This is a genomic window from Streptomyces sp. NPDC051315 (assembly GCF_044455165.1).
GTDB lineage: Bacteria > Actinomycetota > Actinomycetes > Streptomycetales > Streptomycetaceae > Streptomyces.
In genome coordinates this window covers 1-114,700 of the sequence record NZ_JBITEN010000026.1, presented here as the reverse complement: position 1 = coordinate 114,700, position 114,700 = coordinate 1, and the positions used below count along the sequence as shown (strand labels likewise).

At 69.5% G+C, this 114,700-nt stretch carries 87 protein-coding genes and 9 pseudogenes; 58 read left to right on the top strand and 38 right to left on the bottom strand.

Annotated elements, in window-relative coordinates; translation table 11 throughout:
* Nucleotides 1–170: 170 nt before the first annotated feature.
* Nucleotides 171–1,091 (bottom strand): phytanoyl-CoA dioxygenase family protein, encoded by a 921-nt coding sequence (locus tag ACIBBD_RS35415; protein WP_399423680.1) that lies wholly within the window; start codon nt 1,089–1,091, stop codon nt 171–173.
* A 141-nt stretch (nt 1,092–1,232) separates the two neighbouring features.
* The gene (locus ACIBBD_RS35410; RefSeq protein WP_399423679.1) at nt 1,233–2,069 is read right to left on the bottom strand and encodes a putative nonproteinogenic amino acid hydroxylase; all 837 of its coding nucleotides are present in this window, start codon (nt 2,067–2,069) and stop codon (nt 1,233–1,235) included.
* A 295-nt stretch (nt 2,070–2,364) separates the two neighbouring features.
* Between ACIBBD_RS35410 and ACIBBD_RS35405 the strand changes: the two genes are divergently transcribed.
* From ACIBBD_RS35405 to ACIBBD_RS35360, 10 genes and pseudogenes are all read left to right on the top strand, one after another.
* The gene (locus ACIBBD_RS35405; RefSeq protein WP_399423678.1) at nt 2,365–2,676 is read left to right on the top strand and encodes a phosphopantetheine-binding protein; all 312 of its coding nucleotides are present in this window, start codon (nt 2,365–2,367) and stop codon (nt 2,674–2,676) included.
* Nucleotides 2,673–3,920: a cytochrome P450 gene (locus ACIBBD_RS35400; protein ID WP_399423677.1), complete on the top strand. Its 1,248-nt coding sequence runs from the start codon at nt 2,673–2,675 to the stop codon at nt 3,918–3,920. The genes ACIBBD_RS35405 and ACIBBD_RS35400 overlap by 4 nt, the downstream gene beginning before the upstream one ends.
* Nucleotides 3,917–4,654 carry a thioesterase II family protein gene (locus ACIBBD_RS35395; RefSeq protein WP_399423676.1) on the top strand — a complete coding sequence of 246 codons (738 nt, stop codon included), beginning with the start codon at nt 3,917–3,919 and terminating at the stop codon, nt 4,652–4,654. Before ACIBBD_RS35400 ends, ACIBBD_RS35395 begins: the two co-directional genes overlap by 4 nt.
* Before the next feature lie 45 nt (nt 4,655–4,699).
* Complete coding sequence (locus ACIBBD_RS35390) at nt 4,700–7,789, top strand: type I polyketide synthase (protein ID WP_399423675.1); 3,090 nt, start codon at nt 4,700–4,702, stop codon at nt 7,787–7,789.
* A gap of 101 nt (nt 7,790–7,890) precedes the next feature.
* Nucleotides 7,891–12,726: pseudogene (locus ACIBBD_RS35385) on the top strand (SDR family NAD(P)-dependent oxidoreductase); the annotation flags it as partial.
* Nucleotides 12,727–12,812: 86 nt separating this feature from the next.
* The gene (locus ACIBBD_RS35380) at nt 12,813–19,388 is read left to right on the top strand and encodes a type I polyketide synthase (RefSeq protein ID WP_399423674.1); all 6,576 of its coding nucleotides are present in this window, start codon (nt 12,813–12,815) and stop codon (nt 19,386–19,388) included.
* Between the two features lies 1 nt (nt 19,389).
* Nucleotides 19,390–22,521 (top strand): type I polyketide synthase, encoded by a 3,132-nt coding sequence (locus ACIBBD_RS35375; protein WP_399423673.1) that lies wholly within the window; start codon nt 19,390–19,392, stop codon nt 22,519–22,521.
* Between the two features lie 82 nt (nt 22,522–22,603).
* On the top strand, nt 22,604–25,840 hold the full coding sequence (locus tag ACIBBD_RS35370; RefSeq protein WP_399423672.1) for an AMP-binding protein: 3,237 nt from the start codon (nt 22,604–22,606) through the stop codon (nt 25,838–25,840).
* A gap of 191 nt (nt 25,841–26,031) precedes the next feature.
* Nucleotides 26,032–27,414 carry a lysine N(6)-hydroxylase/L-ornithine N(5)-oxygenase family protein gene (locus ACIBBD_RS35365; protein WP_399423671.1) on the top strand — a complete coding sequence of 461 codons (1,383 nt, stop codon included), beginning with the start codon at nt 26,032–26,034 and terminating at the stop codon, nt 27,412–27,414.
* Nucleotides 27,380–28,138 (top strand): thioesterase II family protein, encoded by a 759-nt coding sequence (locus ACIBBD_RS35360; RefSeq protein ID WP_399423670.1) that lies wholly within the window; start codon nt 27,380–27,382, stop codon nt 28,136–28,138. Before ACIBBD_RS35365 ends, ACIBBD_RS35360 begins: the two co-directional genes overlap by 35 nt.
* Nucleotides 28,139–28,227: 89 nt before the next feature.
* Here ACIBBD_RS35360 and ACIBBD_RS35355 read toward each other — a convergent pair whose 3' ends face one another.
* The gene (locus ACIBBD_RS35355) at nt 28,228–29,433 is read right to left on the bottom strand and encodes a cytochrome P450 (protein WP_399423669.1); all 1,206 of its coding nucleotides are present in this window, start codon (nt 29,431–29,433) and stop codon (nt 28,228–28,230) included.
* Between the two features lie 440 nt (nt 29,434–29,873).
* On the opposite strand from ACIBBD_RS35355, the gene ACIBBD_RS35350 reads away from it, so the two are divergent.
* A complete protein-coding gene (locus tag ACIBBD_RS35350; protein WP_399423668.1) occupies nt 29,874–30,653 on the top strand; it encodes a BTAD domain-containing putative transcriptional regulator in 780 nt (259 codons plus the stop codon).
* 118 nt (nt 30,654–30,771) lie between these two features.
* Entirely contained in the window at nt 30,772–32,091 is a 1,320-nt protein-coding gene (locus ACIBBD_RS35345; RefSeq protein ID WP_399423667.1) for an activator-dependent family glycosyltransferase, read from the top strand.
* Nucleotides 32,092–32,162: 71 nt separating this feature from the next.
* On the opposite strand, the gene rfbB (ACIBBD_RS35340) is transcribed toward ACIBBD_RS35345, so the two are convergent.
* Together rfbB (ACIBBD_RS35340) and rfbA (ACIBBD_RS35335) are read right to left on the bottom strand one after the other, a co-directional pair.
* On the bottom strand, nt 32,163–33,161 hold the full coding sequence (gene rfbB / locus ACIBBD_RS35340) for a dTDP-glucose 4,6-dehydratase (protein WP_399423666.1): 999 nt from the start codon (nt 33,159–33,161) through the stop codon (nt 32,163–32,165).
* The gene (gene rfbA / locus ACIBBD_RS35335) at nt 33,158–34,066 is read right to left on the bottom strand and encodes a glucose-1-phosphate thymidylyltransferase RfbA (RefSeq protein WP_399423665.1); all 909 of its coding nucleotides are present in this window, start codon (nt 34,064–34,066) and stop codon (nt 33,158–33,160) included. Before rfbA (ACIBBD_RS35335) ends, rfbB (ACIBBD_RS35340) begins: the two co-directional genes overlap by 4 nt.
* A 201-nt stretch (nt 34,067–34,267) precedes the next feature.
* Here rfbA (ACIBBD_RS35335) and ACIBBD_RS35330 point away from each other — a divergent pair, with 201 nt between their 5' ends.
* Complete coding sequence (locus tag ACIBBD_RS35330; RefSeq protein WP_399423664.1) at nt 34,268–35,233, top strand: IS701 family transposase; 966 nt, start codon at nt 34,268–34,270, stop codon at nt 35,231–35,233.
* Between the two features lie 9 nt (nt 35,234–35,242).
* A complete protein-coding gene (locus tag ACIBBD_RS35325) occupies nt 35,243–35,839 on the top strand; it encodes a dTDP-4-dehydrorhamnose 3,5-epimerase family protein (protein ID WP_399423663.1) in 597 nt (198 codons plus the stop codon).
* 43 nt (nt 35,840–35,882) lie between these two features.
* On the opposite strand, the gene ACIBBD_RS35320 is transcribed toward ACIBBD_RS35325, so the two are convergent.
* The 3 genes from ACIBBD_RS35320 to ACIBBD_RS35310 are packed head-to-tail and all read right to left on the bottom strand — an operon-like array spanning nt 35,883 to nt 39,138.
* Nucleotides 35,883–36,662, bottom strand: a complete 780-nt coding sequence (locus tag ACIBBD_RS35320; protein ID WP_399423684.1) for a TylF/MycF/NovP-related O-methyltransferase — start codon at nt 36,660–36,662, stop codon at nt 35,883–35,885.
* Nucleotides 36,663–36,712: 50 nt separating this feature from the next.
* Nucleotides 36,713–37,723, bottom strand: coding sequence for an aldo/keto reductase (locus ACIBBD_RS35315; RefSeq protein ID WP_399423662.1), 1,011 nt, complete (start codon nt 37,721–37,723; stop codon nt 36,713–36,715).
* On the bottom strand, nt 37,720–39,138 hold the full coding sequence (locus ACIBBD_RS35310; RefSeq protein ID WP_399423661.1) for an NDP-hexose 2,3-dehydratase family protein: 1,419 nt from the start codon (nt 39,136–39,138) through the stop codon (nt 37,720–37,722). The genes ACIBBD_RS35315 and ACIBBD_RS35310 overlap by 4 nt, the downstream gene beginning before the upstream one ends.
* A 249-nt stretch (nt 39,139–39,387) precedes the next feature.
* Between ACIBBD_RS35310 and ACIBBD_RS35305 the strand changes: the two genes are divergently transcribed.
* The 3 genes from ACIBBD_RS35305 to ACIBBD_RS35295 are packed head-to-tail and all read left to right on the top strand — an operon-like array spanning nt 39,388 to nt 41,518.
* The gene (locus ACIBBD_RS35305) at nt 39,388–40,266 is read left to right on the top strand and encodes a metallophosphoesterase family protein (protein WP_399423660.1); all 879 of its coding nucleotides are present in this window, start codon (nt 39,388–39,390) and stop codon (nt 40,264–40,266) included.
* Nucleotides 40,263–40,571: a hypothetical protein gene (locus ACIBBD_RS35300; RefSeq protein ID WP_399423659.1), complete on the top strand. Its 309-nt coding sequence runs from the start codon at nt 40,263–40,265 to the stop codon at nt 40,569–40,571. Before ACIBBD_RS35305 ends, ACIBBD_RS35300 begins: the two co-directional genes overlap by 4 nt.
* On the top strand, nt 40,568–41,518 hold the full coding sequence (locus ACIBBD_RS35295; protein ID WP_399423658.1) for an NAD-dependent epimerase/dehydratase family protein: 951 nt from the start codon (nt 40,568–40,570) through the stop codon (nt 41,516–41,518). Before ACIBBD_RS35300 ends, ACIBBD_RS35295 begins: the two co-directional genes overlap by 4 nt.
* Before the next feature lie 18 nt (nt 41,519–41,536).
* On the opposite strand, the gene ACIBBD_RS35290 is transcribed toward ACIBBD_RS35295, so the two are convergent.
* On the bottom strand, nt 41,537–41,710 hold the full coding sequence (locus ACIBBD_RS35290; protein WP_399423657.1) for a hypothetical protein: 174 nt from the start codon (nt 41,708–41,710) through the stop codon (nt 41,537–41,539).
* 405 nt (nt 41,711–42,115) lie between these two features.
* Between ACIBBD_RS35290 and ACIBBD_RS35285 the strand changes: the two genes are divergently transcribed.
* The 3 genes from ACIBBD_RS35285 to ACIBBD_RS35275 all read left to right on the top strand — a co-directional run bounded on the left by ACIBBD_RS35285 (nt 42,116) and on the right by ACIBBD_RS35275 (nt 45,685).
* Complete coding sequence (locus ACIBBD_RS35285; protein ID WP_399423656.1) at nt 42,116–43,369, top strand: aminotransferase class I/II-fold pyridoxal phosphate-dependent enzyme; 1,254 nt, start codon at nt 42,116–42,118, stop codon at nt 43,367–43,369.
* A gap of 181 nt (nt 43,370–43,550) precedes the next feature.
* On the top strand, nt 43,551–44,411 hold the full coding sequence (locus tag ACIBBD_RS35280) for an LmbU family transcriptional regulator (protein ID WP_399423655.1): 861 nt from the start codon (nt 43,551–43,553) through the stop codon (nt 44,409–44,411).
* 68 nt (nt 44,412–44,479) lie between these two features.
* Complete coding sequence (locus ACIBBD_RS35275) at nt 44,480–45,685, top strand: cytochrome P450 (RefSeq protein WP_399423654.1); 1,206 nt, start codon at nt 44,480–44,482, stop codon at nt 45,683–45,685.
* Nucleotides 45,686–45,877: 192 nt separating this feature from the next.
* Here ACIBBD_RS35275 and ACIBBD_RS35270 read toward each other — a convergent pair.
* From ACIBBD_RS35270 to ACIBBD_RS35260, 3 genes and pseudogenes are all read right to left on the bottom strand, one after another.
* Nucleotides 45,878–46,012, bottom strand: a pseudogene (locus tag ACIBBD_RS35270) (IS5/IS1182 family transposase); the annotation flags it as partial.
* Between the two features lie 178 nt (nt 46,013–46,190).
* Complete coding sequence (locus tag ACIBBD_RS35265) at nt 46,191–46,586, bottom strand: nuclear transport factor 2 family protein (protein ID WP_399423653.1); 396 nt, start codon at nt 46,584–46,586, stop codon at nt 46,191–46,193.
* A gap of 9 nt (nt 46,587–46,595) precedes the next feature.
* Nucleotides 46,596–47,125: pseudogene (locus tag ACIBBD_RS35260) on the bottom strand (transposase family protein).
* Between the two features lie 154 nt (nt 47,126–47,279).
* Here ACIBBD_RS35260 and ACIBBD_RS35255 point away from each other — a divergent pair.
* The 6 genes from ACIBBD_RS35255 (at nt 47,280) to ACIBBD_RS35230 (ending at nt 51,731) form a co-directional block, all read left to right on the top strand.
* Nucleotides 47,280–47,966, top strand: coding sequence for a type 1 glutamine amidotransferase domain-containing protein (locus tag ACIBBD_RS35255; RefSeq protein WP_399423652.1), 687 nt, complete (start codon nt 47,280–47,282; stop codon nt 47,964–47,966).
* A gap of 122 nt (nt 47,967–48,088) precedes the next feature.
* Nucleotides 48,089–48,571 (top strand): VOC family protein, encoded by a 483-nt coding sequence (locus ACIBBD_RS35250; protein ID WP_399423651.1) that lies wholly within the window; start codon nt 48,089–48,091, stop codon nt 48,569–48,571.
* Nucleotides 48,568–49,587, top strand: coding sequence for a YncE family protein (locus ACIBBD_RS35245; protein ID WP_399423650.1), 1,020 nt, complete (start codon nt 48,568–48,570; stop codon nt 49,585–49,587). Before ACIBBD_RS35250 ends, ACIBBD_RS35245 begins: the two co-directional genes overlap by 4 nt.
* A gap of 37 nt (nt 49,588–49,624) precedes the next feature.
* Complete coding sequence (locus ACIBBD_RS35240; protein WP_399423649.1) at nt 49,625–49,978, top strand: nuclear transport factor 2 family protein; 354 nt, start codon at nt 49,625–49,627, stop codon at nt 49,976–49,978.
* 127 nt (nt 49,979–50,105) lie between these two features.
* Nucleotides 50,106–50,699, top strand: a complete 594-nt coding sequence (locus ACIBBD_RS35235; RefSeq protein ID WP_399423648.1) for an antibiotic biosynthesis monooxygenase — start codon at nt 50,106–50,108, stop codon at nt 50,697–50,699.
* 126 nt (nt 50,700–50,825) lie between these two features.
* Complete coding sequence (locus ACIBBD_RS35230; protein ID WP_399423647.1) at nt 50,826–51,731, top strand: LysR family transcriptional regulator; 906 nt, start codon at nt 50,826–50,828, stop codon at nt 51,729–51,731.
* Between the two features lie 23 nt (nt 51,732–51,754).
* Here ACIBBD_RS35230 and ACIBBD_RS35225 read toward each other — a convergent pair whose 3' ends face one another.
* A complete protein-coding gene (locus ACIBBD_RS35225) occupies nt 51,755–52,549 on the bottom strand; it encodes an SDR family NAD(P)-dependent oxidoreductase (protein ID WP_399423646.1) in 795 nt (264 codons plus the stop codon).
* Between the two features lie 183 nt (nt 52,550–52,732).
* On the opposite strand from ACIBBD_RS35225, the gene ACIBBD_RS35220 reads away from it, so the two are divergent.
* The gene (locus tag ACIBBD_RS35220; RefSeq protein WP_399423645.1) at nt 52,733–53,311 is read left to right on the top strand and encodes a TetR/AcrR family transcriptional regulator; all 579 of its coding nucleotides are present in this window, start codon (nt 52,733–52,735) and stop codon (nt 53,309–53,311) included.
* Nucleotides 53,312–53,426: 115 nt separating this feature from the next.
* Complete coding sequence (locus ACIBBD_RS35215; RefSeq protein WP_399423644.1) at nt 53,427–53,666, top strand: hypothetical protein; 240 nt, start codon at nt 53,427–53,429, stop codon at nt 53,664–53,666.
* Nucleotides 53,667–54,025: 359 nt separating this feature from the next.
* On the opposite strand, the gene ACIBBD_RS35210 is transcribed toward ACIBBD_RS35215, so the two are convergent.
* The gene (locus ACIBBD_RS35210; protein ID WP_399423643.1) at nt 54,026–55,423 is read right to left on the bottom strand and encodes an alpha/beta hydrolase-fold protein; all 1,398 of its coding nucleotides are present in this window, start codon (nt 55,421–55,423) and stop codon (nt 54,026–54,028) included.
* A gap of 1,803 nt (nt 55,424–57,226) precedes the next feature.
* On the opposite strand from ACIBBD_RS35210, the gene ACIBBD_RS35205 reads away from it, so the two are divergent.
* From ACIBBD_RS35205 to ACIBBD_RS35195, 3 genes are all read left to right on the top strand, one after another.
* On the top strand, nt 57,227–58,921 hold the full coding sequence (locus ACIBBD_RS35205; protein WP_399423642.1) for a carboxylesterase/lipase family protein: 1,695 nt from the start codon (nt 57,227–57,229) through the stop codon (nt 58,919–58,921).
* A gap of 105 nt (nt 58,922–59,026) precedes the next feature.
* Complete coding sequence (locus ACIBBD_RS35200; protein WP_399423641.1) at nt 59,027–60,655, top strand: carboxylesterase/lipase family protein; 1,629 nt, start codon at nt 59,027–59,029, stop codon at nt 60,653–60,655.
* Between the two features lie 80 nt (nt 60,656–60,735).
* A complete protein-coding gene (locus tag ACIBBD_RS35195; protein WP_399423640.1) occupies nt 60,736–61,197 on the top strand; it encodes a hypothetical protein in 462 nt (153 codons plus the stop codon).
* Here the strand turns inward: ACIBBD_RS35195 and ACIBBD_RS35190 are convergent.
* The 4 genes from ACIBBD_RS35190 to ACIBBD_RS35175 all read right to left on the bottom strand — a co-directional run bounded on the left by ACIBBD_RS35190 (nt 61,149) and on the right by ACIBBD_RS35175 (nt 65,628).
* Nucleotides 61,149–61,625, bottom strand: coding sequence for a (2Fe-2S)-binding protein (locus ACIBBD_RS35190; RefSeq protein WP_399423639.1), 477 nt, complete (start codon nt 61,623–61,625; stop codon nt 61,149–61,151). The genes ACIBBD_RS35195 and ACIBBD_RS35190 overlap by 49 nt on opposite strands.
* A 15-nt stretch (nt 61,626–61,640) precedes the next feature.
* Nucleotides 61,641–63,947, bottom strand: coding sequence for a molybdopterin cofactor-binding domain-containing protein (locus tag ACIBBD_RS35185; RefSeq protein WP_399423638.1), 2,307 nt, complete (start codon nt 63,945–63,947; stop codon nt 61,641–61,643).
* 156 nt (nt 63,948–64,103) lie between these two features.
* Entirely contained in the window at nt 64,104–65,327 is a 1,224-nt protein-coding gene (locus ACIBBD_RS35180; protein ID WP_399423637.1) for an oxygenase MpaB family protein, read from the bottom strand.
* Nucleotides 65,328–65,478: 151 nt separating this feature from the next.
* On the bottom strand, nt 65,479–65,628 hold the full coding sequence (locus ACIBBD_RS35175) for a hypothetical protein (RefSeq protein ID WP_399423636.1): 150 nt from the start codon (nt 65,626–65,628) through the stop codon (nt 65,479–65,481).
* 1,198 nt (nt 65,629–66,826) lie between these two features.
* Between ACIBBD_RS35175 and ACIBBD_RS35170 the strand changes: the two are divergent.
* From ACIBBD_RS35170 to ACIBBD_RS35160, 3 genes and pseudogenes are all read left to right on the top strand, one after another.
* Nucleotides 66,827–67,306: pseudogene (locus tag ACIBBD_RS35170) on the top strand (response regulator); the annotation flags it as partial.
* Between the two features lie 379 nt (nt 67,307–67,685).
* A complete protein-coding gene (locus ACIBBD_RS35165; RefSeq protein WP_399423687.1) occupies nt 67,686–68,066 on the top strand; it encodes a hypothetical protein in 381 nt (126 codons plus the stop codon).
* A 551-nt stretch (nt 68,067–68,617) separates the two neighbouring features.
* Nucleotides 68,618–68,827, top strand: coding sequence for a hypothetical protein (locus tag ACIBBD_RS35160; RefSeq protein WP_399423635.1), 210 nt, complete (start codon nt 68,618–68,620; stop codon nt 68,825–68,827).
* Nucleotides 68,828–69,991: 1,164 nt separating this feature from the next.
* On the opposite strand, the gene fxsT is transcribed toward ACIBBD_RS35160, so the two are convergent.
* Complete coding sequence (gene fxsT, locus ACIBBD_RS35155; RefSeq protein ID WP_399423634.1) at nt 69,992–72,409, bottom strand: FxSxx-COOH system tetratricopeptide repeat protein; 2,418 nt, start codon at nt 72,407–72,409, stop codon at nt 69,992–69,994.
* An 805-nt stretch (nt 72,410–73,214) separates the two neighbouring features.
* On the opposite strand from fxsT, the gene ACIBBD_RS35150 reads away from it, so the two are divergent.
* Nucleotides 73,215–73,490 carry a hypothetical protein gene (locus ACIBBD_RS35150; protein ID WP_399423633.1) on the top strand — a complete coding sequence of 92 codons (276 nt, stop codon included), beginning with the start codon at nt 73,215–73,217 and terminating at the stop codon, nt 73,488–73,490.
* Nucleotides 73,491–73,498: 8 nt separating this feature from the next.
* Here the strand turns inward: ACIBBD_RS35150 and ACIBBD_RS35145 are convergent, their stop codons facing one another.
* Nucleotides 73,499–74,332, bottom strand: a complete 834-nt coding sequence (locus ACIBBD_RS35145) for a hypothetical protein (protein ID WP_399423632.1) — start codon at nt 74,330–74,332, stop codon at nt 73,499–73,501.
* 117 nt (nt 74,333–74,449) lie between these two features.
* Between ACIBBD_RS35145 and ACIBBD_RS35140 the strand changes: the two genes are divergently transcribed.
* Together ACIBBD_RS35140 and ACIBBD_RS35135 are read left to right on the top strand one after the other, a co-directional pair.
* Entirely contained in the window at nt 74,450–74,665 is a 216-nt protein-coding gene (locus ACIBBD_RS35140; protein ID WP_399423631.1) for a hypothetical protein, read from the top strand.
* A 475-nt stretch (nt 74,666–75,140) separates the two neighbouring features.
* A pseudogene (locus tag ACIBBD_RS35135) lies at nt 75,141–75,625 on the top strand (IS5 family transposase); the annotation flags it as partial.
* Nucleotides 75,626–75,634: 9 nt separating this feature from the next.
* Here the strand turns inward: ACIBBD_RS35135 and ACIBBD_RS35130 are convergent.
* A complete protein-coding gene (locus ACIBBD_RS35130) occupies nt 75,635–75,865 on the bottom strand; it encodes an e9imm peptide (protein ID WP_399423630.1) in 231 nt (76 codons plus the stop codon).
* A gap of 82 nt (nt 75,866–75,947) precedes the next feature.
* Between ACIBBD_RS35130 and ACIBBD_RS35125 the strand changes: the two are divergent.
* Nucleotides 75,948–76,375, top strand: a pseudogene (locus ACIBBD_RS35125) (Tn3 family transposase); the annotation flags it as partial.
* A 21-nt stretch (nt 76,376–76,396) separates the two neighbouring features.
* Nucleotides 76,397–76,801 carry a TetR family transcriptional regulator C-terminal domain-containing protein gene (locus ACIBBD_RS35120; protein ID WP_399423629.1) on the top strand — a complete coding sequence of 135 codons (405 nt, stop codon included), beginning with the start codon at nt 76,397–76,399 and terminating at the stop codon, nt 76,799–76,801.
* Nucleotides 76,802–76,989: 188 nt separating this feature from the next.
* Here the strand turns inward: ACIBBD_RS35120 and ACIBBD_RS35115 are convergent, their stop codons facing one another.
* Genes ACIBBD_RS35115 through ACIBBD_RS35105 form a run of 3 tightly spaced genes read right to left on the bottom strand, consistent with a single transcriptional unit; the run spans nt 76,990 to nt 79,837 of the window.
* The gene (locus ACIBBD_RS35115; RefSeq protein WP_398963723.1) at nt 76,990–77,682 is read right to left on the bottom strand and encodes a response regulator; all 693 of its coding nucleotides are present in this window, start codon (nt 77,680–77,682) and stop codon (nt 76,990–76,992) included.
* A 4-nt stretch (nt 77,683–77,686) separates the two neighbouring features.
* Nucleotides 77,687–78,916: a sensor histidine kinase gene (locus tag ACIBBD_RS35110; protein ID WP_399423628.1), complete on the bottom strand. Its 1,230-nt coding sequence runs from the start codon at nt 78,914–78,916 to the stop codon at nt 77,687–77,689.
* A gap of 18 nt (nt 78,917–78,934) precedes the next feature.
* Nucleotides 78,935–79,837: a lysostaphin resistance A-like protein gene (locus tag ACIBBD_RS35105; protein ID WP_399423627.1), complete on the bottom strand. Its 903-nt coding sequence runs from the start codon at nt 79,835–79,837 to the stop codon at nt 78,935–78,937.
* A 763-nt stretch (nt 79,838–80,600) separates the two neighbouring features.
* Between ACIBBD_RS35105 and ACIBBD_RS35100 the strand changes: the two genes are divergently transcribed.
* Both ACIBBD_RS35100 and ACIBBD_RS35095 read left to right on the top strand, forming a co-directional pair.
* Nucleotides 80,601–81,194 carry an isochorismatase family protein gene (locus ACIBBD_RS35100; RefSeq protein ID WP_399423626.1) on the top strand — a complete coding sequence of 198 codons (594 nt, stop codon included), beginning with the start codon at nt 80,601–80,603 and terminating at the stop codon, nt 81,192–81,194.
* A gap of 973 nt (nt 81,195–82,167) precedes the next feature.
* Complete coding sequence (locus ACIBBD_RS35095; protein WP_399423625.1) at nt 82,168–82,422, top strand: DUF6207 family protein; 255 nt, start codon at nt 82,168–82,170, stop codon at nt 82,420–82,422.
* A 256-nt stretch (nt 82,423–82,678) separates the two neighbouring features.
* Here the strand turns inward: ACIBBD_RS35095 and ACIBBD_RS35090 are convergent, their stop codons facing one another.
* Nucleotides 82,679–83,317, bottom strand: a complete 639-nt coding sequence (locus tag ACIBBD_RS35090; protein WP_399423624.1) for an RICIN domain-containing protein — start codon at nt 83,315–83,317, stop codon at nt 82,679–82,681.
* 475 nt (nt 83,318–83,792) lie between these two features.
* Between ACIBBD_RS35090 and ACIBBD_RS35085 the strand changes: the two genes are divergently transcribed.
* From ACIBBD_RS35085 to ACIBBD_RS35070, 4 genes and pseudogenes are all read left to right on the top strand, one after another.
* Nucleotides 83,793–86,105: a molybdopterin-dependent oxidoreductase gene (locus ACIBBD_RS35085; RefSeq protein WP_399423623.1), complete on the top strand. Its 2,313-nt coding sequence runs from the start codon at nt 83,793–83,795 to the stop codon at nt 86,103–86,105.
* 134 nt (nt 86,106–86,239) lie between these two features.
* Complete coding sequence (locus tag ACIBBD_RS35080; RefSeq protein WP_399423622.1) at nt 86,240–86,791, top strand: EF-hand domain-containing protein; 552 nt, start codon at nt 86,240–86,242, stop codon at nt 86,789–86,791.
* Nucleotides 86,792–87,102: 311 nt separating this feature from the next.
* On the top strand, nt 87,103–87,561 hold the full coding sequence (locus ACIBBD_RS35075) for a hypothetical protein (RefSeq protein WP_399423621.1): 459 nt from the start codon (nt 87,103–87,105) through the stop codon (nt 87,559–87,561).
* Nucleotides 87,562–87,565: 4 nt separating this feature from the next.
* Nucleotides 87,566–88,000, top strand: a pseudogene (locus tag ACIBBD_RS35070) (transposase); the annotation flags it as partial.
* Nucleotides 88,001–88,399: 399 nt separating this feature from the next.
* On the opposite strand, the gene ACIBBD_RS35065 reads toward ACIBBD_RS35070, so the two are convergent.
* From ACIBBD_RS35065 to ACIBBD_RS35055, 3 genes are all read right to left on the bottom strand, one after another.
* Nucleotides 88,400–89,674, bottom strand: a complete 1,275-nt coding sequence (locus ACIBBD_RS35065) for a glycosyltransferase (protein WP_399423620.1) — start codon at nt 89,672–89,674, stop codon at nt 88,400–88,402.
* A gap of 25 nt (nt 89,675–89,699) precedes the next feature.
* Nucleotides 89,700–90,314, bottom strand: coding sequence for a tetratricopeptide repeat protein (locus ACIBBD_RS35060; RefSeq protein ID WP_399423619.1), 615 nt, complete (start codon nt 90,312–90,314; stop codon nt 89,700–89,702).
* Nucleotides 90,315–90,464: 150 nt separating this feature from the next.
* On the bottom strand, nt 90,465–91,469 hold the full coding sequence (locus tag ACIBBD_RS35055) for a hypothetical protein (protein ID WP_399423618.1): 1,005 nt from the start codon (nt 91,467–91,469) through the stop codon (nt 90,465–90,467).
* A 57-nt stretch (nt 91,470–91,526) separates the two neighbouring features.
* On the opposite strand from ACIBBD_RS35055, the gene ACIBBD_RS35050 reads away from it, so the two are divergent.
* On the top strand, nt 91,527–93,131 hold the full coding sequence (locus ACIBBD_RS35050; protein WP_399423617.1) for a hypothetical protein: 1,605 nt from the start codon (nt 91,527–91,529) through the stop codon (nt 93,129–93,131).
* 135 nt (nt 93,132–93,266) lie between these two features.
* Here the strand turns inward: ACIBBD_RS35050 and rfbC are convergent, their stop codons facing one another.
* Nucleotides 93,267–93,920: a dTDP-4-dehydrorhamnose 3,5-epimerase gene (rfbC, locus tag ACIBBD_RS35045; RefSeq protein WP_399423683.1), complete on the bottom strand. Its 654-nt coding sequence runs from the start codon at nt 93,918–93,920 to the stop codon at nt 93,267–93,269.
* Between the two features lie 2 nt (nt 93,921–93,922).
* Nucleotides 93,923–94,795 (bottom strand): glucose-1-phosphate thymidylyltransferase RfbA, encoded by an 873-nt coding sequence (gene rfbA, locus ACIBBD_RS35040; protein ID WP_399423616.1) that lies wholly within the window; start codon nt 94,793–94,795, stop codon nt 93,923–93,925.
* A gap of 66 nt (nt 94,796–94,861) precedes the next feature.
* Here rfbA (ACIBBD_RS35040) and rfbB (ACIBBD_RS35035) point away from each other — a divergent pair, with 66 nt between their 5' ends.
* From rfbB (ACIBBD_RS35035) to ACIBBD_RS35020, 4 genes are all read left to right on the top strand, one after another.
* Entirely contained in the window at nt 94,862–95,836 is a 975-nt protein-coding gene (gene rfbB, locus ACIBBD_RS35035) for a dTDP-glucose 4,6-dehydratase (protein WP_399423615.1), read from the top strand.
* Complete coding sequence (rfbD, locus tag ACIBBD_RS35030) at nt 95,800–96,702, top strand: dTDP-4-dehydrorhamnose reductase (protein WP_399423614.1); 903 nt, start codon at nt 95,800–95,802, stop codon at nt 96,700–96,702. Before rfbB (ACIBBD_RS35035) ends, rfbD begins: the two co-directional genes overlap by 37 nt.
* Nucleotides 96,703–96,775: 73 nt before the next feature.
* A complete protein-coding gene (locus ACIBBD_RS35025) occupies nt 96,776–96,904 on the top strand; it encodes a hypothetical protein (protein WP_399423613.1) in 129 nt (42 codons plus the stop codon).
* Nucleotides 96,895–96,966 (top strand): hypothetical protein, encoded by a 72-nt coding sequence (locus ACIBBD_RS35020; protein ID WP_399423682.1) that lies wholly within the window; start codon nt 96,895–96,897, stop codon nt 96,964–96,966. The genes ACIBBD_RS35025 and ACIBBD_RS35020 overlap by 10 nt, the downstream gene beginning before the upstream one ends.
* Before the next feature lie 721 nt (nt 96,967–97,687).
* On the opposite strand, the gene ACIBBD_RS35015 is transcribed toward ACIBBD_RS35020, so the two are convergent.
* The gene (locus ACIBBD_RS35015) at nt 97,688–98,041 is read right to left on the bottom strand and encodes an STAS domain-containing protein (RefSeq protein WP_399423612.1); all 354 of its coding nucleotides are present in this window, start codon (nt 98,039–98,041) and stop codon (nt 97,688–97,690) included.
* 177 nt (nt 98,042–98,218) lie between these two features.
* On the opposite strand from ACIBBD_RS35015, the gene ACIBBD_RS35010 reads away from it, so the two are divergent.
* On the top strand, nt 98,219–98,689 hold the full coding sequence (locus ACIBBD_RS35010) for an ATP-binding protein (RefSeq protein ID WP_399423611.1): 471 nt from the start codon (nt 98,219–98,221) through the stop codon (nt 98,687–98,689).
* 179 nt (nt 98,690–98,868) lie between these two features.
* On the opposite strand, the gene ACIBBD_RS35005 is transcribed toward ACIBBD_RS35010, so the two are convergent.
* The gene (locus ACIBBD_RS35005; protein ID WP_399423610.1) at nt 98,869–99,003 is read right to left on the bottom strand and encodes a hypothetical protein; all 135 of its coding nucleotides are present in this window, start codon (nt 99,001–99,003) and stop codon (nt 98,869–98,871) included.
* A 766-nt stretch (nt 99,004–99,769) separates the two neighbouring features.
* On the opposite strand from ACIBBD_RS35005, the pseudogene ACIBBD_RS35000 reads away from it, so the two are divergent.
* Nucleotides 99,770–100,344, top strand: a pseudogene (locus ACIBBD_RS35000) (hemolysin III family protein); the annotation flags it as partial.
* On the opposite strand, the pseudogene ACIBBD_RS34995 reads toward ACIBBD_RS35000, so the two are convergent.
* The 4 genes and pseudogenes from ACIBBD_RS34995 to ACIBBD_RS34980 all read right to left on the bottom strand — a co-directional run.
* Nucleotides 100,342–100,713: pseudogene (locus ACIBBD_RS34995) on the bottom strand (CBS domain-containing protein); the annotation flags it as partial. The pseudogenes ACIBBD_RS35000 and ACIBBD_RS34995 sit on opposite strands and share 3 nt — an antisense overlap.
* Nucleotides 100,714–100,760: 47 nt before the next feature.
* Complete coding sequence (locus tag ACIBBD_RS34990) at nt 100,761–102,257, bottom strand: DEAD/DEAH box helicase (RefSeq protein ID WP_399423609.1); 1,497 nt, start codon at nt 102,255–102,257, stop codon at nt 100,761–100,763.
* A 354-nt stretch (nt 102,258–102,611) separates the two neighbouring features.
* Nucleotides 102,612–102,815 (bottom strand): cold-shock protein, encoded by a 204-nt coding sequence (locus tag ACIBBD_RS34985; protein ID WP_023586105.1) that lies wholly within the window; start codon nt 102,813–102,815, stop codon nt 102,612–102,614.
* Between the two features lie 420 nt (nt 102,816–103,235).
* Entirely contained in the window at nt 103,236–103,463 is a 228-nt protein-coding gene (locus ACIBBD_RS34980; RefSeq protein WP_399423685.1) for a hypothetical protein, read from the bottom strand.
* 33 nt (nt 103,464–103,496) lie between these two features.
* Here ACIBBD_RS34980 and ACIBBD_RS34975 point away from each other — a divergent pair, with 33 nt between their 5' ends.
* The 6 genes from ACIBBD_RS34975 to ACIBBD_RS34950 all read left to right on the top strand — a co-directional run bounded on the left by ACIBBD_RS34975 (nt 103,497) and on the right by ACIBBD_RS34950 (nt 110,568).
* A complete protein-coding gene (locus ACIBBD_RS34975) occupies nt 103,497–104,036 on the top strand; it encodes a hypothetical protein (protein ID WP_399423608.1) in 540 nt (179 codons plus the stop codon).
* 219 nt (nt 104,037–104,255) lie between these two features.
* Complete coding sequence (locus tag ACIBBD_RS34970; protein ID WP_399423681.1) at nt 104,256–105,635, top strand: hypothetical protein; 1,380 nt, start codon at nt 104,256–104,258, stop codon at nt 105,633–105,635.
* Nucleotides 105,636–106,285: 650 nt separating this feature from the next.
* Nucleotides 106,286–107,515: a helix-turn-helix domain-containing protein gene (locus tag ACIBBD_RS34965; protein ID WP_399423607.1), complete on the top strand. Its 1,230-nt coding sequence runs from the start codon at nt 106,286–106,288 to the stop codon at nt 107,513–107,515.
* A gap of 292 nt (nt 107,516–107,807) precedes the next feature.
* Nucleotides 107,808–109,181, top strand: coding sequence for a helix-turn-helix domain-containing protein (locus ACIBBD_RS34960; RefSeq protein WP_399423606.1), 1,374 nt, complete (start codon nt 107,808–107,810; stop codon nt 109,179–109,181).
* Between the two features lie 67 nt (nt 109,182–109,248).
* Complete coding sequence (locus ACIBBD_RS34955) at nt 109,249–109,593, top strand: hypothetical protein (RefSeq protein WP_399423605.1); 345 nt, start codon at nt 109,249–109,251, stop codon at nt 109,591–109,593.
* Between the two features lie 150 nt (nt 109,594–109,743).
* Nucleotides 109,744–110,568 carry a hypothetical protein gene (locus ACIBBD_RS34950; RefSeq protein ID WP_399423604.1) on the top strand — a complete coding sequence of 275 codons (825 nt, stop codon included), beginning with the start codon at nt 109,744–109,746 and terminating at the stop codon, nt 110,566–110,568.
* A gap of 305 nt (nt 110,569–110,873) precedes the next feature.
* Here ACIBBD_RS34950 and ACIBBD_RS34945 read toward each other — a convergent pair whose 3' ends face one another.
* Nucleotides 110,874–111,665 carry a DUF5677 domain-containing protein gene (locus ACIBBD_RS34945; RefSeq protein ID WP_381115566.1) on the bottom strand — a complete coding sequence of 264 codons (792 nt, stop codon included), beginning with the start codon at nt 111,663–111,665 and terminating at the stop codon, nt 110,874–110,876.
* An 81-nt stretch (nt 111,666–111,746) separates the two neighbouring features.
* A complete protein-coding gene (locus tag ACIBBD_RS34940; protein ID WP_399423603.1) occupies nt 111,747–114,131 on the bottom strand; it encodes a Helicase associated domain protein in 2,385 nt (794 codons plus the stop codon).
* Nucleotides 114,132–114,700: the final 569 nt, after the last annotated feature.

Here is a 114,700-nt window from a genome sequence, read left to right as displayed (position 1 = left end):
CCCGCCGGGTCGCGCGACCCCGTCAGGCCCTCACCGCCCCCCCCCCCCCGCCGCCCCCCCCCCCCGCCCCCCCCGCCGGCCCCCCCCCCCCCCCCCCCCCCCCCCCCCCCGGCCCCCCCCCCCCCCCCCCCCCGGGGGCGCCCCCCCCCACGTTGCCGTAGGGGGGCGGGTCAGCTCTTGACGGTACCCTCGCGCAGCCGGTCGATCATGTGCCGGGTGGACTCGATCGGGCTCTCCTCGGGCAGACTCCGGGCCGGGAGTGCCTCGTTGAGCGCGGCCACCTTACGGTTCCACTCCTCCTGGCCCGCGAAGGGGATCGTCTCGCCCTCCTGGTAGGCGGGAAACCTGCGGTAGCTGTTGAGGCCGGCGGTGTCGGTGCCGCGCACGAGCAGCGGATCGAGGTAGATCCCCTCGCTGTAGATGCGCGTGGCCGTCGAGATGTAGCCGATGTCGAGGCCGCACCGCCGCTTGGCGGAGGTGTTCGCCTCCGAGCAGTGCAGCAGGTGGGGGTGGTGGATCGAGACGTCGCCCGGCTGGAGCTCGATGTCCACGACCCCGCACTTGTCCGCCCACTCCCGCACCAGTTCCTCGTCGGAGGTGGAGAACAGCATGTTGGGCTTGTCGGTGCGGGCCGACGGCTGGTGCAGCGGCAGGTGATGGCTGCCGGGAATCATCCGCAGGCAGCCGTTCTCCGTGGTGCTCTCGTCGATGGCCAGCCACACCGTCAGCGCCTCCATCGGCTCGAGCGCCCAGTACGCGCCGTCCTGGTGCCACAGCACCGGCTGGCCGTCGTAGGGAGGCTTGCAGATGTAGTGGGCGGTGAAGCAGGCGAGGCCCGGGCCGAGGAAGAACTCCGCGATGTCCACCAGACGGCGGTCGGAGACCAGGCGGGCCCAGAAGGCGTCGTTGCGGATCAGGGGGTGGTGGAAGTGTTCGGGGCGCAGGTCGGGATACTTCCGCGTCAGCCACTCGACGTGGGCCCGCGCCTCCTCCAGGACCTCCGGTGGCACCACGTTGCGGATGATCGAGAAGCCCTGTTCGTCGTACTCCGCCGAGGCCTTCTCCAGAACGCCTTCGCCAAGTCCAGTCATGCGCCAGCTCCTTTTTCTGTGCCAGGTGCTTGCCGTGCGAAACAATTTGTGCGGCCGCCACGGCGCCCCTGCCCGCCGGCTTCTAGCGGCCTGCGCGGCGCACGAAAAGGGAACGGCGGAAGAGGCGGGCCTGTGGGCTCATCACCACTCGAACGTCTCCCCTTGGCTCCGCTTCTCGATGCAGTACGTGCGGAAAGCCTCGGCCTTCGCGACGACTTCGTCGTCTCCCGACCGCCGAGCCGCCTCGACGTACCAGTCGAAGACGGTGGCGGCGTGTGAGTGCCGCTTGAAGTGGAGGTCGGCGAATCGGCGGAATCCCGACCGCATGTTCGCGGGGGTCAGGTTCCGGCAGGATTCCATGAGCTCTTCGAGTTCGGCCGCCGTCGGTTCGGGCCGGTCGATGATGCGGATCGGCTCGGTCGGAGGAATGTCACCGCGGATCTCGACCGGCTCGTCCGCGTCCGCGAAGTCGAGGCAGAGAGACAGCCGGGCGATGTCGGATGTGCTGCCCGCCGAATGCGGGTCGGTGGTGTGTATCTTCCACACCTCACCGCGCCGCAGGTGATAGACGGTCTCGTTCTCGGAATGCAGCGATTCCTCGGTCGTCCGCAGCGGAATCTGCACCCGTGTGCCCGGCTCCTCGAACTCCAGGAAGTCGACGTGCGGAGCCATCGCGCCGTCACGGAGACTGAAGACGCGCACCCACTGCAGTCGGTCCAGGGAGAAGTGGTTGCTCACCACGGACATGATGTTCGGCAGCTGTCTGCCGAGCTCGGTGAGGGTGAGACGGTCGCTGTGGGGCCGGAAGGCGATGTCGGACTTGGCGCCGCTGCCGTTGGCCAGAACATGGCACGACCACGCCCCGAAAGTGAGGGCGTCGTACTCGCCCTGGTATTCGTGGCGGTCCACGACGGACAGCTCGGAATCCAGGTCGTACGAGTTGATGGGCAGCACCGCGAGTCGTTGCGAGTTCAGCAACGAAATCCCCTTCAACGGAATGATGGTTTACGCGCCCGCCAGCTGCCGGGCGTAGCTCTGAGCCGTCACGGTATTTCTGCGAGAGATTCCTTGGCAACGGCATGGCCGCGCCCGCACCCGTGAGGCGTTATGGCCGTCGCGTTCCGCGATCCGGTCGGTGCGGCCCATGACATCGATGCGCCGGCCGGTGCAGGATCGGACGAGTCACACCTGTCCTGTCGGCGGGACAACCAACCCCCGGCAAGAGGTCCGTGCTGCCCCGCTGGCGGGACAGCGGAAAAAGGGAAGGCTGCCAATGGAATGGGGGCCGCAGGGCCACCGGCAAGGTGGCCGGGACGAGGCGTCACCATCACGCGCCGAGCCTTCGAGCGCGCCGGTGGGCCTCGTTCAGGAGATCGCTGAGCTATGGGGCGAATACCTCAACGACGGCGAGGTCGGAGCGGAGGACGACTTCTTCGCCCTCGGCGGCAATTCACTGATCGGAATCAAGATCATCGACCGGGTTTCCCAGGACTACGGCGTCGAACTGTCGGTGCGCGCCTTCTACTTGGCGCAGACGCCGGCCCGTGTCGCCGGTCTTGTCGCGCAGGGAAGGACGCTCACGTGAGGTTGACACCGGGCTCCGGTCCGGTCACCGGCCTCGACGGTGTGAACCTGTTCGACCTGGACCTCTACGAAACGGGCGACCCGCACCCGGTCTGGGACACGATGCGCGCCGAGGCGCCCCTGCACCATCAGCTCCTGCCCGACGGACGGGAGTTCTGGTCGGTGACCCGCCACGACGACGTCTGCCGCGTCCTCGGGGACCACCGGGAGTTCACCTCCGAGCGCGGCACCGTCGTCACCCACCTCGGGCAGGACGACGTGGCCTCCGGCCTGCTGATGACGTCCACCGACCCGCCCCGGCACACCCAGGTCCGCCGGGCGATCGGCAGCAGACTCACCGGGCGCGCCGTGGCCTCCTGGGAGGGGCGCATCCGGCGCGCCGTCGTCCGCTTCCTCCAACCGGCGCTCGCCGGGGACCCCTGGGACCTGGCCGAGCAGGCCCTGCGTCTCCCGGCGATCGTCACCGGACCCCTGCTGGGGATACCAGAGCGCGACTGGGACGAACTCGTGCAGCTGACCGCGATGGTGACGGCCCCCTCGGACCCGCACTTCCGGCACGGCAGCGAAGCCGCGACGCTCGCCATCTCCCACCACGAGCTGCTCGCCTATGTCACCGACTGGGTCGGGCGACGGCGATCTGCCGGAGGCGAGGACGGCAGCCTGCTCGACCACCTGATGAGCGTGCGTGCGGGCGGCGCCCCGCTGACGGACGAGGAGATCGCCTACGACGGCTACAGCATCCTCCTCGGCGCCAACGTCACGACGCCGCACACCGTGGCGGGCGCGGTCCTCGCGCTCGTCGAACACCCCGAGCAGTTCGCGAAGGCGCAGGCCGACCCCTCACTGGTTCGGCATCTGGTCGAGGAGGCACTGCGCTGGACCTCGCCCGCCTGCAACTTCATGCGGTACGCGACGGGTGAGACCCGGATCGGCGGCGGCACCGTCCCCGCGGGGGGCGCCGTCGTCGCGTGGATCGGGTCCGCGAACCGGGACGACGCCCACTTCCCCGACCCCCACCGGTTCGACGTCACACGAACCCCGAACCGTCATGTCGCCTTCGGGTTCGGACCGCACTACTGCATCGGCGCGCCGCTCGCCCGCATGACCCTGCGGATCTTCTTCGAGGAACTGCTCGACCGGTTCGCGTCGATCGGCCTCGCCGGCGAACCCCGGCACCTGCGGTCCTTCTTCATCGCGGGGATGACCCATCTCCCCATCGTCGCCCGGGAACGGACCACCGCATGAACCCCGGCCCCGCCACCGCCGCATCGCCGTGGTTCGCCCGGCCGCACCCCACCGACCGGCCCGCCCGGATCTTCTGCTTCCCCTACTCCGGGAGCGGAGCCTCGGCCTTCAGCGCCTGGCCCGCGTCGATCGACGACACCGAGATCTGCCCGCTCCAGTTCCCCGGCCGTGAGAACCGGCTCGCCGAGCCCCACTACGGCACCTACGGGAAACTCGCGGCCGACCTGGCCGAGGCCCTGCGGCCCCGTCTCGACCGGCCGTTCGCGTTCTTCGGACACTGCGCGGGCGCGCTGCACGCGCTGGAGACCGCGGCCCTGCTCCCCGGCCTGGGGCTGCCGCGGCCGGACTGTTTCGTCGTGTCGGGCCAGGCGCCGCCGCACGACGGCCCCCGTGACCGGATGCTGAGCATGACCGAGGCCGAGCTGCGCGGCGAGCTGGAAACGGTCGTCCGCAGCCGGGGCATCGACCCGCGGCCGGACATCGTCGACCTGGGAATGGCCGTCCTGCTGAAGGACCTCGCCGCCGCACGGGAGTACCGGCGGACGGAACCGGTCCCGCTGGGCTGCCCCCTCGTCGTCCTGCACTGGCGCGACGACCCGGACGTGAGCCTCGACCAGCTCCAGGGGTGGCGGCAGTACTCGGACACCGTCGAGCTCCACGTCATCGACGGCGGCCACCACGCCTTCATGAACCCCCCGCACGAACTGCAGGAGTTGGTGACTTGCTGGCGGTGAGTGCCGTGAGACCGCCGTCAGCCGAAGAGGCCGGAGAGGGGCAGCATGAGGAGCACAGCCGCGGACATAGCAGTCGTCGGGATGTCGTGCCGTTTTCCCGGTGTGCGGAACCTGGGGCAGTTCTGGCGACTCCTGCTCGACGGGAAGTCGACCGTCGGCGTGTTTCCCGGGCAGCGGGCCGTCGACGTGCGGCCCCCGTCCCATCCGGACGCGGCCACGGTGACCGCGGGTTCGTTCTTCGACTCCGTCGACCTGTTCGACGCGGACTTCTTCGGCATCCCCGCGGAGGAGGCGGTCGCCATGGATCCCGTCCAGCGACTGGGCCTCGAACTCGCCTGGGAGGCCGTCGAGGACGCCCGCGTGCCGGCGGCCGCGCTCGCGGGCCGCGGGGTCGACGTGGTGGTCGCTGGCGCACCCTCCGGGTACGAGCTGCTGCGCAAGCTGTCCGGCAGCGACCGGGACGACCACTACTCCGCGCTCGGATCGAGCGGGGCGCTGATCGCGAACCGGATCTCGAACCTGCTCGACGTCCGCGGCATGAGCCTGTGCGCGGACTCCGGCCAGTCCTCCTCGCTGGTCGCCCTGGCACTGGCCTGCGACCGGATCCGCAGCGGCGCGGTCGACATGGCGATCGCGGGCGGCGTGCACCTCATCGCCGACCCGGAATCCGGTCTCGGCCTGGCGAACCTGGGAGTCCTCTCGCCCGACGGGCGCTGCTTCACCTTCGACGAACGGGCCAACGGTTTCGCCCGGGGGGAGGGCGGAGCCTTCGTTGTCCTCAAACGCCGTGACCTCGCTGTCGCCGATCACGACCGCATCCACGCCGTGGTCCGCGGCTGGGGCGTCCGCAGCGGCGGCGCCACCACCCGGATGCCCGACCCCAGCGCCGAGGCACAGGCGGCGACCGTGCTGGCCGCGCTGGAGAGCACCGATGTGCCGTTCGACGGAGTCGGATACGTCGAGGCACATGGCACCGGCACCCGGCGCGGCGATCCCGCCGAACTGTCCGGCCTGCGCATGGTGTCCCGGCGGACCGGCAGGAGCCGCCCCTTGGTGGTCGGTTCGGTCAAGACGAACGTCGGCCACCTGGAGCCCGCCGCGGGCATCGTCGGACTGGTGAAGGCGGCGCTCTGCATCGAGCACGCCCAGCTGGTCCCGAGCCTGAACTACCGGTCGCCCCACCCCTCGGTCCCGGACTTCCACGAGGACTTCGAGGTACTACGAGCGGCGCGGCCCTGGCCGAGCACGCCCGGACGGCCGAGACGGGCCGGGGTGTCGGCCTTCGGCATGGGCGGCACCTACGCGCACGTGATTCTCGAACAGGCCCCGCAGGAGGAACAGGCCCCGGAGGAGCAAGCGGCTCCGGCTCCCGGTGCCGCGCACGGTCGAGGTGCCGTCGCCGCGGGTTCGGGAGTACTGCCGTGGGTGCTGTCCGCGCGGTCCGAGCCCGCGCTGCGGGAACAGGCGGCGCGGCTGCGGGACCACCTGTCCGCGGACGCCACCCTGTCCGCCGCCGACGTGGGGCATTCGCTGCTGACCACACGGACGCACTTCGCGCATCGCGCGGTGGTGCTGGGCGACGACCGTGCCGAATCCCTGGCCGCGCTCGATGCCCTCGCGGCGGGCGGGGACGCGGCGCGGTCGGTACGGGGGACGGCCACGGAGCAGACCGGCCCGATCGTCTTCGTGTTCCCCGGACAGGGGTCTCAATGGGTGGGCATGGGACGGCGGTTGTACGCACAGTCCGAGGTCTTCGCCGACCGGATCGATGCGTGCGCCCGGGCGCTGGCGCCCTGGACGGACTGGTCGCTGATCGACGTCGTGACCGGCGCGGAGCCGGCCGCCTCGCTGGACCGGGTGGACGTGGTCCAGCCGGCGCTGTTCGCCGTGATGGTGTCGCTGGCGCAGGTGTGGCGGTCCTTGGGTGTGGTGCCCGACGCGGTGGTGGGGCACTCGCAGGGCGAGATCGCCGCGGCGTGCGTGTCGGGCGGCCTCACTCTCCAGGACGCGGCGAAGGTCGTCGCTCTGCGCAGCAGGGCGCTGACCGAACTGACCAGCTTCGGCGGGGGAATGAGCGCGGTCTCCGCGTCTCCCGACTGGGTGCGCGACCGACTGCCGCGGTGGTCCGGGCGGCTGTCCACGGCCGCGGTCAACGGGCCGGGCTCCGTGGTGATCTCCGGGGACGGAGCGGCTCTCGACCAGTTCGCGGCGATGGCCGCCGGTGAGCAGGTGCGGGTGCGCCGGGTCAAGGTGGACTACGCCTCCCACTCCCGCCACGTCGAACGTGTCCGTGCGCGGCTGCTCGACGCCGTCGCGGATCTCGCGCCGCGCAGCTCGTCCATGACGTTCCACTCCACGGTCACCGGGCAACCCCTCGACACGCGCGCGCTCGACGCCTCGTACTGGTACGAGAACCTGAGCTCCACCGTGCTCTTCGGCACAGTGGTGGAAGGCCTCCTGCGCGGCGGCGCCGGTGCGTTCGTCGAGGTCGGTCCGCACCCGGTGCTCGACGTGGCGATGGCGGAGACGGCCGACTCGCTGGCGGTGACGCCGCCGATGGTGGGCACCCTGCACAAGGGCGACGGAGGGGTGAGTGACGTCCTGCTGTCGGCCGCCGAGCTCCACGTGCGCGGAGTGCCGGTCGACTGGCAGCCGTTGTTCACCGCCCACCGGCCGCGCAGAATCGGACTTCCCGCCTACGCGTTCCAGCGGCGGCGGTACTGGCTGACGGAGCCCGATGCCGACGGCACGGCCCCCGGGACCACCCGTCTGGACTCCGAACGCGCCGTCCTCAGTCTGGTGAGCGCCGAGGCTGCGGCGGTGCTGAGCCGCTCCGCGGATCTGCCGGGCCAGGGCGTCCGGCCAGACCCGGACGTCTCCTTCAAGGACCTCGGCCTCGACTCGTCGATGGCCGTGCGCCTTCGCAACCGCCTCGCCGCGGCGGCGGGCGTCCGGCTGCCGGCCACCGTCGCCTTCTCCCACCCCACCGCGCGCAAGCTCAGCCGGCACCTCTACTCCCTGCTCGCACCGGAGCCCGCGGACCCCCTGGATGCCCCGGAAGCGACGGCCCGGGCCGACGCCGAAGGCTGCGGCGACGATGAGTTGTTCGAACTGATCGACCGCGGATACGCCTAGGCCCGCGCAGCAACACGTACTCGTCCGTCAGGCCCGTCCGTCAGATCCGTTCGTCAGGACCGTCCGTCAGATCGTTCAGGGAGGCATGGGTGGAGGACGTCAGCAAGCTCCGGTCCTACTTGCGACGCGCCGTCAGCGATGCGCAGGCTCTGCGGGAACGCGTGCGCGAGCTGGAGGAATCCGCTCACGAGCCCGTCGCGATCGTGGGCGTGGGGTGCCGCTTCCCCGGGGGCGCGACAACCCCCGAAGGACTGTGGACCGTGGTCTCCGACGGCGTGGACGCCATCGGGGACTTTCCGCGGGATCGAGGATGGCACCTCGAGGAGATCCACGATCCGGACCCCCTGGCGCACGGCAAGTCCTACCTCCGCACGGGCGGGTTCCTGCCCGGGCTCGCCGACTTCGACGCGGCGTTCTTCGGGATCAGTCCGCGTGAGGCGCTGGCCATGGACCCGCAGCAGCGGCTGATGCTGGAGATCTCGTGGGAAGCGCTGGAGCGGGCGGGCATCGTGCCTGCCGGACTGCACGGTTCGGCGACCGGCGTGTTCACGGGGATCTACGGGGTCGACTACGGACCGCGGATGGGCGAGGAGGCGGCCGCGGAGGTGGAGGGCCTGCGTATCACCGGCACGTATCCCAGCGTGGCCTCGGGCAGGGTGGCGTACGTGCTCGGCCTGCACGGCCCGGCCGTCTCGTTCGACACCGCGTGCTCCTCGTCGCTGGTGGCCGTCCACCAGGCCGTGCGGTCCCTGCGGTCGGGGGAGTGCACGCTGGCGCTCGCCGGCGGCGTGTCGGTGCTGCCCACCCCCGGTCTGTTCGTGGAGGGCTCGCGGCAGCGCGGCCTGGCCGCCGACGGACGGTGCAAGTCGTTCGCCGAGGCCGCCGACGGCACCGCGTGGGGCGAGGGTGCCGCCGTGCTGGTGCTGGAGCGCCTGTCGGACGCGCGGCGTCACGCGCGGCGGATCTGGGCGGTGATCCGGGGCTCCGCGGTCAACCAGGACGGGGCGTCCAACGGGCTGACCGCGCCGAGCGAACCGGCGCAGCGGCGAGTGATCCGGGCCGCCCTCGCCGACGCCAGGCTGTCGCCCGGTGACGTGGACGCGGTGGAGGCGCACGGCACCGGCACACGGCTGGGTGACCCCATCGAGGCGGAGGCCCTGCTCGCCACCTACGGGCAGGACCGGGCCGTGGACGATCCGTTGTGGCTGGGTTCGCTGAAGTCGAACATCGGCCACACCCAGGCGGCAGCGGGCGTCGGCGGAATGATCAAGATGATCATGGCCATGCGGCACGGAGTGCTGCCCAGAACGCTTCACGTGGACCGGCCGACGCCGCACGTCGACTGGTCTTCCGGAGCGGTACGGCTGCTGACCGAGGCCAGGGACTGGCCCGGCGCGCCGGGGCGTCCCCGCCGTGCGGGGGTCTCGTCCTTCGGGGTCAGCGGCACGAACGCGCACGTCGTCCTTGAGCAGGCACCGGAGCCCGAGCAGGTACCCGAGCCCGAGCAGGCACCCGTCTTCCCGCAGGCACCCGAGGGGGAGCTCGCCTCGTCCTGTCCGGCGGAGAGCCCGGTACCGGGCCGAAGGCCGGCCGACGCCCCGGTGGCGGTGCCCTGGGTGTTGTCCGGCCGGTCGCCGGAAGCCCTGCGCCAGCAGGCCCGGCGGCTGCGGGACCACGTCGCCGCGCACCCCGGCCTGATGGCCCCTCAGGTCGGCCGGTCGTTGATCGGTACGCGCTCGCTGTTCGAGCACCGGCACGTGGTGATCGGGGCGGACCGCGAGGAGCTGCTCACCGGCCTCAGCGCCGTGGCCGAGGGCCGCGGACACCTCGCCGGCGTGGCCTCGGGCGTCGCGAAGCCGGTCGGCAGGACGGTCTTCGTGTTCCCGGGGCAGGGAGCGCAATGGGCGGGCATGGGCGCGGAGCTGTGGCAGACGTGCCCGGTGTTCGCCGAGCAGATGCGAGCCTGCGCCGAGGCCTTGGATCCCTGGGTGTCCTGGTCGTTGATCGACACGGTGTGCGGCGGCCCGGAGGCGGCGGATCTGGACCGCATCGACGTAGTCCAGCCGGTGCTGTTCGCCGTGATGGCGTCGCTGGCGCAGGTGTGGCGGTCGTTGGGCGTGGTGCCGGACGCCGTGGTCGGACACTCCCAGGGCGAGATCGCCGCGGCGTACGTCGCGGGCGCCCTGACGCTGCCGGACGCCGCCAGGGTCGTCGCCCAGCGGTCACGCCTGCTGGCCACGACGGCCGAAGAGGGCTGCACGGCCGGGATCGTGGCGGCCGAACACCGGGTGCGTCGGCTGCTGGACCGGCTCGGGTCCCGGGCTGTGATCGCAGCCGTCAACGGACCGTTCTCGACCGCGGTCTCGGGTGACACGGCAGCGGTCGAGGAACTGCTCGCCGCGTGCGAGGCGGAGGGCATACGCGCCCGCCGGATCCCCGCGAGTGTGCCCGGACACTCGCCGCTCCTGGACAGGTTCGAGGCCCGCCTCACGGAGGACCTCGCCCCCGTCACGCCCGTCTCCTCACCGGTGGCGTTCCACTCGACGGTGACTGGCGGCCTGCTCGACACGGCGGAGCTGGACGCCGCCTACTGGTTCCGGAACCTGAGAGAGCCGGTCCGGTTCGGCGACACCCTGGGCAGCTTGCTCGGCCAGGAGCGCAGCGTGTTCGTCGAGATCAGCTCGCACCCGCTGCTCACCGTCAACATCCAGGAGATGCTCGATGCCCACGAGGACGCCGACGGCGTGGTGGTGGGTTCACTGCGCCGCGGCGACGGCGGTCTCGCGCGGCTGTACCGCTGGGTGGGCGAGGCGTTCGTCTCGGGTCTCGACGTGTCATGGGAGGCGGCGTTCCCGCACACGGACGGCCGGTGGGTGGAGCTGCCGACGTACGCCTTCCAACGGCAGCGGTACTGGTTCGACGCCCCGCACGGCACCGGCACCGGCCCCTCGACCGTCGGCGCCGCGACGGCAGGGCCCGGCGAGGAAGAGCAGGGCGGCGCGGTGGTGGACAGCGGACGGCTGTCGCGGCTGCACCGGGTGGAATGGGAGCCGTGCGCCGTTCCCGTCGGCGCGACCGAGACACGGTACGCCGTGGTGGGAGCTCCCTCCGAGGTCGCGGCATCCCTGGGGCACGACGCCACGGTCGTCGCCGACCTCGATGAACTGGCGGAGTCCGGGCGGGCGATCCCCCCGGTCGTCCTGGCCTTCGTCGACCCGCCCGAAGCCGGCGACGATGCCTGCGCCACCGCCGGGCGGAACCTCCACCGGGTGCTGCGATGGACCCAGGCCTGGCTTTGCGACCAGCGGTTCTCCGGCAGGCGCCTGGTCGTCGTGACCCGTGACGCGGTCCACGACGACACACCCCGGCCCGATCCCGCCGCGGCGGCGGTCTGGGGCTTCGTCCGCAGCGCGCAGACCGAGAACCCGGACCGGTTCGTGCTCGTGGACACCGACGACCGGAGCGCCTCGTGGGCATGCCTCCCGGCGGCCGCCGGGACGGGGGAACCCCAGCTGAGGATCCGCGGCGGAGCGATGTCCAGCCCACGACTGACGCCGGTCGGCGAGTCCGAACCGGCCGAGGCCGGTCCCCGTCTCGACGCTGGGACGGTACTGATCACGGGAGGCACCGGCGGACTGGGTGCCCTGCTGGCCCGCCACCTCGCGCACCGCCACGGTGTCCGCCGATTGGTGCTGACCAGCAGGCGCGGACCGGCGGCGCCCGCGGCGGCCGGGCTCCGCGGCGAACTGGCCGCCGTGGGCGCGCACGTGGAGACGGTCGCCTGCGACGTCACCGACCGTGCGGCCGTCGCCGGCCTGATCGCGTCGGTGCCGAAGGAGCATCCCCTCACCGCCGTGGTCCACTGCGCGGCCGCTCTGGACGACGGAGTCCTGGCGGCGCAGACCACGGACCGCGTCGACGCGGTGCTTGCCCCGAAGGCCCGCGGCGCCTGGCACCTGCACGAGCTGACCAGGCATCTGGACCTGTCCGCGTTCGTGCTGTTCTCCTCGGTCGCGAGCGTGCTGGGGACAGCCGGGCAGACCGGCTACGCGGCTGCCAACGCGTTCCTCAACGGGCTGGCGGCGAGCCGGCGCGCCGATGGCCTGGTCGCCGACGCGTTGTGCTGGGGCTACTGGGAGCATCCCAGCGAACTCGGCGCCGCTCTGCGGGAAGCGGACATCGCCCGCCTGCGGCGGCAGGGCGTGCGGCCGATGCCGCCGCACGAAGGCCTGGCGCTCTTCGACACGGCGATCTCACGCGACGAGCCGGTGCTGGTACCGGCGCGCCTGGACCGTTCCGCGCTCGGTGCGCTGCGCGGCGGCCGCACCGTTTCCCCGCCCCCGCGCGGCACGACCGGGGCGTCCGCTGTCCCCGACCGTACGGAGCCGCGTGACACCGCCGCCCCGGACATCGCCCGGCAGATCAGGTCCCTGCCGCGGGCCGGTGCCGAGGCGGTGCTGGTCGAGGCCGTTCGAGCGGAGACCGGACGTGTCCTCGGCCACGACGGGACCGCGCCCGTCGAACCCACCGCCGCGTTCCGGGACCTCGGCCTGGATTCGCTGATGGCGGTCGAACTGCGGAACAGGCTCGCCGCGCTGACCGAGCTGAAACTGCCCGTCACGCTAGCCTTCGACCATCCCAGTCCGCGTGCCGTCGCGGAATACCTGATGGCGTGCGTCGACCCGGGCGGACCCGCCGTCCAGCAGTCTTCGGCCCAGCCCCTGACGAGCGAGATCGTGGCACTGGGCAACCGGCTGGAGGAAGCCCTGCCGGACCTCGCGGGCGACGACCGGGCCGCCGTGGCCAAGCTTCTCGGCGAGTTGCAGGGCCGGGTCCGTCCGACACCGGACGACGCGGCGACGGGCGAGGTCGCCGACCGCATCAGCGCGGCCTCGGCCGAAGAGCTTCTCTCGCTGCTGGACGAGGAGCTCGGCTAGCCGTGCCGCCGCGGCCGAGCCGGCACAGGCGCGGTCCGGCGAGCACCGCACGATCGACCGACCGAACACACTCCCAGGGAAGAGCGATGACTGACGACGACAACGCTCGTCTTCTCGACTACCTCAAGCGGACATCGCTCGAGCTGATCGAAACACGGTGGCAGCTCAAGGAGTTGACGGAGGCCGCCGCCGAGCCGATCGCGGTCGTGGGTGTCGCGTGCCGCTTTCCGGGGGGAGTGGCCTCGCCGGAAGCCCTCTGGGACCTCGTGCAGGCCGGCCGGGACGCCGTCTCGGACTTCCCGGCGGACCGAGGCTGGGACCTGGAGCGTCTCTACGACCCGGATCCGGACCGCCCGGGGACTTGCTCCACGCGGTCGGGCGGGTTCCTGCGGGACGCCGGCGACTTCGACGCCGACTTCTTCGGGATCAGCCCGCGCGAGGCGCTGGCCGCCGACCCCCAGCACCGGCTGCTGCTGGAGACCTCCTGGGAATCGCTGGAACGGGCAGGCATCGACCCGTCGACCCTGCGCGGCACTGCCACCGGGGTCTTCGCCGGCCTGGCGTACTTCGGCTACGGGAACCACCACGTCACCCCCGAGGCCATCTCGGGTTACGGACAGACCGGCGCGCTGCTGAGCGTGGCGTCCGGGCGGGTGTCCTACGCGCTGGGCCTGGAGGGGCCGGCGCTGTCCATCGACACCGCGTGTTCGTCCTCGCTGGTGGCCGTCCACCAGGCCGTACGGTCCCTGCGCCAGGGCGAGTGCTCGCTCGCCCTGGCCGGAGGCGCCACGGTCATGGCGACGACCCAGGTGTTCCGGGAGATGTCGCGGCAGCGCGGCCTGGCGGCGGACGGCCGCTGCAAGGCCTTCGCCGACGCGGCCGACGGCACCGGCTTCTCCGAGGGCGCCGGCGTACTGGTACTGGAGCGGCTGTCCGACGCGCGGCGCCACGGCCGGCGGATCTGGGCACTGATCCGAGGGTCGGCCATCAACCAGGACGGCGCGTCCAACGGCATGACCGCACCCAACGGCCCGGCCCAGCAGCGGGTGATCCGGGCGGCGCTGGAGAACGCCCGGGTACGGGCGAGCGATGTGGACGTGGTGGAGGCGCACGGGACCGGCACGACCCTGGGCGACCCCGTGGAGGCGCAGGCCGTCCTGGCCACCTACGGGCAGGAGAGGGACCCCCACCGGCCGCTGTGGATCGGCTCGTTGAAGTCGAACATCGGTCACACGCAGGCGGCCGCGGGCGTCGGCGGCATCATCAAAATGATCATGGCGATGCGTCACCGGATCATGCCCAGGACGTTGCACGTGGACCGCCCGACGCGCCACGTGGACTGGTCGGCCGGGGCGGTGGAGCTGCTGACCGGCGCGACCAAGTGGCCGCAGACCGCGGGCCGCCCCCGGCGCGCGGGTGTCTCCGCCTTCGGCGCCAGCGGCACGAACGCGCACCTGATCCTGGAGGAAGCCCCCGCAGAGGAGCCGCCGCCCGCTGCCGCCCCCGTGCCCGGCGGCGCGGGAAGCCTGGTGCCGTGGGTCGTGTCGGCACGGTCGCGGGAGGCGCTGCGGGCCCAGGCGAAGAAGCTGCACGCCTTCGCCGCCGGCAAGGGCCCGGACCTCGCGGACGTCGGGTCGTCCCTCGTGTCGAGCCGGTCGGGCTTCGACCACCGGGCGGTCGTCCTGGGCAGGGACCGGGACGAGTTGCTGACCGCTCTGGCCGCGTTGAGCGACGGCACGGAGACCGCGAGCGTGATCGAGGGTGTCGCCACCGGCCAGGGCGGCGGCACGGTCTTCATGTTCCCCGGCCAGGGATCGCCGTGGGCGGGTGTGGCCGGGCAGCTCTACGCGGTCTTCCCCGTCTTCGCCCGGAGCCTGGACGAGGTGTGCGAGCGGCTCGACCGCCGGCTGCCCTTCGCGTTGAAGCCGCTGCTCCTGGCCGACGCGACCGGGCAGGACCGGCAGGAGGCGCAGCGCACGGACATCGCACAGCCCGCGCTCTTCGCCCTCCAGGTGGCTCTCTACCGGCTCGTGACGCACTACTGCGGACAGCCCGACCGCCTGCTCGGGCACTCGGTCGGGGAGATAGCCGCCGCGCACGTCTCCGGTGCCCTCGACCTCGACAGCGCGGCCGGGCTCGTGGCCGCGCGGGGGCGGATCATGCAGCTCGCCGAACGCGGCGCCATGCTGGCGGTGCGTGCCTCGGAAGCCGACCTGGACGCGCTGCTCGCCGAGTTCGGCCGGGTCGGCATCGCCGCCGTCAACGGCCCGGACTCGGTGGTGGTCTCGGGCGACCGTGACGAGATCGCCGTGCTGCGGGAGCGACTGACGGCCCGCGGCACCTCCGCGAAACAGCTCGACGTCGACCACGCCTTCCACTCCCCGCTCATGGACACGGTCCTGGACGAGTTCGCGGAGGCCATCGACAAGATCCCGGCGGGAAGCATGGCGATCCCGGTGATCTCCACGCTGTCCGGCCGCGAGGTCACCGCGGAGCAGCTCACGTCCGTCGCGCACTGGGTGCACCACATACGCCGGCCCGTACGCTTCTTCTCGGCCGTGGAGTGCGCCCGCGCGGTCGGCACGAGCGTCTTCCTCGAGGCCGGACCGGGAGCCGGCCTCACCGGAATCACCAAAGAGGCGTTCGTCGGCGTGGGAGCCGACGACGCGATGGTCCTGTCGGTGTCACGGCGGGGCCGCGCGGCCGTCGACACGCTGATCCGCTCGCTGGCCCAACTGCACGTCGCGGGGCGGCCCGTCGACTGGGACGCCCTGTTCGGAGCGCGCCGCCGCGTGGATCTCCCGACGTACGCGTTCCAGCGCCGCCGGTACTGGCTGGACTTCAGGGCCACGACGGGCACGGCGGAGGTGTCCGGCGCCGGTCTGACCGATCCGCGCCATCCGATGCTGGGTGCCGTGGTGGACCACCCCGGCACCGATGACATCGTGTTCACGGGCCTGTGGTCGCTGCGCACCCACGCGTGGCTGGCCGACCACGCCGTGTTCGGCGCTGCCGTGGTGCCGGCGACGGCCTTCCTGGACCTCGCGCTGTCGGCGGGCGGCTTCGTCAGCTGTGCGACGATCGAGGAACTGTCCCTGGAAGTCCCCCTGGTGGTTCCCGCGTCGGGCGACGTACAGGTGCGGATCGTCGTCGGGGCAGGGGACGAAACGGGGCGCCGCTCGCTGAACGTGTATGCGCGCCCCGCCGCGGAGGACAGCCCGGACGGCCCCTGGACCCGCCACGCGACAGGCGGCCTGACACCCGCCCCCGCGAGCACCGGGACCACCTCCCCGCTCGCTGCCTGGCCGCCTGCCGGAGCGGAACAGGTCGACATCAGCGGCCTGTACGACACCTTCGCCCACGTGGGTTTCGACTACGGGCCCGCCTTCCGCGGCTTGCGGGAGGTGTGGCGGCGCGGCGACGAACTCTTCGCCGCGGCCACGCTGCCCCCGGCGGCCGGTGACTCCACCGGCCACGGATTCACCCTGCACCCGGCCCTGCTGGATACCGCGCTGCACGCCGTGGTGGCCGGTGGCGTCGTCACGTTCGAGGAGGGCCGGGGATGGCTGCCCTTCTCGTGGTCCGCAGCCGTGTCGGCCGGGGTGTGCGGCTCGACTGTGCGGCTTCGGATCACCCGGGTCGACGACGGCGTCGTGACCGTGACGGCCGCCGACGAGAGCGGCCGCGAGATCGCGCGCATCGGAGCGCTGACGTTCCGGCCGACGAGTGCCGAGCAGCTGCGCACGGCGGGCGGCGGCCGCACACCGTCCCTCTACGAGCTGGAGTGGGTGCCGGTCCGGCCCCGGACGGGTGAGGTCCCCCGTGAGCCGTGGGCCGTCCTCGGCGCGGGCGCCGGCCTGGCCGGCGAACTCCGCGCGGCCGACGGCATCGAGGTCCGCCCGCACCCGTCCATGGACTCGGTCGTCGCGGGGGAACCACCCCGGCACGTCGTCCTGTGCCCGGACGACTTCGCTGATGCCGATGCCGGTCTGCTGGGCTCGGTCGGCACGGCGGACGCCCGAGTCCTCGGCTGGACCCAGCGGTTCCTCGCCGAGACGTCGCTCGCGGAATCGACGCTGGTCGTCCTCACCCGCCTGGCGCTCGACACCGGCCGGGGCGAGAGTGTGGAAAGCCTGCCCGGCGCCTCCGTCTGGGGGCTGATCCGCTCCGCGCAGTCCGAGCATCCCGGCAGGATCCGGCTGGTGGACACCGACGGCGAGGACACGTCCTGGGCCCAACTCCACCACGCGCTCGCCCTCGACGAGGATCAACTGGCTTTGCGCAGCGGGACGTTGCTCGTCCCCCGCCTGGCCTCCGCCCGGCCCGCCGGCCACCGCGTCGAGCCACCCGCGGACGGCGCCCATCGGCTGGGCATCGTGGACAAGGGGACCCTGGAGAACCTCACCTTCGTCCCCTGTCCCGAGGTGGAGGCCCCCCTCACCAGCGGCCAGGTCCGTGTCTGCGTACAGGCCGCGGGACTCAACTTCCGCGACGTCACGATCGCTCTGGGACTGGTGGAGGGCACGACCTTCGACGCCGGGATCGGCAGCGAGGGCGCCGGAACCGTGCTGGAGGTGGCGGACGACGTCACCGGTCTCGCCCCCGGTGACCGTGTGATGGGCATGCTCCCCGGCGCGTTCGGCCGCGTGGCGGTGGCGGACCACCGCCTGCTCATGCCCGTCCCCGACACATGGAGTCACGCCGAGGCGGCGTCCGTCCCGGGCGCGTTCCTCACCGCCTACTACGCCCTCTTCCATGTGGCGCGGCTGGAGAAAGGGCAGCGGATTCTCATCCATGCCGCCGCCGGCGGGGTGGGAATGGCCGCCGTCCAGCTGGCGCAGCACATCGGCGCCGAGGTCTATGCGACCGCGAGCCCGGCGAAGTGGCCCGCCCTGCGTGAGCTGGGACTGGACGACGCCCACCTGGCGTCGTCACGGGACCTGAGGTTCGCCGACACGTTCCTCGCCGCCTCCGGTGGCCGGGGCGTGGACGTGGTGCTCAACTCCCTGGCGCGTGAGTTCGTCGACGCCTCCCTGCGACTGCTCCCTGAGGGCGGCGGTTTCGTCGAGATGGGCAAGACCGACATCCGCGATCCCCGGCAGATCGCCGCGGAGCATCCTGGCGTCGGCTATCGGGCCTTCGACCTCTACGAGGCGGGACCGGCGGCGATCCACGTCATGTTCCGCGCGGTCATGGAGCTGTTCACCGCCGGGCAGCTGCGGCCGAGCCCGGTCTCGGTCCGCGACATCCGTGACGCGCCCAAGGTGTTCCGCGAGATGAGCCAGGGCCGTCATACCGGAAAGCTGGTCCTCGACATCGGCGGGGGCCTCGGCGGCGGCACCGTGCTGGTCACCGGCGGGACCGGGGGAGTGGGCTCACTGGTGGCCCGCCACCTCGTCGCCGAGCACGGTGTCCGCAGCCTGGTACTCGCGAGCCGTCGCGGCAGCACGGCACCCGGCGCGTCCGAACTGGTCGCGGACCTGGAGAAGGCGGGCGCCATCGTCAGCGTCGTGGAATGCGACGTGTCGGATCGCGCGGCCGTGGCAGGCCTGCTGGCGCGCATGCCCGCCGGACATCCGCTGACGGGGGTGGTGCACGCGGCGGGCGAGCTGGCGGACAAGACGTTCGCGTCCCTGACCGCGCAGGATCTCGACGACGCGCTACGGGCCAAGGCGGGCGGCGCGGTCAACCTGCACGAGCTCACCAGGGGACGGCCACTCTCCGCGTTCATCCTCTTCTCCGCGCTGGCCGGCACGCTCGGCATGGCAGGACAGGCCAACTACGCCGCCGCCAACGGGTTCCTGGACGGTCTGGCGGCACAGCGCGCGCAAGCCGGACTGCCCGGCACGTCCCTGTGCTGGGGATGGTGGGAGCAGACCAGCGGCATGACCGAGGACCTGGACGAGACGGATCTCGCGCGCGTCCGGCGCCTGGGCGTCGCCCCGATGCCGACACCGGAGGCGCTGGCCGCCTTCGACGCCGCACGTACGCTCGGCAGCGCCGTCGTGATCCCGGCCCGGCTGAACCTTTCGGCGCTGCGGAAGAAGACCGGTGACCAACTGCCGCTCCTCCTGCGTGGCCTCGTCGACGACGGCCGCCCACGTCCGGCAACGGACAGCGCCGCCGACGCCCGCGGCCTGCCCGCCACCTTGGCCACGCTGCCACGTGAGCAGGCGAAACCGGTCGTGCTGGACTGGGTCCGTGACCACGTGGCCGTCGTGCTCGGATATCCCACCGGCGGTGACGTCGACGCGGACCTGCCGTTCACCCACCTCGGCTTCGACTCCCTGACCTCCGTCGAACTGTGCAACCGCCTGGCCTCCCGGACCGGACTGCGCCTGGCGTCCACCCTCGTCTTCAGTTATCCGACCCCCCGCGAGCTGGGCGGGCACCTCGTCGGCCGCCTTCTCCCGGCACCGCGCGTGACTCCGGTCGGGGACGAGGAGATCCGGGAAGTGCTGCGGACCGTCCCCATCGACAGGCTGCGCGACTCAGGGGTCCTCGAACAGGTCCTGGCCTGCGCGGACCCGGCGACGCCGGACGCGGCCGAGCCGGCCGAGGACGCGGTCACCGGCGCGGGCGGACTCGCGGCCATGGACCTGGACGCACTGGTCGACCTGGCCCTGGACGAGCAGGACGAGCTGGACGAGAGGGGCAACTGACATGAAGCACCCCGTGGATCGCCGCGCGGACGGCGCGGACCGGGTCGAGCAGGCACTGCGCACCCTGCTGGAGGAGCGAGATCGTCTGCGGCGGGAGAACGACGCCCTGAAGGCCGGTCGCGGGGAGCCGGTCGCCGTGGTCGCGATGGCGTGCCGCTACCCCGGGGGCGTCGCCACGCCCGAGGATCTCTGGGACCTGGTCCGCGAAGGCCGGGACGCGGTGGGGGAGTTCCCCGCGGACCGCGGATGGCCGGACGTCTACGATCCCGACCCCGACGCGGTGGGCCGATCCTTGGTGCGCCACGGAGGGTTTCTGCCCGACGCCGCGGACTTCGACGCCGACTTCTTCGGCATCAGCCCGCGCGAGGCGCTCGCCGTCGACCCGCAGCAGCGCTTGCTGCTGCAGACGTCCTGGGAGGCCTTCGAGCGGGCGGGCATCGTCCCGGCGTCGGTGCGCGGATCGGACGTCGGCGTCTTCTCCGGGGTCAGCTCCTCCGAGTACGGATCGCGTTTCCTGGAGGCCGGCGGGGGGGACCTGGAGGGCTATCTGATGCACGGCAGCGCGCCGAGCGTCGCCTCCGGCCGGGTGGCGTACGAATTCGGACTGACCGGGCCGGCGATGACGATCGACACGGCGTGCTCCTCGTCCCTGGTGGCCCTGCACCTGGCCGTGCAGTCGCTGCGTACGGGGGAGTGCTCGCTCGCCCTGGCCGGGGGCGCCTCGGTGATGTCGACGCCGGCGATCTTCCTGGAGTTCTCCCGGCAGCGCGGCCTGTCGGCCGACGGACGGTGCCGGTCGTTCGCGGACGGCGCCGACGGAACCGGATGGGCGGAAGGAGTGGGGGTGCTCCTGCTGGAGCGGCTGTCCGACGCACGCGCCAACGGCCACCCCGTGCTCGCCCTGATCCGTGGCTCCGCGGTCAACCAGGACGGTGCCAGCAACGGCCTCACCGCCCCCAACGGCCTGGCCCAGGAGAAGGTGATCCGGCGAGCACTGGCGAACGCGGGCGTCACCGCCCGCGAGGTCGACGCGGTCGAGGCCCATGGCACCGGAACCGCGCTCGGGGACCCCATCGAGGCGGGTGCCCTGCTGGCCGCCTACGGGCACGACCGGGCCGAGGGCCGGCCGCTGTGGCTCGGCTCCATGAAGTCGAACATCGGTCACGCCCAGGCCGCCGCCGCGGTGGCCGGCGTGATCAAGATGGTGATGGCCATGCGGAACGGCTACCTGCCGAAGACCCTGCACGCGCAGGTGCCCTCACGCCACGTCGACTGGTCGTCCGGAGCGGTCGAACTGCTGGGGGACGGACGGGAATGGGTCCGTGGGGAGGGCCCGCGCCGGGCCGGAGTGTCGTCGTTCGGAGTCAGCGGCACCAACGCGCACGTGATCCTGGAGGAGGAACCGGGGCCGCGGCCGGACCGCGCCCCCGAGGCGGCTCCGGGCGCTCCGGTGCCGTGGGTCCTGTCGGGCAAGGACGCGGCGGCCGTGCGGCGGCAGGCCGAGAAGCTGCGCGCGTTCGCCGCGGCCGAGCCGGACCTGGATGTCGCTGCCGTCGGGAGCTCACTGGTCACGAGCCGGTCGCGATTCGCGCACCGTGCCGTCGTCGTGGGCCGGGACCGCGACGAACTGCTGAGCGGCCTGGCCCGGTTGCGCGACGGCTCGGAGTCCGCGGCAGTCGTCCGCGGCGTGGCGGGTGAGCCGGGCGGCGCCGTCTTCGTGTTCCCGGGCCAGGGCTCGCAGTGGGACGGGATGGGACGGCAGCTCTACGCCGGTTTCCCGGTCTTCGCCCGCTCCCTCGACGACTGTGCGGCCGCCATGGCCGAATGGGTCGACTGGTCCCTGCTCGACGTGCTGCACGGCGCGGAAGGCGCCCCGGGCCTGGAGCGGGTCGATGTCGTCCAGCCGGCGTTGTTCTCCGTCATGGTGTCCCTGGCCGCCCTGTGGCGGTCCTGGGGCGTGGAACCGGCCGCGGTGGTGGGACACAGCCAGGGCGAGATAGCCGCGGCGTACGTCTGCGGTGCGCTGTCCCTGCGGGATGCCACCCGGATCGTGGCACTGCGCAGCAAGGCGCTGAGGCGGCTGGTCGGCCACGGAGGGATGGCTTCGGTCGCTGCGTCCGCCGCGTACGTGACGGAAGGTCTGACTCCGTGGCAGGACCGGGTGAGCCTCGCCGTCGTCAACGGGCCCCGCTCGGTGGTGGTTTCCGGAGAACAGGCCGCGCTCGACGAAGTCGTCGCGAAGATGACGGCCGAGGGCATCCAGGCGCGGAGGATCCCAGTCGACTACGCGTCGCATTCGCCGCAGGTGGCCCGGGTCCGGGACGAGGTGACGGGCGCGCTGTCCGCCGTGCTGCCGCACACCGGGAAACTGCCCTTCTACTCGACGCTGCACGGACGCAGGATCGACCCCGCGGAGCTGACGGCGGAGTACTGGTACAGCAATCTGCGCGAGAAGGTCCTCTTCGAGTCCTCCGCGCGGCGGCTGGTCGACGACGGATTCCGGCTGTTCGTCGAGATGAGCCCGCACCCGGTGCTGACCGTACCCGTGCAGGAGATCATCGAGGACCGGGACGACGCGATGGTCCTGTCGTCGTCGCGTCGCGACCGGGGCGAGGCGGAGGCACTGGTCGGATCGCTGGCCCAACTCCACGTGCGCGGCGGGGACGTGAACTGGCAGGCCCTCATCGGGCGGCGCCCGCGCGTGGACCTTCCGACGTACGCCTTCCGCCGCCGGCGGTACTGGCTGAACTCCTCGCCCGCCGAGGCCGCGGCACCCCCGCCCGCGACGAAGCAGTGGCCCGAGGCCGACGAGCCGCCCGACTCCCTGCCGCAGAGGCTCTCCGCTCTCGCCGACAGCGACGCCGCGCGCCTCGTGCTGGACCACGTCCTGGAGAAGGTCGCCGCCGTCCTCGGACACCGCTCCGCCGAGAGCGTCGACCCCGACCAGGGCTTCAAGGACGCCGGATTCGACTCGCTGCTCTCGGTGGACCTCACCAAACGCCTCGCCGCCTCGACGGGACTCAGGCTGCGCCCGAATCTGGTGCTGCTGCATCCGTCCCCGCGGCTGATCGCCGAGCACCTCGTGACCGCCATGACGAACCGCGCCGCCGTCCCGCCGACGGGACATTCTTGACCGCCTTCTTCCCGCCCGTGAAAGTAGGAAAGACCTGCGAGATTCGAGTTTCCGCGCCCGTTCTGCTGAGAGGTTGATCCGTGTGGGTTCGTTCGGCGTGTCGGCTGCACACAAGGGAATGTGGCTGGCGCAGAAAATATTCCCCGAAAGACTCAACCACGCGCTCACCATCTGGGACGTGAACGGCGCGCTGGACGAGGCGGCCATGGAATTAGCCTTCCTGCATGTCATGGGCGAAGCCGAGGTGCTGCGCGTCAATTTCGTCGACGACGGCAGCGGTCTGCGGCTCGTGCCCCGGGAGTTGGGGGACTGGCAGCCGTTCTTCCTGGACGTCAGCGCCGAGGCGGACCCCGAGCACGAGGCGCGCGAGGCGCTCGCCGAGATGCTGCGGCACCCGTTCGACCTGGAGCACGACCTGCTGTTCCGTCTGGGAGTCGTCAGGATCGCGGCGGACCGCTCCCTCGTGGCGATCGCCTACCACCACCTCATATCGGACGGATTCGGCGCGGGCGGCCTGGTATCACGGCGCCTCGCGGAGGTCTACACGGCGCTCCGGCGAGGCTCGGACGTCCCGGAACCGCCACAGCCCTGGGACGTGGCGTCCTACGCGGACGTGGCGACGCGGTACCTCGACTCACAGGAGTTCACCGAGGACACGCGGTTCTGGCGCGACTACCTCGCGGATGCGCCCCCGCCCGCGCAGCTCCCGCGCATCGTCCTGTCCGACGCGCTGCGGGCCGAGCTCTCGCAGCCCGTGAGCAGAGCCGACCAGTGGTCACAACTCAGCTCGTCCATCGGCATGGTGAGCCGGACACTGACCGTTCCGCACGCCGAGGCCGCGGCCTGGACCGAGGCGGCCAGGGCGCTCGGCGTGTGGATGTCGGCCCTGGTGACCGCGGCCGCGGCCGCGTACTTCCGGCACCGCTGCGACGAGCCCGAGTTCCTCCTCTCGCTGGCCGTGGGCAACCGGACCGGGACGCTGCGCGGGACGCCGGGGCTGGCGGTGAACGTGGTGCCGGTGCGCGCGCGAGTCCCGCTGGGCGCGAGCTTCGCGGAGACGGCCGAGGCGATCGTCGACGAGACCTACGAGATCGTCGGTCACACCGCCTGCCACTACTCGGAGATACAGCGGGCGAGCGGAACCGACGCGAGCGGCCGCGGCAGTTTCGGCGCCGTCGTCAACGTCGTCGAGTTCGCCGAGGAACTCGACTTCGCCGGCTCTCCCGCGCGCCACCTCGGCGCGACGACCGGCACCTTCGACGAACTGTCGATCGGCGTCTACACGGACGGCGGTGCGGACAGCGACCTGTTCCTCAGGCTCGACGCCCCCGCCGGCATGTACTCCGGAGCGGAACTGTGCTTCATCGGCACGGAACTGATCGCCGCCGTCCGAGCCCTGCTCACGGACGTCTCCGCGCCCGTCGGGGCGCTGGACCTCGCGGAAGCGGTGCGCGGCGACGAGCCGACAGCGCGACAGGCCGTCGGCGAACCGCTGCCGGACCTCTCGGTACCGGACCTGTTCGCTCGGCAGGTGGCGGCAGCTCCCGACGCGACGGCACTGGTCGGCAAGGGCTCCCGGATCACCTACCGGGAACTGGACGAACAGGCGGGCCGGATTGCCGCGGCACTGCGACGCCGGGGTGTCGGACCGGAGACGGTCGTGGCGGTGGACCTGCCGCGATCCGTAGAACTGGCTGTCGCCCTGCTGGGCGTCGTGAAGGCGGGCGGGGCGTACGTGCCGGTCGACCCGGACCTGTCCGCGCAACAGAGCAGAGCGGTGGTGCAGGACGCGGCGGCGCGCATCGTGGTCACCGACCCGGAGACGGCCGGGCTCCGTGGGGCAGGAGCAGATGTCCCCACCGTCGTGTTCGGCGACATCCTGTCCGAGCGGGCCGACGACGACGTGCGGCCGACGCGTGTCACGCCGCGCCCGGACAACGTGCTGGCCGTCATGTACGACCGAGGAGCGGCCCCGGGCGTCGCGGTGACGCACCGGAACCTGCACCACCTCGTCCGGGACGCCAACTGGCGGGAGGGCGGCCGCGGCGCCGTGCGGTGGCAGTCGCCGCACAGCTCGGACGCGCTCGCCCTCGAACTGTGGACGCCCTTGCTGAACGGCGGCCGGGTGGTCGTGGCAGCGGAGGCCCAGGACGCCGACGCGCCGGCCGCTTCGGGACCGGCTGACGAGGCCTGCACGATCCGGCTGTCGACCGACCAGTTCGCACAGATCGCGGCGGAGCGCCCCAAGGACCTCGCCGGAGCGCGCGAGGTGTGGATCAGTGGCGACCGGGCCCCCGCCGCCGCTGTCCGACGGGTGCGGGCGGCAGTTCCTGAACTCACCGTCGTTCAGGGACACGGTGCGACGGAAGCGCCCCTGTTCGCCGTGTGCCGCCAGGAACCGGGCGACGACCCGGCGGGTCCCGCAGCGGCACTCGGCCAGCCGGCGGACGGCACCGTCCTGCACGTACTGGGCCCGGGCCTGGCACCCGTCCCCGCCGGCGTGGTCGGAGAGCTGTACGTGGCGGGGCCCGGCGTGGCGCGTGGCTACGCGGGCCGCCCCCGGCGCACCGCCGAACGTTTCGTGGCCTGCCCCTTCGGCCCGGCCGGCGCTCTGATGTACCGGACCGGGGAGCGGGTCCGCCGTGATGCCCGTGGCCGGCTCGACCACGTCGGCCAGGTCGGCGCCCCGCCGTACGTGCAGGGAGCCCGCGTCGAACCGGCCGAGGTCGAAGACGTGCTGTGCGAGCACCCTGATGTTCTCCGGGCGGTGGTCGCCGGGGCGCCGGACCCCTCCGGGCAGCAGCGTCTTGTGACGTATGTCGTGCCGGTGGGCCGCCGGACCTCCGGCGGGGACGCGGGCGCCGGTGAGGAAGCCGACGTGCTGGACGGGCGGCTGCGCCGTTTTGTCGCGGCGCGGCTGCCGGACTTCATGGTTCCGTCGCTGTTCATGGTGGTGGACCGCCTGCCGGTGACCACGGACGGGAGGGTGGACCGGGTGTCGTTGCCGGAGCCCCGGTTCGGCGACACGAAGTACCGGGCGCCGCGCAACCGTACGGAACAGGTGCTGGCCGAGGCGTTCGCCGACGTGCTCGAAGTGGACCGTGTGGGGATCGAGGACGACTTCTTCGATCTCGGCGGCAACTCACTGCGGGCCATCAGGCTGGTCGGACTGATCCGGGCGGAGCTGGACCTGGAGGTCTCGATCCGCACGTTGTTCGCGACCCGGAGCATTTCCGGGCTCGCGGCCGTGGCGGAGCGTCTTTCCCACTCCAGCCGGCCGGCCCTGCGCAGAAGGACGCGCGACGGGCACGTTCTCTGAGTTGTCCACTGTCTCGCCGACGGGACATTGCTCCGGACCGCATTTCTTGAATGGTGCACCGGCTCGATCTACCTTGGCTGAGCGGCCGAAGGGGAATTCAAGCGTGCCTTCTTACAGGCCTGTCGAGGATCAAGAGCCATTGGCTGACAAAGCGAAATGCTTCACACATCCACGCCGGGGGAGATTTCTCCATGAGTGATCGTGAACGCGATATCTACGACGTGGTCGGCGTTGGATTCGGTCCGGCCAACCTGTCCCTCGCCGTCGCCCTCGAAGAGTCCCGGGCCCAGGGCGGGGACAGGGGCGGCATCAGCAGCCTCTTTCTGGAGCGTCAGGCCTCCTTCGGGTGGCACCGCAACATGCTGCTGCCGTCGGCGACCATGCAGATCTCCTTCCTCAAGGACCTGGTCACCTTCCGCAACCCCACGTCGAGCTTCAGCTTCATCTCGTACCTGCACGCCTCGGGCCGGCTCCCGCAGTTCGTGAACAACCAGGACTTCTTCCCCACGCGCCAGGAGTTCCACAAGTACCTGGAGTGGGCGCAGTCGAGAGTGGCTGACCGCATCGTCTACGGCTCGGAGGTTCGCTCCATCCGGCCGGCTTCCCCTGCCGCCCCGGAGTGGTCCGACCTCCTGCGGATCGAGGTGACGGACACCGCGGGCCGCGACAGCCGCACCGTCATGGCGCGCAACGTGGTGATCTCCACCGGCCTGGTCCCGAGCATGCCCGAAGGCGCCGAGCGCGACGACCGGGTGTGGCACAGCTCGGAGTTCCTCGAGAAGTACCGCAGGATGAACCCGCGCGAACTGCGCAGAGTCGCGGTCGCCGGGGCCGGCCAGAGCGCCGCCGAGATCGTCAGATTCCTCTACGACGAGCTTCCGCATGCCCAGGTGTGTGCCGTCGTCCCGTCCTACGGCTACTCCATCGCCGACGACTCGCCCTTCGCCAACCAGGTCTTCGACCCGAGCGCCGTGGACGACTACTACTTCGGCTCCCCCGAGACGCGGAATGCCTTCTGGCGTTACCACCGCAACACGAACTACGCCGTCGTGGACGACGACGTGATCCGGGGGCTCTACCGCAGGTCCTACGACGACGAGGTGCAGGGCGACAGGCGGCTGGAGTTCCTGAACCTCACGCGGGTCACCGGAGTCAAGCGCGTCGGCACCGAGACCCGGCTGTCGCTGCAGCGCGGACACGACGCCGAGGTGCGCGAACTCGACGTCGACGTCCTCGTCTGCGCCACCGGCTACAACGCGATGGAGCCGACGGGCCTGCTCGGCGATCTCGACGGTCTCTGCCGGCGCGACGAGGCCGGCCGCTACCGCGTGGAGCGTGACTACCGCATCGTGACCGAACCGGAGATGCGGTGCGGCATCTACCTCCAGGGCGGCACGGAGCATACCCACGGCCTCACGTCCTCGCTGCTGTCGAACCTGGCGTTCCGCAGCGGCGAGATCGTCGGCTCGATCGCCGCCCGGCGGGCGGCGCACGAGGCCGGGACCGCGGACCTCACCACCGAGGCCGGAGGTGACATCAGTGCAGGAGCAGTGGGTACGCCGCTACCGCGATGACGACAAGTGCGCGACGAAGCTCATCTGCTTCCCGCCGGCCGGCGCCGGGGCGAGCACCTTCCGCACGTGGGCCCAGGCACTTCCGACGGACATCGGGGTGCTCGGCATCCGCTACCCGGGCCGGGAGGACCGGCTGAACGAGCCCGTGCCCACCCGGCTGGAAGCCCTCGCGGACGACATCGCCGACGTGCTGGGCCACCTGACTGGGCATCGGCTCGTCCTGTTCGGCCACAGCATGGGCGCCTCGGTGGCCCACGAGGTGGCGCTGCGGTTCCAGGAGCGGGGGCGTCCACCGGCCGCCCTGTGCGTGTCGGGCAGGCAGCCGACGCACGCACTGGCCGGCCGTCCCATGATCTTCGGGACCGACGAGGAGATCATCGCGCACATCGTGAGCTTCGACGCGAGCCGCGCGGAGATCTTCGCGGACGAGGGCCTGCGGGAGATCGTGCTCCCCGCGATCCGTGCGGACTACCGTTTGGTGGACGCGTACGACGGCGGCCCCCGGCCGCTGCTCGACTGCCCGGTGTACGGCTACACCGGTGACACGGACACCCAGGTGACCCCGGAGCAGATGCGCCGCTGGGGGGAACTGACCCGCGGTGACTTCCGGCTGCGGGTGTTCCCCGGTGGGCACTTCTACCTCCGGGCCGAGGAAGCCCCGCTGCTGGCGGACGTGACCCGTGTCCTCACCGAGACCAAGTCCTCCTCGACGACCGTTCCATGACGTGAACGACGACGGCTTGCCGAACCGGTCCGCGGTTCGGCAAGCCGTCGTAGTTCACGTTGTCGTTCGAGGTCACACGCCGTTCGGGGTCACACGTCCCAGGTGGCCATGAGGCTCTTGACCCCGTGGATATCGGCGGCCTCGGGACGCAGAGGAACCTGGTCGGCGGGGACGGCAAGGCGCAGGGTGGGGAAGCGTTCGAAGAGCGCGGTGAAGGCGACGCGCAGTTCGATGCGGGCGAGTTGGCTGCCCAGGCACATGTGGACGCCGTGGCCGAAGGCCAGATTGCCGCCGTCGTTCCTGCGCAGGTCGAGCGCATGCGGGTCGGCGAAGCGCTCGGGGTCACGGTTGGCGGTGTTGTACGACAGGATCACCGTGGTCCCGGCCTTGACCGTCTGACCGCCGAGCTCGACGTCCTCCAGCGCCGTCCGCATGAAGTTCTTGGCGACACTCACGTAACGCAGCAGCTCCTCCACCGCCGAATCGGCGATCCCGGGATCGGCGCGCCAGGCGGCCAACTGCGCGGGATGACGCAGGAGCGACCAGGTGCCGAGCGCCAGTACGTTCGCGGTGGTGTCGAAACCCGCCGCCAGCAGGGTGAGCGCCATCCCCTTCAGCTCCTCGTCGGTGAGGTCGCCTTCGGTGAGGTCGCTGAGTACGTCGTCGGTGGGGGCGGCGCGCTTGTCGGCCACCAGCTCCGCCAGGTACTGCTGCATCAGGGCGTAGGCGGTGATGAGGTCGTCGTCGCTGGTTTCCCCGCTGACGATCGAGTCGATGTGCCCCTGGAAGCGGGTCCTGTCCTCGTCCCGCACCCCCAGCAGCTCACAGATCACGATGGCGGGGATGGGTTTGGCGAACGCGGTCACCAGATCCAACGGCGGCCCGGCCTTCTCCATGGCGTCCAAGTGGTCCGCGGTGATCCGCTCGATGTGCTCGGTGAGCTTTCGCATCCGCCGCACGGTGAACTTCCCCGCCAGTGGCTTCCGGTAGCGGCTGTGCTGCGGCCGGTCCGTGAGGAGGAACTCACCGGGCGGCGACGGGGAGACCTCGATACCCGTGACATCGACCGTCGGGTGCAGCATGAGCTCCCGGCGCGAGCTGAACCGCGGGTCGGCCAGGACCTGTCTGACCAGGTCGAAACCGGTGACCAGCCAGCCGATTTGGCCGCCGGGGAACGTATAACGGCTCATCGGACCCTGCCGGCGGGCGTCGAGTAATTCCTCTGGTGGATCGAAGGGGCACCCGGGCCGTCGTGCTCTCGGCATTTCCGTCACGGTGTGTACGTTTTCACCCATGCCCGTTCCTCGCCTGAATAAGTAGGTGACTTCGGCGACGCTTCCATTGCCGCCGACCGGAATCCCACTTCCTTCCTTATCGGCGGGCGCCGGTGTGCCGCTCTCGTGCGGCGACACCGGAACAACACCGTCCCATGAAAGGCTGAACCACACCATGAGCATGCGACAGGTCCCGTCAACAGCCGAAGAAATGCCTACTGGATTTCCGGCTCGCCGTGCTAGGTTCCAGGCCGTTCTGACTTCTCCATAAGCGAACCGCACACGGCAAAGGGGACGGGAGGTGTCGGATTTCCCTCCCGGGCGACTTCCGCATCGGCGCGACACAGGGCAGACGTGTCTCGTCGGCGGGACAGGCGCGGCGCTGTCCAGCAGAAGAGGCCGGTCGGCCTCAGCGCTCCCACCGAGACGGTATGGAAGATACGGTGACCGGGGGTTCATCCATGCGATACGAGATCATGGGGCCGCTTCGTGTCATAGACACAGAAGGGCAGTCGGCCATCAAAGCACAGAAGGTCGAAATACTGCTCGCCGTTCTCCTGGTGCGTTCCGACCAGGTTGTCACCCTGGATCGATTGATCACGGAGATCTGGGGAGACGATCCGCCACGTCGTGCGGTCGGGGCTCTGTACGTCTATGTCTCGCAGGTGCGCAAGTTCCTCTCGCGCCCGGGACGGGAAGACGGTCCGGTTATCACGAAGCCGCCCGGGTACATGCTTGAGCTTGGGACCGACGGACTCGACGTCCGCAGTTTCGACGAAGCCGTGCGGAAGGGGCGGGAGCATTTCCGCACACAGAACTTCGAGGTCGCGACGCGGAGTTTCGAGAGTGCTCTGGAACTCTGCCGGGGACCGGTGCTCGACGGCGTATTCCGGGGGCCGATACTCCAGGGTTTCCAGACCTGGTTCAACGAGGCGAGGCTGGAATGCATCGAAATGCTGATGGACGCGCGCCTCGCCCTGGGCAGGCACCGCGAGCTGATCAGCGACCTGTACCGGCTCGGCACCGAGCACCCCCTGCGCGAGTCGTTCCACCGTCAGCTGATGCTGGCGCTTCACCGCAGCGACCGTCAGGCGGACGCGCTGCAGGTGTACCAGCGGGCCCGTCGCACGCTCAACGACGAGCTGGGGCTGGAGCCCGGCCGCGCGCTCCAGGAGATGCAGCACGCGATCCTCGCCGCGGACCACCGCTCGGTGCTGCCGGAACATGCGGGGCGACCGTGAACCGCGCGCGGCGACGGCGCGACGACGTCGGCGGGCAGGGGCCCGCCGGCTTGCACGACTGACGTAACGGCCGAGCCACGGCGGGCGACCACGTGCGCTCCGCCGACAGTCCCGAGGGGTGAAACGCTTGCGAGTCCTGTTTGTGACAGGTCCCTGGAACTCCCATCTGTACCAGATGGTGCCGCTCGCCTGGGCCCTGCAGTCGGCGGGCCACGAGGTACGGGTGGCCAGTGAACCGGAGTTCGTGGACAGCATCACAGAGGCCGGACTGACGGCGGTCTCCGTCGGCCCGGACGAGACGTTGCAGCAGCGCCTCCTGCGGGTCCGCGGGGAGAGCGCCCCGACCATGGCGCCCGAGGTGCCGCCCTTCCTCACCGACACCCTGTACGAGATGGGTGACGGGGAGCGCGACGGGCTGCCGTGGGAGCAGATCGCCTGGCTCCTGGACACCGTCGTGGTGCCAGGGATGTGGCTGGTGAACGACGAGATGGTCGACGACCTCGTGACCTTCTGCCGTTCCTGGGAACCCGACCTCGTGCTGTGCGACGTGATCGTGCACGCCGGCGCGGTGGCCGCGGACGTGGTCGGGGCGGCGCACGCGCGGATGGTGTGCTGGCTCGACCTGTTCCTGCGGATCCGCCACGACTTCCTGCGCGCCCAGGAGGAGAATCCGGCCCTGGAGGGGCGGGACCTGGTGCGCGACTGGTACGAGGGGTGGGCGAGGAAGTTCGGGCGCGAGTTCAGCGAGGAACTGGTGACGGGCCAGTTCGCGGTCAACGTCATGCCCGAGCGATGGCGGCTCGAGCCCCACGAACGGACGCTGTCCATGGGCTACATCCCGTACAACGGCCGTTCCGTGGTGCCGTCCTGGCTCTACGACCCGCCGCGGACGCCGCGCGTGGTGATGACGTTCGGCATCTCCAAGGTGCCGTGGATCGACATGCCGGGCATGACGGTCGATCACGTGCAGGAGACCCTGGACGCGGTGGCCGATCTCGACATCGAGCTGATCATCACGTTGTCGGCCGAGGAGCGCGGTCAGCTCCGCAGCATCCCGGACAACACGAGGATCGTGGAGTTCGTCCCGCTCAACGTCGTCCTGCCCACCTGCTCCGCCGTGATCCATCACGGCGGAGCAGGCTGCTTCAACGGCGCGATGGTGCACGGGATCCCCCAGCTCATCGTCGAGGGCTCGGTCGACGCGGTGGCCAAGCGAGGTGTGCTGCGCGAGACCGGAGCCGGACTGTCGCTCGCACTGAACGAGCTCACCGGGCCGCACGTGCGGGAATGCCTGACGCGACTGATCGAGGAAGACGGGTTCCGCGAAGGGGCCGAGCGGCTTCGGCAGGAGAGCCTGGCACAGCCCGCTCCCACCGAGTTCGTGGCGGCCCTGGAAGAGATCACCGCCGAGTTCCGCTCGCGGCGTGCTGACGGCTGACCGCGCCGCGGCCGAGCCCGGTGGCCCGCCCCGCCATGCTGAGCACGGCGGGGCGGGCCACCGGTGTCCGATCAACCGACGTCGCGTCCCACCCCTTTGGCGGCCTTCCTGAGGGGCTCCCACCACTGCCGGTTGTCCCGGTACCACGCGAAGGTCCCGGCCAGCCCGGACGTGAAGTCGTGCCGGGGGCGGTAGCCCAGTTCCGTGCGTGCCCTGCTGTCGTCGACCGAGTAGCGCCTGTCGTGCCCCTTGCGGTCCGCGACGTACCGCACCCGGTTCCAGTCCGCGCCGCAGGCCGCGAGGAGCCGGCCGGTCAGCTCATGGTTGCTCAGCTCCACGCCCCCGCTGATGTTGTAGACCCGGCCCGGGACCCCGGCGGTGCGGACCAACTCGACCGCACTGCAGTGGTCCTCGACGTGCAGCCAGTCGCGACGGTTCAGTCCGTCACCGTAGAGCGGGACGTCATGGCCGTCGAAAAGGCTAGTGAGGAACAAGGGGATGATCTTCTCGGGGAACTGGCGCGGCCCGTAGTTGTTGCAGCAGCGGGTGACGCGCACGTCCAGCCCGTGGGTGCGGTGGTAGGAGAGCGCGAGCAGGTCCGACGCCGCCTTGGACGCGGCATACGGGGAGTTGGGGTCGAGGGGGTCCTGTTCGGTGCTGGATCCGCTCTCCACCGAGCCGTACACCTCGTCCGTGGACACGTGTACGAAGCGCTCGACGCCGTGCCGCAGCGCCGCGTCCAGCAGTGTCTGCGTACCCGTGACATTGGTGCGGACGAACGCGTCGGCGGACGCGATCGAGCGGTCCACGTGCGACTCGGCGGCGAAGTGCACGATCTGGCCGGCCTGTCCGACCAGCCTGTCGACGAGGGGGGCGTCACAGATGTCGCCCCGGACGAACGTCAGCCGCGGATCGGTCAAATCCAGGTTGTCCAGGCTGCCGGCGTAGGTGAGCTTGTCGAGCACCGTGACCCGCGAGACCTCGGGGCCGCGCGCCGCTCCCGCCGCGAGCAGCATCCGCACATAGGCGGAGCCGATGAACCCGGCTGCGCCGGTGACCAGGATGTTCACAGGTCCTCCGAGAGAGCGGTGGGCGGCATGCCCCGGCTGAAGGAGCGGGCTCGTTCCATGACGTACTGGCCGTACGGCGAACTGCTCATCTCCGCTCCGAGCGCGTGGCAGTCATCGGGCGTGATGTAGCCCATGTACATGGCGATCTCTTCGACGCAGCCCAGTCGGGTGCCCTGTCGGCGCTGCACCTCCCGCACAAACGTGCTCGCCTCGAGCAGTGTCTCGTGGGTGCCGGTGTCCAGCCAGGTGACGCCTCTGCCCAGCCACACCAGCTCGGCGGTGCCCTGGTCGAGATAGCTCCGCAGCACGTCGGTGATCTCCAGCTCGCCCCGTGCGGAAGGCACCAGGTTGTTCGTGATGTCCGCGACCTGGGAGTCGAAGAAGTACATCCCCGGGATGGCGAGGTTGGAGCGGGGAGACGAAGGCTTCTCCTCGATGGACACGAGTCTGCCGCGCGCGTCGACCTCGGCCACACCGAAGCGCTGCGGGTCGGCGACCTCGTGTCCGAACAGCACGCAGCCGCTCATCTTGAGCGCGGTGCGACGCAGCAGGGACGGCAGGTTCGCGCCGTGGAAGAGATTGTCGCCGAGCATGAGCGCGCACTGCTCGCCGCGGATGTGGTCCGTCCCGATGCGGAAAGCGTCGGCGATGCCGCGCGGCTGGTCCTGCTCGGCGTAGTCGATGCACAGCCCCAGGCGCCGGCCGTCGCCGAACAGCGCCTGGAAGAGGGCGAGTTCGGAGGGTCGCGTGATGATGAGGATGTCCCGGACGCCCGCCAGCATGAGCATGGACAGCGGGTAGTAGATCATGGGCTTGTCGTAGACCGGGGCGAGCTGTTTGGAGCCCACAAAGGTGAGGGGCTGCAGCCGTGTCCCGTTCCCGCCCGCGAGAATGATGCCTTTCATCCTCTTCGCTCGCCCCCTCAAGGCCGGTGTTCCTGCATCGTCCGGGGGCGGTCCAAAGCCGGTCTAACGCCCGCCTTAGGCGACCGGGCCACCGGCGGCAAGATCCGCTTAAGACATGTCGTCGAGGATGAGTCCGTGAAGACGCAGACGCGACGCAGCCATGACCCGCCACCTCCCCGCGTCCCGCGGAACCGACAGGACATGCCCCAGGTCCCGCTTGCGCGCCGCCCGGGGCCGGGGCCCCTGCGCCACCACTTCCGGCAGCTGGAGGACGTGTTCAGCCGGGCAGAACCTCGCCGCCACGCCTACAGGTATGTGTGCTGGCTGCTCTCCCGGCGTGTGCCGCCGGGCGGTGAGGACGGCCGCAACCGGCTCCTGACGACGGCGCGGTGGGACGAGAACCAGGTGCGGGACCGGGTGCGCGACCTGGTGGTCGGGCAACTGGCGTCCCGGGACACCTCACTGGTGGTCGCCGAAGAGGGCTTCGTCAAGAAGGGAAACAGCTCGGCCGGTGTGAGCCGCCAGTACTGCGCGACGTCCCGCCGTGTCGACAACTGCCAGATCGGTGTGTTCCTGCTGAGCAGGGACGCCCTGGGAAACACCATGGCGATCGACCGGGAACTGCTGATACCGCCCCGGTGGGCAAACGGTCCCGTCACGCGTCGGCATGCCGACGTCCCCGACACGTCCCACGGTGTCTCCCGCGAGGAGGCCGCCCTCGCCATGATCGGCCGGGCGCTCGACAGCGGGATGCCCGCACGTCGCGTGGTGGCCGACGCCCCCTTCTACGGCGACAGCGCGGAGTTCCGCCGCGCCCTGGAACGCCGGCGCGTTCCCTATGTGCTGGCCAGCAGTCGCAGGGGGCCCCTGGTGTGGCAGCGAAGAGCCCCCGATGGGTACGTCCACTGGCAGCTCGCGCGCCGTGAAGGAGGCTCGTACCTGTGTTACGTACCGGCGCACACCGATCTCGGTGAGTGCGCCCGGGCGGCCGTCTCCACCGACCTCTGCGTCCGCTCCCACTTCGCCTCCGCGCGGCAGGAGGCGGGACTCGACCGCTACTCGGCCCGCAAGTGGCGGGCCTGGTACCGGCACATGACACTCGCTATGTTCGCACACGCCGTGCTGCGCATCGACGCCGCCCGCCTCCTTGTCCCCCTGCCGAGCTGAGGAGAGCACATGCGTTTCCGCCGACTGAACGTGGAAGGTGTCGTCGAGTTTTGCCCGGAGATCCATCAGGACCAGCGGGGTTCCTTCGTCTCCCCCTTCACCGCGGAGTCGCTCGCCGCGTACGCAGGAGGGGAGGCCTTCGCCGCCGCGCAGCTCAGCTACAGCACCTCGCGGCGTGGCACGGTGCGAGGTGTCCACTTCACCCGGTGCCCGCCCGGCATGGCCAAGTACGTGTGCTGTCTGGCGGGTGGGATCCAGGACTTCGTCGTGGATCTGCGCAAGGGATCTCCCACCTTCGGGCGCTGGGACACCACCCGGCTGGACGGGGCGACGATGCGGGCGCTCTACATCCCGGCCGGTGTGGGCCACGCCTTCGCCGTGCTCCGCGACGACACCGTCATGTCGTACATGATGTCCGGCCCCTACCGGCCCGCCCTCGAACTCGCGCTGTCCCCGCTCGACCCCGACATTGCACTGCCGCTCCCGGACGACCCGGACCTGGTGCTGTCGGAGCGGGATCGCGCCGCCCCCACCCTGAAGGAACTCGACGCGCGCGGTCTGCTTCCCCACTACGCCGCGGCCCGCCGCGGCGACGGTGCCCGATGACCCGTCCGGTGCCGGGCACCGTCCCGGCCGCATCCGTGCCCGGTCAGCCCTCCCAGCGCATGTAGCCGATGGGGGCCTCCCGGCCGGGCACGTCCAGCCAGCGCAGATCCGCGCGGTCCAGACCCAGCGTCTCCTGCAGGGCGACCGTCTCGCCCGGCCACTTGGGGTGCGCCAGCTCGTCGAAGGCGATGATACTGCCCCGCACCAGATGGGGCCGGATCATCTGCAGCACGTCGCGCGTCGGTTCGTACAGGTCCAGGTCGAAGTAGGCCAGTGACACGATGGTCTGCGGGTTCTCCGCCAGGTACTCCGGCACCGTGTCGCGCACGTCGCCGGGCACGACGAAGGTGCGCTGGACGTGGCCGTGCGGCTCCAGGGCCTCATGGCAGGCGAGCACCTCACGCAGGTGCTCCACGAACCCCTCCTCGGTCGCGAACCGTCCAAGGACGGCGCTGGGGCTGACCCGGTCCACCTCTCCGATGTCGGGGAACCCGGTGAACGTGTCGAAGCCCACGATGCGCCGTGTCGCGTTGTACGGCTCGTGGATCCCGCGCAGCGCGGTGAGCGCCGCCAGGTGCCGGCCGTGCAGGACGCCGAACTCCATCATCACGCCCGGCACGTCACGGGCCAGGCGGTAGAGGGCGTCCATGGACAGCAGGTCCGCCACTTGGTGGCGGCGCAGGTAGATGCCGAGATGGTCGATCAGATACACGGCCGGGATGGGCGTGTCGGACATGAGCTCGGTGAGCCGTTCCCGCGCGGACCTCTCCTGCTCCGACTCGTGCGGCAGAATGCGCGGGTCCTTGTGCTGGGTCGGGGTCATGGTCATGTGGGTTCTCCTCCAGCTTTCGATGTGTCTGCCGGTACGCGCACTCACGTGAGCCAGGCGTCCGGGGCTGCTCCGCCGTGGCCGACCGGCGGGAACAGTTCCTCGATGCGGGCGGTCTCCTCGTCCGACAGGGGTGAGTCCAGCGCCTGCAGCGCGTCTTTTATGTGGGCGGTGGTGCGCGGGCCGATGACCGTGGACGTCACCCCTGGCCGGGACATCACCCAGGCGAGGCCGACCTCCGCCGGGTCACGTCCGAACTGCGCGCACAGCTCCTCGTACCGCTCGATCGTGCCGCGCATCGTCTCCAGCGCGACGGCGGCCCGCCCCTGCCCCGACTTGACCGCACGGCCTTCGGCGGTCTTGCGCAGGACTCCGCCGAGCAGCCCGCCGTGCAGGGGCGACCAGGGCAGCACGGCCACCGCGTACGCGCGCGCCGCGGGCAGCAGTTCCAGTTCCGGGTGGCGCACCGCGAGGTTGTAGAGGCACTGTTCGGACACCACGCCCAGGAAGTGCCGTGCCCGCGCGGCCTCCTGGGCCGCCGCGAGATTCCAGCCGGCGAAGTTGGACGAGCCGACATAGCGGACCTTGCCCTGCTGGACGAGGATCTCCATGGCCTGCCAGACCTCGTCCCAGCTTGCGTCCCGGTCCACGTGGTGCATCTGGTAGAGGTCGATCCAGTCGGTGCCGAGCCTGCGCAGCGACGCCTCGCAGGCAGCGATGATGTGCCGCGCGGACAGCCCCTGTTCGTTGACGCCCTCGCTCATGGGGTTGCCCACCTTGGTGGCCAGCACCACCTGGTCGCGCCGTGTCGGGCGGGACGTCAGCCACCTGCCGATGACCTCTTCGGTGTAGCCCTTGTACTCGCGCCAGCCGTACATGTTCGCGGTGTCCACGAAGTTGATGCCGTTGTCGAGCGCGTGGTCCATCAGTTCCCGGGCCTCGGGCTCCGCCACGCGCCCGCCGAAGTTCACCGTGCCGAGACAGACGCGGCTCACCCGCAACGCGGTACGGCCCAGCCGCACATGGAGACGGCCGTCGCCGCCGGCACCGCTCATCGAAGCCCTCCGTGGGACAGGGACCGCAGACAGGCCAGCGCGCTGCGGGCCTGCATGTTCAGGTAGTTGCTGTGCAGGGTCATCTCCTCGAGCTGCCGCAGCGTGAGCCAGCGATGGCCGGGCGGCTCCGGCAGGCACTCGGTCTCGACCACGAGGTGTCTGTTGCGGGTGTGGTAGAACCGCCCGCCTTCGTCGGACAGCGTGGTGTCGAACCGGACGGTGTCGGCAGGGGCGTTCTGGAGCAGGTCCAGGAAGGGCGGGCGCTCCTCGGGGGGCAGCCGCGCGGCGTCGTCGGGAGCGCACTGGACGGTGGGCGCCAACTCCGCGGCGTCCCCAAGACCCGGCTCGGCCCGCACCTGCATCAGCACATGGAGCTGTCCTTGTATCCGGGTGACGGCCAGGGCCAGCAGGCCGAGGGATCTGTCCCGGAACATGGGCTGGCACCACTGCCCGACCTCCCGGCCGACGGCCTTCACGCGGACGCCGATCACCTCGAACTGGCCACCGGCCAGGTGACGGAGGCGGCCGCCGGAGAACTTCCACTCGGCGAGTTCGTCGAGACGGGAGGTGCGCACCCGCATCTCATGGCGGGTCCTCGCCTCGGTGATCCAGCTCAGGACGTCCACCAACGGGTGCAGCGCGAGGCGGTCCCGGTCGGCGGGGGAGTCCGTGCCATCGGCGCCGGTCCCGTCGTCCCCCAGGGGAAGGCAGGCGAGCACGGACCGGGTGTCCATGTTCACCAGGTCCTCGACCGCCAGCAACCGGTTCAGCTGGCCGAGGGTGAGCCATACGAATCCGTCCCGCGCCTCGACGGGTTCAACGGTTTCCACGATCATGTTGCGGTTGCGTTTGCGCAGAAACCTCGCGCCCTGCTCGGACTGGCGCACGTCGGCGATGACCTGTCGTGGCGCCGGACCCTGGAAGAACTCCAGATACGGCACCCGCCGACCGCCGTGCACACCCGTGTAGTTGCTTCGGGTCGCCTGGACGGTGGGGGATAACTGCAGGCCGTTCCGGTTGCCCGGCTCCGCCTTGAGCTGGGCGAGGAAGTGCGGGATCCCGTCGATCTCCCGCACCAGGAAACCCAGGACTCCGGTTTCCGGCTGGTTGATAATGGGCTGTCCCCACTGCCCGCCGGAACCGGGCGGCGTCACCTGAAGACCTTCGACGGAGAAGAAGCCGCCGCTTTCGTGGACGATGAAACCCGAATTCCTGTCGAAATGCCAGCCGTCCAGCCGGTCCAGGGGCACGGTCTCGGTGGCGGTGAAAACACGTTCGCCCGTGTCCTTGATTGTCCGATCGAATCCCGCCAGGTCCGGCACCGTGCGCGCCGTTTCGGCGAGCCTGCGTGCCACCGTCCGGCGGTTGTGTGCCGTGGGGACGGTGGCGGCCTGCGCAGCAGGCGAAGTGCTCATCGGTCCTCCTGTCTCGGCCGTGGAACGGGCCGGTCACACCACGAGTGGGGGTCTTTCGGGGACGCGAAGCGCTGATCATGTTGGCAGCCGGTCAACCCACCGTCAATTCACCTGCCGTCCGCGGACCCGCAACTGCGGAAAAAGTCCCCCCTTCCGCGAGGCGGGCCATAGTTCCGCACCTGAGGGCGGATACCGGGACCGACGGACTGCTGATATCCACCGAGCGGGTGAGTGGTCTATGGTGACAGGGTGGGAATATCCAAACCGTCGGACGAGGCACGCCTTTTCGCGGTCAGTGATCTGCACTCCTCGGTGGGCGACAACGCTTTTGTGGTCGACCGAATTCAGCCGCGAACCGGCGATGACTGGCTGATCGTCGCCGGAGACGTCGCGGAGCACTTGGCCGACATCGCGCGTACGCTGCGCGTCCTGGCCGGCCGCTTCGCCAAGGTCATCCGGACACCCGGGAACCACGAGCTGTGGACCCAACACGGCGACCCGGTACAGCTGCGCGGAGTCGCCCGCTACCAGCGGCTCGTCGAGGTCTGCCGGGAAGCCGGCGTGATCACCCCCGAGGACGAGTACCCGGTGTGGACCGGGCCGGGCGGTCCGTTCCGCATCGCGCCGCTGTTCGTGCTGTACGACTACTCGTTCCTCCCGGACGGCGCGGACGACCCGGCCCGGGCGCGTGCCGACGCGCTCGCCACCGACATCTACTTCGTCGACGAGCACCTGCTCGATCCCGACCCTCGTCCCACCCGCGAGGCGTGGTGCGCCGCACGGCTGACGGTGAGTGAGCAACGCCTTGCCCAGGCCGACGACCCGGCGGTGCCGCTGGTGCTGGTCAACCACTTCCCGCTGGTCCAGGAGCCGACCCGGGCGCTGTGGCACCGGCATCTCTCCCCGTGGTGCGGTACGGTCGGCACGGCCTACTGGCACCGCCGCTTCAACGTGGCGCAGGTCGTCTACGGTCACCTGCACATACCCCGAGTCACCTGGCACGACGGGGTTCCGCACCACGAGGTCTCCGTCGGCTACCCGCGGGAGTGGCGACGCCACGGCCATCCGCACGGGCTGCTGCGCCGCATCGCCCCACGCGAGCCCTCCCTGTCCGGGAGCACCGGATGATCGAAGACCTGCTGCCGGCCGACGTGCGCTGGGCCGAGGCATTCGGCGACCTCGCGGAGGCGGCTCCGCTTCCGGAGGAGGAAGTCCTTGTCGCACACGTCGTGCCGCACCGCCGCAGGGAATGCACCACCGTGCGCCACCTCGCCCGGCAGGCCCTGGCCGACCTGGGCCGCTCACCCGTCCCGCTGCCGCGCGGAGAGCAAGGAGCTCCCCTGTGGCCCGACGGCGTGGTGGGCAGCATGACGCACTGCCCGGGATACCGGGCCACCGCCGAGTCCGCGACCGCCCCACGGAGTCCGGCATGATCCCGCGTTCGGCCGTCGTGATGGGCGGCACCGGCTCTCTGGGCCGGCACATCTGCGCGGCCCTGCTGCGCACCGGCGACTACCATGTGACCGCCGTGGCCCGTCATGACGGCCCCGTGCCCCCTGGCGTCCCGCTGCTCTGCGCCGACCTGCTCGGCGACGACGAACAGGCGCTGGGCGAGCTGGTGGCCGGCAGCGATGTCGTGGTCAACGCGGCGGGAGCTGGCTGGGGCGGTACACCGCACCAGATGGCCGCCGCGCACGCGGTCCTGGTCGAACGGCTCCTAGGCCTCGTCCCGCCACGGACCCGCCTGGTGCATCTGGGTTCCGTCCACGAGTACGGGGCGATCCGCCCCCGGCGGGCCGCGGACGAAGACCATCCCGAACGGCCGACGACGGTCTACGGCCGGACCAAGCTGGTCGGTACCCGGTCCATCCTGGCGTCCGCGGCCGAGGGCCGCAGCGACGCCGTGATCCTCCGCGTCACGAACGTGTGCGGGCCGGGTGCTCCGGCCACCAGCTTCCTCGGCTCTCTCATCCGGCGGCTCAGGGAACTGCCGTCGGGGACCCCGCTGGATCTGCAACTCACCCCGGACCTGCGCGACTTCATCGACATCCGGGACGTCGCCGACGCCGTGGTGCGGGCTGTCACCGCACCGGTCTCCGGTCTCGTGATCAATATCGGCCGAGGACACGCGCACGAAGTACCCGCTGTGGCCGACCTGATGATCAAAGCCGCCGGCTTTCCCCGCCACCGGGTGCGGATCGGGGCGGCGGCCGCGGGGGGCAGCACGGGGGGCCACGGTGCCTGGACGAAGGTCGATGTCACCCGCGCCCGGGCGCTGCTGAACTGGTCGCACTCGATGAGCCTCGAGGAATCCCTGCGCGACCAATGGGATGCCGCCGTGCCGTCGAGCGACGCGGTGCCCGGCACCGCGACGACCTGAAGCCGAGGCACCCGGCGCTCAGCTGACGCTGATGAGAAGGGCGCCGTGTTCGTTCTCCAGCGTGAATCGGGTGCCGCCCAGCGCCTTGACCACTTGCCCGATGCCGCGTGTCGCCTTCACCGGGTCGACCCGCGTGGCCAGACAGACCACCAGGCAGGCCGGCACGGCGAGTGCCAGGAGCGGTGACGCCAACGCCAGCACCGGCACGACAGGGACATGGACGCGCCAACCAGCAGCCGCCGGGCCGACGGCGTCCCACCGTCACCATGGGAGGGATCATCTGGTCCTCTCCAGTTCGGTCCATGGGCGTGCGTCAAGAACGCGTTAAGACGCGCGCTTCGCCAATCCGCCGAGAAGTATCAGCGGTCCGTCTTGTCGACAAGACACGCCGGGAACGCGTTCTCGATCTGCTCTTGACCGGCTGAACAGCCTACGAGAGCGTGAAGTTGCTGGGGTTACGGGAGTGGGCGCCGGGTCACATGACGACAACGGTGTCAGAACCGTGTATCGCGACCCGGGGCGCGGCCGGACCGGGGCAGTCGTCGACAGTGACGGGAAGGAGGCCGAACTGTGGGTTTATCCCCATCCGGAAGGAAGATGGCAAGTCTGTCCGGACTGCGGCTCATCATGGAAGACATCGCCACCACCGTCGGATCGACGACGGGGAAGAAGTGGATCAATCTCGGCATAGGGAATCCCGCGGCCATACCGGAGGTCCAGGACACCTGGCGGCGGATGGTCGCCCGCGCCCTCAACTCCTCCTTCAGCGAGGTCAGTTGCGGATACGGACCGTCGCGAGGCCTGCCGGATCTCGTCGACGCGATCGCCGAGTACTTCAACGGCCGCTACGGCTGGGACGTGACCCCGAGCAACATCGTGGTGGGCCCCGGTAGCCAGATGCTGTGCTTCGCCGCGGCGGCACTGTTCACCGGCCCGGGAGCGGATCGGGACACCTCTCTCGTCCTGCCGATGACCCCGGACTACACGGGTTATCAAGGCCTTTCCCTGGTTCCGGGCGGAGTCCGCGGAATCGCCCCCGTCGTGCAGCCGGTGGGCGAGCGGTCCTTCCGCTACCTGCTCGACGAGCCGGCGCTCGATGAGCTGACGGACGTGGGGCTCCTGCTCCTGTCCAGCCCGAGCAACCCCGCCGGCCGCAGCGTCTCGCCCGACGAGACCGAGCTCCTCGTCGCCGCTGCCGGACGGCACGACGTACCGCTCGTGATCGACCATGCCTACGGCACCCCGTTCCCGGCCATCGGTGGGCCGGCCGCGGCCCCCGTGCGGGACGAGCGCGTCGTCAACGTCTTCTCCGTCTCGAAGGCCGGGCTCCCGGGCGAGCGCCTGGGCTTCGCCGTCGCCGACGAGCGGCTGATCGAGCCGATGGTCTCCTTCATGGCCAACTCCACGCTCCACGCACCCCAGTTGGTTCAGTCCGCACTGACTCACGCGTTACGCGCCGACGTCCTCGACACGCTGGTCGCATCGGTCATCCGCCCCTTCTACGCCGAGCGCAGGAAGTTTGCCGAGACGCTCCTGGCGGAGACCCTGCCCGAGGGCATCGCCTGGCGCCTGTATGCCTCGGACGGAGGCATGTTCTGCTGGGTGTGGGTGGACGAGGAGTGGTTCGACGACCTGCGTCTGTACGAGATCCTCAAGGACAGGGGCGTCTTCGTCGTACCGGGGCGGTACTTCTTCGTCGATGCCCCGGACGGCGAGGGGCAGGAACGTCACTCCCGGCAGTGCTTCCGCGTCAGCATCACAGCTGAGCGGGACGCGATCGCCGCCGGCGTCGAAGTGATTTCCGCCGTGCTGCGGGAGATGCGAGCCGAGAGCGTCCAGCCGACACGGTAACCGGTCACATTCCGATGGGCGCAGCCCGTGCTGGCCGGCTGACATCGCCGTGGCTGGAATGTGCACTTGGTTTTCCCTTTGTCTTTGCTCGACCTATTACGCTTAGTGGCTGTCATGTTAGGTTCGGATCAGTTCTCTCTGCAGGTGCCCCCCACACGCGCTTACTACCTAAGGAGACTGCATGCTTAGAAACACGTCACTCCGTGCTAAACCGGCCCTGGCGAAAGGAGAAGCTAATCCGCGAGCGCAATCCGACACCTCGGCCTTGGTCACCAGGCGGGGATTACTTCTCCCTAAACGGATGGCGTTCGAGAAGTGGGTCGGAGTCGGCAGCTACCTGTCCAACATAATGTCGGCCTCGTCCTGGTGCCTGGGAGACTGGCTGGTATATGGCGAGGCCTCGTTCAACGGCAGGTATCGCGACGCGATCGAGCTGACGTCATTAGATTATCAAACGCTGAGGAACCATGCGTGGGTAGCGCGATGCTATCCAATGTCTCGGCGAAGGGAAAAGCTGAGCTTCACCCATCACGCGGAGGTGGCGTCTCTTTCGGACCCCGAGCAGGACTTCTGGCTGGGCAAGGCAGAAGAGCACGGATGGTCCGCGAAGAGGCTCCGCCGCGAGGTCAAGGAGAGTCTTGCGGAGCGCGGGGGCCGTAAGAACGAGAAGCGCGAGAGCGGCCGAGAGCTGGACGATGGACAGCAATCCGGAGAAGAGACAGCTGCCTCGGCCGACGGGGCCGTGTCGCTAAAGATATCGGTTCCGGCTGACCGTCTTGAATTCTGCCGGGCGACCGCAAAAAGACTTGGGCTCGATCTGGAGGCGTGGGCCGCACAAACTCTTATGGCGGCGGCAGAGGCCTCGGTCAGGCGTGAGGTTCCGCAGCAGCGCCAACCGGAGATGGTGCCCAGTCATAATCGAGTCGACCGCAGCCTGGCTCGCCGGGGAATTTCTCGCGATATGCCGGACGGTGCCGCTTCCCGAACGGAAATTGCGGGGAACTCTTCCTTTGTCTCGGGGCGGAACGTGCGCACCGGGTGAATTCTGCGACAAGGAATGCGGAATGACTTCGGGGCGTGCAGCCTTCAATCATGAGAGGTGAGAAACTGATGGCCGAATCTATGCACACCGTGACGGAGATGCCGATGGTGCGACGGCCCGGGTGCCCCTTCGACCCTCCGGAGGAAATGCTCGAGGCCCGCCGCCACGGCCCGATGAGCCGCTACACCTTCCCCGGCGGGCAGCCCGGCTGGCTCATCACCGGGTACGATCTGATCAGGACCGTGCTGGAGGACTCGAGGTTCAGCGCACGCAAAGAGCTCCTGCTCCATCCGACCATCGACATCACCGGGATGGAGATACCGCCGGCGGCGCCCGGCGAGTTCCTGCTCACGGACGACCCGCAGCACAGCCGCTACCGGAAACTGCTGGCGGGGAAGTTCACCGTGCGGCGGATGCGCATGATCACCGAGCGGATCGAGCAGATCGCCGCCGAGCAGCTGGACTTCATGGAGAAGGTCGGGCCTCCGGTGGACCTGGTGAGCGTCTTCGCCAAGCCCATCCCCGCCATCGTGATCTGTGAGCTGTTGGGGGTCCCTTACGAGGACCGGGTCCGTTTCCAGGAGCAGATCGGTCTGTTCCTCAGCGGTGAGACCAGCGACGAAGACATGATCGCGGCGGTGACGGCGGTCCATGAGTTCATCGCGGAGGTGGTGGCCGCCAAGCGCACGAATCCCGGCAACGACGTGCTGAGCGATCTCCTCGACACGGACCTGACCGACGAGGAGTTGCGGGGGATCGGCCTGGTCCTGCTCTCGGCCGGGCTCGACAGCGCGACGAATGTGCTGGGCCTGGGCACATGGGCACTGCTGGAAAATCCCGAGCAGGCCGCGGCCCTGCGGGCTGATCCCGGGATCGCTGATTCGGCTGTGGAGGAGCTGCTGCGTTACGTGAGTGTCGGCAAGACCTTCATGCGGACGGCGCTGGAGGACGTCGAGCTCGGCGGTCAGACGGTCAAGGCCGGGACCACGGTGATCCTGTCGTACAACACCGCCAACCGTGACCCCGAGCGCTTCGCCGACCCGCATGTACTCGACCTGCGCAGGAACGACGGCAGCAGCCTGGCCTTCGGCCACGGCGTCCACATGTGCCTGGGCAGCCAACTCGCCCGCATCGAACTGCGCGTCGCCTTCACCGCGCTCTTCGAACGCTTCCCCACCCTGCGCCTGGCCGTCCCCGCCGACGAGGTCCCCCTGCGCCCGGAGACCGCCGACGTGCACGGGGTCAAAACCCTCATGGCCACCTGGGACGTGTGACCGGCCCGGAGCCCTGTTACGCCACAAGTCCGCGTCCTGTCTCTACGGATCAGCCGTCCGCAGGAACAGGACGTTTGGCGTTGCCCGACGTCATCGGGCCGGTGCGGGCGTCCTCGTCGGAGCTCCACGGTGCAGCACTTGACGCTGCCGCCCGCCTTGAGGAGTTCTGAAAGGTCATCTTCTCCCGTTGTTTCATCCTGGAATGCGGACTTCATCATGTGATGTCGGGTCGCGCCAGGAGATGGTGGTCTCGCCGGTGAGGCGGCGGGCTATCAGGTCGGTCATGGCGAGGTGGACCATGGCTTTGGAGCGGGCGGGAAGGGTTTCGGGCATCGAGTCCTCCACCCGGCTGAGCCGGCACCGTTGGACCGTCGAGCGCACGATGTCCTGGCTGGGCCGACCGAAGCGAGGAAGCCCTTGATCTGGTCCAGAACCGTTCCGGAGGATAAGGAGCATCAGTAGGCCCCTTGACCCTGCGGATCACCATGGCAGTCGTCATTAGGGATCACGAGTCCGCCTCCAGTACCGCGTCGAGTGCGGCACCCTGGTAGTACAGGAACGTATGCGTGATGGGGCCGTCCTGGACCCTCACCGCGGAGCAGCCGTGCACATCTAGCGGCTCAAGGCCTGCCCGAGCCGGTGTGCCGGCCATCCGCCATCGCACGGCGACACGGCTGCCGTCGGCCACGGTGTCGAGGACGTCGCGGCGGTAGTCGGGATAGCGGCGCAGCAATTCGGCGTTGGCGGCTTGGTCCTCCGCAGCCGAGGACAGTGCCGGTCGGCCGTTGATCTCGACCCGCAGGCTCGGGGAGACCAGGGCGGCGGCCGTCGCAGAGTCCTGGCGGTTTTCGGCGTCGATGTATGCGCGGTAGACGCCGACGGGGTCGCTGTGTGTGGTCACTGAGCTTTTTCAGAGTTGCCGCTCCAGGGTGAGGACGGCTTTGGCGATTGACGTCATGCGGTTCGGACTGCGTCGGAATCTGCGGAAGATGCGCCAGGACTTCAAGCGGGCGACGCCGCGTTCGACCGGTGCCCGTGCCGTGGCCCGGGCCCGGTTGACGGTCTTCTCGGTGGCGGTGAGTTCCTTCAGGGGCCAGCGTTTGATGCCCGTGGTCAGCCAGGGGCCGCCGCCCTGGTGGGCAAGATCGGCCAGGATGGGGACGCCCTGGCGCTCGCAGATGCGGATGATCCGGTGGGTGCGAGCGGCCGTTGGGCAAGCAGATGGATGACCGCGCTGGTGTAGGCGTGGGCGGTGGAGTCGCTGATCCCGAACCCGGCAGCGATCTTCGCCAGGGTGACGTGTTCGCGCAGGTACACCAGTGCCACCATCGCGCGCTGGGACGGGCGGACTTTGCAGCGCCGGTCGCCCTCACGGGTGACGATGAGCCTCCCCGGCGACCGTCGCCAGCGCCCCCTGGGGCCCCGGGCCAGAAGGGTTATAACATTTCTTATGGTGCTTGGGATGTCACTGGATGATTGGTGATGGATGCTGGTGTTGCCCCCACAGCCGCCGGATATCCGGCGGCACACGGCTCACCGCGTGACATTCCCGTTTCCCACGACAAGGCCAGGCACATCCATGTCGAAAATCCTTATGGTGATCTCAGCCGCCACCACCCTGCAGCTGGCTGACGGCTCCACGCATCCCACCGGCTACTGGGCCGAGGAGGTCGCTGCCTCCCACCGCGTCCTGAAGGCCGCCGGTGCGGAGGTGGCCATCGCCACCCCGGGCGGTGCGAAGCCCACCGTCGACGCGCTCAGCCTCAGCGAGCAGGGCGGCGTCTCCGCAGCGGACGCGGAGGAATTCCAGGCGTACCTCGCCGGCATCGCGGGCGAACTCGCCACACCGCTGGCCCTGTCCGACGTTGTCGTCGGCGACTACGACGCGATCTACATCCCGGGCGGGCATGCCCCGATGGCCGATCTCGCTCAGGACGCCGACCTCGGCCGGCTGCTGAACGAGGCCGACGCCCAGGGCACGATCGTGGCCGCCCTGTGCCACGGCGTCGCCGGTCTGCTGAGCGCGGCCAAGGCCGACGGCAGCTTCACGTTCGCCGGCCGTGACCTGACGGCGTTCACGGATGAGGAGGAGCGCCAGGGCGGCCTCGGTGAGAACACGCCGTTCTTCGTCGAGTCCCGTCTGCGGGAGCGAGGAGCGATCCCGCGCACGGGCGCGGCCTGGAGCAACACGGTCGTCGTCGACGGCAACCTCATCACGGGCCAGAACCCGCAGTCGAGCACGGCCACGGCCGAGTCCGTCCTCAAGGCCCTCGCCGCCTGAACCCGCGAGCTGATCCGATGGCCGGGGCCACCGGGCCAAGCCCGTCGCCCCCGGCCATCGGATCAGCCCCACCAGCACAGCGCACCCAGCGCCAGATCCGCTTGGACGAAAGAGAGAAGCCCGTGACCACCCCCACCCTCAACCAGGGCCTCGACCACATCGCCATCCGCGCCTACGACCTGGACGCCTCCGTCGCCTTCTACACCGAGGGGCTCGGCTTCCGCTTCGTCCGAGAGTGGACCCTCGGCGGCGGCGCAACCCGCGTCGTGTTCCTCGACGCCGGTGACGACCGTCTCATCGAGCTGTTCGACGCCGGCTCCACCCCACCCGGTGGCTCGTCGCAGCCCCTCGCTCCCGCACACCGACCCACCGATGCCGAGCGTGGCCGCGTGGCCGCGCTGGTCCACTTCGCCATCCGTACGGACGACGTCCCCGCCCTCTGGGACCGCGCGCTTGCCGCCGGAGCCCGCCCGTTTGCCGGCCCCATGAAGATCACCACCGACGCCCCGGACCCGATGAGCTTCCAGGCCGCCTTCGTCTACGGTCCGAACGACGAGGTGATCGAGTTCATCGACCGACAGACCGGCGAGGGCAGCCGGCGATGAACGGCGCACGGCACGCGCGGCCTGTCCTGGCCGTGGTCACCTCCACCGGAGAGGCGCTGCGCTTCTTCGACGGCCTGACCTATGAGCCCCTGGGGGACCTTCCCGTCCTGGCCCAGCCGCACGAGATCGCCGTCGACGAGGCGGCCGGCGTCCTGTACGTCTCGCACACCTACCGCTCCGGTGTCTACACCGATCCGGGGGAGAAGGCCCACGAGATCTCCGTCGTGGACCCTCACCAGCGCAAGGTTCTGGAGGTGGTGTCGCTCGCACCGGAGGTGGCACCCCACGGCCTCGCCCTCGACCAGGACCGCGGCCTGCTGTACGCGACCGTCGAAGCCGGGCCCGTCGGCGGCGGCGCGATCGCGGTGATCGACACCGCCACCCGCAAGCAGGTCGGCCGGATCGAGGTCGGCGCTCGGGGCCCCCACTGGTTCGCGATCACGCCGGATGGTGCAAAGGGCTACGCGACCAACAAGGCCGACCCGTTCATCTCCGTGATCGACCTCGCCGAACAGACCCCGACCGGGCGGATCCCCGCACCGTACGGGACCGAGGAGGTCGCGGTATCGCCTGACGGCCACCGCGCCTACGCGGCCGGCATGGCACTGCACGCGGACGCCTCCGCCCCGCCTACGCTGCTCGTCATCGACACCGCCGCCGACCGTGTCGTCGCACGCGAACCCCTGGCCGCTCCGGGATGCCCGGTGCACGTTGCCGCGGACGGTCGCGTCCTGATCGGCCTTGCACCCACCGGCTCCGGGGGAGCGCCCAGGGACGGCCAGCTGACGGTCCTGTCCCCGGACGCTCTCGCCCCGCTGGTTACGGCGCCCGTCGGCCAGGTCCCGATCACGATCCGCACCACCCCGGAGGGCGACCGCGGGTTCGTTGCCAACCTCCGCTCGGGGACCGTGCACGTCGTCGACCTCGCCGATGGCGTCGTCACCGCCATCCTGGACATCGACCCGGGCGATCCCGACACCACCCAAGGCGCCCATGGCATCGCCTACCTCCCCTGACCTGCCTCGCAGCTTTCACTGAACGGAGCACGCTTCGATGACACGCAGCCCCCAGGAGACGTTCCGCGACCACGTCAGGGCCCTCGACTCCGGCGACCTCGACGCGATCGCTGCAAACTTCACACCCGACGCCGTCTTCGTCACTCCGGCCGGGGTTCTGCACGGACGCGACGGTGTCAAGCACGGCATTGGAGCCGTCCTGGCCGATCTCCCCGATGCCGAGTGGAATCCCAAGAGTCCGATCTTCGCAGGAGATGTCCTGTTCCTCGAATGGGCGGCGACAGCGGGCGCAGCGCGCGTCGAGGACGGCGTGGACACCTTCGTCTTCCGCGACGGTCTCATCCGCGCTCAGACCGTCCGCTACACCCTGCTGACCGGCCCGACGACCTGACAGCCGTTCAGCCCGGCGGCCGGCGCCGACGAGGGGACAGCCGGTCCACCAGCCACACCACGCACACACGGGTGCGGAGCGCGCACGAGCGAACCGCATCCTCCTGACGTACCGGAAGGACGGTCTGATGACGCAACGACCGGCCTCCCCGCCCCCGACGCCCGCGGCCCCGGAGCCGCGAGGCGTCACGCTCGTCATCAGCTGGGCCGTCGACCCGGGCAAAGAGGCGCGGTTCGAAAGCCTCACCCACGAGATCGCATCTCACGCACGGCAGTTCTGCGGCCACGACGGTGTGACGTGGTTGCGCCCTCCTGCAGGCCGGGGGATCTACCACAGCGTCCTTCGCTTCACCGACGAAGAACGTCTCACGCAGTGGGTCCGGCTGCCCGAGCGTCAGCAATGGCTCCGGCGGGTCCACGGCATCGCTCACGAAGTGTCCGAATCGCCCGCCCAGATCACGGGAACCGAGACCTGGTTCAGCCTGCCCGAGCAACCGGTCAAGGCGCCTCCGAAGTGGAAAGCGACGCTGGTGACGATGCTGGGCGCCTACCCCGTGGCCTTCGGTATCAACTGGCTCCTCAGCCCGCACCTCACCGACTGGCCCCTGCCCCTGCGCGCGCTGGCCTTTCCTCTCGTGGCGGCCCCGCTGCTGACCTTCCTGATCATGCCCCGCCTCAGCAGGCTCCTGCGTAACTGGCTCTATCCCGGCGCAGGCCGCTGACGAGAACAACCCCCACCACGCCAGCCCGCACCCACCCCTGGCAGCGGGACGTCATCCCTACACTGAGCTGCCGCACCGCACGTACCGGGTGGCGGGCGTCCCGGACAACGGAAGAAGGAAGAACGCGTGCCGAGCCTGGACCTGCTGGCCACATTCCTGGAGATCTACCGGGCAGGCTCCCTCTCCGCAGCCGCTCACAGGCTGGGCGTGACACAGCCCGCCGTCACCGGCCAGCTCGCCCGGCTGGAAGAGGAGATCGGGGAGCAGCTGTTCGTCCGCTCCCGCAAGGGTGTCACCCCCACGCCGCGCGCTGCGGCCCTCGCGTCCCGCGTGAGCCTGCATCTGGACGGCCTCCGTGACGCCTTGGGCTCCTCGGAGGCAGAGCCGGCTCTGCGCGGATCGGTACGCATCGGTGGCGCGGCCGAGATCATGACCCTCCGGGTGCTGCCCGCGCTCGCCCCGCTCACCGGCCGCGGACTGTACCTGCGTGCGGCATTCGGCCTGGCCCAGGATCTCCTGAACGATTTGGCCGCCGACCGACTCGACTTGGTCGTCTCCGCCATCCGGCCCACACACCAGGAGCTCTTCGCCGTCCCGCTCGTCGATGAGGAGTTCCTCCTCGTCGGCCCGCCGTCCATGGCCCGCACCGTGGACGCCGACCGGCTGCGCACCGCACCGGCCGACGCCCTGGCCGCACTGCCGCTGGTCGCCTACGGAGAGGAACTGCCGATCCTGCGCCGCTACTGGCGCAGCGAGTTCGGCCATCGCCCGGCCAATCCCGTCGCCCTCGTCGTCCCCGACCTGCGCGCGGTGCTGGCGGCCGTCGAAGCGGGCGCCGGGATCTCCGCCCTGCCGCGCTACCTGGCCGAGCCCGCCCTGGCCGCAGGCCGTGTCATCCTGCTCCACCGCCCCGAGGCGCCTCCGCTCAACACCATCTACCTCGCGGTGCGCCGCGGCGGGCCGGCCAACCCGGCCCTCACCGTCGTGCGCGAGCGGCTCACTGACGCGGCAGCCCGATGGGAAGGGCTCTGAGCGGAGGTGGCGCCGGATCTACGTCACGGCGTGAGGGAGGTGAGGGTGCCCCCTTCGACCTTCAGTGCCGCGCCGGTGGTCGCCGAGGCGCGGTCGGAACTGGTGAACAGGATCAGATCGGCGACCTCGGACGGCTGGATGAGCCGCTGGATCAGCGACGTCGGCCGGAACCGGGCGATGAACTCGCGCTGCGCGGCATCGAACGTCTCCGCCTCGGGGATGAGGGCGGTGATGTACTCCTCGATGCCTTCCGTGTGGGTCGGGCCCGGAAGCACGGAGTTGACGGTGACGCCGGTGCCGGCGGCGGCCTTGGCCAGGCCGCTGGCCACCGCCAGCAGGGCGGTCTTGGTCATGCCGTAGTGGACCATGTCGAGCGGTGTGTCGATGGCCGTCTCACTTGAGACGAACACGATGCGGCCGAACCCGCGCTCCATCATCCCCGGCATGTACTGGCGCGCAAGCCGGACACCGCTGAGGACGTTGACCTCGAAGAAGCGACGCCATTCCTCGTCCTCGATCTCCAGCACCGGGGTGGAGGCGAAGATGCCGGTGTTGTTGACCAGGACGTCAACCTCCGGCACCGCCTCCAGCAGAGCCTGCGCGCCCTCGGCGGTGGAGACGTCGGCGGCGACGGTGACGATGTCCGCACCCGGCACCCGGGCTCGGATGCCGTCGGCGGCCGCCTTGAGCCGGGCCTCGTCGCGCCCGTTGAGGACGGTGCGGGCCCCCGCCCGGGCGAAGGCTTCCGCGATGGCCAGGCCGATGCCCAGCGTCGAGCCGGTGACCAGGGCGGTACGGCCGGTGAAGTCGATGTGCATGAGTCTTCCCTTGGGGTAGTGCGGCGCCGTGAACTGGTGGCGCCCGGCAACCATCCGATGAGACGGATCGTTCTCTCCGAGGATGAGACGGATCGTTCTCTCCTGTCAAGCGCTTGATGAAGAGAACGATCCGTCTCATAATGGAGTCGGTTCACTCCCGCTCACCCGAAGAGGAGACTCAAGGTGCGACGACCGGCCGAGGAGACGCGACGGCACATCCTGGACGTAGCCGGCGACCTGTTCTACTCGCGCGGCGTCCGCGCCGTCGGCATGGACCTGGTGATCGGCACGGCAGGTGTCGCGAACGCGACTCTGTACCGCCAGTTCGCCAACAAGGACGATCTGGTCACCGCCTACCTGGTCAGTCGAAACGAGCACTGGTGGCAGCGCCTCCGCGAGGCGGCAGCAGCAGCACCCAGCCCCCGCGCCCGCGTCAAAGCCCTGTTCGACCTCACCCGGCAGGACATGGCCACGCCCGGCTACCGCGGCTGCGCCACACTGAACATCACCAGCGAGTTCCCCGACGCGGACCATCCCGCCCACGCCGCGGCCGTTGCCCACAAGAACGAGGTGCAGTCCTGGCTCAGCGAACAGCTCCGCGAAGCAGGCGACGCGAACCCCGACGACACCGCCGGCAAGCTCCTGGTCATCCTCGACGGCGCCCAAGTCCTCGCGGCTGCCCTGGCAACCGACACCCCGGGCGACCACATGATCCAGCTGGCGGAACAGCTCCTCGACACGCGGCTGCCCGCACCTCTGTAACCGGATGACGACGGTCACCACTCCGGTCATGTGGGAGTGATCTTGCGGGACATGCGGCGCGCCCGAGGGACGGGCCCTGTCCGCGGCCGAGCTCTTTGCGCATGCCCCAGACGACGTGGCGGAGGACGAGGAAGACGGCCCGGACGATCTGGTACCGGGTGATGAGGAAGACGAGCCCGAGGGCCATGTTCTTCCCGCCCTGAGGATCCTCAAGGACGCGGTCGCCCGCTCGAAGATGCACCCGATCCCGGTCATCCGCACCGAGGAACGCGACAGCGGCCCGTGGCCTCTGATCAGCGAGGACACCATGATCTGCGCGATCACCCACGACGCCCCGGCCACCACGTGCGACTGACCGCCGACACCAGCCACACAGAGTCCAGGCTCCCTGACCCGGAACCGGACAGTTGCCGAACGCTCCCGCTGGGACAGGACGCTCCTTCAGCACGATGTGGTGACTGGTCTCGTGGTTTCCGGGTCAGGCGCCGGTGGGCGGTGAGCCACGAGAACGTACGCTCTACCGCCCACCGCTCGGGCGGACCTGGCAGCCGTGCTGGTCAGGGTCCTCGCGGACGATCTGCAGGTCGCGGCCGAGGATGCGCGCGGCCCACTCGACCCCTGGCGTGTGGGGCGCCAGGCTGCGGCGAGAGCATCGCCGATGCCGGTCCCACGCCGCTCAGCGGAATGCCAAGACGGGGAGGCGGTCCGGGCGTTTCAGACCCCCCAGGTGGTGGGAGCGGTGGTCGGTGGCAGGAAGGCCACGCGCGTCAGGAAGTCCTTCAACAGGATGCGCCAGACGTGCCACGAGTGTCCGCCGTCGATGAAGTCGCTCTGGACGTGGACGCCGGCCTCGGTGAGGTCCCTAACGGCGCGGAAGGGCCCCCGGTGGAGCGTTGAGAAACCGGCGTTGATGGGGTCCTGCCAGCCGCAGCCGATGTAGACCGACGCCTGCTTCATGGCGACGATCTGCTCGCCCGTGAATGTGGTGTTCGGGGGCAGACCCGCGCTCATGATGCCGTAGTAACCGAACTGTTCCGTGTTGTGGAGGAGTAGGTAGGCCGTGCGCATGCCGCCCGCGGACAGTCCGGTGTAGGCCCTGTCGGCTGCCGAGGACGACACGTTGTAGTGCTCCTCGACCCAGGGGAACACCCTGTCGATCAGATCGGTGCGGTGCGCCTGCTGGTCCGCGGACGAACTCGCGTAGCCGGTCGCGTTCGGCATGACGACGACCATCGGCTGTACCTCACCGGAGTTGATGAGGTTGTCCATGATGTTGGCCAGGTCGCCCTGGGTGCTCCAGCCCATCTCGTTCTCCCCTCCGCCGTGGCTGAGGTAGAGCGTCGGATAGGGCTCGGTGCGCTTCGGGTCGTAGCCGGGCGGGGTGTAGACCACGAGGTGGTTGGTGTCGGCGGGCGTGAGGTGTCCGGGCGACGCGTAGGTGACGTGGCGCAGTTTTCCGCGTGTCCCGCGGGTGGGTCCCTGCCAGGAGAGATCGGCCGCGCTGAACTCCGGATCGGAGGGGACGTAAATCTGGCTGCGGTCGACGGCCCTGCCGTCGGCGACACCGTCCGTGACGTTCCAGGCCGGGTTGCACGGGTCGGGCAGCTGCCCGGCCGTCGTCGCGGAGTCGGCCTGCGCGTCGACGAAGAAGCCGTACGTGTAGACACCGCCCGGCAGCGGTGTGGTGTAGGTCCACACCCCGTCGCGGCCCCTGGCCATGTCGACGACCGGCCACACAGGGCTCGTCGAGTTGGGGTGAGCGGCGGGGACGTCACCGGGCCGCCACTGGTGGGGCATGAGGCCCTGGGTCTGCGCGAGGTGATCGGGGCCGGTGAGGCGTTCGGCCAGCTCACTCGGCCGTGCGAAGTACCACTCGCCCTTGAGCTGGACACGTTCGGCGGTCGGAGCGCGGAAGCGGAAGGTGACCTCGTAGCCGGTGGGTCCCCTGCCGGTGTGCCGCACCACAGGCCCCGGCTCCTTGCGGGACCTCTCCTCCGAGGCGCTGCCACGGTTCTCCGCCGCGGAGGCGGGCGAGGCGCCGAGTGCGGCGCCCGCGAGTGATGCGGTGCTCACGGTGGCGGCCACCGCGCGGGCGACTTCCCGTCTGGTCATGGACACGAGACATCGTTCCTGTCTGAGTGAGGTGGGTGGCGCCGTGGGCGCCCGATGCGGATGAGGGCTGCTGCTCCTCGCCCCTACCGGGGTGTCGGATCGTCGGCGTGGGGCCGTCGCTGACCGCACGCGCCGCGGCCGTGGAGGCCGGTGCGGCCCGGCAGCACGCCGCGGTGAAGACGGCGGCCGCAGCGGTGCCGCGGGCCGTGCCGTCCCGTACGGGCGATGTCATCGGACCGTGGCCCGTTGACCGGTCACCTCGGCGACCCGGCGCGGGAAGGCGGCCGGGTCCCGGTTGGTGGCGGGGCCGCGTCCCAGCACATGGCGGAGTTCACGTGTCGCCGAGTTGGACGAGGAATACGCCGAGGTCGCCGGCGACGGTCAGCGAAGTGTGGGGGCCGCTGGTGCCCAGTCGGATCCACCAGTGCGGGGTCCGTCCGGAGTGACGTCGTCGGATGGAGTGCATCGGGTTCGTCAAGGCCGGCGTCTGAGCGTGCAGGCGTCCGTGTCGAAGACGAGGGAGCGCGGCGTACGTGCGCCGGCCGGCCGGACCACCGGGGACGCGCGGGCGCCGGCGGTGGTGGGACAGCCTGCCGCCGGCTCCAGCCGTGACACCGATTCCCCTCAGGATCGCCCCCGGGCACATCGTTCTGCGTTGCATGACTGTCCCTTCGTGCTGCGACGGGTGGCGGCTGTCGTTCCGTCACACGGCTGAGGGCCACCGGGAACCGGCTGAGTCCTCGGGCGGGCGGGTCCGGGCCGTGGTCGGGTGGGCCGGCGGCCGGGGCTCAGCGAACGTAAGTCCGCCCCTTACGTATGTCAACGATTTCGTCGACCTTGACTCGGAGCGGTGCTCGATCCGTTGACATGTTGATTTCGGAGGGGCTACAAATACGACGCTCGACGCCGTACTCGTTCGACCTCCGAACCCAACTCCGTATTTCCGTCCACCACTTGGGCAGCCGGTTCGCCGGGATCGTGCTGCTCAAGGGCAGTGCTCAAGACTCAGCCCAGTCGGCGGCCCGGCTTCCGACGACATTCCGCACCTTCGATAGCGGCAAGAGGTGAACGGTCCCGCCCGCCCCTCCTGTCGGTGCCCGCAGTCCACGGACAGCCACCCGCGCCGGTCGTGTCTGTCCCCGCGTGTACTCGAACTACCCCACGACCGACTCCGCCAACGGGACCACCGGCTGGCCGTCCACACCCCGCCCGGCTACCGCCCGAACCGCTCCACGCCGTACCCGGTGCTGGTCCTCAGCCACGGCAGTGGCGAGACCGAGATCGCCTGGTCCAGGCAACCCCGTCAAGCCCAGCGACGGCCATGCCGTTCTCCACGGTGACGCGTCCACGTGGTCCGGCACGACCGTGACCGCCGTCTACAGCGGTGACAGGCTCCACAACCCCAGCACCGGCTGAGCCCACGGGGCGGGCCGGCCCGCCGCCTCCACCGACCGCCCGCACCGGAAGAAGGTGATCCCTGCCCGGTCCGTACCGGAGTCGACTGTCCGTCACCCTCCCGGCCACCGACACCTCGTGGGGGAGGGGCAGGGACAGGGGCAACGTCATGGTGACGCGCCCGGCCCTCTGAGGAGTCCTCAAACCTCCGCCTCCGCACACTTAGCTTCCACGAAGGGAACCGTAGATGCGGTCATATCTCTTGATGGCTCTGTCGTGGTCCAACAGCATGAAGCGACCCGATCCGGGGCCGTACGAGGCGGTGCCGACGCGGAACATCCGGCCCTCCACCGATGGAGACTCCCTGTGACCTCGAACGAAGCCTCTCGCGCGGGTTCCGAGGCAGCGGTGTCCGACAGGCGCGGCTTCCTCGGCCGCGCGGCCGCCGTCACCGCCGGTGCGGCGCTCGTCGGCGGCGTACAGCCCGCCACCGCTTCCCCCGCCACCGCTTCCCCCACCACGGCTTTCAGAGCCACGCGCAGCCGTCCGCAGACCCCGGTGCGCACCCAGTCCGGTCTGGTGACCGGCGTCCGAGCCGCCCTGCCCGGCGTCACCGTCTACCAGGGCATCCCCTTCGCGGCCTCCACCGCAGGCCGCAACCGCTGGCGACCGCCGCGGCCCGCCCCCTCCTGGAAGGGCGTTCGCAGGGCCGACGCCTGGGGACCTGCGTGCCCCCAGCCCACGACGGACACGCCCGCCTGGGCCGAACTGCCCGAGTTCAGCGAGGACTGCCTCAACCTCGACATCTGGACCGGCGCCTCCTCCTCACGCGAGCGCCGCCCGGTGGTCGTCTGGGTATACGGCGGGGCCAGGACGTCGATGTGGACCCAGCAGCCGGTGTACGACGGGTCCCGCCTGGCGAGCAAGGGCCTGATCTTCGTCACCTTCAACCACCGGGTCGGGGCCTTCGGCAACCTGGCGCATCCCGAGCTGAGCGCGGAGTCCGGGCACGGCGCGTCCGGCAACTGGGGCGCCATGGACACGGTTGCGGCGCTGAAGTGGGTCAGACGCAACATCGCCGCCTTCGGCGGGGACCCCGAACGGGTGACGCTCGCCGGCTGGTCCCATGGCGCCTCGCTCGTCAACATCCTCATGATCTCCCGCCTGGCACGGGGCCTGTACCAGCGCGCCATTCTCTGCGCCGGCGTGCAGTACCCGAAGGATCCGGCCCTGGGGCGGGTGGCGGGCGGCTACAAGACCCTGGACGTCGCGGAGGCCAACGGCCTGGCGTTCCAGCGGTTCGCGGGCGCCGATTCACTGGCCGGGCTGCGCGCCCTGAGCGCGGACGCGATCGTGTCCTGGTCCAACGCGGCCGGCGCCCCCGCCACCGGCGGCAACATCCTCGACGGGTACGTGCTGCCCACCACGTACGGAGCCGCGATGACCTCCGGCGCCGAGATCGACGTACCTGTCCTCACCGGCAACAACAAGGACGAGAACGGCGCCTCCCCCTCGCTCGCCATGACGGTGGCGCAGTACCGGCAGTTCGCCACGACCACCTTCGGCGACCGCGCACAGGAGTTCCTGTCGCTCTATCCGGCGGCCACCGACGCCGAGGCGGTCGCGTCGTACAACGACTACGCCCGGGACGAGGAACGCGTCTCCACCTTCCTGTGGGGCACGCTGTTCAAGGAGACGGCCGGCAACCGCAGCCCGGTGTGGAACTACTGGTGGTCCCGCGTGCCACCGGGCGCCGACACCGGCAACCCGATCATGACCCGCGGTGACGCGGCGACCCTCGGCGCCTATCACGGCGCCGAGATGTACTACCTCTTCGGCAACCTCGAGGGCGCGGGCCGCCCCTGGACCGAGGAGGACCACGCGCTCGCGGACCTCACCACCACCTACGTGGCCGACTTCGCCGCCACGGGCAACCCCAACGGACACGGCCGCGGCGCCTCACCCGCCTGGCCCGCCCTGCGCCCCGGCAAGCCGCAGACCATGGAGCTCGGCGACCGCTTCGGGCCCCTTCCGGCCGCCGGCAACGAGGCCAAGTACGCCCTTCTGCGCGGCTACCTGGAGTCGCAGACGAAGGAGTACTGACCCGGACCCGGCGATCCACCCCGTACCACGAGAGCCGCCCGGGGCGGCCGAGTCGCGGCAGTCCGTTGTCCGGCCCCGCCCCGGCGACAAGGAGGCAGGTAACGCATGCGAACCAGACTGAGAACGTTCCTGGTGACGGGGGTGTCGGCCGCGGTCGCGGCGGCGACCGCGCTCACCGCCACGGCCCAGGCGGGCGCCGGGGCCACCGCCGGCGAGGCGGCGTCCTACCCGGGCGGGAGCCCGGTGGTCAGCACCGCGCAGGGCAGGGTGCGCGGCGAGGCGGCGTCGATGGTCACCTCGTTCAAGGGCATCCCCTACGCCAAGCCGCCGGTCGGCGCCCTGCGCTGGAAGGCGCCACAGCCGGCCGCGAAGTGGAACGGCGTACGGGACGCCACCGAGTTCGGCGGTTCCTGCGTCCAGGGCACCGGCTGGGACCCCGGGTACGACAAGCCGACACTGACCGAGGACTGCCTGTACCTCAACGTCTACCGGCCCTCGGGCGCCAAGAAGAACCTGCCCGTGTTCGTGTGGAACCACGGAGGCGGCAACACCGGCGGAGCGGGCAGGGACACCGACCCCGCCAAGTTCGTCACCCGCCAGGACGCCGTCTTCGTCACGCTCAACTACCGCCTGGGCGCCATGGGCTGGCTCTACACCGACCAGCTGAACCGCGACAACAAGGACGGCGCGGCCGGCAACTACGGCCTCCTCGACCAGCAGGCCGCGCTGCGCTGGGTCCAGCAGAACATCCGGGCCTTCGGCGGCGACCCCGGCAACGTCACCCTCGCCGGCCAGTCCGCCGGCGCCCGCAACACCTGCACCCAGCTCGCCTCACCGAGCGCCAAGGGCCTCTTCGACCGGGTGATCCTGCAGAGCGGCGGCTGCAACGCCCCAGCCCGCTCCCAGACCGAGGCCGCCGACAGCGGTGACCGCTTCGCCGCCGAGTTGAACTGCCCCGTCGGCACCGGCCAACTCGTCTGCCTGCGTGCCAAGAGTCCCGCGGACATCCTCGCGGCCCAGCAGAAGGTCTCCCAGAACTCCTCGGTCTACGGCACCGCCGTCCTGCCCGCGGACCCGCTCGCCCTGCTCAAGGCGGAGAGGCTGACCGACCTGCCGGTCGTCGTCGGCGGTACCTCCGACGAGTCCCAGCAGAGCGTCTTCGGCCAGTACGACTACCGGGGCAACCCACTCACCGCCGCCCAGGTCGGCGACCTGATCGAGCGGACGTACCCGCAGGGCGCGGACCTGGTCGAGGCCGCCTACCCGGTGGACGAGTACTGGTCACCCACGGTGGCCTGGGGCACCATCCAGAGCGACCAGCGCGCCTGCCGCGACCAGACGCTGCGCGAGCGCCTGGCGGCCGACACCAGGATGTACGCCTACGAGTTCGCGGAGAAGGACGGGCCGGCCTTCACCTCGATCTGGCGGCTCGGCACCGACTATCCGTTCGGCGCCACCCACGTCAACGACCTCGGCTACCTGTGGGACTACCTCGGCACCGCCCTGCCGTTCAGCTCCGAGCAGGTCCAGCTCTCCGACCAGATGATCAGCTACTGGGGGAGCTTCACCGAGGACGGCGACCCGAACGTGCGGCTGGCGCCCTCGTGGCCCCGGTACACCTCCCAGGGGGACATGCTCCAGTTCCAGGCACCCACCGCCCACCGCGTGACCCACGCGCAGATCGACGACGCACACCACTGCGCTCTGTGGGACGACGTCAGTCCCGCGGTATGAGTCATCCCGCGCGTTGACCGCACGGCCGGCCGTCCCGCTCCCGCGGGCGGGCGGCCGTGCGGGCGCAGTGGCCACGGCAGATGCCCGGCGGTCTCCTCGGCCGCGCTGCCGCGCCCCGGGGCGTGACGGTGACCGTCGCCCACGACCTCGCCGCCGACACCCGGTCCGTCGACGGCGTCGTGGCAGCCACCGGCGTCCGCGACCTCGTAGGCGCCGAACACGTCGAACCCGGCGCCACCGTCATCGACGCCGGCATCCACCGCACGCCCGACGGGCACACCGGTGACGTCCGCGCCGACGGACTCGACGGCATCGCGAGCCGTACCACCCCGCTGGGCAACGACCATGCCGGGAGCGTCGTGATCGTCGAGCGGTCCGCAACTGGGTTTCGCCACCGTGCCGCCGAAGGGCCACCTGGCGGTGCGGGTGCACAGGAACACGAACCCGCGGTGGAGGGCCGCGGAGCTGCTGTGAGCCGCCGTCCATCTGCTCCTCACATGTTCTCGGCGCCGCTTCTGATGGCTGCTCGGATGCGGAAGTAGGTGCCGCAGCGGCAGATGTTGCGGATGCTGTCGAGGTCGGCGTCGGTGATGTCGCGGCCTTCGTCCGCCACGTGACGGACGAGTGCGACGGCGGCCATGATCTGGCCGGGCTGGCAGTAGCCGCACTGGGCCACGTCCTGGTCGATCCAGGCCCGCTGCATCGGGTGCAGGTCCTGGCCCACCGTGTCCGCGAGCCCTTCGATCGTGGTGACCTCGTCGGTCGGCCGGAGGTCGCCCACGGGAACCGCGCAGGGGTTGACCGCTTTGCCGTTGAGGTGGCTGGTGCACGCCTTGCAGACGTTGATGCCGCATCCGTACTTGGGTCCGGTGACGCCGAGGATGTCGCGCAGCACCCACAAGAGGCGCACGTCATCGGGGACGTCGACGGTCACCTGTTCGCCGTTGAGGCGGAATGTGTGCTCGGGCACGGGGGCTCCGGATTCTCAGCGGACATGGTCCAGGCCATCGGTGGGGGAGGGGGGAACGGGCGGGACGGTGGGCTTGGGCTCGAAGGAGAGCGTGCCGTGGTTGATCGGGAAGCTGGTGGGCATGGCTCCCGTGGCGCGGCCGTACGCGCAGGCGACAGCGGCCATCGAAGCGGCGACGCCCAGCTCCCCGGCCCCTCCGGGCTCCCCGGTGGTGGTCGGCATGACGACGATCTCCAGCTCGGGCGGGGTGTTCCACTGCCGGGTGTAGAAGTAGTTGTCCCAGCTCGCTTCCAGGAAGTACCCGTCGCGCAGGTGCAGGCTGGAGGTCAGGGCCAGGGCGATGCCGTCCATGACGCAGCCCATCATCTGCGCCTCCAGACCGCGCGGGTTGACCGCGAGGCCGACGTCTACGACGCACACGGCCTTGGTGACACGCGGTCCGGCCACGCCGTCGCGGATCGGGCGGCCGACGGTCTCCGGGCGGCAGTCGATCTCCACCAGTACCGCGTTGACGGCGTGGTACTCGGAGTGGAACGCGATGCCCTGGGCCATGCCGTCCGGCAGGGGCCGGCCCCAGTCGCCGGCCTCGGCGGCCCTTTCCAGCACTGCTCGGGAGCGCTCGTCACGGAGGAAGTCGCGGCGGAACCGGAAGGGGTCCTTGCCCATCCTCCCGGCGAGCTGGTCGACGAGGAGTTCCCGGGCGCAGGTGGCGTCTGGTGAGTAGACGTTGCGCATGCTGCCGGTGTTGAAACTGTGGTCGGTCTCGCTCAGCAGGCGGCTGTTGACGCCGAACTCGTAGGGCATCGACTGGGAGAGCTGGAAGAAGGTCTCGGAGAACCCGATGTCGCCGACCGGCAGCTGCGCCGCCAGGGCGGTGAAGATCTCGCCGAGCCCATGACCGAGGTCGGTGGCCACGCTGGTGTGCCGCTGCCGGTAGCTGAGCACCGTGTCGCCGAGGTAGGCGATGCGCACGCGGGAGGTTGCCATGGGGTGGGTGCGGCCCTGGCGGGCGTCGTCGGCGCGGTGCCACATGAGTTTCACCGGCTTGCCGATCGCGCGCGAGATCTCGACGGCCTCCAGCGCGGCGTCGAAGAAGAGTTTCCGGCCGAAGGAGCCGCCGCCTTCGGTGACGTGCACCGTGACCGCGCCGAGCGGCAGTCTCAGCCTGGCGGCGATCGCTTCCTTGGCGACGATCGGCGCCTTCAGACTCGACCAGATCTCGGCGCGGTCGGGCCGCACGTCGGCTATCGCGCAGTTCGGTTCCAGTGCGCTGTTGCTGCGGAAGGCGAAGGTGAACCTGCCCTCCACGCTCGGGGTGAGCGGTGGCGGACCCAGGGGAATCCCCGCGGCCCGGAGTTCCTCCAGCACGGACGCGTCGGACTTGCCTTCCGCGCTCCCGGCCTTCCACGACACGCGCAGGGCGCGGACGGCGTCGATGCACTGACCGAAGGTCCGCGCGCGCACCGCCACGCCGGTGGAGACCACGGCGACATCGGTGACGCCCGGCATCGCGCGTACCTCGCCCGTGTTGGCCACGGTCCCGACCCTGCCGTTGATGGTCGGAGGGCGGCACACCATGGTCGGCAGGGCGCCGGGGACGTCGAGATCCATCGTGAAGGTCTTGCGTCCGGTGACGGCGGCGAGGGCGTCGATGCGGTGGTGGGGCTTGCCGATGACGGTGAACTCCGCGCTGGACTTCAGTCGGACGGCGACCTGTCGCGTCCGCATGCTCGCCGCTTCCGCGGCGAAGGTCCCGATGTCCGCGTTCCGGCCGCCGGGGCCGGTGATCACGCCCGCCTTCAAGGCCAGTTCGGTGACGTCCGTTCCCCAGCTGTGCGCCGCGGCCTCCAGCAACCGGCTCCGGGCTGCGGCTGCGGCGACCCGGACCGGGACGAAGGTCGACACGGTCGTGTTCGACCCGCCGGTGAGCTGGTTGAACACCAGCTCCGGTCGAGCGTCGGCCAGCGTGACGCGCACCCGTTCGACGGGCACGTCCAGTTCCTCGGCGATCAGCATGGCCGTCGAGGTGGTGATGCCCTGCCCCACCTCGGTCCTGGGGAGTGCGAAGGACACGGTGCCGTCCGTGGCGACCTCGACCGTGATCAGCGCGGACGTCGGCGCGGCCGCCGCGGTCATGACGTCGTTGAGGTCGAGCAGACGCGTGACGTCGGGTGAGGGGACGCCGGCCCGGGCGGGCGATGCGGGGACGAGTTCGGCGGCGGTCGTCAGAGTCGTGGCGGCCAGCACGTAGCCGAGGAACCGACGCCGGTCGAGGGCGCGCGGGTCGGCACCCGGCCGGACCGAATGATCACGTTCTGCCATGTGGTTCCTTCCCAGTACTGGATGCCGGTCCCCGGCTCCGTCGAGTCGCGGACGCCGGGGGACGGGGTGCCGCGGTCACCCGCACGGGGCCCGGGTGCGGGGGCGCGCGGGGCCGCGCCGGGGGAGACGCGACCCCGCGCGCCGGGCGGGCGTGGGTCAGGACGGGCGGTTGGCGTCGGGGATCTCCAGGTGGATGCCCCGTCCCTCCGACAGGAAGAGCAGGACGAACTTGCGGATGGCCTCCTCCACGGTCCAGGCGGCCGCGGGCACGATCGGCAGCGGGATCAGGCCCTCACGGAAGGCCACCAGCAGGGGCCAGGCGGCGCTGATCAGCGGCTGCCAGAACGGCTCCTCGTCCAGCCCGATCAGGTCGCCGATCCGGTCGCCGACCGTGTAGCGGGAGAAGGCGTTGATCAGCGGCCGGGTCAGGCCGGCGTCGAGTTCGGCGACGATGTCGAGGAGCACGTCGGTCAGTTCGACGCCCTCGGGGCTGGAGGCCAGGACCGGGTCGAGAACCTGCCTGGACTGGGCATCGGCCTCGTCCCAGGAGGCGGGGATGTACTCGTCCAGGATGCCCATCATGTGCGCGGTCACCTGCCACACGTGCAGGAAGCCGTCCGACTCCGCGGCCGAGATCGGCACCCGCCAGTCCTTTAGCTTGCGCATGACAAACGTGGGCAGGCTGTGCCAGGTGACCATCATGTCGGCCTGGCTGATCGGGATGGTCTGGCCGCCGCTGGTGTGGGACCAGCCGGGAGACTGCGGCAGCAGGTGCCGCACGGCCGCGTGCACCAGCCGGGTCTTCACGGCGGTGACGATCATGGAACCCTGCGGCTGGTAGGCGTCCAGGTCCCCGACGTCGTACCCGAGCTTGGCGGTCTTGGCGATGCGGTCCTTCATGTCCGCACCACCCTTGGAGTAGTAGACGGCGCGCGCCTCCCGGGGGATGGCGGTGCTCATCAGGCCGCTGCCCAGTCCGTACAGGGCGCCGGTGTAGATGCCCTTCTTCGTCGTGAAGCGGGCCGCCGCCCGGAGCTTGCCCGGATCGGCCCAGGAGGGCATCCGGCGCGCCTTCTCCATGAAGTCCCGCAGATCCGCGGGGAGCCCGTCCGGCAGCGGCTGGTCGTTGCGGGTCCACTGCCGCAGCAGCTCGTTCACCTTGGGCACGTCGCCCCGGTCGATCACGGCGGCGAGCACGGGATCGGCCTCGTCGTCCCACACCCATTCCGGGTCGAGGCCCGCTCCGCTTCCTGCCACCGAACCGCTCGGCGCCCACGTCCACAGGGGGCGCGCCTGGGCGGGCGAGGCCGCGCCGAGCGCGCCGAGCGCGCCCAGCGCCCCGCCCGTGATCAACATTCTGCGCCTGCTGAGACCGTCCATTGTCGTGAACTCCTCCTCGAGTTCTTGCTGTCGATGGAACCGTGATCGATCAGCGCTGACGACGCGTGCGCCGGGGAGGACCCAGGCGCACGGTTTCCTCGACCGGGTGCGGTCGCTCGGACGTCGCCTGCGTCGTGGTCGTCGCCGTGCGTCAGGCGGGCCGGTCGGTGTCGCGGATCTCGACGCGCGCGCCCTGGCCCTCGGTGAGGTGGAAGAGGATGTACCGCCGGGCAGCCTCGTCGATCGTCCAGGCGAGCGGCGGTACGAACGGCAGCGGGGCCGGCTCCGTGCGGAAGGCCACCGGCTTTCACCTCCTCCCGGAACAACTCGTGCGGAATGCCGTCCCGGTCGGCGACGGCCCGCCATTCGGCCGCGGAGACCGGCACCTTCCACTCGCGCGGCTTCCGCATGGTGCAGGGGGTCGGGCTGTGCCAGGTGGCCGGCGTGCACGCCTGGCTGATGGGGCGTCCGGCCGCGCTGGTGTGGGACCAGCCGGGAGACCGCGGCAGCGGGTGCCGCACGGGCGCGTGCACCAGCCGGGGTCTTGACGGCCTCCACAACGACCTTGCCGTCGGGACGGCAGGCGTTCAGGTCCCCGACGGCGAGGCGCAGCAGGCCGGTCCTGGCGATGCCGGCGCCGCCCTTGGAGTAGTACGCGCAGCGCGCCTCCCGGGGGATGGCGGTGCTCATCGAGGTACATGCCCCTGGACTGGCTGGTGTCGAGCTCGTCCCGGTCTGCCCGCGAGGGCAGCTGCCGCGCCCTGTCCATGAGGCCCCGCAGGTCGGCGGGGAGGCCGTGCTCGGCGCCCCGGAGGCCCCTGACTCCCCGCCCGCGACCGACATCGTGCGGTTGCTGCGTCCGTCCATTGCCGCCAACTCCTCCTCGAGTCGGGTAGCTGTGCGGCTCTCATTGATACGGTGAAACATGACTCTGTTCTTTGTATCGCCAGGAGAGCACAAACGAGAGGTGAACGCCAGAGGCTTCACAGAATCAGGGGGCGGATCGTGGAGCCCGATCATTCGGCCGTCGAGGACCCCGCCGCACTCCCCGTCGCTGCTCGGCGTCGCGTCGCCGGCGCCGCCGACGGTGCCGACCAGGGCGCTGGGTGGTCACAGTCCCGCTCGATGTCGCCTGCGAGCAGGTCTGACGCTCGGGGATGGGCCGTCCGCGACGGCGGACGTGGCGCGCTTGGCGGGCGCGGTCGGTGACGGCTTCTCCGTCGAGTTCGGCATGTTCGAGTTCAGCATGTTGACGTGAACGGCCCACCCGTCAGTTCAGCCGATGGCCGGGCCGCGGTGTTCGGCGGAACCCGGTCCCTCGCCGGACGGCCGGTCCCGGGTTGTGTCCACTCCGCCCCCTTCCAGCGCCTGGACGATCACACCACCCGTCACGGCCTCGGCCTGGGCCTGGCCATTGCCCGCGGCTTCACTGAAGCCATGAATGGCACTGTCACCCCCGGCGGCAGCCTGACCATGACCCTCACCATCCCCACAGCACCATGACCCGCATCCTCATCGTCGACGACGACCCCCACCCGCCGCGCGCCCTGACCGTCGCTCTGACCGCCCGCGTCTACCACACCGACGCCGCCCCCGACGCCACCACCGCCCTGCAGGGCGCCGCCACCGCCGCCCCCGACCTGGCCGTCATCGACCTCGGCCTGCCCGACCTCGACGGCATCAACATCGTCGAGAGCCTTCGCGGCTGGTCCACCGCCCCGATCATCGTCCTGTCCGCCCGCCACGACGAAGCCGCCAAGATCAACGCCCTGGACGCAGGCGCCCACGACTACGTCACCAAACCCTTCGGAATGGGCGAACTCCTCGCCCGCATCCGCGCCGCCCTACGCCGCGCCACCCCCGCCGACGAACAGCCCCTGATCACCACCGCGGCCTTCACCATCGACCTCGCCGCCAAACGCGTCACCACCGCAGCCGGCGAAATCCGCCTCACCCCCACCGAATGGCAGCTGCTGGAAACGGCCCACGACCAGGCCCACTGCCACGCTTTGGGGACCGTCGGCAGCGGGCCGACTTGCTTCGGGCGGCCGCCGCACACCGCCAGAGTGTCCACGGCGGCCGGAGAGCAGGGTGCGTGGAGCCAGTCCTATCAGCGGCCTCGTCGTCGCCAGGGCCGGCCCGGAGGGCATCCACTCGAGCCTCCGCTGGGCCACAGCCCTCGCGGGCGCAGACACCCTGACGGCGGCTGCGCGCGGCGGCACGCAGTGGATCCTCACGACCGCCCTCGTCCTCTTCGGCCTCGGCTTCACCGTGTACCTAATTCGGCCGGACTCCTCGTCCAGCTCTGCCCCCCGCCGCCCTACAGGCGCGGCGCCGGGCAGGGGGTACCGTTCCGGCATGACGCCAGCGCCGCCCCGATTTCCGCCGTACCCCATCCGCGGCGTGCACGTCCTGCACCAGAAGCTGAACTGCGCACCACACTTCGCAGAGATAGAGGTGGATTTCGAGCCCGCAGTCGAGGGCTTCGCCTTCGAGACAGCCCAGGACCTGACGGTGGAGTACGAACCCGCCGAAGACATCCCGCGCTTTCTTGCGGCCGCCGCCGCGGGGATCGAGGAGCAGCTGAGCTCGCCCGAGTACGGAGTCACGATCGCGACCCGGGTGGTGCTGAGGCGTGCCCGCGCCGACACGTTCGGCTCTCACGAACCGGCGTTCAACATCGCGGGCCGCCTCGCCGCCCGCAAGGCCTTGGAACGCACGGGTCGCCCCCGACCCTGAACAGCCCCGCTGCTCGAAAGCAGGTGGCCCACCCCGCCCCGCCGGCCGCACCTCGAGCGACAACAGGGCGCTGCTGCGGGTTTCTGCCACGGTTCCCTCAACGGTGCTTACTACTTCGAGCTCGGACAAGCGCGTGCACCCGCACACGTGAACAGGAGGGCGGCAGCGGACTATGTGATCGGGTGCGCGGAGTGCAGTGTCCAAGGCTTCTCGCCGGTGAGGGCAGATCTCCTTGCTGCCATTCCACTCTGCCTTCTCCTGCGGGCGGGACGGAAGACCTCACGCAGGAGGAGACGGAGAATCCGCACGTAGACGACGTGAACTCGACTACTTACAGGGCCCTGTGATCAGACCGCTGGCGTCCGAACAAAGACGAGACAACGTGAGTCGGAAAGAGCCATCACACCCCAGCACCACTGCTTTCCGCTCCCAGACTCCATGTCCTACTAACCTCCAGGCACACTATTTCGACGATAGACCTCACCACTTCCAGGGAACCCGGTGCCGAACGACCCGAAACCCCATACCGCACAGTGGGAAGGAACGCAGCGATGGAAGAGCAGACCCAACGCCACGGCCAGGGTCAAGCGATGTGCAAGGCCTGCGGTAGCCGGCCCGCCGACCCGGCCGCAGACGGGGCCATGCTGTGCGGGCACTGCGCTGCCGCACTGGAACTGCCGGAAGCCTCGGGGCTGGTCGAGGACGAGGGCGCCGCGGTCCGGCGCGCGTTCGAAGACCGTGACATGCGCTCAGAGCGCTGACGCGCACACCTGACGCATCCATCACACCTGGGCGCACCGCAATGACGATGCCCCTCGTCCTTCGCGTCCCCGTCCTATTTCCGCCCCCTCTGCTGGAGGTCGAGGAGGACAAGGGCCGGGAGGGGGTAGTCGGAGAGGCATGAATGGCACACGATCCCGACAAGACAATCAAAAGGCGCAAGAAGCCCGTGCCCGGGGGACCATGCGAATCTGGCGGTGGGCCAGGTGGGTGGCGCTCGTCCTTGCGGTCAGTTGGGCGGTGAACTGGGTCAGCAGTCTCCTCCAGGGCGAGCAAGGGCGGGAGGTGTGGTGGCCTCTGGCCAGTACCGTCATCTGGGCAGGGCTGACCGCGTACGGCTTCAGGACCTACCGCCGGATCAGGACAAGGACTTTGCCGGCCATCACCGGCCGCCCGCCTGCCTGACTACCCATCACCGGCACTGTCCTTGGCCGCTGGCCCGCTTCCTGTCCCCTGCCCTCTGTCACCTTTCGGCACCCGGACCGGATCCCTTTCACGGACAGAAGCCCGCACGAGCGGACGGGACCCCGGGAAAGGAGACTCGATGCAGCAGCGTTCAAGCACACGCACCCCGCCGTCATGGACCATGCCAGGCGCACCGTGGAGGGCCTGGCTCTACTGGCCGATGCTCTGTATAGCCATCGGACTCCTGGCCTGGTGGGTGATCGAAGGCTCCAGCGCAGCGAGCATCGCCTTGTCTTCCTGCCATGTCCTGGTGTGGGTGTGTCTTCTGCTCGCCAACCGATCTGCTCGGCGTAAACACTCACAGGTCTGACAGGAGGAGTACTAGGGGGCTGATTTTCCCCCACGGTCGTGTCTGGATTTCATGAGTGTTGGTACTCATGCGTGACCGTCTTCCCGTGCGTCATTCCAAGGGTTGTTGGCGGTGGGATGCGTGAGACTGCCAAGGTGCTTAACGGTCTCCTCTTCGCGGTCACTCCGTGGTTGGTCTTGGTCGTAATGGCTCTGTTCCTCATTCCTGGACCAGTTCAGCGCTGGGGAACGGCGTCCTTGGAGCGCTTGTGTCGGCGTACGCCCGAATGTGCGCAGGTGCGTACAACGCTATGTACCCATCATTCGAATCGTCGGGGGTTGGTCGCGTTGGGCCCGCCCGTGCCTTCGTGCGGTGCCTGTGGGGGCGGCTCCTAGCGTCGCGAGGGGCGCAACCAGGTCTGTTGCCGTCGTGCAGCACGCCAGGCAGCCGAAGCTGCCTCCAGGTCGTCGCGGGTGCGCACGGTGTGCGGGTGCTCAGGGCCCAGCACACGGACGCGGTCAGCGAGGGTCTGTCGCAGCAGGCGTACCGCCTCTTCTTGCTCGCCCATCCTGGCTAGTGCGCTGGCGAGGTTGTGGCGGCTGGTCAGGGTATCGGGGTGGTTGAGGCCCAGCACACGGATGCGGTCGTCAACGGTCTGCCGGTGCAGGCGGACCGCCTCCGCATGTTCGCCCATCCCGTCCAGGGTGAGAGCGAGGCTGTCACGGCTGGCCAGGGTGTGCGGATGCAAGACTCCCAGCACACGGGCGTGGTCATTAAGAACCTCTTGCAGTAGCCGTTCCGCTTCCGCATGCTCGCCCATCCTGGCCAGTGCGCTGGCGAGGTTGTGGCGGCTGAGCAAGGTGAGGGCATGTCCGGGGCCCAGCACACGGATGCGGTCGTCAACGGTCTGCCGGTGCAGGCGAACCGCCTCCGCATGTTCGCCCATCCCGTCCAGGGCGAGACCGAGGCTGTCACGGCTGGCCAGGGTGTGCGGATGCATGACTCCCAGCACACGGGCACGGTCGGCGAGGGTGTGCCGCAGCAAAGACACCGCTTCTGCATGCTGCCCCGTCCCGTCTAGGGCACAGGCGAGGTCATGACGGCTGATCAGAGTGTCAGGGTGCGCGGGGCCCAGGACACGGCTACGGTCCTCCAGGGTCTGCCGGAGCAGCAGTATCGCCTCAACTGGCTCGCCCATTCCGAACAAGGCGTTGGCCAGGTGGTTGCGGCTGGTCAAGGTGTCGGGGTGCTGGGGGCCCAGGGTGCGGCTCTCGAAGTCGAGGAGGCGTTCGTGGAGCAGACGGGCTGCACTGAAGGCGCCAGCGTGCTCCAGTACTTGCGCGAGCGTGCCGAGAGCGGTGCGGTGATGTGTGGAGAAGCAAGGGTCCGGGAGGTCGAGCAGCATTGGCAGGTGAGGGGCGAGGAGTACGGCGGCAGGCCAACCGGCGCGCCCCTGCTCGTCTACCTCGTGCACGGCCGCGGTCAACCGCTCGGCAAGGGCTCGGTGCCACGTGGCGAGATGGGATGCCTCGGCCGCTAGAGCGACGGCATTGATCTCTCGGATCAAAGGGTGCAGCACCACCTGCGCCGGGTCGCTGATGCCCGATGCCTGCCCGGCGTTGCCGGGAGGGTAAGGAAGGTCAAGCAGGCCATACCGGTGCAGACCTGCAAACGCAGCCTCCAACGCTGGGACGGTGACGTCGTCTCCCGTGACGGCAGACAGCAGGTCCGGGGTGATGAGGGACAGCGGGACGGGAGCTTCGGCCAGTACGGCTAGTAGTCGCAACACGGGGCGGGCCAAAGCGTTGCCTTCCCGGGCGAGCTGGTCCAGGGACACCTCCCAGGTGTGCCGCACCACAGTGCGGGCGACTCGCGGATGAGAGGCGTCCGGGTGTTCGGCTCCCAGCAGGAGGGGTAGTTCACGCTCCAGGGCCTGGCGGTAGGTGGTGAAGGTGCGGTAGCGGCTGGTAGGCCCGGCCAGGTAAGTACCGGCCGCGTGCAGCGCCAGCGGAAGCCCGCCCAGCCGCATGGCCAGGTCCCGAGCCTGCTCGGCTGTGCCAGCTGCGGGAGCAGCGTCGACCAGGATCTGGCCTGCAGGCTGTGCGGGCAGCGGCTTCAAGGGCAGTAGCCGGGCACGCGGCCCCCATGTCTGCGGGCTGCAATCTCGGCTAGTCATCACCAGCAGGCCTCGGCCGTGTGGGCGGATCCAACCGCGGTAATCGGCCAACGGTTCCCCTGCCGGGCCAATCTCTTGCGGCTCGTCGGCGTTGTCCAACACCAGCAGCCACCGCCGGGCCCGGCCCAGCTGCCGCCACACTACATCGGGCAGACTCGCCCGCCCGGCCCGCGCGGACTCCAACTCTGCCTCGGGCAGCCCACAAGCCAGTGCCGTCTGCACCATCTGCTGCGCCAGGTCGGCGGAATCGCGCCAGCGCACCCAAAACACTCGCCAGCCCGCCGCGTCGGCCTGCGAGGCGAACTGCGCGGCTACCGTTGTTTTGCCCATTCCGCCAGCCGCGCACAACACCGCGAACCGTCCTCGTGGCCGCCGCAGCATGCCTGCCAACTCGGCCAGCTCGGTTTCGCGTCCGCGCACGCGCTCCACATGTGGGGGGCGCAAGGAATCCTGCTGGCCCCTCGCCGGTCGGCCCACCGGTCCCAGCCGCGCTGGCGGTCTTGCTGCAACATCCAGCCGTCGGGTCCACAACATCAGCCCGATGCTGGCCACCACCAGCACGGCGAACAGCGGCCAGATCACCCACGCGTGAGCCGCCCATCCTGGCACGGCGGCACTGGCGTAGTTGGTCACCAGCCCCAGCCCCGCCGCCACGACTGCAGCAGTCCCCGTCACGGCCGACCCAGCCCACGCACCCTGCCTACGCCGCATCGTCGCCACCCCCGGTCCACCGTCATCAGCATGCCCTAAACCGAGACCACCTGCGCAGGAGGTTGAAAGACTGGGGGTCAAGCTGGTGAGGCGCCCCTCTCTCACGACCAAGCACACCCGTTTCGAAAGAGCCGGCAATCAGGTAGCCCCGGTGCCGGGCGGTATCGAACTTGCTGGGTACGTAGCCGCGTACCGGGCTGGGTACTTTCACGCGAACGCAGTCGCACCAGGTGCAGCGAACGGCTGCAGGCACGCCAGCCTCCTGCAGTCGACGGGCCGCGACAACAGCCGTGTCGAGCGGGGCCTTCTCCAGAACCGCCGCAGGAGTGCTGCCCAGAAGAAGCTTGCTCCGCCACAGGCTCAGTCCGGTCACCGCTCCGACTGCCCGCAGAGCTCTCTGTCCTCCGGTCCCGGGCTCGGTCACCAGCACGGTGAACTCTGGCACCTCCATGGACGCATCTCCTTCGGCGACGGGACAGCCGCCCTCAGTATGTCGCCGGAGAGATCCGTCAGCCCATCAGTTTTCAGTGGCTGCTCAGCTGCAGCACGTCGGCGCCTTCGCGAACTCCGACCGGAGCTGAGCTGGCTTCAACGCTGCCGTTGGTCGGGTGACGTCATCTCTCGGGTTCTGGCTCACTTTCCGTGAAGGGCTGACCGAGTGTGATGTCAGTGGTGTGTGGTGGGATGGCCGGACCTTGCTGCCGCGACCTGCTGGGAGTCCGCCTTGATGCCCGTGTACTCGTCCCTGACCCACGCCCTGGCCGAGGCTTTGGTCGATGTCCTGTGGTTCATCGAGGGCTGTGACGACGAGCAGATGGATCCGGACGACGCGGTCAAGGTCCTGGAAGGCGTCGGCCACCTGGTCAGCAGGCTGTCGAGTGGTCAGCGGAGCGAGTTCGTCGATCTCCTGGGGAGGATGGCTGAAGTCGAGTCCGACCCGGCACGGCGGGCGTTCCTGGAAGGGTTTCCGGAAGGCTTCGGGCTCCTTGATGACGCGGTCTGACCTGGGGCTCACGAGTAGAGCAGGACGCGCTTGCGCAGGAGATTAAAGCCAACCCGGCCGAACATCCGGCGCTTCAGCATCTTGATCCGGTTGACGTGTCCTTCGACGACGCCGGAGTTCCATTGGCAGGGTGAGGCCGGCGATGACGGCATCGCGGTCACGGTCGATGCCAGCGGCAAGGGTGTGCAGGCTGGGGAGGTCGTCTTGCCGGACGGCGTCGAGCCACTGCGGCAGCCGTTCGCCCTGGCGCTCGGTGAGCATCTGGCCGATGGACCGGATGTGACCGGTGAGGGCGTCGAGTTCGGGGCAGTGGACCAGGACAGCCTTGAGCCGAAGGCGGTCGGTCTCTGCCAGGGACTCGGGGCGGCGGAGGATCCAGCCGGCGACGACGCGGGGTGACGGCGGCCGAGCGGTGACGGGGCCGGGAGAGAGAGCCGCTTCTCCCGGAAGTAGGCGCGAACGCGCTGGTAACTGCCCTGATAGCCGAGCGGCACAATTTCCTCCCATACGGTCCAGGCGTTCGTGCAGCCCTGATTCCAGCGGTCATCCAGGTAGGGCTTGAACGCATCGAGCTTGGACGGCCGCCCCTGCCACTGTCCGTGGAAAAGGTCTTCCGGTGTCGCTGCGTCGGCGAAGAGCTTCACGGTGCGGGATGTCAGGTGGAGATGGCGGCCGATCGCCCTCCGGCTGAGCCCGGCGGCCAGCAGTTCGTGGATGGCCGCGTGCTTGGCACGGGTGCGGTCGGCGAAGCGGTGGCCGGTGGGCCAGGGCGAGCCGGTCGGGTCTTGGACGACCGCCTCCACCGAGATACCGGCGGAGACTGGATGGCTGATCATGACCATGGACCTGCGCTGGCAGGACGGACAGTGGTGCATAACCGGCATGAAGCAGAAGGACGGTCCTCAGCCCAGGCACCGAAGCCGCCCGTGACTTTGCAACCGTCCCCGTACGATGACCGCGTGACAGCCCGCCGCACCCTTGGCTCCGGCCCCCAAGCCGCGCACACCATCCGCGCCGCCCAGGCCGACCTGATCGACGACCTACCCGGCATCCAGCTCCCGGACGTCGCCGAACTGCGCGCCCGAGGTGTACTCGGATCCGCCACAGCGACGTCCCCCGCCCCGCGGCGGGCCCTTGGAGCTGGCGGCCGGGCCGAGGAAGAGCCTCCCGCCTGAGTTACTTACCGGCCGGCTTCGGTGTGCTCACGAATTCCGTGGGCCACATCGAGCAAGGCGTAAGCGACAGCAGCCAGCCCTTCTCCGATGGCGTCGGTCTGCTGGTCTTCCCCCTCCCGGCCCCCTGCTGTGTCCGCCCTGCTCTCCGCCTGATCGCCCCAAACGCTCTTCTCTGGCGTCCGCTCACCTCCCCGTGCCACCGGCCTGTCCGACGGCCCTTGCACCCTCCCTGCGAAGGGGCGAGCGAACCGCGAATCTGAGCCAGAACATTCGGGTCTGCCCCGGACTCCTACCTCGTGTCCGAGGTAGGAGTCCCCTTGCCGGTACGGATCCGGCGTCGGAGCTGGTCGCGGATGTAGGTGACGACCCCCGCCCGCTTCCACCCTCAGAAGAAGGGGGACGAAGCAGTAGAACACCAGGGCGAAACATCGTGGCAGAGCCTGCTCGCCCGGCTGGTGGAGGTGGTGCAGGAGGTGAGGGCCTGGGCCGCTCGCGGGGTGGGTTCACCAGCAAGCTCCACCAGAGCGCGGACGGCCGTTGCCGCCCGCTGTCCTTGGTCGTCACCGGCGGGCAGCGGGCGGACTGCACCCAGTTCCAGGCGGTGCTGGGAAAGATCCGCGTTCCGCGGGTCGGTCCGGGCCGGCCGCGCTCGAAGCCCGATAGCCTCGCGGCCGACAAGGGATACAGCAACGGTCCGTGCCGCGAGTACCTGCGGCGCCGGGGCATCCGGCACACGATCCCGGAGAAGTCCGACAGCCAGGCCGCCCGCATGCGCAAAGGCTCACGCGGCGGACGCCCCCCGGCTTTGACGGAGAGCGGTACAAGAAGCGCAACACCGTCGAACGAGCGATCAACCGGCTGAAGCAGTCCCGGGCCGTGGCCACTCGCTATGACAAGCGCGGCTACGTCTTTCTCGGCACCGCAACCACCGCAGCTCTGCTCATCTGGCTTCGGAGCTGAGTCCCGACCTCACAAAGCGATTGGCCGATACCTCAGGGCCTGATCGACTACCTCATCAGCCGAAAGCTCCCGCTCCGGCGGCCAGAAGATCAAGTCGCTGACATAACCGGACGGGCATGCCAGGGCTCTGTCGAGCGTGTCCAGCCAACTGTCCGCCTCGTCGTCTGAGGCGTAGTCCGCTTGCATGATCCGCTGCACGAGCGCGACAGCATCCGCGCGACTCATCTCCGCAGCACTCATCAGGTCCCTCCGCCGGTCACCCTAACGGGACAAGTGATCGCCCGGACAGCTCCTAACAAGTCCAGCCTGCCGACACGCGGCGTTCCTGGCCCTGCTGGGCGAGACGAGCGCTCTGGGGGCGGCACCCGGTCGGGGCGAGGGTGCTGGCCGGGGTGCGGCGGCTGCCGGCGCTGGCGCGGCGGCGGGTGAAGGACAAGCCGCTGCTGCCGCGCGAGGTGGACGACAAGCTCGTGCCGTCCGCGTTGGCGCAAGGCGGTGTACGCCAACCCGGCGCTGCCGGCGGGGTCGGTGAACCGGGCCCGTACGTGGTGTGCGTGCTGGAGCAGCTGCACCGCGCCCTTCAGCGCCGGGATGTGTTCGCACTGCTGGTCCGACCCGCGGGCCCGGCTGCTGGACGGCAATGAGTGGGACGCCGTGTGCGAGGACGTCCTGGCCGGCCTGAACCTGGGCATGCCCGTCGAGGAGCACCTGGCCGCGCTGGTGACGGCGCTGGACGCGGCGTGGAAGCAGAAGACCTCCTCTTGAAGGCCCTTGACCTGTACGCGCAGAGCTTCCACTCCGCGGCCTCGAAGTTCGCCGAGGAGCAGACGGCGCGCGGCGCCGTCGAGGCGTTCCAGCGGTCGACCGCAGTACTGTGCACCGGCCCCCCACGGCTGCCTGCTCGTCCAGGGCGCACTTGCCGTCGGAGACGCCAGCGAGCCCGTCCGCCGGGCACTCGCCGCCTGCAGAGCCGCCATCCTCGACGCCATCGCTCAGCGCCTGCGGCAAGGAGTCGACGACGGCGACCTGCCGGCCGACACGGATGTCGCCGACCTGGCGCGCTACGTGATCGTCACCAGCAACGGCATCGCCGTCCAGGCCGCTGGGGGCGCCACCCGCGACGAACTCCTTCGATCCATTGCCGTCGCCATGCGTGCCTGGCCCGCAGCCCGGTGACCCTGGCACCGGGAGCCGTCGCCCGACCGTCGTGCGAGCCTGGCAACGGCGCCTCTCACAAATGACCGTTTATGCGAAGACCGCACGAGGCTCCGGTCAGCTCGGCCGCGCGTAGTCCGGCCACAAGAGCCCGACCAGTCGGCGTGCGTCGTACCCACCTCGGTGTCCAGGTCGACGAGCGCGTGGGTTCAGCCGGTGGAGGACACCAGACCGACCCGGTAGGCGAGGACGACGGCCTGGACTCGGTCGCGCAGGCCGAGTTTGGCCAGGATCCTCGACACGTAGGTCTTGACCGTCTCGGGGGTGATGAAGAGCTCCGCGGCGATCTCCGCGTTCGACAGCCCCTCAGCGATCTGCCGGAGCACCTCCAGCTCGCGCGGGGTCAGCGCCCGTACCACGTCCTCCCTGGCCGGCCGGGAAGTATCGGCCGGGCGCAGGTGTTCGGCGAAGTGGCCGATGAGGTGGCGGGTGACGGCGGGGGCCAGCAGGGCCTCGCCCCTGGCGACCGTCCGGATGCCGTTGACCAGCTCCGCCGGGGGCGCGTCCTTGAGGAGGAAGCCGCTGGCCCCGGCACGCAGCGCGTCGTAGACGTAGGCGTCAACGTTGAAGGTCGTAACGACCAGCACCTTCGGCGGTGCCTCAGCGTCGGGACCGGCCAGTTGCCGGGTCGCCTGGATGCCGCCGAGCAGGGGCATCCGGATGTCCATCACCACCACGTCGGGACGCAGGCGCCCTGCGGCCTGGACCGCCTCGTGCCCGTTCTCGGCCTCTCCGACGACCTCCATGTCGGGCTGGGCGGAGAAGATGGTGACGTAGCCGGTGCGCACCAGTGCCTGGTCGTCGCAGACGAGCACACGGATCGGTGGCGGCGCATCGCTCACGGGGTCACTCCGATGCGGGCTTGGACGGAATTGTGGCGTGGACCTCGAACCCGCCTTCGGGCCGGGGTCCGGCCTCCAGTTCACCATTGACCATCCGCGCCCGTGCACGCAGCCCCGCCAGTCCACGCCCGCCCGCAAAGTCCGGCTTCCGCACGGCAGGTGCGGTCGCCGGGGAGGCGGTGGGCCCGTCAGTGGTCACCTTGATCTCGATGCGCTCCTCGCCGTGCCGGACCAGGACCCGTGTCGTCTGCCCGGCGGCGTACTTCATCGCATTGGTGAGCGCCTCTTGCACCACCCGGTACGCGGCCAGCTCCACGTCCACGGATTGCGCTCGCCGCTCGCCCTGCTCGCTGAACTCGACCGGCTGCCCCGACCTGCGGGCCTGTTCGACCAGGTCCCCAAGCCGTCCCAGGGTGGGTGCCCGGTCCGCGCGCGCCGAGTCCGCGGACGTTGACTCGCCGGTCGCCTCCAGCACGCCGAGCAGGTATCGCAGCTCTGTCAGCGCCCGACGGCCGGTGTCGCTGACGGCCGAGAGTCCCTCGCCGGCTTTGTCCGGCGCCGAGGTGAGCAGGAACTGTGCCGCGTCCGCCTGGACCACCATGGCCGTCACATGATGGGTGACCACGTCGTGCAGCTCGCTGGCGATTCGTGCCCGCTCTGCGGCCGTGGCCACTTCGGCGGCCAGCCGCCGCCGCTGCGCCTCTTCCGCCCGCCGTGTGCGCACGGTGCTCCCCACCAGCCAGAACGCGGCCAGAGTCAGATAGTACGCGAGATAGTCCGCGATGCCCTGAGGCGAGCCGAAGCGGTCCAGGACGAGGGCCAGCACGGCATAGCCCGCACTCACCACGCCCGCCAGACCATGGCGGAAGCGGACCTGGTGGGCTCCGGCCGAGTACAGGGCCAGATACAGTCCCAGACTCCCGAACGTCGTCGCGTAGCCCAGCGCCTGGTACGCGGCGAACGCGCCCGCGACGACAGCCAGACAGCCCGCGGGCCACCGTCGGCGGGCCGCCAGCGGCAGGGTCTGGGCAAGAATCAGCCCGACGCTCAGCGCGCTCGTCGGCCGCTCGGGCAGATCCCCGATCTGCGCTCCGATGTTGGACAGGGTAGGCACGAAGGCCAACAGGGCCAGCACCAGGGCGAGGACGCCGTCCTTGAGGAAGGCGTCCCGCTCCTCCCACCAGCCGAGCGGCGCCCGGAGCAGCGCACGGCTCCAGGGCGCGTGAGGGGACATCACTACCGTTTCCTCCGGTCAGCCGGCCTGAGTGTGTGGTGCGGATCGACGGGGCAGCAGACGGCTGCCGCGGCGGGCGAGGACGAACATCCGGACGGCGAGCAGCACACCGATGACGACGGGCACCAGCGCCGCCTCCAGGCCGAAGCCACCGCCGGTCAGCACAGTGGAGCCATGCACGTCGACGGTGAACAGGCCCTCGGAGGTGTGCCCGGAGACCGGGATGCCGAGCAGCTGCTCGGTGGTGTTCCAGGCGAAGTGCAGGCCCGCGACGAACCAGATGTTACGCCGCCACAGGAACGCGGCGCCGAGCATTACGCCCGCCTCCAAAGCGATTGCCAGCGCACCCCACGCACTGGCTCCCGGAGTGCCCAGATGGGCGATGCCGAAGAACATCCCGGTGATCACGATGGCGGCCCGGCTGCCCCACAGCTGCTCCAAAGCCTGCAGCGCGAGACCGCGAAACAACAACTCCTCGGTGACCGCGGTGCCGATCTGCACCATGACCGCGGACCAGACGACCGCCATGAAGCCATGGCCCGCCCAGGAGAACGAGTAGCCCCCGAACGCCGTAATCAGTAAGGCGGACACCATAACGAAGCCCAGGCCGATCGCGCCGCCCAGCAGCGCCTCCCGGCCGGCTCCCCGCCGGGCGATCTCCGGCGTCGAGCGTCGCGCGACACGGCGCATGACCAGCCAGTACACGGCCACCGCGGCCACCGCGCCCAGCACCGGAACCGGACCAGGACCCGTGGCGGTCAGGCCCGAGACCAGGCCGACGCCGACCAGGCCCGTCAGCATCCAGCCGAGCGGAGAGCGGACGATCCGGTCGAGACGACCGTCGCGAGCGTCGTGACCGTCGGGGCCCGTGTCCGGGCGGCCGGGGCCTCCGGCGTGCCGTGCGGTGGACGTTGTACTCATCGTGGCCTCCCCTGTGGCGGTCGCACAGGCTGCGACCTGACAACCACGCTAGGAATCCGGCGCCGTCCGCGAATCACCCGCACATGGACAGCTCCTGTAGCTCTCGCGGGGGATGCGCCCCGAAAAAGGGTCAGGTACCCGTACGAGAGCCGGACACCATGACGCGGCGGCGAGGTCACAGCTCCACCAGCGAGTCGGTGATCTCTGTTTCCCGGACGTGGCACAGCGTCGACAGCAGCGGGTACCGCACCGGCCCCGGCTGCCGCCCGCAGGTCCGAGCCCGGCGCCTCGATCACGACTACACCGGCAGGCAGCCTTGTTCCCTGAGTCGTCACAACCCGTTTAGCGCTGCTGCGCGGGGCAGGCACGCTCGGCAGCATCCTGGTCGAGGTGCTGGCCGTCGGCGTCGAAAGGCCCCGGCGCCGTGCCTTGCCGGGGGAAAAGCCCTGGACGTCCTTCACTCCGCCCGCTCATCGCGGCCTGGTGCCCTCTTTCGAACCGCTGGTGCCCCTTTCGGACGCGTGCGTCGTACGGATGTGAACTGCGCGGAGTCCCTCTGCCGGGCGAGGGAGAGGACACCGTTGAGGACGGGGCGCAGTTGCCCCGCCCCGGTTGGGCGGGGCAGGGCGGCGGTGGCGCCCGGCATGAGGTCACCTGTTCGGCGTAGTCGGCCGGGCGCCTTGTGCCGTGATCGCCCAGCATCGGTAGGGAACAGCCGCCGTGGTTCGCTCCCTGTGTGCCGCCGGGCTGAGAGGTGGTCGTGATGAGCCAGGGCTTGATCGTGGTGGATGTGCAGAACGACTTCTGCGAAGGGGGCAGCGTTCCCGTCAAGGGAGGGGCGCGGATCGCCGCGGCGATCGCGGACCTGGTCGAGCGGAGCGCGGGGCGTGAGTACCGGTACGTGGTGGCCACCCGGGATCATCACATCGATCCGGGCGGCCATTTCTCTCAGACTCCTGACTTTCAGGACAGCTTCCCCGTCCACTGCGTGGCAGGAGACGAGGGAGCCGATTTCCATCCCCATTTCGCGCCGGTCGTCACGGACGGCAAGGTGCATGCTGTCTTGTTCAAGGGCGCCCACAGTGCCTCCAAGAGTGGCTTCGAAGGCGCGGACGCGGAGGGCACCCCGCTGGCGGACTGGCTGCGCAGCCGCGGGGTCGAGAAGGTCGATGTGGTGGGCATCGCGACGGATCACTGTGTACGCGCGACCGCCCTGGACGCCGTCGCGGCAGGCTTTCGCACGCGCGTACGTCTCGACTACTCGGTCGGGGTGGCTCCGGACACGACAGCTGCCGCCCTGAACGACTTCCGCCGGGCCGGCATTGCGGTTTCCGGCAAGGTACCGGCACCGGAATAGTTCTTCGGGCATCGGTTGCCCGGGATCACCCGCCCGGTGGTTGGGGAAGATGCGCGGTGAAGCGTGCGCTGTGCCCTCGCGGACCTGATGCCGTCCCGGACGTCCCTTTGGCTCTGTGCTGTCTCTGCATGCTTGGCGAGCTGGAGCAGGTCGGCGCGCACGGGTCGGGTTCGGTGATCGGTGGCAGGGGAGTCGTTCATCGCGGTTGCTCTTCTGGGCGGTGTACGCCGGTCGCCCCTGGCGCAGGATGACGACGCAGATGGCGCGGGTGTTCGAGCCGTGTCCTGGGGTGGTTGCGCAGGGGTGATGCTCTGCAGGCCAAGGCTTGCGCAATCACCCGCTTCTGGCATGGCGTGGAGCCTGCGGGATCGGTGTCCGCGCACTACGGAAGCCTGTACCGACGTCACCGGCATCACCGGCGTCGCGGTCGGCGAGACCCAGTGATGAAAGCCTCGACGATCGCCTACAAGCCGGTCGGCCTCGCTCTCGCGCCGTCAGCGGCATGCTCGCCTGAAACCTGTTCAACATTGACGTACCAGGCCCCTGCGGCCTGGTACGTGGGCGTGCACGATCGAGAACAGGCAGCGGCGAAGCGGGAGTTTCAGCGATATCGCCAAGCGCTCACCGCGCCGGCCATGCGTTGCAAGCGGCACTGTTGGATCTGGAAGGGTATCTGGAGCACTGGCGATGGCGGGAGTGATCGAGGGGGCCGGTGACCTTGGTGACCTCACCGTCCGCGTTGTGCAGGTACTTGGTGGCGTCGCCGTCGGGGTCGGTCGGTCGTGTTCCTCGAGGGCGCCGGCGTAGCCGAACCCGAGGCCGTCTTGGACGACCCGCAGTGGGTGGAGTGGCGCGGTTGCCACGCCCACGAGTTCCACGCCGCCTGAGTGCTGAGGCTGCTGAACACACTCGGTCGGGTGAAGACACCGGATCACCGGAACTCTCGCCAGACATCACGGCGTAGTGCCGAAACATGAACCCGATCAACGAGACGCACGTGAACGAGCCGGGCCTGGTCGTCGTCGACGTCGCGGCCGCCGACGACGCCACCGCGCTCGCCTTTCAGCATCTGCTCGCCGACCGGTGGGCGACGGCCACAGCGGAGCAGACGACGCGGGACGCCGGTCAGCCCGGCGTACGGCTGCGCTGCTACCTGGACCTGTGCCAGCAGCTCACGGCAGCCGCCGTGGCCAACCCCACCATGGAGCCGACCACGGCCCGGTCCTAACTCAAGGCAAGGTGTCGCCTTCGCCGAACAGCGGCACCTCCTGGACGTCGACGTCCGCGCGGATGAGGTGGGGGCGGGCCGGGTGCCGCCAGCGTCCGGCGCTGTCGCGGGCGACGTCGACGTGGTTACGCGCGCCGGTCGGCCATGGGCCTTGCTGCCGCTCTGCTGACGCCTCTGATGAGAGGGCGGCGCATACCTGTCACGGCTGGAGCCGCCGTTGCCTCGATGTGGCAGGACGTGCGGGAGGTGTAGGGGATCACCAAACGTTGGGAGTGACGGGTACCGTCCAGAGCTCGTCGTTGGTGTGCTGGGGGCTCTCCAGGCTCAGTGCGTTCCAGGTACCACCGTCACCGAGGGTGCTGGTCTGCCTCAGGACGGTGGAGATGTCGTCCCGGGGGTGGATGGAGACCGTCCCGCGCGGCGCCCAGACGGGCGCCGACCGCAGCTCGAACTGCTGGTTCGTGGCGTTCGGGCTGCACGGCGCCAGGGTGACGACCCATGGGCCGTATCGTTCCCAGTCGCCACCGGCTGCCGGCCTCGGGCTGCGGGTCCAGCAGGTTCCGTGGGTGGTGCTCTGGATGCTGTAGTACCTGCCGTGCTCGCGTGGAGTGAAGGTCCAGCTCCTGTCGGACGAGCCCGTCCAGTTCGCGTCGGTGAACGCGGCAAGCACCTGCCCGTAGTTGCCGTAGGTTCCGATGTGCCGGCCGGTGCTGGCGTTGCGGACTTCTCCGGTGCCGCCTGACACCTCGGCCGCTGCGGATGTCGCAGTGCCCAGCACGCCACCCAGCGCGGCACACACCGCGGCCGCAGCGACAGCCGTACGGCGCCACCGCCGACGGCTCGGGCAGGCGGCAGCCCTACTGGCGGCCTCGGTCATGGATCGGCGTACACGCATGATGTGCTCCTTCGCAGAGGACGAATGGGATGCCCGCAACCTGTCCCGCTCCACCCTCGTGACACGCCTCAACGCTTCAACCATCCGATCGGGCGATCACTTTCCCGCCACTCATGCGGGCCCGTTGGTTGAGGCAGGGTCGGTCGAGCTGCCGGGCGCTTGTGCACGAGGCGAGGAACGGGGGGCGGGAAAGGGTCCCCGCAGAAGTAGAGGCCTCGTTGAGGCTGGGCGTCCATGGCCGGTGCTCGCCGACACGGCCGGCCTGGACCTGGAGAGGCGTCGCCGGGCTGGTTCAGGAGCTCGTTGCCGTGCAGGCCGCGACGGTGGTGAGCCTGTTGTGCGCGCACCGACAAGGTTGGGCAGCAGGCCCCTGGGGAAGCTCCGTTTCTGCGGGCCGTCGACTGAAACCGAGTCCTGTGACGTGGGCGTCCGCTGTCCGGGAGCAGGGGAAGCTTCAAGGGGGTGGAGTCAATTCATGGTGGAACGACGTATGCCTGTTGCGACGCACTGGGGCAGTTTTATCGCGGTGGTCGATTCCGGTCGGTTGGTGCGCATTGAGCCGAGGGGCGATGACCCCGCGCCGTCGCCTATCGGCCCCGGAATGGTGACAGCCGCCGACGACAGCGCTCGCGTGTTGCGCCCCGCGGTGCGCAGGGGTTGGCTGAACGGCCTGCCGCGCGCCCACGACACGGCCCGAGGCGCGGACGCTTTCGTGGAGGTGAGCTGGGACGACGCGATCACGCTGGTGAGCGATGAAATCCGCCGAGTGCGTTCACAGCACGGAGACAGCGCGGTATTCGGCGGATCCTACGGCTGGGCGAGTGCGGGCGCATTCCACAACGCGCAGGGTCAACTCCACCGGTTCCTGGCATTAGGCGGGGGATACACCGACTCCCGCAACACGTACAGCACCGCGGCCTTGGAGGTCATCCTCCCCCATGTGATCGGCGGGCATCCGTGGAGCTACCAGTCCCGGATGCCGATGTGGGACGAGATCGCCGAGAACTGTGAGCTTGTGGTGGCGTTTGGAGGGCTGGCCCTCAAGAACAGCCAGATCAATCCTGGTGGGCTGGCCAGGCACCAGACGCAGAACCTGCAGCGCCAGTGCCGTGAGGCCGGGGTGCGGTTCGTGAACGTCAGCCCCATCCGCAGCGACACCGCGGGCTTCCTCGACGCCGAGTGGCTGCCCATCACCCCCAACACCGACACAGCGGCGATGCTTGGCATCGCCCATACGATGCTGGTCAACGGCTGGCACGATGAGGACTTCCTCCGCCGGTGCTGCATCGGCTTCGACCGCTTCGCCTGCTACCTGACCGGCGAACTCGACGGCGTCCCCAAGGACGCTGCCTGGGCAGCGTCCATCACGGGCATCAGCCGCGACGCGATCACCGACCTCGCTCGCCGCCTCGCCACGCAACGTTCCCTCATCATGGTCAACTACGCGGTGCAACGGGCAGACCACGGTGAACAGCCGATCTGGATGTCTGTCGTGCTGGCCGCCATGACGGGCTCGATGGGCCGGCCCGGCTGCGGTTGGGGCGCAGGCTACGCGACGATGGACGCGACCGGTGTTGCCAGGGGCCGCCCCGCCGTGGCGTCGATCCCCGGCGTACCCAACCCTGTCCCGGACTTCATCCCTGTCGCACGGATCGCCGACACCCTGCTGCACCCGGGCAAGACCATCGACTACGACGGCCGACGCCTCACCTTGCCCGAGCTCCGTCTGGTCTACTGGTGCGGAGGGAACCCGTTCCACCACCACCAAGACCTGCATCGGCTGACCCGAGCCTGGCAGACCCCTGACACGGTGGTGGTTCACGAAGCCTGGTGGAACACCACGGCCAAGTTCGCCGACATCGTCCTTCCCGTCGCCACCAGCTTGGAGCGCGACGACTTCACCGCGGGATTCTGCGACCCCCACCTCGTTGCGATGCCGAAAGTACGCGAGCCGGAGGGCGAGTCGCGCACCGACCACCACATCTTCGCCGCCCTGGCCTCCCGGCTCGGATACGAACGCGAGTTCACGCAGTCGCGCTCCGAGCTCGAATGGGTCCGGCACCTGTACGAGCAGACGAGAGCCGAACTCGGCGATGATGCCGCCTTGCCGGGCTTCGACGACTTCTGGCGAAGCTCCACCGCTGAGCTGCCGGCGTTGAGCGGACCGTTGCCCGGCAGTTTCGAGGCACTCCGTGCAGATCCGCAGCGTTTCCCCCTTCCGACACCGTCGGGCAGGATCGAGATCTTCTCCGAGGAGATCGACTCGTTCGGCTACGACGACTGCGCCGGGCATCCGACGTGGTACGAACCCGTTGAGTGGCTCGGTGCCGATCTGTCGGCCCGATTCCCGCTGCATCTGATCTCAAATCAGCCCGCCTCGCGCCTGCACAGCCAGTACGACAACGGCGGCCACAGCCTCGGCTCAAAGATCCGTGGCCGCGAACCCATGACGATCAATCCGCTGGACGCAGCGTCGCGCGGCATCGAGAACGGCATGATCGTACGCGTCTACAACGACCGGGGCAGCTGTCTGGCGGGAGCCGTCCTGTCGGACGACGTCATGCCGGGCGTCGTGCAACTGTCCACCGGAGCGTGGTGGGACCCGGTCCAGCCAGGCCTGAGCGGAACAATGGACCGCCACAGCAATCCGAACGTCCTCACTGCGGACCGGCCGTGCTCGCGCCTGTCCCAAGGACCGAGTGCTCTCAGTGCGCTGGTCGACGTCGAGCTCTACGGCGATCCCCTTCCCGAGGTGCTCGCCTTCACGCCACCACACCTCGAACACTGACACGAAAGCCTCCGGCCGCTCCCGGGCCCATCTCGGTGTTCGCCATCGTCAAGCGCATAGCAGGCCGGCCTGACCACCAAGACGGGCACGTGCCCGTTTGCGAATATGTGATCACGTGACTACGGTGCGCAATCGTGACTGCACTTCAAGACCTCAAGTACGGCCAGTGGTTCAGGGGCGCCGACGTCGACGGAGACGGGTTCATCACCCAACAGGACGTCCGAATGATGAGCGAGCGTTACATCGCCGCCCGCGGCACCCCGCCGGACTCCGCGACCGCCCGCCTGCTCACCGACGGCATGGACGGGTTCTGGACGAACGTGATCGCCCCCATGGATCAAGACGGTGACGGAAAGGTCGATCTGCGGGAGATGACCGAAGGATTCAGGCGAGTCCTGACCGACCCCGCCCTGTACCCGGACCAGATCGAGCCGGTAACCAACGGCTTCTTCGACCTCGTCGATCTCAACGGAGACGGCAAGATCGACCAGGCGGAGTTCCAGCAGATGTTCGACTCGGTCGCCGGCGTTCCCAGCGAGGACTGCGCCGCGGTCTTCGCCGCTTTGGACCGGGACGGCTCCGGTGCACTGGATCGCGCCGAATTCCACCAGGCAGTCGCGGAGTTCTTCTACGGCAACGACCCGGACGCCCCCGCCAACCACCTGTTCGGCAGGGTCGCCGGCTGACCGTTCCAAACGTCGGCGAACACGAGGCCGCCCCGCCGTATGGGCCTGGCCCGGACGTGGACGGTGTCGAGCACGAGGCGGGTGACGTCGATGAGGTCGGTCGCGCAAGATCGTGCGCGCTGATCACATGATGACGTCCGCGATCTCCTCCATCGGCACGAAGCTCGCGGCCGGAGGCGGGCGCTGACTATGCGGATGCGGCGGGCGAGGCGCTGGCGGCCCCGTGGACGCTCTGCCCGGAGACGACCGACCCGGCGACGGCCAAGGAGTGGCTGACGTCCTGGACGCAGGTGCCGGGCGTCGAAGGTCTCGTGATCCGGGGGAGCGGTCAGCGGTATCTGCCGGGAGTCCGCGCGCTGTACAAGGTGCGCCGCCGCGATACCACCGAAGCCGTGGTGGGTGCGATCACCGGCACCGTACGGCGGCCGCAGACGCTCGTGCTGGGCCGCCTCGACCAGACCGGCACGCTCCGGCTGGTCGGGCGCAGTACGCCGCTGCGGCCGGACGCGGCGCGGGACCCGGCCGAGCGGCTGACGCCCGCAGGACCCGGCCACTCGTGGGAGGGCGTCCGGTTCACGACCTCCTGGGGGTCGCGCACGCCGCTCGACGTCGTGCTGGTCGAACCGCAGCTGGTCGCCGAGATCACGGTGGACACGGCGCAGGAGCACGGCGAGTGGAGACACCCGGTGTGCTTCGCACGGCTCCGGCTGGACGTCGCGGTCACGGACGTCCCGCCCTTCGGGGCGGGCGCCGAGCCCGCCAGCGGCTGACCCCCTCGGCAACCGGTTCTCGGTGAACGCGATGTCCGCGATCAGCACGAAGGGCCGGATGCACTTCCTGGTGTTCACCGCGACCTTCGACGCCGACGTGATGTGCCGCTTCCTCGACCGGCTCGCAGGCCGCTTCGACCACAAGGTGCACTTCGTCGTGGACGGCCACTCCGCGCACTGCTCCCGCAAGGTCCGCGCCTGGCTGGCCGATCATCCGGACCGGATCGAGCTGCACTTCCTGCCGTCGTGCTCGCCGGAGCTGAACCCCGAGGAGCTGGTCAACGCCGACCTCAAACGGAACCTGCCGATGCACAGCGGGGCCCGCGACCAGGCCCAACTCGCCGCCGAGACCCGCCGGTTCTTTCACCGACGCCAACGCCAGCCACACATCGTCCGCGGCTACTTCGGCGGTCCGCACGTCGGCTGCATCCTCGAATAGAACCCTTTGAGTTTCGAATCAATAAGCTGGCTGGGTGTCCGAGGACGATGGGCGGGCTGTGGAGCGGGTCTGCGAGGGCTGTGGTGGACGGCTGAGGCCGGATTCTCAACTCCGTGTGGTGTTCTGCTCGGCGGCCTGTCGTTCCAGGCAGTGGCGACTGATCAACTGGTGTCGGCCCTCACCACCGTCCGGACGGTCTGACCGTGCTGACGAGTGGGCCTCCGGTCTTGTCCGCGTACGGGCTCCTCTCCAGGAGACGTAGCGCCCACATCCAGAGAGACTTGCGCGTCGCGGAGATGCTCGAGTCGAGCCAGCGGTCACCCTTCGGTTCGCCAGCGGTCACGCGGACGAGTCCAATGGGTGACCGCGCTCCCTGCACACATTTCGTCGCCCCGGGCGTCACACCAGCAGGGGACCGCCGCAGCGTTCGGCGCCGTCCTTCACCGCGATCAGATTGGCCTGCACATAGGAGATCTGGTTCCTGGAGTGCCAGTCGGTCGGGAAGTAGGTGACCAGCCGTGAGTTCTGGAATCGGGCCTGGATCTCCGGCACGAAGGCGCGGTACTGGTTGTCGGTGTAGTACCAGAACGAGTTCTCGTTGTAGTAGGCGACATGTGTCGGGTCCTGGTAGGCGCCCCGGCCGTCGGAGCTGGGTGTCTGGGTGAGGAGCATGCCGCCCGGTGCCAGGAGGCGGTACAGCTCATTGATCAGTGGAACCTTCGCGGGCACGTGCTCCAGAAAGTCCACCGCCCTGAGCAGACCGACCGAGTCGTCCGGGAGGTCCAGGGGCGCGGGCAGCGTCGCAATGATGTCGACACCGTCCCTTGCGTACTGGTCCACTCCCAGGTAGCCGGGCGGCTTGCGGTGCGCAGCGCCCAGGTCCAGCGCGAGCAGCCCGCGCCGCTTGGTCCAGGCGAGCGCGTTGCACTCGATGTATTTGTCGTACAGGGCGACGGTCTCGCGCTGGATGTGCGCGTTGATTTCGGTGTCGCGCTGGGTGTTGTCGGGGTGCATTCGTTGCATGTACAGGCATCGGGGGATGCGATGGAAGTCGCCGGCCTGGAAGAGACGGCACATCAAGTCCTGGTCGTCCAGCACCGTGCGCGTGGCGTCATACCCGCCGACCTGCTCGTACGCGTCCCTGCGGAACGCCCGCACATGGTTGGGGGCGTACCAGATGTACGAGACGTTGTGCGGCGTCGGTGCCATGGAGATGGCTTGCAGGAGGCGGCGACCATCGACGTCCACCTCCTCGTACTGCCAGCCGTGCGCTTCGTTGAACCGTGTGTCGTCCCGGCTTCCGTCCTCGGTGATCTGAGCGGTGTGGCTGTAGACGAAGACGACGTCGGGATGCTCGTCGAAGGCCTTCGCCAGTTCCGCCAGGCAGTCCTTCGCCAGCAGGTCGTCGTGGTCGAGCTCGACGAGGATTTCACCGCGTGCCACTTCGCAGGCACGGCGCTTGGCGGCTCCCACCCCGCGGATGTCGTCCGCGACTTCCAGCCGGACACGGTCGTCAGGGCGTTCCGGCCGCCATCGCGCGCCGTTGTTGAGGAGGACGATCCACTCCCAGTCGGAGCAGGTCTGCGCTTGCAGGGTCGCGAGGCATTCGTCCAGGAAGCGCGGTCGGTGGCTGGGGGTGAAGACGGAGAACCTCGGGGTCGGGGAAGAAGTCATTCGGTGGTACCTACCTGAGTGGCTGTCAATGCTGCATCGCGGAATCCCGGAATTCCTCCGGGACGAACTGTAGAAGCGATGGGTCGGCGCGGACGGCGAGACCGAAGGCGTCCTCGGCCTCTTCGTCCCGGCCCTTCTTCGCCAGGGCCTGTCCAAGGTGCAGTTGGGCCGTGGCCGCTTTCGGTTCGGCGCCCACGATGTGCCGCAGGATCGCGATCGCCTGGTCGGTGTGGCTCGACTCGATCAGAAGCGCCTTGTTGTAGAGGGCCGACTCGAAATTCGGGTCGATCCTGAGGGCGTGGTCGTAAGCCGTGCGTGCGTCGGCTGTCTTGTTGTCGTGCTGGGCGATGACGCCGAGGTTGTACCAGGCGAGTTTGTTGGCGGGATTCACGTTCAGGTCCAGGACTCGTCGGAAGCTACGCGTCGCCCCGGAGAAATCCTTGTTCTCGCTCTGCTTGATGCCCTCTTGGAGCAGTGCCTCCGCCCGGGCGGCACGCTTGGCCACAGGTGATTCGGGCCCGGACGCCGTCGAGGGAGTGGTTTTGGGGTCTTTTATGAGCAGCGGGACCCAACCGGTCACCGCATTGGCGACCACGCCTGCCGCGGCGAGTACGGTCGGCAGTAGGATCCGCTTTTTCACAGGGGATCTACCTTGCCGATCCGGTAACGCGACTGAGTCGGGCGGCATGAGCAAGCACCTGTGGCCGCGCGGATGATGCTTCCGGGGACCGTCGCCCGGTGCGGCCGTGTGCGCTGGCCGGCCGGGCAAGAGACTTCACGGCTCGGGGGTTCACGGCGCGCATACCGCGTAGACGGTGATGGTGCGTGCGTCGTCCGTGCCGGCCTGCCAGCCGGTAGCCGGAGAACCCCCGATAGGACGGTTGATGATCACCTCGGCGAGGCCTAGCCCGTCGGCCTGGTAGCCGCCGCCGATGGCGAACGTACCGGCGGGGCACAGGACAACGGCGTTGCCCGTGGAGCTGGTAGCCGTGACGACCGAGCTCTGCGCTCCAGGGCTCGTGCCCTGGACCCCTTGGAAGCCCTGGTTGCCTTGGAAACCCTGGGCGCCCTGCACACCGGGGCCACCCTGACTTCCCTGGGCCCCGGTATTGCCCTGGAACCCCTGCGTGCCCTGCGGGCCGACGCTGCCTTGGCTGCCTTGCGTGCCGGTAGCTCCTTGGGCGCCTTGGGCCCCGGTATTGCCCTGGGCGCCCTGTGCGCCGGTGCCGCCCTGGAAGCCCTGGCTGCCCTGGGCGCCCTGGGCTCCGGTGCCGCCCTGGAAGCCCTGATTGCCCTGCACGCCCTGCGGGCCGACGTTGCCTTGGCTGCCTTGCGTGCCGGTAGCTCCTTGGGCGCCTTGGGCCCCGGTATTGCCCTGGGCGCCCTGTGCGCCGGCGCCGCCCTGGAAGCCCTGGCTGCCCTGGAACCCTTGACTGCCCTGTTCCCCTTGCACACCGGGGCCGCCCTGATTGCCCTGACTGCCCTGCGCGCCGGAACTGCCCTGCGTGCCTTGCGTGCCGGTAGCTCCTTGGGTGCCTTGGGCCCCGGTATCGCCCTGGGCGCCCTGTGCGCCGGTGCCGCCCTGGAAGCCCTGGCTGCCCTGAATTCCCTGGCTGCCTTGTGGGCCTTGGCTGCCGGTGTCGCCCTGGAACCCTTGTGTGCCTTGGCTGCCGGTGTCGCCCTGGAACCCTTGACTTCCCTGGACTCCGGTGTCGCCTTGGCTGCCTTGGCTGCCCTGCGGGCCGATGCCGCCCTGGAAGCCCTGCGGGCCGGCGTCGCCTTGGCTTCCCTGCACTCCGGCGCCGCCCTGGAACCCCTGGCTGCCCTGGAACCCCTGGCTGCCCTGACTCCCTTGCACACCCGTTTCGCCCTGGCTGCCTTGGCTGCCCTGGAACCCCTGGGTGCCGGGGCTGCCTTGACTGCCCTGCGGCCCAGCTCCCGAACCACCCGGGCTGCCCTGCGCACCCTGGAAACCCTGCGGACCGATACCGCCCTGAGCACCCTGGACTCCGGCGCCGCCCTGGACACCGGGACCACCCTGGAAGCCCTGGCTGCCCGTGGCCCCCGGCGTGCCCATGTCGCCCTGCGTCCCCTGACTTCCCTGACTGCCGATACCACCCTGACTTCCCTGCAGACCCTGGCTGCCGGTTCCGCCCTGACTGCCCTGCGGGCCGATGCCGCCCTGGCTCCCCTGGGTTCCGCTTCCCTGGGGCCCTTGAGCACCGGTGTCGCCCTGGAACCCCTGACTGCCCTGGGGCCCTTGAGCACCGGTGTCGCCCTGGAACCCCTGACTGCCCTGCGCGCCTTCATCGCCTTGGCTGCCCTGGGCTCCGTCGCCGCCCTGACTTCCCTGGGCTCCGTCGCTGCCCTGGCTGCCCTGATTTCCCTGGGCACCGGTACCGCCCTGGCTGCCCTGCGGGCCGACGTCGCCCTGGCTGCCCTGCGGCCCGGCACCGCCCTGGCTGCCCTGCGCGCCCTCGTCGCCTTGGCTGCCTTGACTTCCCTGGCTGCCAGTGCCGCCCTGACTTCCCTGGACTCCAGCACCGCCCTGGCTGCCCTGGCTGCCCTGCGGGCCGATATCGCCTTGGGTGCCCTGAGCTCCAGCACCGCCTTGGCTGCCCTGCGGCCCGGCACCGCCTTGGCTGCCCTGCGGCCCGGCACCGCCCTGGCTGCCCTGGGCTCCGGTACCGCCCTGGCTGCCCTGCGCCCCGGCATCGCCCTGGCTCCCCTGGAAACCCTGCGTCCCCATCTCGCCCTGAGCGCCCTGGACTCCGGTGTCGCCTTGGCTGCCTTGGCTGCCTTGGCTGCCCTGCGGGCCGATGCCGCCCTGGAAGCCCTGCGGGCCGGCGACGCCTTGGCTTCCCTGCACTCCGGCGCCGCCCTGGAACCCCTGGCTGCCCTGAGGACCCTGACTGCCCTGGAACCCCTGACTGCCCTGGGAACCCTGAGACCCGCTACCTTGGAATCCCTGGGTGCCTTGGAATCCCTGCGTGCCTTGGAACCCCTGGCTGCCCTGGGTGCCTTGGAATCCCTGGGTGCCTTGGAATCCCTGCGTGCCTTGGAACCCCTGGCTGCCCTGGGTGCCCTGGAATCCCTGAGCGCCCTGGGGACCCTGGCTGCCCTGCGGGCCCTGGGGGCCCGGTGGGCGGGGGTGGCTATCAGGCTTGCCATGGTGCCCATCTGGTTCGTCACCGTCGTCATTGGCCGTCCGCGGTGGGCGGGGCTCGAAATCCGCACTCACAGCACCGTTCGGGCCTGGCACGCCGATGGAGTAATCGACGGACATATCTGCCGCGCGGGCTGGAGCGGTCGTCGACAAAGCGAGATTGACAAGAAATCCAAGAGTCCCCGCCGCCGAAAGGGCAGTGACAACCCGGACCCACGATCTGCGAAGAGACTGACACTTCATGACGGAACCTTCCTACAGCGCTGGAAACTAATACGCAGAGGTGGGTGACGAGTCACACGGGCATGCCACACCAGTACGTCGGACGGCATGAATGAGCGCCCAGAGTGCGCAGTCGTGCCGACATCAGTGTGCCGGGCTCCGATTCCACGCCGACGGTTGACAGCTAATGTCGCTGCACTTCATTCAATTGGCGTACGGGCCTGCATCAGGGCTGCTCGTCCTTCGCTGCTGGGGCCTGTCCGGGGCTGAACGACAGGAATAGATGCGGTACGCCAGGCATGCGTCGTACGACGGCAGTATTTCTTTCGCCACCACCTCGGCCCACGCTGGTGCCGCCGCGTCCCTGGCGGAGAGCAGCGGTGCGTCGGCCGGCCACTCGATGCCCAGGTCCGGATCGAGCGGATGGACCGCGTGCTCGCCGGTCGGCCGGTACGTCGTCGAGCACAGGTACGTCAGGGTCGCGTCGTCGGTGAGCGCGCAGAAGCCATGACCCAGCCCTTCCGGGAGATAGACCGCCCGACGCTCGATGTCGTCCAGACGGATGCCCTCCCAACGGCCGAAGGTGGAGGAGCCGACCCTCAGGTCGACCACCACGTCCCACACCGCACCGCGCACGCAGGTGACGTATTTGGCCTGCCCGGGCGGCACGTCGGCGAAGTGGATGCCGCGCACCACGCCCTTGGCGGACACCGAGAGATTGGCCTGGGCAAGTGGTAGCTGCCTGCCCACCGCCTCCGCCAGCCGGTCGAAGCGGTACCACTCGGTGAACAGCCCGCGCTGGTCGCCGTGCACCTGCGGGACGATCTCGAACGCGCCGGCGATCGTCAACTCGCGAATTTTCACTGCTCACTCTCCTCGAGCAGCCCGAGAAGGTACTGGCCGTACCCGCTGTGAAGCAGCGGCTCTGCCAGCAGGCGCAGTTGGGAGTCGCCGACGAGCCCGGACCGCCAGACCGTCTCTTCGACGCAGCCGACCTTGAGGCCTTGCCGCTCCTCGATCACCCGGACGAACTCCGAGGCCTGGACCATCGAGGCGAAGGTCCCGGTGTCCAGCCAGGCCGTGCCCCGGTCGAGCGGGGTGACGTATAGCTCACCGGTGTCCAGATAGGCCCGGTTGACCTCCGTGATCTCCAACTCCCCACGGACGCTGGGGCGAAGGCCCTGGGCGATCTCCACCGCCCGGTTGTCGTAGAAGTACAGTCCGGGCACCGCGTACCTGGATTTCGGACGGGCCGGCTTCTCCTCGATGCTCAGCACCTGGCCCAGCTCGTCGAACTCCACCACCCCGTACGCCGACGGGTCGGCGACGGGGTAGGCGAACACCCTGCCGCCCTTCATGTCAAGGTGCTGGGCGAGCCTGGTGCCGAGCCCGCTGCCGTGGAAGATGTTGTCGCCCAGAATCAGGGCAACAGCCTCGTCCCCGACGAAATCCGCACCGAGTACGAGGGCCTGCGCGATGCCCTCCGGGCGTGCCTGCACCACGTATTCAAGGCGGAGGCCCCATTGGCTGCCGTCGCCGAGCAGGCGCTGGAACTGGGGTTGGTCGTCGGGCGTGGTGACGATCAGGATTTCACTGATGCCGGCCATGACCAAGGTAGAAATAGGATAATAGATCATCGGTTTGTCGAAGACCGGCAGAAGTTGCTTGGAAACCGATCGAGTAAGCGGCCACAATCGGGAACCAGTGCCACCGGCCAACAGAATGCCTCGCATGGCGACAGCGTATGGCTTTGATGGCCGATTCGGTCACATATCGAGTGGCGCTAGAATCTGCAGACTATGCGCATCCTGGTTACCGGCGGCGCCGGGTTTATCGGTTCCGAGTTCGTTCGCTCCGTGCTGAGTACGGACTCCGAGAGCAGAATCACCGTCCTGGACAACTTCACCTATTCGGGCGTCGAGGAAAACCTCGCGCCGGTGGCTCATCATCCCGGGTACGCCTGCGTGCGCGGTGACATCTGCGACGTGGAGACGGTGGATGCCGTGATGTCGGGCCACGACGCGGTGGTCCACTTCGCAGCCGAGTCCCACGTCGACCGCTCGATCGACGGCGCGGCGCCGTTCGTACGGACCAACGTGATGGGCACCCAGGTGCTGCTGGATGCCGCCCGCAGGCACGGCGTCGGCCGGTTCGTGCACGTCTCCACCGACGAGGTGTACGGCTCGATCGGCACGGGATCATGGACGGAGGAGTCGCCGCTCGACCCCAACTCGCCGTACGCCGCGTCAAAGGCCGGCTCCGACCTGCTGGCGCTCGCCTGCCATCGCACGCACGGCCTGGATGTCGTGGTGACCCGCTGCTCCAACAACTACGGCTCCCACCAGTTCCCGGAGAAGGTCGTCCCCCTCTTCACCACGCACCTGCTCGAGGGGAAGAGGGTGCCGCTGTACGGGGACGGCGGCAATGTCCGCGACTGGCTGCACGTCTCCGACCACTGCCACGCCATCGAACTGGTGCTCCGCGGCGGCCGGGCCGGCGAGGTCTACCACATCGGCGGCGGAAGCGAGATCACGAACAAGGAGCTCACCGGCATGCTCCTCGAGGCGACCGGACACGGCTGGGACATGGTCCGGCAGGTGCCCGACCGCAAGGGACACGACCGGCGCTACTCCCTCGACATCACCAAGATCCAACGAGAATTGGGCTACCGGCCGCAGATCTCCTTCGCGGACGGCCTGGCCGCGACCGTCGATTGGTATCGCGACAACCGTGCCTGGTGGGAGCCGCTGAAGAGCCGGGCGGCACTGTCGTGACCCGCTGGCTGGTCACCGGCTCCGGCGGAATACTCGGTCACGACGTGCGGACCCTGCTGACAGACGACCAGGTCACCGCGCTCGATCGCGCCGCCCTCGACATCACCGACCCGGAGGCCGTCCGTACCGCGGTCTCCGGCCACGATGTGGTGATCAACTGTGCCGCCTGGACGGACGTCGACGGTGCCGAAGCCGCCGAGGCCACCGCCACCGCCGTCAACGGAACGGGCGTCCGCCACCTGGCTCACGCCTGCCGGGACAGCGGCGCTCGACTGCTGCATGTCTCCACCGACTACGTCCTGCCGGGAGACGGCACCGAGCCGTACTCCGAGTCGGCCCCGACCGGTCCGGTCAACGCGTACGGCCGCAGCAAGCTGGCCGGCGAACGCGCGGTTGCCGAAATTCTGCCCGATACCGGCTACATCGTGCGCACCGCCTGGCTCTACGGCGAGCACGGCCAAAACTTCGTCGCCACCATGCTCGGCCTGGCCGCCCGCAGGAGCACCGTCGAGGTCGTTAACGACCAGTACGGGCAGCCCACTTGGACGCACGATCTGGCTGGTCTCCTGGTGATACTCGGCCGCGCAGACAAGGCCCCGCCCGGTGTCTACCACGCCACCGCGACCGGCCACACCACCTGGTACGGCCTGGCCCGCGCTGCATACGAACTCAGCGGACTCGATCCGGACCGTGTCCGCCCGACCGCATCGGCGGCGGTCCCACGCCCTGCCTGCCGGCCCGCATTCAGCGTCCTCGGTCACGCCCGCTGGGCCGCGGCGGGCCTACCCGTCCTACCGGACTGGCGCACATCACTCGCCGAGGCCCTGCAACGACCCTCGTTCACCGCCCTCGTGCACCGGTACTGACTTCAGCGTTATGAGGTGACGAATCTCGGTGTTCGGGTGAGGGTCGGCCGGTGGTGGCGGTAGACCGTTGGTCATGCGATATGCGGATGGGAGTGCGCTGACGGCGAAGGGCCGTCAGCGCCGCGAGGCGGTGCGGTTGGAGCCCGCCGGACTGTTCGCCAAGGGCATCAGCCGCCCGAGGTCGCCCGCCGGCTGCGGGTGAGCCGGAAGTCGGCTTATCAGTGGCATCAGGCCCTGGCAGGAGAGCGGGGCGTGTGGCGCTGACGCTGCACACGCGCATTCCCAGGGAAGATGGGCGGCCAGGAGTTCCTGGACGCGATGGCTGTGCACAAGCAGGTCGACCCGACGATGGCGCTGCTGCTGAACGCGATTAATACTCCAGCAGCGGTTCGTGGCCTGAGGTGCGTTTTCGGTAGTGGCAGCGGCGGGTGATGGCCTGGCGGTGTCTTCTCCAGGCGGACCAGTTCAGTGCGTGGGTGATGGGATTGCGGTCGGCTCGTGGGTGGGGCAGGAAAGTGTCCAGGAGTCGCCGGATCTCTGCCACGGTGAGCGGGGCGGGGGCTGATCCGTTTCTGCAGCCCCAAGGCGACGTAGTGCGCCGGCCACTGGCGCGCCGCCTCAGCCGCACCGGTCCCGCGCCGGGCGAGATGCTGCTGCAGCCGCTCGAAAACGAGTCGGCCCTCCTCCCACACGACCAGTTCGCCGTCCAGGCCGGTGTCCGCCGGCAGCCTGTGTGAGGGCCGCAGTCCGAATCTCGGGGAACGCGCCGGTCTTGTCGGTTTCCTGCCTGGAGCGCAGCAGCGCCCCCCGGTCAGCGTGCACGGCGAGCTGGGCACGGTAGCCGTCCCACTTCGGCTCGGCCGCCCAGCCCGGCGTCAGGTCAGGGCTGTTCACGGCCGTGGTGAGCATGGGCTTGGGCAACGTCCAGGACATGCCCGCGACCCGTAAGCCACCCGGGTGCTGCTGGTGAAGGTGTGTGATCGGTTCAGGAGGCCAGGGCTTCGTGGAGGGTGGGGTGGCATTCGATGATGTCGTCGACGCCGACGAGTTGCAGGACCCGCAGGACGGAGTCGGTGGGTGCGGCCAGGCGGAGCCAGCCGCCGACTTTGGCGACGGCCTGGTAGGCGGCGATGAGGATGTTGATGCCGGTGGAGTCCATGAAGGTGACCTGGCGCATGTCGATCACGATGCGGGGCCTGGCGGTGTCGGTGACGTCCAGGGCGCGGCGCAGCTGATCGCCGGTGTGGTGGTCGATCTCCCCGGCCAGGGTGCGCACGCGGACGCCGTCCGTGAAGGTGGTCACGACCGACAGTCCGCCGACCTGTTTGGTGTCCGTCATTTGTCCCTCGGCCATTCGGTGATACTTGCACACCAAGACCTTCCGCCTGAAGTGCTGCCCTGCACGTCCGGGCGGTGCTGCTGTGCCGGTGGGGAGCCGACGCAGGAGAGTGGAGCGTGTACCGCGCGGGCGCGGGTACGCGCGGGGGTGTGAACGGGGTGGCGGAAGTGGGCCGTGATGGAAGCAGTCTCTGTGGATGAGGGCGGCACCGCACCAGGCGAGCAGATCATGCAGACCACGGTGGCCCTGGAAGGTGACGGCACGGTCATCGCCCAGGCCCGCCACCTGGCAACGCAGTTCCTCACCCGGGCACAGACCGAGCGCGGGGTGCTGGTTTCCCAGCGCGCTGTGGACCTCACGCAGCTGGTGGTCAGTGAACTGGTCACCAACCCCCGCAAGTACGCGCCCGGCCCGGTGCTGATGGACCTGCGGATCACCGGCGAGACGGTGGAGATCGTGGTGTGGGACTCCGACCCGGAACTGCCGATCGCGCGGGCCGCGGACACCGGCCGGGTCGGGCAGCACGGCCTGGAGATCGTCCTGGCCGTCGCCCAGGGCTTCGAGGCGCAGCGGGAACCGGTCGGCAAACGCATCACCGCCCGCCTCGCCCTCCTGGACATCCCCGACCGCGCCATTGCCGGCCAGTAAGACGGCGTCGCCCTGACCACCGGGCAGCCGCAGTGGTACGGCGGCCATGCCCTGGTCGACCCGCGCCCCGACGCACCCCCGCGCCCTGGGCCCGGGGGTGAGCAGCCGCTGCTTGTGACCACTCTCCGCACCCGGAGCGGCCACGAACCCGGGTGCGGAGGGCTGCACCTGTAGCAGGCTTACGCGGGTGCCGGTTCCGGGCGCAGTGACGCGAGCGGCGAGCGCCGGCCTTTCTCCACGGTGCGCAGCTGCTCCCAGTCGACCTCGGGGTGGGCGGGGACGATCGCGTCGACGGAGGCGGTGGTGTAGAGCACGACGTCCTTGCCGGAACCGTTGCTGCTGGGTGTCCGTCAGATGGCAGGTGATCCCATGCTGTCTGCGACCCAGGGCTGTCCTCCGTCTGGGCGAGGGTCCTCGTCTTCTGGTCAGCATCCCTTTAACGTGGGCGGCAGCCGCCGAAGGGAGGCGTCATGTCGGACGATCCGACGGGCCCGTTGGGTACGGCAATGCGGGAGGTCACGTTCCCGGACCAGTCTCGCGGGATCATCTTGGTGCGGGCGGGGACACCGCAGGACGAGGCCGAGGCAATGGCCGCCCGTGTGTGGGCCGAGATGCCGGAAGTTTGACCTGCAGGAAATGAGCCGTCGGCCATGGACCGGAACCAGCCGTTCGGAGTCCGCGCCCGGTGCACGGCGCCGTCTGTACGCGTCGATCGCCTGGGGGCGCGGTAGCGGTCTCTGCGACGGGGTCGAGGACACAGGGGCGAGAGACGCACGCCGCGCCGTGTTCCGCAGCCTGGTGCGCCTGCTGGCTGTCCACGAGAACCACGACGCCGTACACATCCTGCCCGGCGCGCGTTGCCGGGTGGAGTGCAGGTGGTGAAGGACTGGCTCGCCGAAGGCGGCCGGGGAGACCTCGTGGGTCAGCCGACTTGCACGGCTTTCAGTGACCCAGCGGTGGCAGGCGGCCGGGGGCGGCGCTTTCTTGCTGGCAGCACTCGTCCCGCCTGGCGATGGCGGTCTGGCGGTGGGAGCTCGACCTTCGGCAAGGCTGTTTCGGGCATGCTTTTAGCAGGATCGGATGGTTTTCGATGATGCCCATAGGACCGAGACAGCACGGGGAGTTGTGGCGGGGGAGGCTTTAGCCGGCCTCCCGGGCGGATCACACCGTGGCGATGCCGGGGCGAACTCTCGTCCTGTTGCCGACCTGGCCGGGTGGGCGGCGGACCTGGTGGAGCCGATCAAGCCGAGGCTGCGTGGCTGGCTCCACGCCGCGATGGTCCCTGCCTCGCTGAGTGCCGGCATCATCCTGGTCTGCCTGGCCCGGACGCCGGCGACCTGGGCCTGCGCCGTGTACGCCGTGACTGCCTGGCTGTTGTTCGGAACGAGCGCCGTCTACCATCTGGGCACCTGGGGGTCACTGGGCGAGGCCGTTCTGCGGCGTCTTGACCACGCCAACATCTTCCTGATCATTGCGGGAACCTGCACGCCTTTGGCCGTGCTCCTTTCCCCTGACCGGCAGGCTTTGCTGCTGTGGATCGTGTGGACGGGCGCGCTGGCCGGCATCGCCTTCGTGTCTTGTGGGTCAGCGCTCCCCGCTGGCTGTACACCCCCTGCTACGTGGCCCTGGGATGGGCACCGGTGCGTTACCTGCCCGTGGTCGTCGACCACGGGCACCAGTCCGAGCCGCCCGAAAGGCACCGCTTCCTCGGCTTCTTCCCTCGTGACCAACGGTGAGACGAAGAGCTCGCTGCCGTCGGTGATGTCACCCAGGCGGATCCGGTCGGTGTATCCGGAGCTGTCCCGGACGGCGGTGAGTCGGGCCTGGGTGACCAGGCCGACGCACCGGGCGTCTTCGTCGCAGACGACCAGATGCTCCGCACGGGCGGCGGCCATCACGGACAGCGCCACCTCGACGGTCATGTCGTACCAGACCTGCGGCCCGGCCGCGTCCATGACGTCGATCACCGTGCCGTGCAATGGGCGAGCGCTTACGGAGCGATCTTGCAACTGTCCCAGCGTCAAAGGGTGCCTCCTGCGCAGACGGGCGGGGTTCCAGACCAACAGCGGTTCTAGGCGGCCGCACCGGCCGTGGACTGGAGGGCGGGGGCACGCCGGGGCGCCGAGGCGGGGCGGCGTCGGCCGCGAGAGGTGGCACCACGCTTCTTGGGGCGTTCGGCCACCGGGGCGGTGATGACAACCGGGATGCCGGTCGGTGCCTGGGCTCCGGTGATCCGGCTGAGGGCCTCGTCGCCCGAGCTGACCTGGGTGGTCTGCGGCCGGATCCCGGCGTCCGACATGAGGCGGACCATGCCGCGACGCTGGCTCGGTGTGACGAGAGTGACGACGCTGCCGGACTCACCGGCGCGGGCCGTGCGGCCGCCGCGGTGGAGGTAGTCCTTGTGGTCGGTCGGCGGATCGACGTTGACGACGAGGTCGAGGTTGTCGACGTGGATGCCGCGCGCCGCGACGTTGGTCGCCACCAGCACGGTGACGTGTCCGGCCTTGAACTGCGCCAGGGTGCGGGTGCGCTGCGGCTGGGACTTGCCGCCGTGCAGGGCCGCGGCCCGTACCCCGCTGTTGAGCAGGTCCTGCGTCAGCCTGTCGACAGCGTGCTTGGTGTCCAGGAACATGATCACGCGGCCGTCGCGGGCGGCGATCTCGGTGGTGGCTGCGTGCTTGTCGGCACCGTGGACGTGCAGCACGTGGTGCTCCATGGTCGTGACAGCACCGGCCGAGGGGTCGACGGAGTGCACGACGGGGTCGCTGAGGTAACGGCGCACGAGCAGGTCGACGTTGCGGTCCAGGGTCGCGGAGAACAGCATGCGCTGGCCCTCGGGGCGGACTTGGTCGAGAAGGGCGGTGACCTGCGGCATAAAGCCCATGTCGGCCATCTGGTCGGCCTCGTCGAGGACGGTGACGCCCACCTGGTCCAGTCGGCAGTCGCCGCGGTCGATGAGATCCTTGAGGCGCCCCGGCGTGGCGACGACGACCTCGGCGCCACCGCGCAGTGCGCTCGCCTGCTTGCCGATCGACATCCCGCCCACCACCGTGGCCAGCCGCAGCCTCACGGAGCGGGCGTACGGGGCAAGTGCGTCGGTGACCTGCTGCGCCAGCTCACGCGTCGGTACGAGGATCAACCCCAGCGGCTGCCGGGGCTCGGCCCGCCGTCCGGCCGTGCGGGCCAGCAGGGCCAGGCCGAAGGCGAGGGTCTTGCCGGAGCCGGTGCGGCCACGGCCGAGGACGTCGCGGCCGGCGAGGGAGTTCGGCAGGGTCGCGGCCTGGATCGGGAACGGCACGGTCACACCCTGTTTGCCGAGCGCGGCCAGCAGTTCCCCGGGCATGTCCAGATCGGCGAAGCCCTCCACGGCGGGAAGCGCGGGAGTGATCGTCCGGGGCAGCGCGAACTCCCCCTGGACTGCGGCGGGCCGGCGGCCGTAACCGCCGGAGCGGCTCGGGCCGGCCGACCGGCGCGGCGCCGGCGAACCGAAGCGGCTGCCGCCCTTTCCGGAGTCGGCACTGCCATTACGGGCGCGGGCGAAGCGGTCGTTCGTGCGTGTGCGGTTCATGCGGAACCTTCCTCGATGCGGCACATATCAAGGAATTCCCGCAGCGATGAGCATCACAGAGAATTGCAAGAATGGACCGGCGCGTCTTGAAAAGCGAAACTGGCCAATAGAAAATCTGTGCGTGCGGGCGCAGGCGCTAGAATGATTGTGTGCGCTGTGGGCTCGATATTCAGAGCGTCCACTGCGCTGTAGCTATGAAAGGATGCGTCTGCGCCCCGAAGGGCGATCCGTGTGCGGTGAGCCAACGATGTCCGGGTTGTCGTCCCCAGGAAAAATCACTGCGGGAAACGCATGTAGCTGGGGCCCGCACCCCGAAGGATGCGGGCCCCAGCTACAAGTATGTGACAGTCAGCGTCAGGCGGGAACGATGTTCTCGGCCGTCGGGCCCTTCTGGCCCTGCGCGATGTCGAAGCTTACCTTCTGGCCCTCCAGCAGCTCGCGGAAGCCCTGGGCGGCGATGTTCGAGTAGTGGGCGAACACGTCAGCGCCGCCACCGTCCTGCTCGATGAAGCCGAAGCCCTTTTCCGCGTTGAACCACTTCACGGTACCAGCAGCCATGTCATATCTCCTTTGGGGCAGTGCATACGGGATCCGCACCGTGCGGACCTCGTGTCGCCGCGATGATCACCCCGCCCGGAAAATACCGGAGATACAAAAGCGCTTCCAGGGACAGACCGGCCGGAGCGCTTGAAGTTTCGGGAACCACAACTGCAACTGACAACGACAGTAGCACGTCGCAGCAGCCGCTGTGCGGTGAAGAACACCACCCTGTTATTGCGGCAGAGAATCTATCCGCAGTCTCCGGTGAAATCTCAGCCCGCGGGCGCAGTATTTCCCCACACGCGCGACGCCATTTTGCGTGCCACGCTTGCGTGATCCGCCCCCCACCACGCTCTCCGCTACTGCACGGGTCGCACCGCCGTGGGGGCAGACAGGCCCGTCTTGTCATCTTGGTTGGCCAGGGGTCATGTTCAGTGATCACTGGTATGGCCCAGGCAGGCGCGCAGGATCCTCCCGCCAGCGCAGCAGGGCCTGGTAGCCCTCCAGCCATACCAGCGACTCGGGCCGGTAGACCCGGGTGCGCAGGAACGCGGCGATGGTGCCGGGGTCGCGTGGGCTGGAGAAATACAGCAGGGCGGACTCGGCGGCGGCAGCACGACCATCCTGCGCACCCTCGCCGCCCAGTTCCTCCACCAGGGCGCCCACGCCCTGGTCCTCGACCACACCCGCATCGCCCACTTGTGGGCCAAGGACCTGCCGACGGTCACGCACCGCGGCAACGTCGCCGGCATCCACGACGCTCTGGTCGGCCTCGGCTCCGAGCTGGAGCGCCGCACCGCCCTCGACGGTGACCTCGACGGGGTGCCGCGCCTGATGGTCGTGATCGACCGGGCCGACGACACCCTGCGGCACCTCGCCCGCTACTGGGAGACGTTCCGGCAGGAGGACGACCCGAAGCGGTCCCCGGCCATCGCCACCCTCGAGGCCGTCCTGTACGAGGGGCGCGCGGCTCGCATCCACGTCATCTACGACGGACCCACCACCACCGGCAGCCGCCTCATCCCCGGCGCCCGCGAACAGTTCGCCACCGTCATCCTCGCCCGCGTCAGCGCCGGCACCTGGCAACGGCTCGCCCCGATAGTCGACCCCGCCCCCAAGAGCAGCCCGCTCCCGGGCCGCGTCCACGTCGTCCAGGACGGCGACGCCCACCCGGCTCAGGTGCCGCTGATGACCGACGCTGAAGCCGCCGACTGGCTCACCACCCCGGCGGCTGGATAGCTCTGGCCCACGTGCGCGGGTTCGGTGATTCATCGGACGTGCTCGGGTGGTGTCGTCAGAATTGGATCAGCAGGCGGCGCGGCCCCTATCAGCGGCATTCCGACAGCGATACGAGGGGTGCTGAGGACGGAGGTCGATGCCGCGGGGTGGAGCAGGCGTGCCGGGGTGCGATCCGCCCTGGTGGCCCGAGAGCTGCAGAAGGAAGGCACTTTCGTGAGCATGATCCAACCGGTTGCCAACGGGTTACGCACCGATCACCCGGTGCCCGGCCTGCCGTTCATCAACGACGAGCGGTTGCTCCTGGACAATCCTGACGCGATCGAGCGGACGGGCCGTAATCAGGGCGAGGGGCTGTGGGGGCGCACGGACCGACTGCGCGGTGGGGGATGGGTGGCGTTCACCACCGAGACGAAGAACCGTGACTACGCCTGGGCGGTCCATCAGCACCCCGAGCATGGGCGGACCGTTCTCCTGATCCGCGACAAGGACATGAGCGGCCTGCACCACGAGTGGATGTACGGGAACAACGGGTTCCTGTACCGGCATGGCGGCTACTGGTGGGACGGGACCCGCTGGTATCGGCCCCAGCTGGTCGTGGACCGCGCCTACGAGGGGTACGACGCGCGGCCGGTGGCGGACGCCGTCACCGTCACGGCCATCGACGTCCTGGCCCGCCCGGCGACGTCACACACCGCGCGGGTTGTGAAGATCGCCGACTTCATGGCCCCGGAGGAACCGCTGCCGCACTGGCGAGAGCATCTCGCCCTGTGGGCCTCCCACCGCCCGCCCGGCTCCAGGCCGCTCGATCAGTGCACCGTCGATCTCCAGGCACCGGAACTCGACCCGGCCCGTCTCGTCGACCGCGCCGGCCTGGCGCAGATCGCCGAACTGAAGCTGGAGGACCTGCCGCATCCGAAACACGGGCGCAAGGACCTGCCCCCGCCCCAGGCCGAGACGGCCGAGGGGCCACGGTGGTCGCGACCAGTCGCCCGTGACTGGGCCGAGCAGTACCGTCGGACCCACGGCCCGGAGAAGCTGTTGTCCGCCACGACGGCATTCGGCACCGAGCAGCCCCGGGGATTGGTCGAGGACCACAACCGCCTCACGAAGATCATCGCCGACAGCCTCGAGGACGTTGAGGAATCCAAGAAGAACCGCCTCTTCACCCGGGGCAGCAGCACGAGGCGCGAGGAGCAGGCCGCGCACCTGGCCTGGTGGCCCGCCGTCGCCATCAACGACGCCACCGACGGCTTCATCCCCCTCGACGCCGTGCGCACCACCATCATCGAAGCGGTCCTCGGCGGACTCGCCCGGGATGCCGAAGACCTCGACGATTCCAAGGATGTCCTCCTGGGCGACATCCGGCGCGATGTCGTGCACCTCATCGACTGGTACATCCTGCGAGAGCCCCGACTCGCCCCCGCACTCTTCGGCGAGATCTGCCTGGACGCTCGTGTGCGCTTCGGACTCGACCCCAAGGACGTCGGAGACCTTCTACGACGCTCCCTCCACCTCGACAGCGGCCTCGACCGCCAAACCCTCAATGCCCTCCTCGACCTGGCGCTCCCGCCCTCCGCGCAATCCCCCGACGGACGATGACCATTCCAGTGATGGCCGACGCCGAAGCCGCCGACTGGCTCACCGCCACAGCGGTCGGGGAGGTCTGACTCCGGACTCCGGGCACACCACGGGCCCCGGGGATCAGCCATGACATCCCCGAGGCCCGGCTCTATGCAGTCACCCGACTCGACGACTCTGCGGCCTCCGCGTTACGCGGCTGGCGACCGCCGGCGACGTCGCCGGATCGGAGCAGGGGGAACGTTGTCGCGGATCTGATGTACACCAGAACCATGAAGACCCAAGAAGCGTTCTGCGTGCGATGTGGCAGTGCAGACACTCGAGTTACCCGCCTCAGCCAGAACGGCGCGGAAGGCGACTGCTTCCGCTGCGACAAGTCATTCCAGGCCACGCCGTGCCGTCGATGCGGAGGCTTCCGCATCGACGGCTCCTTCGGAGTCTCCGGCACGCGATTCGAGAACCTCCCGGAGACTGTGAAGTGCTGGGACTGCGGGCACCGTAATCCGCTGCGCGATCCTAGCCCGGAGTAGACGAACACTCGACTGTCGGTCCCTATCCGTACTCTTGGCGCTCAGCCGCTTGGGCTACGCGGCCCGCGCTGGGCCTTGGATCATGGGAAGCGGGGACCCACAGTGACATCGATCTACCTCTCCTCCGACAACCCTCGGTGGATGCCGAAGACTGAGGCCGACCTTCAGGCCGCAGTCGACGGCGGGCTGTTCGAGGAGAGCCATCACTTGGACCTGAAGAAGGCCCCGAACAGCAAGGGCGACAACAAGGAGCTGGCGCGCGACCTGTCCTCGTTTGCCGTCGACGGTGGCACCCTGATCATCGGCGTGCAGGAAAACAAGGAGAGCCGCACCTTCGGACTCGCCCCCCAGCCCTTGAACGGGCTGCCGGAGAAGATTGAGCAGGTGGCCCGGACCATCCCCGACCCGCCACTGAACATCCTCACCGAGGAGATCAGGGCGGCGGCCGACGACGGGACCGGCTACCTCATCGTGCACATCCCGGCCAGCCCCGTGGCACCGCACATGGTCGACAACCGCTACTTCGGCCGCGGCGACAAGACGAAGTACCAGATGGGCGACGCCGAAGTCGTCGCCCTGCACGCACGCCGGCGCAACACCGAGGCCGACACCCTTGCTCTGCTGCGCACCGAGATGGACGAAGACCCGCTGCGTGACGTCGGAGCCCAGTCCCACCTCTTCCTGGTCGCCCAGCCCACAGCCGGACGACGGGACATGTGCCTCCCCATCACCGGCGCCCAGGACTGGAACATGCGCCTGCACACCCTGATCAGCCGCGTCCAGAAGAATCAGACTCTTCGGGCAGCGCTCGCGAACCATGGCTTCAGTCCGGATCTGAGCCACGCTCACCAAGGACACCGGCGAGCCAGGGGAGTGGCGCTCAGCTCCTCGAGCCTTAGGTCCGACCGCACGCACGTCGCAGACGGCAGCTGGGGTGAGGAGGACGTAATCGAGGTCCAGCTCTTCGAGGACGGAGGATTGCGCCTGTTCATGACCCGTCTTTCCGACAACCTCAACCGCCAGGCGTCGGAGAACGAAGAGGAGCAGGTCCTCTTCGACGCAGGCGCAGTTATCCACACCCGGCACATGCTGGAGCTGATCCGCCTGGTCTCCGACGACGTCGGCTACCACGGGAACTGGGTCTTGGCGGTCGGAGCCAACCGGCTCCGCGGCCGGCGCAGGTACTCCGGGCAGTCGTACTTCCCCAGCAACTACAGGTACAGCGCCGACACCTACGAGGAGTGCACTGGCGCCACGCTGGCGGAACTGCGTGACGCACCCGGCACGGTGACCCGCAGGCTCCTCGGCCCCCTGCTCCGCTCCCTGGGATCCGAAGAACTCTTCACCAAAGCCCTGACCGACGAAGGATGAGCCCCGGCTCCACAAGACGCCACGGGCCCAGGGACCAGCCATGGCGTCCCCGGGGCCCGGCTTGGCGGGGCCCAGCGTCCGACCTGGCAACCGGTTCGAGCCCCCCGAGACCGTGAAGTGCTGGCACTGCGGCCACCGCAACCCGCTGGCGACCCGGCCCAGGGTAGGAACGCTTCCCACCCCACAGTGCGGGAGGCTGGGCCTGCAGCAGTGAAGGAACCCCGGGATGCACAGCACGCCCAGGCCCCCCATTTCGGAATTACGTGGTGACGGCCACGCAACCCCGTCTAGCGTGAGCTGGCTGGCGATCGCCAGCGGCATGCGTGAACACTGTGGAGTACCGATGGCTCTGCCAGCCCGGCTCACCGCCGCCCTGGGACGAGACCCCGATCACCTCACTGAGGACGATCTGCAGCGCGCGGTCGACAGCCAGATACCCGAGAGCGTCGACCTCGACTGGAAGAAGGACTTCTACCAGGGCACCGACGCGGGCAAGAAGGAACTCGCCAAGGACGTGTCCGCCATGGCCAACACCGCCGGCGGCATAGTCGTCATCGGCGTCGACGACGGCAAGAAGGACCACGCACACGACCTGGCCCCCTCCGAGCCGGTCCAAGGCCGAGGCGAGGAGTGGATCCGCTCGGTACTCGCTAACTGGATCCAGCCCGTCGTCCCCAACGTCGGCGTGCGACCGGTGAAGTCCACTGCCCACGAGGGCAAGATCTACTGGATCATCACCGTGCCCCCGAGCACTCAAGCCCCTCACGCCGTCGCGGCTCCGGGCAACGACTACAACTTCCGCGTGCACGTCCGGCACGGCACCACGACCCGCACCCTCGCCGAATCCGAGATCGCCCAGCGCTACCGTGACCGCTTCCAGGCAGCCTCCGACGACGTCGACCGCCTGCGACAAGTCGCCGACGCAGGCCGTAGCTATCTGTCGGACTATCTGACCAGAATCGTGGACGGCAGCAGCGCTCCGGTGACCTACTACCCGGGCTGGGTCAGCCTTGCTGCAGTTCCGGCCGTACGCGGCACCTATCCGTTGACCACCCGGGCCGATCGCGACGCTGCCTTCAGCCGCTTTCACGACCTCGCCTGCCACGGAGTGACGCTCAACGCTCGGCCTGATCACCCTCCGCTGGTAGGCCGCCGGCAAGTCCGCTTCGAGGGCTTCCCCACCGGCCAACTTCATCAGGACGGCAGTTTCTACGCCGCACAGACCATCAGCCTCCACAACGATCAGCGCGACGCTGACGGCCCCCAACAGATGTCCCAGCGCGCATTCGAACTTGACCTCGTCACCCTGGTGCAAGCAGCCGCAGCCTGGGCAGCAGAGACCGGAGCGGCTGGCGACCTGATGCTGTCAGCCGCACTGCACCGCTACGACGGCAGTGACAAGCTGGTCCGACTGGTCGTGAACGAAAGCGCCTTCCAACGTGGCCCGGCCCTACCATTCCCCACCGCTCCCGCGCAGACCACGGGTGATCTCGCCGCCATCGTCTCCGACAAGCGGGAAGCCGTTGTCGTGGCCTGTGCTCTCGCATCGGACCTGCTGGCCGACATGGGAGCCCACCAGCCACACATTCTGACCCCTGAAGGGGACATCCGGACGGACCGACTCAACGACGATTTTCGCCACCAGCTCACAGGCTGGGAGTCGTAGCGCGGCTTGACCGAAGCGGGCGTGGCTGTGAGCGCCCATGCGGTCACGTGGGTTCGGGAGGCCGCATGTGGTTGATGGCCCAGGCGGCCAGTGCCCATTCGGCTGGGATGTTCCGGTCATAGGCCTCGTCGGACGTGAGTACATATGCGGGACAGAGGTCGGGATCCTCGTACGGGACACGGAGGGAGTCCCCGGCGCCCGCGAGCAGTTCTCCACCGTCATCCTCGCCCGGGTCAGCCCCCGCATGTGGCAGCGGCTCGCCCCGATAGTCGACCCCGCCCCCACGAGTAGCCTGCTCTCGGGCCGCGTCCACGTCGTCCAGGACGGCGACGCCCACCCGGCCCAGGTGCCGCTGATGACCGACGCCGAAGCCGCCGACTGGCTCACCGCCACGGCGGCCGGGGAGATCTGACGAGCGTCCGCACACACCACGGGCCCCGGGGGATCAGCCATGCCAGCCCCGGGGCCCGGTATATGGAGTCGTGGTGTTCAACGACGACGGGACGACGCCATCACGCCTCGTTCGCGCCCATTGTCAGTGCCTGCTGGGACAGTAGTGAACATGACTGATTTTTCTCTTCATCTCCTGGGTTCTCAACGGCAGGTTCGCGCGGATGAGCTTCCGCCTGCGACCTCCGCCCACACCGGACGGCAGCTGCGACGCGTGGAGCTGGAGCTGCGGGTACCGGGCGATCTGCAAGACGATCTCGAAAGCGAGCTCAAGTCCGCTGCTGCCCCCGCTGGACAACCCCTTGCCGGAGAGGGCACAACCTGGCTGGTCACCAGTCACAGTTACTCGTACACCGACAACGCGCAGCCACTGGTGTACACCCACCGGCTGGAGCTGCAAGAGGTAGAAGCCCTGCAAGCCTCCACTGTGGAGGTCGCAGGGCTCACGCTCGTTCCGATCCAGTACAAGGAGGACATCGACGAAGAGGCGCTCCTGGTGTTTCTCGTCACCGACGTCTCCGGCGAAGAGGGCGAGCGCCTGGAGGAGCTCATCGTCACGCAGGAAGACCAGTATTTCGATGTCGTCCGCCGAGGCGTCAGCGAGACCCCAGTCCGTATGCGCTTCGGCCGCTGTCTGTGGCAGCAGGGCGAAGGCGCTACCCGACGCCACAATCTGACGCTTGTCGCTGACGAAGGCCGGCCAGATCGTCCCCTCGGCATCGCGGCGATCAACCAGCCCCAGCTCGGCCGCACCATTGAGAGGACCGTCGCCAACGCCGCGGCGCTCGACCTCCTCGTAGAACAGCTTCACTCTCAAGGAGTCCTGACCGAAGAGGTCGCCACCACCATCAAAGCTGCCGCACTTCCACACGACCTCACGCCCCGCGAAAGCCGCGAGTTCTGCCGCACAAGCAAGATCGATGACTACTGGGGCTGAGCTCCGGCTGACGGCTAGCGAAGTTGAGGAAGCAGCCGCTGGACCGCCTCAGAGAGCCCCCTTCCAGGCCATCACCGCCGACAGCGGAGCCGCCCAGTCCCAGGGCCTACACGCACCCCAGTGCGATGCCGCAGCCCTCGGGACAGTGAAGGGCCCCGGGCCGCCCAGCGCGTCCGGGGCCCGGGCCGCCGATCCCGACAGGATCGGCCAGCACGGCCTGGAAGCATCGCCCTGTCGGACGCACCCAGCAGCGTCACCGCCGCCCGCAGCCCGACGTAACGGGCCATCTGGGGAGCAGCCCGTACCTACAACAGAGGCCGGGCACGTTGAAGGTTGAGGAGCGTGTTGGGGAGACCAAGATCTCTCATGGCCTTGTCGATGGTGGACTTCATCGGGTTGCCCACGAGCAGTGGGCTGATCGCCGCTGCTGCCTGGAGCAGGGCCACCGGGATCCACAGCCGCTCCGAGGTGATGTCCGCCTCGCCGCCCTTGGGCTCCGTGGTGAACTTCAACTTGCCCTCGTCCATGATCAGGAATGCGTCCGCGGTCGCACCCGTGGTGTGCGAGTAGGCGGACTGATGACGGTAGACCGGATATACATCAGCGGTGCCGTACGCCTTGACCATGTTGTCGAAGTTTTCCAGCTCCCCCATCAGCGTCTTATGGATCTGCTCGCTCTCGTCGTTGGCGAACACCAGCGGCTCGGACGACGGCGCATCGACCGGCTCCGGCAGGTTCCAGGTCTCATTGACGTTCCGGGCCAACTTCCGCTTGTGCGCACGCCAGTACTCAGCAAGCGCGACAACCGCCGGCTCCCCGCTGTCAGCAAGCCAGTTCATCGCATAGGCGTGCCCAATGAGGTTGCGCATCAGCGGCGCCGCCTCGACGGTGTAGCCCTGGTCATACAAGGAGACCAGGGCCCGCGCGGTCCTATTGGTGAACTGCCACCACCCCATGAGCGGGTAGACGACGTTTTGGTGCTCAGACGGCACCCGCACGCCCTGAGCGGTTACCTTCTCCGCCGCCTGAAGAATGACCGGCACTATCGCGCGGCAGCGCCGGAGACACTGCTCATTAGGACCGAACTTGTAGACCATGACGTGAACCTACCGAGGCAGTACCAGTACCTACGAGCGAGATTCAGCGAGGGGCGGCACCGTGCCTCTGGTGGGCCCTAGTTATGCAGCCCACTCAAGGCCGAGCTCCGCCAGCGCGGCGAGCTTGTCGGCGGTGAGTTTGGCCCGCCTGGTCTTGGTGTTGCTCAGGAATACCCCGAGTTTGACTTCTGTGCCGTCTTCCAGGCGTTCTACGTGGGCCCTGGGGACCTTCACTGAGCCCTCGCGGGCCTTGTACTGCGCCAGGGCCGCAACGCCCCGCTCGAAGGCGCTCACGGGCGCCGTGGACGCCTTGACGGGCTCCTCGGGCGCCGGGGCGAGCGGCGCGATGCCGAGCCGCTCCAGGCGCTCGCGCTGCCCGTCCGCCAGGGCCTCCCACATCTCGGGCTTGCGCTGCCGGGCCAGCCACTTCCCGATGTCCATGCCATGGACCGTGAGGCCGGGCAGGACGTCGGCCTGGCCCTCTTCGTCGGCCACCAGCTCACGCAGCGCGGCGTAGTGCCGCTGCCACTCCGCCGGCCACTCAGGGTTCCAGTCCTCGTCCACGGCCTCCAGCGCGGCTTTCCACTCCGGGTGGCCCTCCAGCGCACCCTGCCGCCTCAAATTCGCGAGCCACATCCCCAACGGCCGGTCCAGCATCGTCGCGGACCGGGGTGCGCACAGCGTCCAGTGCTGCTCGTAGTACGCCTTCGCGGCCTCCAGGTTCTCCTGGAACCGCTCATCCGCCAGGCTCCAGACCATGCCCAGCTTCTCCAGCCTGCGGGCGCGCAGGCCGCTCATCTGCCCCGCCCCGTAGGCCCGTCGCTGCTCCGCGACCCACTGCCCAAGGGGGTACGCGCCCTCTTTGTGCCCATATGGGACTCGGGCGTGAAGCTCGCGCTCAGTGAACTTCTTCAGCGCCGCCCAGCCGCGCGCCCAGTCCTGCTTCTCCGTGTCGATCACGTTGAAGGACACCCAGTCAGCGACCATCACCGGGTCACGGGGAGCAGCAAAACGCAGCAGCAGACGGGATTCTTCCTCGCCTTCCTCGGGCGGAGGACCGATGTACTCGGACGGCTGCGCGACATCCTTCTGAGGTTCCTGCGGAATCGCGAGAAGCTCGATCGCCTCTTCATCGTGAGCCCGCAAGCCTTCGAGGACCTTCACCAAAGGCCGATACGATCCCGAGGTGAACATGTCTTCCGGCTTTTCTCCCGGCTGGAGAAATACCGGCACGATCAAAGAAGCGAGCTTTCCTTGTCCCGGCTTCTGACGCAGCGCCCGGCCGATGGCCTGGACGATGTCGTGCGGCGCCCCCTTGGGGTCCAGCAGGGCCACGGAGTCGACGGCCCGGATGTCGACGCCCTCGCCCAGGACGCGGCAGTTGGAGAGGACAGCGCGCCGCGCTGTGGTCCCGAACCCGGCGAGCACTTCCCGCCGGCGCTCGGGCACGTGCTCGCCGCACAGCCAGTCCGCCCAGATCTTGGCCGGGTACTTCTCCGGCTCGTTGGCGTGCAGCTTCGCCGCGACGCGCTCCAGCCCTTCGGCGTACGCCTGTGCCTCTATCGTCCGGTGGTGGAAGGTGATGCAGGTCTGGAGGTTGTGCTGCGCCATGGTGTGCAGGAGCGCGGCCTGGAGGGCTCCGAGGCGCTGCCCGCGGACTTCCTCGGTGTGCCGTTCCTCGCCCATCAGCCGTTCGGGCGTGACGACCGGGTCCTGGAGCTCCAGGACGATGATCTGGTACCGCGCCAGCAGACCGCGCGAGACGGCCGACGCCAGGCTGAGCTTGTAGAGGACCGGCCCGAAGACCTTCTCGTCGTCCATGGAGGCCGCCATCTCGCGCGGCAGCGGGTCGCGTACCCCCTCGGCGACCTCGCGGTTCAGCCGCTCCTCCCAGATCCGCGGCGTGGCCGTCAGGTACAGCCGGCGGTGCGACGGGATGACGCCCTGGTTGTGGACGTCGGCCCACGCCTTGCCCATCGAGCCCGACGTCCGGTGGGCCTCATCGACCACCGTGAGGTCCACCGGGGCCAACTGCTGCCCGTAGGCGCCCTCGAAAGCCTCCGCCAGCACCCCCAGCGAGGCGTACGTCCCGAAGATGGTCACAGGCCCCTGGCCGTGCCACAGAGCCAGTTGCACCGGATTCGTGGTGGCGCGCACCTTCAGGTTCCACAACTCCGGGTCGTCCTGGAGCGAGCACACCGCAACCGCCGGCCCCGTGTGCCCGGCCGCGCGCCACGCCTGGACGGTCTGGGTCAGCAGGTCCAGCGTCGGCACCAGCACGAGTATGCGGCCCTTGGGGACAAGGCGCTTTGCCGATGCGGCCGCGATGATGGTCTTTCCCGTTCCGCACGCGGCGTGTACCTGCCCGCGCAGGCCATTAACGGGAATGCCGCCCGGCGGGATATCGAGACCGCGCACAATGGCGGCAACGGCCTCGATCTGATGGTCACGCAGTTTCACGGCCATTCCCGTGTTCTCCTTTTCGCGGAATGTGGCGCGCAATCTGAAATGAAAGTCCGGCGCGGTGAGGGTGACCGGTGGATGTGGTGTCTGATCCCAGACTCTACACAGCCAAGCACTGTGATGCATCACCCACGCGCCATGTTCCCGCCTCAGGGTGATACATGGCTGAATCTCACCCCGACGCGGCGGGGTGTGGTGTATGCTGACGGGGTATTGGTGAACGTGTCAGGGCGGTTTCGAGGGTGGGGGAGGGGTTCGGGTGGAGCGCAGCGGAGCCCGTCGCCGCGGTGGGGCCGGCACTCCGTCAGGCCGATAGTCCGTCACCTCCGTTGTGGGGGTGGTTGCTGGGATTCCCAAGCCCTACACAGGTGCGAGCGTGATGCACGTCCCCTTGCTGCCAGCTTCGGCACCCGCGCTTGCGCGGGTGCTCCCAATTCGCGCTTGCGCGAATTGCCTTGCTTTTTGAATTCCGCTTGCGGAATTCAATTCCCGCGCTTGCGCGGGAATTTGGCGGAGCGTCAGCGGAGCCGTCACTACCGCGCGGCTGGCCGCGCGGTATCCCGCTCCGCGGG

What these genes read in the sequence shown, in the direction of transcription:
- rfbA (WP_399423665.1), bottom strand. Translation starts at nt 34,066, where the DNA reads ATGAAAGGCATCATTCTCGCGGGCGGGAACGGGACACGGCTGCAGCCC.
- ACIBBD_RS35085 (WP_399423623.1), top strand. Translation starts at nt 83,793, where the DNA reads ATGGTGGAACGACGTATGCCTGTTGCGACGCACTGGGGCAGTTTTATC.
- rfbB (WP_399423615.1), top strand. Translation starts at nt 94,862, where the DNA reads ATGCGCATCCTGGTTACCGGCGGCGCCGGGTTTATCGGTTCCGAGTTC.
- ACIBBD_RS35180 (WP_399423637.1), bottom strand. Translation starts at nt 65,327, where the DNA reads ATGGACGGTCTCAGCAGGCGCAGAATGTTGATCACGGGCGGGGCGCTG.
- ACIBBD_RS35225 (WP_399423646.1), bottom strand. Translation starts at nt 52,549, where the DNA reads ATGCACATCGACTTCACCGGCCGTACCGCCCTGGTCACCGGCTCGACG.
- ACIBBD_RS35065 (WP_399423620.1), bottom strand. Translation starts at nt 89,674, where the DNA reads ATGACTTCTTCCCCGACCCCGAGGTTCTCCGTCTTCACCCCCAGCCAC.
- ACIBBD_RS35150 (WP_399423633.1), top strand. Translation starts at nt 73,215, where the DNA reads ATGCCCGTGTACTCGTCCCTGACCCACGCCCTGGCCGAGGCTTTGGTC.
- ACIBBD_RS35395 (WP_399423676.1), top strand. Translation starts at nt 3,917, where the DNA reads ATGAACCCCGGCCCCGCCACCGCCGCATCGCCGTGGTTCGCCCGGCCG.
- ACIBBD_RS35110 (WP_399423628.1), bottom strand. Translation starts at nt 78,916, where the DNA reads ATGTCCCCTCACGCGCCCTGGAGCCGTGCGCTGCTCCGGGCGCCGCTC.
- rfbA (WP_399423616.1), bottom strand. Translation starts at nt 94,795, where the DNA reads ATGCGAGGCATTCTGTTGGCCGGTGGCACTGGTTCCCGATTGTGGCCG.
- ACIBBD_RS35105 (WP_399423627.1), bottom strand. Translation starts at nt 79,837, where the DNA reads ATGAGTACAACGTCCACCGCACGGCACGCCGGAGGCCCCGGCCGCCCG.
- ACIBBD_RS35350 (WP_399423668.1), top strand. Translation starts at nt 29,874, where the DNA reads ATGCGATACGAGATCATGGGGCCGCTTCGTGTCATAGACACAGAAGGG.
- ACIBBD_RS35245 (WP_399423650.1), top strand. Translation starts at nt 48,568, where the DNA reads ATGAACGGCGCACGGCACGCGCGGCCTGTCCTGGCCGTGGTCACCTCC.
- ACIBBD_RS35330 (WP_399423664.1), top strand. Translation starts at nt 34,268, where the DNA reads ATGCCCCAGGTCCCGCTTGCGCGCCGCCCGGGGCCGGGGCCCCTGCGC.
- ACIBBD_RS35160 (WP_399423635.1), top strand. Translation starts at nt 68,618, where the DNA reads ATGGAAGAGCAGACCCAACGCCACGGCCAGGGTCAAGCGATGTGCAAG.
- ACIBBD_RS35320 (WP_399423684.1), bottom strand. Translation starts at nt 36,662, where the DNA reads ATGACCCCGACCCAGCACAAGGACCCGCGCATTCTGCCGCACGAGTCG.
- ACIBBD_RS34970 (WP_399423681.1), top strand. Translation starts at nt 104,256, where the DNA reads ATGATCCAACCGGTTGCCAACGGGTTACGCACCGATCACCCGGTGCCC.
- ACIBBD_RS35315 (WP_399423662.1), bottom strand. Translation starts at nt 37,723, where the DNA reads ATGAGCGGTGCCGGCGGCGACGGCCGTCTCCATGTGCGGCTGGGCCGT.
- ACIBBD_RS35210 (WP_399423643.1), bottom strand. Translation starts at nt 55,423, where the DNA reads ATGACCAGACGGGAAGTCGCCCGCGCGGTGGCCGCCACCGTGAGCACC.
- ACIBBD_RS35195 (WP_399423640.1), top strand. Translation starts at nt 60,736, where the DNA reads ATGCCCGGCGGTCTCCTCGGCCGCGCTGCCGCGCCCCGGGGCGTGACG.
- ACIBBD_RS35310 (WP_399423661.1), bottom strand. Translation starts at nt 39,138, where the DNA reads ATGAGCACTTCGCCTGCTGCGCAGGCCGCCACCGTCCCCACGGCACAC.
- ACIBBD_RS35375 (WP_399423673.1), top strand. Translation starts at nt 19,390, where the DNA reads ATGAAGCACCCCGTGGATCGCCGCGCGGACGGCGCGGACCGGGTCGAG.
- ACIBBD_RS35355 (WP_399423669.1), bottom strand. Translation starts at nt 29,433, where the DNA reads ATGGGTGAAAACGTACACACCGTGACGGAAATGCCGAGAGCACGACGG.
- ACIBBD_RS35015 (WP_399423612.1), bottom strand. Translation starts at nt 98,041, where the DNA reads ATGACGGACACCAAACAGGTCGGCGGACTGTCGGTCGTGACCACCTTC.
- ACIBBD_RS34965 (WP_399423607.1), top strand. Translation starts at nt 106,286, where the DNA reads ATGCCGAAGACTGAGGCCGACCTTCAGGCCGCAGTCGACGGCGGGCTG.
- ACIBBD_RS35325 (WP_399423663.1), top strand. Translation starts at nt 35,243, where the DNA reads ATGCGTTTCCGCCGACTGAACGTGGAAGGTGTCGTCGAGTTTTGCCCG.
- ACIBBD_RS35185 (WP_399423638.1), bottom strand. Translation starts at nt 63,947, where the DNA reads ATGGCAGAACGTGATCATTCGGTCCGGCCGGGTGCCGACCCGCGCGCC.
- ACIBBD_RS35100 (WP_399423626.1), top strand. Translation starts at nt 80,601, where the DNA reads ATGAGCCAGGGCTTGATCGTGGTGGATGTGCAGAACGACTTCTGCGAA.
- ACIBBD_RS35095 (WP_399423625.1), top strand. Translation starts at nt 82,168, where the DNA reads ATGAACCCGATCAACGAGACGCACGTGAACGAGCCGGGCCTGGTCGTC.
- ACIBBD_RS35380 (WP_399423674.1), top strand. Translation starts at nt 12,813, where the DNA reads ATGACTGACGACGACAACGCTCGTCTTCTCGACTACCTCAAGCGGACA.
- ACIBBD_RS35405 (WP_399423678.1), top strand. Translation starts at nt 2,365, where the DNA reads ATGGAATGGGGGCCGCAGGGCCACCGGCAAGGTGGCCGGGACGAGGCG.
- ACIBBD_RS35255 (WP_399423652.1), top strand. Translation starts at nt 47,280, where the DNA reads ATGGTGATCTCAGCCGCCACCACCCTGCAGCTGGCTGACGGCTCCACG.
- ACIBBD_RS35090 (WP_399423624.1), bottom strand. Translation starts at nt 83,317, where the DNA reads ATGCGTGTACGCCGATCCATGACCGAGGCCGCCAGTAGGGCTGCCGCC.
- ACIBBD_RS35165 (WP_399423687.1), top strand. Translation starts at nt 67,686, where the DNA reads ATGACGCCAGCGCCGCCCCGATTTCCGCCGTACCCCATCCGCGGCGTG.
- ACIBBD_RS35285 (WP_399423656.1), top strand. Translation starts at nt 42,116, where the DNA reads ATGGCAAGTCTGTCCGGACTGCGGCTCATCATGGAAGACATCGCCACC.
- ACIBBD_RS35275 (WP_399423654.1), top strand. Translation starts at nt 44,480, where the DNA reads ATGGCCGAATCTATGCACACCGTGACGGAGATGCCGATGGTGCGACGG.
- ACIBBD_RS35365 (WP_399423671.1), top strand. Translation starts at nt 26,032, where the DNA reads ATGAGTGATCGTGAACGCGATATCTACGACGTGGTCGGCGTTGGATTC.
- ACIBBD_RS34950 (WP_399423604.1), top strand. Translation starts at nt 109,744, where the DNA reads ATGACTGATTTTTCTCTTCATCTCCTGGGTTCTCAACGGCAGGTTCGC.
- ACIBBD_RS34945 (WP_381115566.1), bottom strand. Translation starts at nt 111,665, where the DNA reads ATGGTCTACAAGTTCGGTCCTAATGAGCAGTGTCTCCGGCGCTGCCGC.
- ACIBBD_RS35280 (WP_399423655.1), top strand. Translation starts at nt 43,551, where the DNA reads ATGCTTAGAAACACGTCACTCCGTGCTAAACCGGCCCTGGCGAAAGGA.
- ACIBBD_RS35145 (WP_399423632.1), bottom strand. Translation starts at nt 74,332, where the DNA reads ATGGTCATGATCAGCCATCCAGTCTCCGCCGGTATCTCGGTGGAGGCG.
- ACIBBD_RS34985 (WP_023586105.1), bottom strand. Translation starts at nt 102,815, where the DNA reads ATGGCTGCTGGTACCGTGAAGTGGTTCAACGCGGAAAAGGGCTTCGGC.
- ACIBBD_RS35200 (WP_399423641.1), top strand. Translation starts at nt 59,027, where the DNA reads ATGCGAACCAGACTGAGAACGTTCCTGGTGACGGGGGTGTCGGCCGCG.
- ACIBBD_RS35130 (WP_399423630.1), bottom strand. Translation starts at nt 75,865, where the DNA reads ATGAGTGCTGCGGAGATGAGTCGCGCGGATGCTGTCGCGCTCGTGCAG.
- ACIBBD_RS34990 (WP_399423609.1), bottom strand. Translation starts at nt 102,257, where the DNA reads ATGAACCGCACACGCACGAACGACCGCTTCGCCCGCGCCCGTAATGGC.
- ACIBBD_RS35300 (WP_399423659.1), top strand. Translation starts at nt 40,263, where the DNA reads ATGATCGAAGACCTGCTGCCGGCCGACGTGCGCTGGGCCGAGGCATTC.
- ACIBBD_RS35295 (WP_399423658.1), top strand. Translation starts at nt 40,568, where the DNA reads ATGATCCCGCGTTCGGCCGTCGTGATGGGCGGCACCGGCTCTCTGGGC.
- ACIBBD_RS35415 (WP_399423680.1), bottom strand. Translation starts at nt 1,091, where the DNA reads ATGACTGGACTTGGCGAAGGCGTTCTGGAGAAGGCCTCGGCGGAGTAC.
- ACIBBD_RS35240 (WP_399423649.1), top strand. Translation starts at nt 49,625, where the DNA reads ATGACACGCAGCCCCCAGGAGACGTTCCGCGACCACGTCAGGGCCCTC.
- ACIBBD_RS35025 (WP_399423613.1), top strand. Translation starts at nt 96,776, where the DNA reads ATGCGATATGCGGATGGGAGTGCGCTGACGGCGAAGGGCCGTCAGCGC.
- ACIBBD_RS34940 (WP_399423603.1), bottom strand. Translation starts at nt 114,131, where the DNA reads ATGGCCGTGAAACTGCGTGACCATCAGATCGAGGCCGTTGCCGCCATT.
- ACIBBD_RS35235 (WP_399423648.1), top strand. Translation starts at nt 50,106, where the DNA reads ATGACGCAACGACCGGCCTCCCCGCCCCCGACGCCCGCGGCCCCGGAG.
- ACIBBD_RS35010 (WP_399423611.1), top strand. Translation starts at nt 98,219, where the DNA reads ATGGAAGCAGTCTCTGTGGATGAGGGCGGCACCGCACCAGGCGAGCAG.
- ACIBBD_RS35390 (WP_399423675.1), top strand. Translation starts at nt 4,700, where the DNA reads ATGAGGAGCACAGCCGCGGACATAGCAGTCGTCGGGATGTCGTGCCGT.